The sequence below is a fragment of the Cupriavidus sp. GW822-FHT02D05 genome, from assembly GCF_058802485.1.
The window spans coordinates 230,687-312,019 of sequence record NZ_JBXAOE010000006.1 but is presented as its reverse complement, the minus strand read 5'-3'; the positions used below and the strand labels follow the sequence as shown (position 1 = coordinate 312,019).

The window sequence follows — 81,333 nt, the reverse complement described above, 5'->3', positions numbered from 1 at the left end:
GCCGCGCAACCCTGCCATGGCCAGCGGCATCACGCTGGGCCTGGCGCTGTCTGTGGGCGGCATGGCATCGCCGCTGTTCGGCCTGCTGTCCGACGCGCGCGGCCTTGCCTTCACGCTGGCCACCGTGCTCGGCGTGCTGTGCGTGGCCAGCGCGCTTGCCCTGCGCCTGCGCGACCGCGCCCCGCGCATCGACGAGCAGGGCCTTGCCGTCGCCTAGCCTGCGGTAGGGTGGCGTCCCCTGCTGCCAGCCAATGGGCGGCGGGCGGGCTACACTGGCGCGCACGATGACGCTTTCACCGAACCACAGATCCGCCTCATGAAGACCCTGTCCGACGCCGCCCTCCAGCAATCGCTGCAGACGCCCCGGCCGATCGTGGTGGTGGCCAACGACCAACCGGACGGCTCCGAGCTGGCCGAGCACTGGCACCAGCACGGACAATTGATCCATGCCATCTCCGGTGTGATGATTGTGCGCACCGCGCGCGGCGAATGGGTGGTCCCGATCGGGCGCGCGGTGTGGGTGCCGCCGCAGCTCAGGCACCGCATCGGCGCCGTCGGCGATGTGCGCATGCGCACGGTCTTCGTGGCCGGCGGCGCCTGCGCGGCCATGCCGCAGGACTGCCGCGCCATCGAAGTCAGCCTGCTGCTGCGCGAGCTCATCCTGCATGCGGTACGAATCCCCGCCAGCTATGCGCCGGAAGGGCGCGACCAGCGAATCATGGCACTGATCCTGGACGAAATCCGGGCGGCACCCGTGCTCTCCCTGCACCTGCCGATGCCGCAGCATGCCCGCGCCGCGCAGCTGTGCGCACGCCTGATCCAGAGCCCCGCCCAGGCGGCCACCCTGACTGGCTGGGCGGCGGAGCTGCATATGAACGAGCGCACCTTCGCGCGCTTGTTCAAGCGCGAGACCGGATTGACCTTCGGCGCTTGGTGCCGCCACACGCGACTGCTGCTCAGCCTGCCCAGGCTGGCGCAGGGCGACGCCATCCTGGAGGTGGCGCTGGATCACGGCTACGACAGCCCCAGCGCGTTCGCGGCGGTTTTTCGCAAGACCTTCGGCGTCAGCCCGAGCGCGTACTTCCGCAAGGCCGAAGCACCGGACTGACATGGCGCCCTGGTGTGCCGGGCGGAAGTGACGACCCGGGGCGGCGGCCCTTCGCTGTGCCACAATCCGGCAGCCAGCGGCGCACATGACACCGGCCCTCCCCAAGGGCATTGCTAACTTACCGAGAGTAAGACGTGCCGGCGGCAGGTGTGAGCATCGTTCAGATCGGAGTCGGCGGATTTTGGGCGTGTTCGGTCAATTCGCGCCAGGCAACGAAGCGTGTGGCAAGCTGCTTGCGATAGAGCGAGGCGCGCAACAGATGTCGCTTGAGCGCGAAGTGCTCCCGGATGGGGCCGAAGCTCGAGTTGAACGACCGGAGCTCGGTGCCATTCGAGCCATTCACCATCGCGGCGTCTGGATGCCCTTCAGCGGTCCCATCCTCGCTCCCAACGATGGCAGTTTGCGCTGAGGCTCTAGCGCGGAGTCGGCGCCGTCGCACCTGGCCAGGAGGTCGCTGCTGCGGCTCGGGTCCTGCGGATTTATGGCGCGCTGCCTGGCGGTGTATTTTGGGGGGCTGGTGCTTGCCGTCCTGGCGGACAGGGAGCTTGGGGGCGATTGCTCCGCCTCCCAAGGTGCTCTTCAGTCTCTCTTGGCGCTTGACGCATCGGTCTCTCTGGCTTCCATTTGAAACCGACCCGCCAGCCCGTCGATGAACTCCGACTGGCGGGGCGGCCCATGGCGGCTTCTCGCCCCAAAATACGTGCCTATCCAGCGTCGGAAACTCGTTGGTACTTACCTGATCGGAAAAGGCGGTCGCTCGCGTTCAGTCCTACTTTTCCTACGTAGGCAACGCGCAAGTCCTCGACGTAGACTCCACGCGCATTGGTCCTTGCTAGGCTATGACCCACTTAGGACCATCGCGCGGCCCAATTCCGCGCGATGCGCATATTGCGAGTTTCCAGGCTACCGCCACCCAGTCCTTCTCAGCATGACCTTGCAAATTCAGAGTCCCGCATCGGCATTCGCAGACCTTCTTCAGGAGGTGCGCGCGTTTAGCCGACATCTGGAACACCGTGCGACACAGGCGGCACGATGTAGCAATTCGACAGCGTACCCGGAGATGCTGTGCGCTGTGATCGACGAACAACTGCGCACCAGCGTGACAAGAAATCACATCCTATGCTACGCGGCAGCCGCAGAACTCGGTGTCAAAGTTGATCTGGCCCCGGAGCGCTGTGAGACGATCATGGCAGGAGATGCTGGGCGTCCATTGCGAGTATTGTTCTGGGCAGCCTACCGGCGCATGCGGTCCAGAACCCAATGGCGACAAGAACGGGCACTAGCTCAATAGGCGCCTACGGCGCCGCGCCGCACTATTACCTGCGCGATGAACGTCCAGACGACGGCTGCCTGAGCCACGTGCTCCATAGTATCCGCCCGCGCCACCAACAGCGTTGGTGAGTATTCCGGCACTTTTCATGACAAGACTGAAGTTCGCCGGGAGACGGGACTTCAAGCACGCATGCGTACTCGACCCAAAAGGGAATCGCGCGTGAGTCGCAAACTGACTAGCGGGCGGGTCCGCGGAGCCTGAGAATGCGGGGCAATGCACCACCGGCCAACTGACGTTCCGACGGCGCCATATCAGGCGACATCGAACCCCTTACCTCGATGACCATCCGCCAGATCCAGATTCGCCCCCCGGCCACCGGCCCACTGTGCAAAACATCGGAAAGCGGCCACGCGAATCCCTATTACTCGTACATATCGCACTAGGCGTTCTGGCAATAAGCTTGTGTCATATCGGAATGGGTACGGTCACTTAACACTGAACATCAAGGCCGCCCCCCATACAACTCAACTTACTCGCAAAAAGCAAGACGCCGGAGCGTGACCATGCCGCAAAACCACCTAGATCACTTGAGCACTATCGTCGGCGCAGCCAATTTGCTGGTTGGTCCCGATGCCGAGCCCTACGCAACCGACTACCGGCGTGTCTACCGCGGCAAGGCACTGGCGGTGGCACGGCCGGGCAGCATGACCGAAGTCAGCGCGGTCATGGCTTATTGCTATGAGCAGGGCATCTCCGTCGTGCCACAAGGCGGCAACACATCCCTGCTGGGCGGCAGCGTGCCGGATGGCAGTGGCCAGTCCTTAATCCTCAGCCTGGCGCGCCTGAACCGCGTGCGCTCCGTGGACGCCGTCAACGCCACCATGGTGCTCGAGGCCGGGGTGACCTTGCACCGAGCACGCGGTGTCGCGGAGGAGGCAGGAAGCCTCTTCCCGCTGCGCATCGGCTCGGAAGGTAGCTGCCAGATTGGCGGCAACCTCTCTACGAACGCCGGCGGCACGGCCGTGCTTCGCTACGGCAACATGCGTGATCTGGTGCTCGGGCTGGAGGTGGTCCTTCCCAATGGCGAAATATGGGATGGGCTGCGCGCCTTGCGCAAGGACAACGCGGGCTATGACCTCAAGCACCTGTTCATCGGCACCGAAGGCACGCTGGGGATCATAACGGCAGCCGTACTCAAGCTGTTTCCCCGCCCCCGCTCGGTATCCATGGCCTTCCTCGGCGTCCCCGACCCGACATCGGCACTCTCCCTGTTCGGCTACCTCCGCGGGCGGCTCGGCAATGACGTCACCGCCTTCGAACTGATCTCCGCTGACGCGATGGACCTGGTGCTGGCGCATCTCGGCCGGCAGGCCTCGCCCTTGCCGAGCACGCATGGTTGGTACGTGCTGGTCGAATCCTCGTCGACCGACGACCAGGCAAGCGCGGACGACGCCTTCTGTGCCGCGCTAGCCGACGCCGGGGAACATGGCTGGATCGCCGACGCGGCGCTCGCCTCCAGCGATCGGCAGGCTGCCGACTTCTGGCTGATCCGCGAAGAGATTTCCGATGCGCAGACGCAGGCACGCGGCAGCGTGCGCTGCGACGTCTCCGTGCCGCTATCAAGCATCCCCGGATTCATCGCGTCCACCACCACTGCGGTGCTGAACCAAGCACCCGGCACCCGGATGATCATCTACGGGCACATGGGCGATGGCAACGTCCACTTCAACCCGCTGCGCCCGGCTCAGACGGAGGCAGAGGCCTACCTGCAGGTCCACGGCGACGCCATCACGCGCATCATCGATGACGCCGCCACTGCGCTTGCCGGTTCGATCTCCGCCGAGCATGGCGTGGGCGTGGCCAAGCGCGACGAACTGCTGGCGGTACGCAGCCGCACCGAGCTCGAGCTCGCATGGAAGGTCAAGCGTGCGCTCGATCCCCGCAACTTGCTCAACCCCGGCAAGGTGCTGCCGGCCCTGGGCAGCTCCGCCAACACCACCGCATAGCCGGCCGACGCTCCCTCGCCTACCGTCCAGACCCATTGAGAGAAGACCGACCATGTCGAATACACGATCGCTTGTCGAGCAAGACTGCGCCCATTGGATGCATCCCGTCACCCCGCTGCGCCAACACGAAGCGCGCGGCGCACGCATCTGGCAATCCGCCGAAGGTGTCCACCTGATCGACACCGAAGGCCGCCGGGTACAGGATGCCTTCTCGGGGCTGTGGTGTGTAAATGCCGGCTATGGCCAGGCGTCGCTGGTCGAAGCCGCAACGCGGCAGTTGGAACAATTGCCCTATGCCACCGGCTACTTCCACTTTGCGAGCGAGCCGGCCATACGTCTTGCCGCGCGGCTGGCCGAACTAGCGCCGAAAGGTTTGAGCCGGGTACTGTTCGGTCAGGGGGGCTCCGATGCCGTCGATACGGCAATCCGCGTCGTGCGCTACTTCTTCAACGCCACCGGCCAGCCCGAGAAGAAGCATTTCATTGGGCTGCAGCGTGGTTACCACGGCAGCTCCACCACTGGCAGCGGCTTGACCGCGCTGCCGCTGTTCCATCGCTACTTCGACGTGCCGGCAGCAAACCAGCACCACATTCCCTCACCGTACCCCTATCGCCATCCGGCCGGCCCTGAACCGGCAGCCGTACTGGACAGCACGGTCCGCGCGCTGGAGGCCAAGGTGGAGGAGATCGGCGCGCAACGCGTGGCTGCCTTCATCTGCGAACCCATCCAGGGTTCAGGCGGCGTGATCGTGCCTCCGCCCGGCTTCCTGCGTGCGATGCGGGCCACTTGCGACCGTCTCGGCATCCTGCTGATCGTCGACGAGGTCATCACCGGCTTCGGTCGCACTGGTCCGTTGTTCGCCTGCGAGAGAGAAGGCGTGAGCCCGGACATCCTGACGCTCGCCAAGGGCCTGACTTCCGGCTACGCGCCCATGAGCGCAACCCTGATCAACGACCGGATATACAGTGCCATCGCCGACGGAGGCGAAGGTCAAGCCTTCGGCCACGGCCAGACCTACTCCGGCCATCCGGTTAGTGCCGCCGTTGCCAACGCCGCGCTCGACCTTTACCTCGACGGGGGACTGCTCGACAACGGCGTACGGATCGGCGAGTACTTCCTCGATCAGCTCAAGGCACTTGAGGTGCTGCCTTATGTGGGCGAGGTGCGCGGACGCGGCATGTTGGCGGCCGTAGAACTGGTGACCGACAAGACCACCAAGCAAAAGCCATCGAAAGACCATCGACTCGGCGAACGCGTATTGACTCACGCGCTCGAGGAAGGCTTGGTTTTCCGCGCCTTCTCCGACGACATTCTCGGATTCGCTCCGGCCCTGAACTACACCAAGGCCGACGTGGATACACTGATCCAAATCCTGCGATTCTCCCTCGATAAAGCAGTCGCAGACACTCTCTAACCAGGAGCCACCATGAAACTCAAAGACTTCAAAGTACTGACCTTCGACTGCTACGGCACGTTGATCGACTGGGAGACCGGCATCTTCAACGGCCTGCGGCCGCTGATCGAGAAGGCCGGCCTGAGCGCCAAGTCGCGTGACGAAATTCTGGAGTTCTACGCCAAGCACGAAGCCGACCAGGAGATCCTGACACCGGCCCTGGCCTACTCGGTGCTGCTGGGTGTGGTGTACCGCCGCCTGGCCAACGCCTGGAACGTGGGTGTGACTGACGAGGAAGCCAACATCTTTGGCGCATCGGTGCATGACTGGCCCGAATTCCCCGATTCGGTGGAAGCCTTGCGCTACCTCAAGCAGCATTTCAAGCTAGTAATCCTGTCCAACGTCGACCGCGTCTCCTTCCGCGCCAGCAATGCACGACTGGGCGTGGAGTTCGATGCGATCTACAGCGCCCAGGATATCGGCTCGTACAAGCCCAGCCCGCGCAATTTCGAATACATGCTGGCGCGCTTGAAGCAGGATCACGGCCTCGAGAAGGCAGACATTCTGCACACGGCGCAGAGCCTGTTCCACGACCACGCGCCTGCCAACGGCTTTGGCCTGGCCTCGGCCTGGATCGACCGTCGCCACGCCGACAAGGGCTGGGGTGCGACCATGCCTCCCCCGGGCACGCCCAAGTATGACTTCCGCTTCGAGAGCATGGCCGCGCTGGCACGTGCGCATCAGGAAGAACTGAACGGCTGAAGGGCTTCCCCTCGCGCGCCTGCCGACGGCTCATGCAATCGGCGGGCGCCGCGACGGCGGCCGCGGCCGCCTCACCAGGATTTCGACATGATCAAACTGACGGACCCGGCACTGCTGTGCCAGCAAGCATTTATCGGCGGTGAGTGGGCAAATGCCCGCTCCGGCCAAACACTCGACGTAGTCGATCCCGCCTCCGGAGCTACGCTGGGTACCATCCCCGACTGCGACGAGCAGGACACCCGCGCCGCCATCGAGGCCGCGAATCGCGCCTTGCCCGCCTGGAGCGCGCTGACCACCCACGAGCGGGCAGCCATGCTGCGCAAGTGGCACGACCTGATGCTGGCGCACGTCGACGACCTGGCGCTGCTGATGACTCTGGAACAAGGCAAGCCGCTTGCGGAGTCCCGCGGCGAGATCCTGTACGGCGCGTCGTTCGTACAATGGTTTGCCGAGGAAGGTATCCGTGCCTACGGCGAAACCATCCCGGCTACGCAGGCGGGTCGCCGGATCCTCGTGCGCAAGGTGCCGGTGGGCGTCTGTGCGGCCATTACCCCTTGGAACTTCCCCAATGCAATGATCACCCGCAAGCTGGCACCGGCACTGGCCGCCGGCTGCACCGTGGTGGTCAAGCCCTCGGAGCTCACGCCCTACTCGGCGCTGGCATTGGCCGAACTCGGCAAGCGCGCCGGCTTCCCCGCCGGCGTGCTCAACATCGTGACTGGCCGCCCGCAAGCCATCGGCGGTGAACTTACCGCCAATCCTATCGTGCGCAAGCTGACTTTCACCGGCTCAACCCATGTCGGCAAACTTCTGCTGCGCCAGTGCGCGGACACCGTCAAGCGCGTGAGCATGGAACTCGGAGGCAATGCCCCGGTGATCGTTTTCGACGACGCAGACCTCGACGCCGCCGTGGCCGGCGTGATGGCCAGCAAGTTCCGTAACAGCGGCCAGACCTGCGTCTGCGCCAATCGGATCTACGTACAGGCAGGGATCTACGATCAGTTCATCGCTCGCCTGGTGGAGAGCGTGAAGAAGCTGCACGTCGGAGTAGGTACCGAGGCGGGCGTGACGATCGGCCCGCTGATCAACAAGGCAGCGCTGGACAAAGTGACGAACCACGTCAGCGACGCAGTGGCAAAGGGCGCTGAGGTTATGCTGGGTGGCAAATCCACCGAGCGTGGTACGCAGTTCTTCCAGCCAACCGTGGTTGCTGGCGCCACCGACGAGATGTTGGTGGCCAGCGAGGAGACCTTCGGTCCGGTGGCGGCAGTCTTCCGCTTCGACAGCGAGGCTGAAGTGATCCGCCGCGCCAACGACACGCCGTACGGACTCGCCGCCTATCTGTTCTCGCGCGATCTGAACCGCGTGTTCCGTGTCGGCGAAGCACTGGAGTACGGCATGGTCGGCATCAATACCGGCGTGATTTCGTCGGCGGTGGCACCGTTCGGCGGCGTCAAGGAATCGGGGCTGGGCCGCGAAGGTTCGCACCACGGCATCGACGAGTTCCTGGAATCGCAGACCCTGCATTTCGAGATCGGCTGATACCGGCTTGAAACCATGCACTATGGCTTAGGCCATAGTGCATTCAGTGAACTTAGAACACCTTGCTGCCGTTCGGCACGCTGCCATCCACCGTCAACAGATTCACCACCGACGGCTCGGACTCCACCCCCATCACAAGCACTTGGGACAGGAAGCCGGCGATTCGGCGCTCCCCCAGGTTGGTGGCACAGACGACAACCCTGCCGACAAGTTCCTCGGCCTGGTAGCGATTCACATACTGCCCGCTCGACGTCATCGTCCCGAGCTCCCCCAGATCGATCCACATTTTGTAGGCCGGATTGCGGGCCTTTTCGTTCAGCTCGACGCGAACGATCGTGCCGACACGCATGTCGACGGACGCAAATGCTTCATATGCACTCATGCATGACTCCTGGTCGTTGAGATTCAATGAGATGGCCGATGCGATCGCGCACCGAGCCAGATGGTGGCAAGGCCATGCCACAGAGGGCATGCGTACTATTCTTCGGAAAGCCGATACAGGGCAACCGCCACCTGCAGCTCGAACCGGTTTCCCTGGTCCTCCAGCGGAGTACCCAGCAGCGTTTCGATGCGTTCCACGCGGTAGCGCAGCGTGCTGATGTGTATGCCGAGTCGACGGGCGGTGTTTGCCAGTTGGAATCCCTCCGAGCAGAGTACTTCGAGCGTCTCCAGCAGCGACTCATTCTTCTTGTCCGCCATCAGGGGACCCAGCTTGCTACCGATAAACAGCTCACGCGCGCCAGCATCGCCCATCAGCGCCCGGGGAAACATCACTTCCTGGAAGTGATGCAGCTTGCCAGGCTTGAGCAGCGGCAGGAGCGACTGCACGTCCTTGCCGCCCTGGGCCATACCAGCCACACCGCTATGCGAGCGGCTCACAGCCAGCGCCGCACCACGGCTGCCCAGCACGCGCCACAGGGGTTCCAATTCAAACTGTGATGACAACAGGAAGGTGATCTGGTTCAGCGATACGAGGATCAAAGGTGGCTCGCCAAGACCATCAAGATACTTGCGCAAGCGCTCAACCCAGCGCTCCCGGCGCAAAAACCCCTCCCGTGAGAGCGGCAGCGGTTCGTCAAGCAATACAAGGCAGACTCGGTACTCACCTGCTGGATTCCATCCACCCACGCGTGCACGCTCGAGAGCCGAAGGGGTTTCCTCGAACTTGCCTTCGAGCAACGTGCCGACTAGCGCGTAACCGAGGCGCTCTTCCTGAAGATGCAGTGCCCGCATATGCGCAAGATGCAGCGCGCCGATGATGGAAGCACGCTCCGCCGCTCGAATCTCCAGTTCGCCAAGCGGACTGTCGCCTTCGTCGACGAACACGATGGCAGCCATCTCCCCGCGGATCCGGATCGGGCAGCCGAGCCTGCGCGGCATGCCGGTCTCCGACTGCGCATCGATCAGGACCGGGCTCACGCTGTCCAGTATCTGGCGCAGGATGAGACGATTGTTCAGCACGCGGAAATAGGTTCGCTCCTTCTTTGCCAGCGCGCCATCACTCTGTTCGCTTTCACTCGACCCCAGCAGCAGGCCGTCGGTATCCACAAAATTTACCTGGCGGTCCAATAGATTGCCCAGCGCGTGCGCCAGGTCGCCAAGCGTGTTGGCCATCACCGCGGCGTCGGTCAACGCGCGGTGAATTTCGTCGGAGCGTTCGATCAGCTCGCTTTGGCGGCGAATGATGCTGGAGTGGATTTCCTCCGTAATCGCACTGAACGGAATCGCCCAGTCGAGTTCGAGAAGCGGCAGCCCAACTTCGTCGGCTGCCTCGACGGACCCTTCGGGGAAATGCTCGAGGAAATTCGGCACAGCCAGCACGACGCCCGCCAGATCCCGCACGCGCAACGCGCGGATCAGCGCCCGGGCCGATGCCTCGTCGCGCGGCCAGTTATAGCCGGTGGTCAGCAACAACTGTCCGCCCTGAACCCATGCGGCGATATCTGGGTGGTCTACCATATGGACCCAGCGGATCTCGTTCGTGAGGGCGCTTTGTCCTGCCACCACGCGTGCGCTGCGCAGAACCGTCGAAACTAGTGCCGTCGAGATGTCCATGATTTTCGTGAGCGGGCGATTCTATCGCGGCGGCGCCGCTATCAAAAACACACTGCGGATCAACCGTGTCGCGAGTTCCCCTTCGCACTTCACAGCATGGCCCGTGCAAAGGACCGCATGTCCGGGAACTCCGCGTCCGGAACCGCATTGGCCTTGGGCACCGCGCCGAATCCTGGCTTGCCGACACGACGATTGATCCATACCGTCTGCAGGCCCAGCGCCTGCGCCGGAACGTGATCGTGAAAGAGACTCTGCGCGACGTGGAGAATCTGCGACCGCGGTGTCTCGATACGGCCGAGCGCCACGTGGAAATTGTTCAGCGAGGGCTTGTAGCTGCGCGCCTGCTGCGCAGTGATGACATGGTCGAATTCGATTCCCAGGCGTTTGTTGGACAACGCAAAGAACTCATCGTCACCATTGGTGATGACAGCGAGTCGGAATCGCCGCTGCAGCGCAACCAGCGCGTCATGGGAATCCGGGAAAACAGGCCAGTCACCCACGGAATGCGAGAATGCGTCCAGTTCGACCTCGTTGGGCTCGAAACCCAGGTCCCCGGCAATGCGTCGTAATGCCTCTTCGAGGATCTCTCGATAAGTCATGTAGGGGCCGGCTTCCAGGGCGGACTCGTGCCAGGCATAGCGCTCCAGCATGTCGTCATCCCCGATCGAGTGCCCCCGGTCACGCAGGATCGGGCCGAGCGCATCGCAGATGCCCCGCTCCCAATCGATAAGCGTGCCGTAGACGTCGATCGTCAATACTGTCTTGCCGGCGAACTTTGCCGCAATCTCGCTTTCCATGATGTCCTTGCTATTGTGGGCGAGCCCGCCGCGCCTCAGTGCGCACGGGCCGTCTCGATGGCTCGCCCAAGAATCGCCACGGCTTCGCGCGCGTCGTCGAGCATCGTTGTCAATGGCGCCAGCAGACGCACATTGTTGCGATGCACACCGCACTTGATTACCAGCAGGCCACCTTCGCGGCAAGCGTCGATGACACGCTGGGCGAAGCCGGCATCGGGCTGCATAGGATCGCCGTTCTTGACGAACTCCAGCGCCAGCATCGGCCCCACACCGCGAATGGTACCAATCTCGGCATGCCGTAGTGCCAATTCTTCCAGGCCCGTGCGCAGTACGTCACCCAAACGATTCGCCTGTTCCAGCAACCCGTCCTTCTGGAATAAATCAAGCACGGCGAGCGCGGCGGCGCATGCTAGGGGGCTGCCGGCGTAGGTACCACCCAGGCCGCCCGGCTCGGGCGCGTCCATGATGTCGGCGCGGCCGACGACGGCCGACAGCGGCAAGCCGCCCGCCAGGCTCTTGGCGACGGTGACGAGGTCAGGCTTAATGTTGGCCTGCTGGAAGGCAAATAGCTCGCCTGTGCGTCCAAAGCCGGTCTGGATTTCGTCCGCGATCAGGACAATGCCGTGCTTCGTGGCCAGGGCGCGCAGCTTGCGCAGGAAATCCTCGCCCGCGGCGAGGAAGCCGCCATCGCCTTGCACCAGTTCGATGATGATCGCGGCGACGCGCTCGGGCGCGATCTGCGTAGCAAACAACTCATCGAGGGCACGCAGCGCATCGTCGCCGCTGAAGCCGCGATACGGATCGGGATACGGCGTGTGGTAGACGTCGCCGGCAAACGGCCCGAAGTTCTGCTTGTAAGGCGTGCTCATGCCGGTCAGCGTCATGCCGAGCAAAGTACGGCCGTGGAAGCCTCCGCGGAACGCGATCACGCCGGGCGCATTGCGGTGAGCGCGTGCGATCTTGATGGCATTCTCCACGGCTTCCGCGCCGGTGGTCAGGAATACGGTCTTGTAGACGTCATCGCCACCGATCAGTGCGTTCAGGCGCGCGGCCAGATCGATGTAGACATCGTAGCCGGCCACCTGAAATGCTGCATGGCTCAGCCGGTCAAGTTGCTTGTTGACCGCCTCCACCACACGCGGGTGATTGTGGCCGACATTCAGCACGCCGATGCCGCCAACGAAGTCCAGATAGCTACGGCCTTCCGTATCCCACACGTGCGAGCCCTGCGCGCGCTCGATAAAGATCGGGTGGGCGGTCACCACACCACGCGCCACATGTTCCGAGCGCGCTTTCGCGAGCGCCGTCTGCTTGTTCGTATCCACTGCCATCTCTTGTCCTCACTTTATCTGGACTTTCGTCGTTTCAGGGTAGCCGTCGCCCCATACCGGGGGTCGATAACATCTTAGGATCGGCGTTGCCGCGCGACTACCTGCACCAGATAGGGAATGAGGGCGTTGCTTTCGTATGTATCGCACGGTCTTTCGCAAAAAATGCGATTTCCTGTTCTTGATGCACAACCCGCACCAGCGAAGTGCAGAGGCGCCATCAAAGTTCGCCCGATATCGATCGAATTGCGGAACCTGTTCGCAGGCGGCGACCCCGGTGCCCTTATCCATCAACCCTTTAGAGAGGCAACCGGCCAAGGCTACGCACTCGTTCGCGCCGCCGGAATCGCACCACAAACAAGCATCAAGGCGCACCAGTGTTGAGGGCTCCTATTCAGTGATGGACGACTGCCTCGATGATTCCTGCAAAACGTAGATAGGAATGCCATCCGCACTGCTATTGAATGCAATACAGCGCTGCAAGCAGCCGCTACAGGCCGGTCAGGATCGTCAGTGCCCGGCGGAAATCGAAACTGCCAGAGGAAAGGAAACGAAAATGGAGATGACAGCATCAATAGCGGCCTCGCCGGACGAGGCCAGGCGCCGGCGGCGCGCAATCACGGCGACGATATTGGGCAATGGCTTCGAGTGGTTCGACTTCATGGTGTATGGCTTCTTTGCCATCACCATCGGGCAACTGTTCTTCCCCACCGGCAATGAGCTCACTTCGTTGATGCTTTCGGTGGCCACGTTCGGCGTCGGCTTTGTCGTCCGACCGATCGGAGGCATCCTGATTGGCATGTATTCCGACCGCGTGGGCCGCAAGGCGGCTCTCTCCCTGACCATCTTGCTGATGGCGGCCGGCACGGCACTGATCGGGCTGGCACCGACGTATGAACAGATCGGCATCGGCGCACCTGTGCTGATCATCATCGCGCGCCTGTTGCAAGGCTTCTCGGCTGGCGGGGAAATGGGCAGCGCCACGGCCTTCCTGACCGAGCATGCACCCGAGGACCAGAAGGGCTACTACGCAAGCTGGATCCAGAGCAGCATCGGATTCGCGGTGGTGCTCGGCGCGCTCGCGGGGACGGTACTGACGCTGTGGCTCACGCCCGCCGAGGTCAAGGCATGGGGTTGGCGCGTGCCCTTCCTGCTCGGCATCCTGATCGGCCCCATCGGCTTCTACATCCGCAGCGGCGTGGACGAGACCCCGGCCTTCCTCGCCAACAAGGACAAGGTCAAAAAGCCCTTCACGGAAGTGCTGCTGAACTATCCACGCGAGACCTTCACCACGTTCTCGATGGTGATCCTGTGGACGGTCTGCATCTACGTGCTGCTGTTCTACATGCCGACCTACGCTGTCAAGACGCTCAAGATGCCGCAGTCGATGTCCTTCATCGCCGGCGTGGTAGGCGGCCTCATCATCACCGTACTGTCTCCCTTCGTCGGCGCCTGGTCGGACCGCATCGGACGCCGCAAGCTTCTGGCCTTCAGTTCCGGCGGGATCCTGCTGATCGCCTATCCGATGTTCGCGCTGGTGGTGTCGGCGCCGACCCAGTTCAACCTGATCCTGTTCCAGGCAGTGTTCGGCGTGCTGATTGCCGGATACACCGGCCCCATCCTCGCCGCGTTCTCGGAGATCTTCCCCACCAAGATCCTGTCCACCGGACTCTCGGTTGCCTACAACGTCGCGGTGATGACCTTCGGCGGATTCGCCTCGCTGATTCTCACCTGGCTCATCGCCACCACCGGCAGCGCCATGGCGCCGGCTATCTATGTCATCGCAGCAGCAGCCGTCAGCTTCCTCGGCGTAACGCTGGGATTCCGTGACCGCGTACGTAGCACCGCCCATCAATAAGACAAGGAGGAATAAATGAAGAATTGCAATCGAAGCATCACGTTAAGCGCCTGCGCCGCAGCCGCGCTGGCGTTGGCCAGCTCGTTCGCACTGGCGCAGGTCCAGGAAGTGAAGCTTGGTTTTGCCGCACCCATGACCGGCGGCCAGGCACAGTACGGCAAGGACATGCAGAACGGCGTGACGCTAGCACTGGAGGACTTCAACGCCAGCCACCCCATGATCGGCGGACGCGAGGTCCGTTTTGCCCTCGCCGCCGAGGACGACCAGGCCGACCCCAAGACTGGCTCGGTGGTAGCGCAGAAGCTGGTCGATGGCGGCATCAAGGGGATGCTCGGACACTTCAATTCCGGCACCAGCATCCCGGCATCGGCGGTGTATAGCCGCGCCGGCGTGCCTCAGATCTCCATGGCCACCGCGCCCGAGTACACGCGCCAGGGCTTCAAGACCACCTTCCGCATGATGACCTCGGACACCCAGCAGGGTAGCGTGGTGGGGGCCTATGTGGTCTCCAAGCTAGGGGCGAAGAAGATCGCAATCATCGACGACCGCACGGCCTATGGACAAGGCCTGGCAGACGAATTCGAGAAGGCTGCGCGCGCGGCGGGCGGCGGGCGGCGGGCGGCGCTATCGTGCGTCGCGAATTCACCAACGACAAGGCGGTCGACTTCAAGGCAGTGCTGACCAACCTGAAGCGTCTGTCCCCGGACGTGGTGTTTTACGGCGGCGCGGAGGCGCAATCGGCACCGTTGGCCAAGCAGATGCGCGAGTTGGGCATGAAATCGGTGCTGGTTTCGGGCGAGATGTCGAAGACCGACAATTTCATCCGCCTCGCAGGCACGGCGGCAGAAGGTGCCATCTGTTCGCTGGCGGGCTTGCCCCTGGACCAGATGCCAGGCGGCAAGGCTTACAGCCAACGCTATGAAAAGCGCTTCGGATCGCCGGTGCAGACGTATTCGCCCTATGCCTACGACGGCGCGATGGCCATGATGAAGGCGATGGTCAAGGCGGGATCGACCGAGCCGGACCGCTACCTGCCCGCGCTGGCGTCGACCGCTATAGCCGGCGTCACCTCGCAGCAAATCTCTTATGATAGCCATGGCGACCTGAAGGAAGGCGGCATCACGATCTACAAGGTGGTGTCGGGCAAGTGGCAGCCGCTGGAAAGCCTCGCGGGCCGCTGAAGCCTACGCCGGGCTGCAAATGAAAAACGCCGTGCGGGTATCCCGTCCGGCGTTTCTTCATTTGCAGTACTTGTCTGGCCTACTCCTGCAGCCGCGCCAGCCGGACCGGAGCGCTGCCGGCGCCGGGCGATCGGATCATCGACAGGCGGCACGGCATCGACAGCGCCGGCCCGATGTCGCGGATCTCCGTCAACTCAGTATCGCGGGCAATGATGATAAGGTTCGACCGCCGCCCACCCATACTGCCGGTGGATGGATCATCCGCGCCGATACGCCGCGGCGTATCGAAATGCTGCCCCACACCCTGGATCAGCAACAACTCGTCGCATCCCTCCACCACAACCAGCCCCTTGACTCGCAGCAACCGCGCCTCCAGGTAACCGGCCAGGTTCTCCAGCCACGCGGCGAGCAATGGCCATGCAACCGGGCCATTCCACTGCAGTGCGTACACATTGATGCGAGGATGGCCAACCGTACCCTCCGCCAGGAAGGCAGCAGGACTGCGCGGGAGCGTGGCCTCCCCTACCTCAGCCTCGTCGAAGGCACGCTGAGCGCGTCCGTGCCGGTCGCGCTCAGCCACCAGCGCGGCCATGGGGCCTAGTGCTCGAACCAACGCCGTAGCTTGCCCGATCTGTTCGGAGTCGGCGACATCCATCCGCGTCAGGACGATCACGTGGGCAGCGGCAAGTTGTGCGGCAGCGAGACCGAACTCCTCCTGATCCGCCATTGGCCTGTCGCAGGCATAGGTGGTCACCACACGCACGCGCATGTGCAAGTGCGCCAGTTCGGAAAGGCTGCGCAACACCGAACTGGGATCGGATAGCCCACTGCACTCCAGGATCATGCGCCGGAAGCCCGCGGCGCCGGAGAGCCTCCGCGTCTCCAGCATGGCCTCGATGGTGTACTGCAGATCATTGGTCAGGCTGCAGCAGACGCAGCCGTTGCTAAGCGTGGCCATTGGCACGCCCGCGGTCACAGCGATCAGCGCACCATCGATATTGACCTGCCCCACGTCGTTGACGATGACAGCCGTGCGGCCATCATCATCGGCGGCCAACAGGTCGCCCAGCAGCGTGGTCTTGCCGCTGCCGAGGAAGCCCGACAGCACTACGAACTCGGCCGGCGCTTCCATTACTGCTTCTCCTCGGCGGCATTTGCCGCTGCCACCATCCCTTCAACGTCGTCCAGCAGTTCCTGGGTGTCGAACACCATACCGTCCTTGATGGTGGTGCGCAGGCAGCGCTGCCAATGACCGCGCTGACGCACCTCGTCCAGCCGCAGCGCACCCGTGCCATAGAGCAGTTTGAAATCGTCGAGCGGATTGCTGTCATGGACCAGCAGGTCCGCACGCTTCCCTACCTCGACCGACCCGGTTTCCGCCTCCAGCCCGAGCAACTCCGCGCCGTGGTAGCTTGCGGCGCGCAGCACTTCCAGGGGGTTGAAGCCCGATTCCTGCAGCAGTTCCAGCTCGCGCACGAAGCCGAATCCGTAGACCTGGTACATGAATCCCGAATCGCTGCCGGCACAGACGCGGCCCCCGCGGTTCTTGAAGTCGCGCAGGAAGTGCATCCACAGGCGGAAGGTCTCGCGCCACTCGACTTCGTTCTGCGTGGTCCACCGATACCAGTACGATCCATGGCCCCCGCGGTGCGGCTCGAAGTACTTCAGCAGCGTAGGATCGGTGAAGCGCGCGTGCCAGTCGGCGCGGCGGGTACGCATCAGGTCGCGGTTGGCATCGTAGACGTTCATGGTGGGCACGAACGTGTGCCCGGCGGCAAGAAAGGCGTCCAGCACCTGCTCCCATTTCGTGCTGCCGGGTTGTGCAGCCTGCAAGAAGGTGGTGCCCGCCGTGGCGAAGCGCAGGTATTCGTCGTTGTAGTGATAGCCCGAGGGAAATGACTGGACAGTGCGGTCCTCGAACAGAGCTTCCGGTAGACCGTAGGAATGTTCCGAACTGGTCAGGCCCCACTGGGCCGTGGTCAGCGCATTCATGCGGCTGACCGCCAACGTAGCATGGTGGCAACAGGTGCGCAGCCCAAGGTTCCGCGCCTCGTCCAACGCGGCCTCCATGACCGCAGGGGGCGCACCGAAGAACTTTACGCCGTCCGCACCTTTGTCGGCCAGCCGGCGCAGCCACTCGCGTGCGGCGGCGGGGGTGTGGATGGTCTTCAGGTAGTCATTGATGGCCGGGAAATAGGCATAGGCGTACAGGCTCGGTGCCGCGATGCGGTGCGCAGCCGAGGCGGCCTTCTGCTCCAGCGTCCAGGCCAGGCCATTGAAGCAACCAGCCTCCCGGACGGAAGTCACGCCGTGTGCCAGCCATAGCTTGTACACGTAGTCCGCGCCCGGCATGTTGCCGCTTGCCGCGTGGAACGGCGCGCCGATGTGCGCATGGCTGTCGACGAAACCAGGGGTGACAAAGCGACCTTCGCAATCGATCTCGTGTTCCGCTTGCGGCGGCCTGCGCTCGGGACGGATCGGCAAGCCAGGTGTACCGACGCTGACGATGTCGGCGATCCGGTTGCCTTCGACCACAATGTCGACCAGGCCCCAGGGGGGGGCGCCAGTGCCGTCGATCAATGTAGCAGCCCGCAGGACCATGCGAGGAAACGGTCCCAGGCCACGATCGCGGCTGCGCGCTGGCGCCACGCCAGGCAGCCCGTACTTGGCGAACCCCGCCACGATTTCCTCGCCGATCTCAATGGCAGCCGGCTTTGTTTTTTCCATGTCAGTCCCTTCCAGGTTGATATCAGCTCCGCGGGCCGGCGCGGTTGCCGATGCTCACCGCCACCGTGACCAGCACCGCGCCGATCATCGTGGCAACATCAATGCCGCGGCCAAGGAACAAGCTGACGAAGAGGGTGGACACCACCGGCACCGCATAAGCCAGCAGCGCCACCTGATGAGGATTGCCCTTCTTCATCGCGTAGTCCCACAGATAAAAGGCACCGCCCAGCGGTCCGAGCGACAGGTACGCCAGGGTAAGCCAATGCCTGGGGGCCAGCGATGGCATCCCACCGCCCAGCGCAAGCTTGTCGTACGCAGGAAGCTGGCCAAGCACCGCATAGGCTGCAAGCGAAGCCAAGCCGGCAAGCAGGCAGTAGAGAGAAACGGTGGCCGTGGGTACCTCGGCGAAGCGCCGCGACCAGACCGAGAAATAAGCCCAGATCAGCGCCGACACGAGTGCAAGCGCAAAACCGACCCCTGCGCCGGCACCGAACACCGGTACCGCTCCAAGGCAGGCGGCCGCACCGGCGAAGCCGAGCACGCCGGCGCCAACATGGCATCGGGTCAGCTTGTAGCCTTGCAGCATGAGCGGTGTCAGTAAAATGATGAACAGCGGCCACAGATAGTGCAGCAAGTTGGCCGCGACGGGATCGGCGGTCTTCAGGCTCAAGAAGTAGAGCGCGTGATAGCCCAACATGGCCAGACTGCCCACTAGCACGGCACCCGGCTCCAGCCGCCTCCAGGCAACCCATGGCAGCCCGATGATGCCGCCCCCAGCCAAGGCCACGCCCGTGGTCAACAGCGGCGACAGACCGAGCAAGCTGACCACCGACACGGCGAGCGTGCTCCAGATCAAGAGCGCGCAGACCGCCAAGGCCATGGGCAGCCACGCTCGGACCCTGGGAGTGCCAGAAGCGTCGGCGTCATTCAGCTCGGCATTCGACTTCTGCGCCCCAGCTATGGTCGTGGCAGCCTCCGGCACGCCCTGAAGCAGGGTAGCGGCCTCCCCATTCACGCCTGCTCCCCTGCGCCCAGTACGAACACTGCAGCAGCACTAGGTGCCAGTGACACGATCTGCGCAAGTGCGGTAGGCGGCACGCCTTCGTCCTGGCATAGAAAGGCAAATGCCCCTACGGTTCGACGGCAAACCACCACTGGCACGTTGACCAGCGTGCGCGTGCCAAGCGAGCGCAGCAGTGCGTGATCAGGAAAGTAGCGAGCCAGGGCGACATCGCCGGCGGCAACCAGTACGCGCTGCTGCTGCAGGACATGATCCGCCCATTCGCTACCCCCGAGATGCTTCCAGCCCCCCACAGGATAGGCCGAAGGAACGCTGGAATAGAGTCGGCGCACGTCACCTGGCCCGTCTGCGCCGTTCACCGCAGGCGCCTTTGCGACCAGGGCGGTCATGTGGAGAAAAGGCATCGCCTTTGCGGCGACTGCGGCAAAGCGGGCAAAGGCGTCCTGCACCGACTCACCACCTCGCACGGCCGCCGCAGCCTGGCCCGCCAGCGTACTGTCGACGCCGGCCACGTCGGTCTGCTGTGGCCGGATCCCAGTCTTCTCTTGCGCCAGCGCACCAAATGCAAGCAGTGCCAATCCGCTCCCGGTGGAAAATTGTCGTCGATTCATAGCGGGCCTCCACGTTGTCGATGGAAAGAGCATAGATGCGACGCGCGCCAAGCACTTCCAACGGACAATATGAATCGCGGAGCCTTCTATCCTACGGACCATACTATCTTGCCTAGTGCCGTCGATAGCCGGGGGATCAAACTGCATCACATGCGCTGCGGTAGCACTACCCAAGGCAGTCGTGCTGGCCGTGGTACCGGCTCGACCGGCGAGGTAAGGCCCGGATCGAGTTGGCATTCTCTGATGGCGCCACGCGATGGCGCAGGTGCAGGCGGGCCCGGGATCTCACAGGATGTCGCCGAACACCGGCCAGGTTACCGGCCACGGCCAAGACGCGCATTTGCGTCGGGTAGCTGCACGCTGGTAGAACAGCATCGGCGAAACTCCTGCCAAACGTAGCACAATGGGACCGCCGTCTGCTACGGATACACTGATGCGGCTGTGAGTTTCGATGTCTATCATCGCCTCACTGCCACGAAGGCGTCGCACGGCGTGAGCCGCTTTGACGCCTTGGTGGCAGCTTCACCGCAAGCCTGGTAAGCACGCGCACCACGGGCAATCCCCGACCAAACGCGAAAATTGGTGGACTGGCGGCCGGTTACACCGTTGCTTGTTCGGCCGCCAGATTCTTTGAGTGAGGGTCGCCTATCCCTGCCATGCCCTGCACCTTTGCCAATTCGATGCAGTCAGCGTTGCTTGCGCATACCGACCTCGGCCACGCTGAGCCTCACGCCCACCAGGTCACCGGTGCGTGAGCCGGCGGCATAACCGACTAAGCTGAAAACGTTGACGTTGCTCGCCGCCTCATGCAGCCATCTGAAAAATCGATTGGATTTTATGACGCGAGATGTGCGGCGTGCTGTGGGGGGATTCACACCGAACAGTTTGCGCAGAAGACAAGCTCGTTACGGACAAGAGCGACCGTAAAGAACTACATGGTATAGGCTCGTTCCGAGCCCGATGATGATGTGCTGACGCGCTCTCTCCAGGATTGATCGTATCTCTGATCACGCCTCTCATCCTGACGGATACCACCTATTCATAGCACTGCGTATCCCGTCATTCCTACTCTCAAACCGAAGCCAATGCGGGCCTTCGTTTGTAGCATGTTCGGAATAAATTAACTTCTCTGGCTCTACTCGGATTGAGTCGATGCTGTTTCGCTGCAGGCCTAGATGGCACACGGAAGCAAGGAGAATCTGCGGGTCCGTGAACGTAAGCATCTTGTCGATCTGCTCAAAGCTGCGCTGCTTTTTGCCAGCCTCTTCATCGCTCCGGGGGCTCTGTCCATCGATTGCTCACATCGGTTGAGTCGTTTGCCTTCTGCCCTCGAAGTCACTAGGGCCAGTGATGGCCACAATAATAAGCACCGTTCAAAGGAGACTAGATGAACAATTCAAGGCATTCGCTTGCGCACGGACTAAAGCAGAGACACATCACAATGCTATCAATTGGCGGAGTGATCGGAGCAGGACTCTTTGTTGGCTCAGGCCACGCAATCGCTGAAGCTGGCCCGGCGGCGTTGCTTGCCTATATGTTCGCCGGTCTACTAGTGCTGCTGGTTATGCGCATGCTTGGGGAAATGGCCGCCGCATCCCCAGACACTGGATCATTCTCTACTTATGCGGATCGGGCAATAGGCAGGTGGGCCGGGTTCAGTATTGGCTGGTTGTACTGGTGGTTCTGGGTTTTGGTTATTCCCCTCGAGGCGAATGCCGCCGCCACGATCTTACACTCGTGGTTCCCAAGCATCGCCATGTGGGTCTATGCTCTCGCGGTTACCTTTTTGCTGACCTGCGCCAACTTGGCTAGCGTCCGTAACTACGGTGAGTTTGAATTCTGGCTCTCGCTACTAAAAGTAGTCGCAATTGTTGCATTTTTGGCTGTGGGTGGCGCCGCAGTGCTCGGCTTGATACATGGCAGCGAGGTATCCGGCATTTCGCAGTTGACCAGTCAAGGCGGGTTCATGCCTCACGGACTGGGCGCGGTCTTCGCCGCAATGCTCACGACGATGTTTAGCTTTGTAGGAACGGAGGTAGTCACGATCGCTGCGGCAGAGTCACCAGATGCCAAGCGGCAGATCATCAAGGCCACGAACTCGGTAATCTGGCGCATTTGTATCTTCTATCTCGGATCGATCTTTATCGTCGTCTCACTTGTACCGTGGCAAGACCCGCTACTCCCCACACACGGGTCATACCAGCGAACGCTTGAACTGATTGGGATCCCGTATGCGAAGCTCATCGTCGATGCAGTTGTTCTTGTTTCTGTCGCGAGTTGCTTGAACTCCGCGCTCTATACCGCATCGCGAATGCTGTTTTCGCTCGCGAGTCGTGGGGATGCGCCCGCCGCAGCGGCACAAACAAATGCTCAAGGTACACCGGTCTACGCCGTGCTTGGGTCAACAGCCATCGGATTCTTAGCGGTGGTTGCGAACTACGTAGTTCCGGAGCACGTGTTTGCAACACTGATGGCCTCATCCGGTACCATTGCGTTGCTGGTCTACTTGGTTGTCGCAATTTCGCAGCTTCGCATGCGATATCGGACGTCGCGACTCGGCATGCATCTTGAATTTCAGATGTGGGGATTTCCTTGGCTAAGCTGGGTAGTAATCATCTTCATCTGTGCGGTTCTGGTACTCATGATGCTGCGGCCGGAACATCGTTACGAAGTTGGTGCCACCGGGATACTAGCTGTCATAGTTGTCGCCGCCGGATGTTGGCGCGGCTGGCAGGTCAATCGTACAGCGGTCGCTGTCTCGTAGCAGATCTCCTAACGAGAGGCTCAACAGCGGCGGGACGAATTGGCGAGCCTCCCAATATTCCTATCGCGTTCTGCTCTCGAACTCCGCTCAGTGAATGGAAGCCAAGTGTCCCACCCCAAAGCTGGAGTTGTGCAGAGCCATTCGAACGACAGCTCCGCCCAGACAACGGGCTTTCGCGCTGCGACCGCGAACGTTGCATTGTCGGCGGTAAGCCCCCCACGCCGTACCAATACCAACGGTCCTCCGAGCTGGTGCTGATTGTCCATCCTTCGCTATTCAGAAGAGATCAGCGGGCGCCTGCGCCATCTGCCTTTCGTCTTCCGGTACTCCCAAGCGCTGGAAGTCCTCCTTGCTGGCCGGCGAGTCGCTCCAACGAGCGCTTGGGTTGCGCGACCACGAAACGGATCACGGCCACCTTTCCAGGTCGCGCGTGGATGAGCCTGACCTTGCTGTACCGCGCCATGGATGACATCCATCGGGCAGGCGTGATCGAAGCCGCCGCGGCCAATCACCTGCGCGTGGTGGCCACAGGCCACGTGCCGATGCACGTACGGTCGCGCAAGCGGCTCCATGACGTGCTGAGCGCCATCCGCCTGGGCAAGGCCGTGTCCGATTGCGGGTATCAGCTGATCCCCAACGCAGAGCAGCACCTGCGCTCACGCCCGGCTGCTGACCGAATCGCAGCACATCGCCAATCTTTGCCAGTTCTCGTCGGATGAGCTGCGCTATGAGTATCCCGATGAAGGTAACCCATGCCGGCGGGAATCATGACCGCGGTAAGCGCGAGCCCGGCGAACAGATCCTTCGCCAGCCAGGCTCTTTCATAGTCGCGCAGCGTCGCAAGGGCTGGGACCAAGCGCAGCAGGTGACCTTCCCACCTTGAGGCAGGCGGTGTGGAGCGATCGGGGAGCCTGTTCATATTCCTGCTTTGTTCGAAGGTGCCGGAAGATCAGCAAGTAAATGCCTCGCCTCTCTCGCCGCTGACAGATATATAAAGGCCATCCGCATCAATGTGTGCATTGCCAGCCGTGTCGATGAACTGCAACCCGATTTCCCTGCACTGATTTGCAAAATACGGAGTGAGGTGCTGCGTAACAAGAAGCCGGGGACCGCGCCCGGCCGATCTGGCGCGTGCTAGGGTCAGCGCAGTCGCGCTTCTGATCGAACTCTTCCAGTCGACTTCATAGCGATGGCAGACGTTTTGCCGCCTTAGTACGATGTGTCGTGGGTTGCTCTGTCAGCCATGTCCGTGTGTTCAGTATTTTGACTTGTTCATCAAATCTGAACGCCGTCTAGTATTGAACAATGTGTTGTTCAATTTTCCTTTTGTTCGTGATGTATGAACAACACAAAATATTGAACGATCGCTCAACGTATGGTGCCTATGGACGTGATCTCCATCTCCGGCTCCGATCAAAGCGTGTGCTGAAAACAGCATGTCAATTGTCGAATGAAACTTTGTCCGTTTGTGTCGTCTATACTTGACAAATCGATCGGAAATTCTCGCCATGAACCCTGCCCTCCTGGGTAATACGATTCAACACAAGCGGATCGCCCTCGGCCTGACCCAACAGCAGCTGGCGGATATGGCCAAACTGTCGCGCCAGTCCCTAAACGGCATCGAGCATGGAACCGTGAACGCCACGCTCGAAACGCTGGGCCGGCTGATGGACGTCCTCGGCCTGGCGCTTGATGTGTACGATCCCGAAGCCGACCGCCAGGCCAGGGGCACGCCGACCCGCGCGCTATGGATGGCCGCAAAGGGCGCAAACGTCAGTTACGCCGGCGAACTCACACCTGATCAGCTTGAATGGGCGCTGGCCACTGGCGAGGTGTCGGCGGAGTTTCGGCCGCAAGTAGCCCAGATCCTGGATGAGGCGCCACTGCAGCTCGTCACCAAGGTAGTGGCCGAGGTGGCGGCGAAGCAGCATCGGAAACCGGCCGACATTTGGAAAAACCTCAGACGGCTCGCGCAGTCATTGACGGCGACACGCGGAGGACTGTGGGCATGAAGATTGAGCTTCAGGGTGACATCTGGGGAAGCCTATTCCCTCACGCCTCCACGCCGATGGCGGAGGTCAGGAAGCACGGGGGTATTGAGCCGTTCTGGACCTTCGGGCGCGAGACGGTCCTGTCCGATACCCTCTCGCTTTCTACGTCAGTGCACTGACTACAATTGTGCAACAGCTTGTTGCGCAGTTTCAGGCTTGGCGAACGTGCACCTGGCTGTACCTCCATTCGAGCAATGGGCCTCGACTTGGTGATCGCGCCAAAGCGGGGACTGACTAAGCCGCAATGCGGTAGCTTTTTGTGCTCTGGCGATGAGGGAAGCGGCAGCTCAGGACTCCATACACCGGGCACGCAGCGTCTCGTCAGCATCCACAACGTCTTCGGAAATAGGTCGATTCTGCAGGCGTTTGTGCATGGCCTCGCATCGGATCAACATCATCGCCGCGGGATCCTCCTCACCGCCGGCAATGCCAGCCTCAGCAGCGACTCGCAGATATACTTGCCGGGAGGCAACGGCGACGATCACAAGGATGGCGCCGACGCCGACGGCTCGGACTGCAATTTGGAGGTCTTGCCCTATGGCTAAATTGGACCGTATAGCAGGAGGTGATTGGCAGCGAGACTACACGAGGATGTCTCAGGACGGTGCCACGCCGTTGCGGGATTGACACAATCCGGTTCGCCGCGGCGGGTCGGATCGCTCGTTGTGTGACACCACATGGCAGTTCTGAAGAAAATGCCCCGAAAATCGATCACGGCCTTACCGAACGGCCGCTACAGCTTGATAAGCGCACCGGCCGCCTAGCCGAATGGGTCCGGGAGTTGCTTGCGCGGCGGCATTCCAACGTCGTCGCCTGCGCGCTGACCAACAAGCTGGCTCGGACGGCGTGGGCAATCGCTGCCCGCAACTCCGTATTCGCCGCGGGATCGACGGCTTCTTCGGCCTAAACATTGGCTCTACTTTCGCTTTACAGATCACCCAACTGGTTTTGCGACGACTGAAAATTGATGACGTGAACGGCACAGTGGCCTGACGGCGAACCTGTTCAGAAAACAAGTCTTCGAGACTGCTTCCGTTTTTAGGACCGCCAGGCGCGAATCTCATCGTGGCGCGGGGAGCCATCCCCAGGACGACGCCGAATAGATTTACACAAGCCAACAACGACATCGAAAATCAGTCTTGCAAAAATGGGGGTGACCATAGATTTCTGAAGCGATCCCGAAAAGGACGATTACCCATTGATGCGCGGCCGCGGTTCAATGCCGAGTCGCTGAGGCTGCAACCGGCAAGGGCGACGTCGACGCCACGGTCTATGCCGCTCCGGCCGCGCCAGAGAGTTTCCAGTTGTAGGGCGCCAATTCCTCGATCGGGTTAATCGGATGCGGTCCGGAGGAAAGCACTGCGTCCGCTGCGCAGCAATTCTATTCTCCGGCCGCCTAACCTGATCCACCTGTAGACCCAGTAGCCTCTTGACGTCTCCTACTGCGACACCAATATACGGGGGGCGCCTCCCGTGCCCGATGCCTCATCACGACGCGTGCGTTGGGGTATGGTCAACTGATCACGGGTAACTCTCGGTTTGACGAGAAGTCCTTTGCCTGCCGCATCGACCCCATGAACGGCAAACGCGTCTTTGGCCAGATCGTCCCCGAGGCTGCGGTGGAAGCCGCAAGTCGGCATCGAGGCGCAAACGCCATCACGACCACAGGAGGGGAAGCCCCATGCCCATTGTCACCGTGGGTATTGTGGAAGTCCCCTCCATTCGATGACCCCTCTCAGGACCCAGGACATCTTCAAGCGTTGATTTCTCAGGGCTGCTGACCAAGTTTGTAGCACCTTCCTTGTCTTGACGGTGCCCCGTCGTGACACTTGCTGCAATCGCCGCCAAGTGGGTGCTGCTAGCGTATCGCAGGTCGTGCGGAGAAGTGGCTATACGGCCTCACCCGGATCGGGCTCCATAGCTACACCATGCGTCCACCCCGGCACGTTGATGTAATAGCGCACCGCTTTACCCACACCGTGGCTCCACAATTGCCCGCCCGTGACCATCTCCGAAAGGTCGCGTGTAGCCGTGGCCTTTGAGACGCCGGTCATCTTCATGTACTTCTCAGCGTTCAGGCCGCCCAGGAAGCCACCGTCCCCGTCGTCGAGAAGGCGCTGCAGCACCTTGCGCTGCCGCTCATGAATCCCGCTGCCCTCATACGTCTCCCAAAAGCGCCTCTTCTCGATCGCTTGGTCGATGACTTGGCTCGCGGCATGACATGCCACCGTGCATTGGCGCGCAAACCACTGCACCCACGATGTCACGTCGGCGTCACCACGTTGAGCTTGATTGAGGGCGTCGTAATACGCCGAGCGCGAGGTCAGTAGCTGCCGCGAAAGACTGTAGAAGCGCACCGGTTGTCGCAGATGCTGTGCCATGGCCATATCAACGATGGCCCTCCCAATACGGCCGTTGCCGTCCTCAAACGGGTGAATGCTCTCGAACCATAGGTGCGCAATAGCAGCCCGAGCGAAGCCATCGATCAGCTTACTGTCCGACGTCAACGGCGAGGCCTGCGCAGGCGAGGATTCAGCAAACCACGCGAGGAAGCGCGTCATCTGCGCTGGCACGTCCTTTGATGGGGGTGCCTCGTAATGCACCACCTCACGGCCTGGCGGACCGCTTACGATTTGCATCGGATCATCATGGTCGCGGTATCGGCCGACGGCGATTCGGTGGATGCCGGACGTGCCGCCAGGGAATAGCGCAGATTGCCAGCGGTACAAGCGGTCCTTATCCAGGGGCAGATCAAACGCTGTTGTGGCATCGCTGATGACCCCAACCAGACCATCGACATGGCGGTCGGTGGGCCCCGACGTCGCCAAGCCAAGCCGCCTCATCACTGACGACCGGACAACATCGAGCGACAGGCGCTCCCCTTCAATGGCGGCCGTGGCCACCACCTCATCGGATAGCGCATCCAGCGCGACCTGGCTGGTACTTCCAAGGCCAATGGCCATGGCCTTGCCTTCGACGACACCGTGCATCCGGTAGGCCTCCGCCAAGTCAGGCGCGATCATCTGCGCGTCATAAATGAAGTCAGGCCATTCTGCGCGGCGCCAGATCCAGGAAGAATTCGTACTCATGAGCCGCATTTTGCCATATTCGGCTCACATAGTGCGCCGCTTTTCAAGATTTGCGGCTCACGTTCGACGCCACATGTGCGTGTTGTTTGTTGTGTCCGAGACCGGGCGTTATGTCAAATGACCCGGCTTGCCCGGGGGAGATGGAGTCCTCCCGTCGGTTTGCATAAATTTGTTCCCGGTTTTTGCAGAATTTTGTTCCCGACCCCAATGGGCACCCTTGGCTGGCGCGCTGGAGAGCGCGCGTCGGCGCGCAGGCACGGCCAGAAAGCGGAAGTTCACCGAAGTTCGGTTTGGGGTGGCCGGGACGCTTTGTGTGCGCGACGGCCTCAATGGCCGGGCCTTCTCGCCTCCCAATCAGCAACTGACTGGTATGATGCGGCCAACAAAAAAGAAGGCGATAGGCGCTGTAGGGAGGCCTTGTGACTATTTCCATCCGTGACGTGGAAGGCGTGCTTCAGGCTCGCTCACTCACGAATCCATCGCTTGATGCGCTGAACCCGAACGACCAGTCGTATCGCGCGATCTTGCTCCAGCCTGCCGGCCCAATATTGGCCGACAACACTCGCATTGGTCCGCTCGACCTCGCCTTCGCCGACACGCAGGCGACGAAGTTCCTTGAGCTGGCTACTGCGAAGGGACATCATCTCGTCGTCACGCCGGAGTACTACCTCCCCATCGAGACGCTCCTGAAGTGTGTTCAGGGAGCCACTTTCCCGGCCGTTGGAGCCCTATGGGTATTGGGCTGCGAAAGCATGACCCCGGTGCAACTCGAGAAATTCGAAGCGGACTGCGCAGGGTATTGCGATGTCGTCTTCGAGAAGGACACGGCCGCTGCCGTCCAAGGCATCTACTACGACCCGGTGGCGTACTGCTTTGTCACCAAGGACAACGGTGGCGACAACCGCCGGGTCGTCCTCCTGCAGTTCAAGACGATTTCGTCGCGCGACCCGCACTTCTTCGAGAACAAGAACCTCCGCTGTGGAAGTGTCATCTACCAGTTCAAGGGCGCAGGCGACGAGCTCGCTCTCTCGACCATCATCTGCTCCGACGCGTTCAACGTCTCGGCCGACGAGAAGGTCCGCAGCAAGTTGGCACGCTTCGCGACGCTCATCCACATTCAGCTGAATCCAAAGCCGAGGCACACCGACTACCTGCGATACCGCATCGACACCTTCAGCAAGAACAAGGACCTGAACAACTGCGACATCGTCTGCCTCAACTGGGCTGAGAACATGGTTCAGTACGACGCACCTGGCGGGAAGCATGAAACGTGGAAGAACGAGAGCGGCTCGGCATGGTACATCTCCGACCATCGCTGCTCATCCAATGATGACGAGGTCGAGAACAACGAGCGGCTTGGCCTCTACTACTCAAGGCACATCAAGCACCGCCACGTGCTCCACTTTCACTTCAGCGCGGCGGCGTTCGAACTGACGGTCGCGAAGGTCGCTCAGGTTGGCTCCTATGTGCACGACAACCATCTCGGACCGAAGGTGGATTACCGGTACACTTGGGACGAGGAGCATCAGGAATGGACGTCCGACGCCAAATGTCCGGACCCAGGCCTCTCCAAACTCTTCGCGCTCACGCCTCACGTTGAAACGGCCTTCGCGAGCCTGAAGTCCGTGGAAAGCCGACTGCAGGTGGAGCGAGCCATCGCACTGTCCTGTGGCCTCGCGAAGAGCAAGGTAAACTGGTTCAAGGCTGGTGAGCTGGACGCATGCAAATTGGGCGAGGACGAAATCGTGCGTCGCGCAACCCTCTGCCTCGACCGCGACGTCCCGGCGCGAAACGCGCGAGAAAGTCGAGTGAAGAGCGTTGCTGCGCTCAACGCCATCCTCAGCACGCAGAAGCTGCCGCGTCAGATTCTCGACCTCGCCGGCGGTGGCGCGCGAGTCATGTGGCAGGCTGACTCCCCTCACACCAACGTGTTCAAGGACGGTTCGCAGCCCGCGTTCGTGGCGTACCTGGGCATGGACCCGAACCCTGACACCGTGCGCAACGTGAGCGATGCGGCGTTCGAGCTTCTGCGACTCGAGAACAACGACAATCACAAGCACCGCATCGCGGTTTGCTATCACACGATTGACGGCCAGCCAGAGTTCGCGAAAATCCCGCAACTCACAGACATCACACATGACGGTGGCAGCGCCACGTCTATCACCGAGGGGCTCTAAATGGAAGAACTTCAATCGGCTCGCCAGAAGGTCGTGGAACTTCTGGGAGAGGTGAAGGACGTGGAGGAGGCAGTGGTACGCGCCGAGCGCCGTCACGACGGCAAGTGCTACGCCATTGCGTACGTCGACCTTGCCGACAACGTGGTTGGCCGCGCCGGCGAGCTTCATGACTTCCAGGAGCGCATTCTGGGCGACGACTTCTTCGGCACGCCTGGTGACCTGCGATGGAACAAGTACCTCTACATCGTTGCCGGCCCGAAGTCGCTGAGCCATGACGGCTTCGAGAGAGCGAAGGCAGCGATTGAGTCGGACAAGGAATACGCCCGCAAGCGCGTCGTCTCCGAAGAAGAACTCGAAGCTTTGCTGAGCGCAGCCCAGCACTTCACACCAAGCACCGCAGGCAAGGACTTCAACGTCGTTGCCGAATGGGAGAAGCGCCTCGCCACCGCCGACCTGGATGAACTGCTCGACCGTCCCACGCGGAAGGACGTCGTTGAGCGCATTGGCACTCGGTCCGCCAAGCGCGTGCCCGTTGCCGACAGGACCCTGGCGCTCAATCCAGCCGACAAGCCGCTCGCCCAGAAGTGGCTTGCGTCCATTTCGATTGATAGGTTCCGCCCAGTCCACGACGGTAAGTCGTACACCTTCGGCCAGGTCACCCTCATCGTTGGACCCAACGGCACTGGCAAGACATCTCTGCTTGAGGCCGTCGAATACTTCTACTGCGGGCAAAACCGCAGGCAGGGAAATGCAGTAACACCGAAGATTGCTGGCTCGTTGGTCGGCAACATCGTGCCACTGTCCGCCTCCACGGAGTCCGCGCGCATCAGGGCGCGCTGCTTCAGTTGGTACAACCGGGACGAACGATTCGCGAAGTCGATTCTGGGTGCATTCACCCGATACAACTTTCTCGACACCGACGCGGCGTTCAGACTCTCGACGGAACTCGAACCGTCGGAGATTCCGGATGATTTGAGTCGCCTGCTCGTCGGTGCGGATGCCTCGACGATTTGGGACTATCTCGGCAAGATTTCGCCCGAGGTCGAAACCGCCCATGTGCGGGCAACAATGAGAGTCGACGAGAGTCGGCAGAAGCTCGAGGCTGCTCAGAAGGAGCTCAAGGACTTGCAGAGTCGGCCCTCCAACGGCAAAGCTCTCACAGAGGCGTTCCGCGCCGCCTTGGATAGGCTTCGGTGGAAGGCCCCCAGAGCTACAACGCCTCTCGCTACAGCGGAAGAAGCAAAGGGCCTCCAGGAAGCGCTCGGCCATCTTCAAACGGTGCTCGCAGCCGGTTCAGCCGCAGTGTCTCTAGACGCAATTACGGCGCGCGGCCGGGAACTTGACTTGGCACTTGCCAAGGCTCGTCCGCTCGAAACTGAGCGAGAAAGGTATGCAGAGGAGATGAAGCGGCTTGCTGAGCAGGCAATCGCCAGTGAGCGTGCCTCTCAAACCATGGACCGTTGGCTTACTTACGTGAATAGCGGCTTCTCCGTCGCCCATGCCCGTGTCACGAACGCGAAAGCAGTGGCCGATACCGCACTGGGCCAACTCGGCGTGTACGCGAATGGCGAAATTCCCGAGGTGCCTGAAGAGTACGGAGCCGTGTCGCTGGAATCCGCCCTTCGTGGTGCGAACGTGGAAGTTCAGAGCGCCACTACCCAGGTGACCAATTTGGAGAGGCTGGCCGCCAACTTTGGAAAGGCAGCGTCTGCGCGCGCGCAAGCGGCACGCCAACTGCGAGCAGCGGCGCAGGCTTCCTTCGACGCCGGCCATCCGAAAGATGATTGCCCCATCTGCCGGGCCAAGTATTCGCCTCAGGAATTGGATGCTCTCGTCGACCAAATCACCGACACGCTTGGACAATCAAACGAACTCACAGAGGTTATTGCCCAACTTGCCGAGGCTCGGAAAAATCTCGAACATCTTCAAGGCTGGGTCCGTTTCTTCCAGTTTCTGCAGAGGATTGCGGAGGCCATCGACCTAGCACCAGACGCGGTCTGCGCAGCGATTCCCACTCGACTGGTAGAACTGAAAGCCGGGCTAGCGCAGGCCGACTCTGAACTTGTCGCAGCCAACAAGGACTGGGAGCAGCTCGCCAATTCCGGTATGACCACGAACGAGCACGACCTCCTTCGGAACGCGCTATCCACGATGCTGCTCTCGCCAGAATCGGAGCTCGATGCGGGAGCTATTGGTGAAGCACGCGGCAAGCTTCTTGAAGCTGCAGCTGCAGCTCGGAAACTTGAAGCTCAGAATCTCGAATCGATCAACCACCTTTCAAGACAGCTTGCAGAAATCAGCACTACAGCCACCGTGGAAGGTTGGATGACGCGAGCGCAAGAGAACGCTGGCATGCAGTCTCTGGTGATCATGCAAGGCGAAATCGCATCGGTTCAGAGTCGAATTGGCGCTTTGCAAGGGCTCATGGATATTGACGGCGGCATACCCCTTGCTGAATTGAGCGGGGGGATGGTTGGCGCCGCTCGAATCCATTCGGAGGCGATGCAGGCCGCCAACATTGAAAGCACGGCGTCGGAGAGCATTTCCACGCTCGTCAAGCGGGTTGAGCAACTAAGTGGACAGTTGACACGAGCTTCGGAACACGCGGAAAACTATCAGGCCGCCAAAGAAACTTTGGAACTGCTCCGCACGGAATGCTCACTTGAGCGCGCAACGCAAGAATCGTTGGACGCCATCAGTTCTCAGATAAATGAGATTTTCAGTCGCATCCATGCTCCGAACGAGTACGAATATGTTGGGCGGGGAGATGTGTTCCTCCAAACATCCGCCTCACACGAGAGACGTACGCTTGAGCAGGTAAGCACCGGGCAGCGTGCAGCTTTTGCGCTGTCCGTGTTCTTGGCGATGAATCGCAGCGCGACCACGGCGCCGCCGGTCATTTTGATTGACGACCCGATTGCACATATCGACGATTTGAACGCACTGTCATTCCTCGACTACTTGCGCGATTTGGCCGTGAACTCGAATCGGCAAATTTTCTTTGCGACGGCAGACACTCGATTAGCTTCGCTCTTTGCGCGGAAGTTTGGCTTCCTCGGGGAATCGTTCCGGACAATTCAACTTGTACGTGAGTTGGCTGCAGGTCCGATCCTCATCTAGTCGACGGCGGCCGAATTTGTTCGCAAGTTCGGCAATAAATTTGGTCGAATCAGCGCGGACTCGCGGAAGCGCTTCACCAAGATACTCAGCGACGCGGACCTTTTAGCAATTCAGCTCTGGCTGGAATTGAGGCGGTTCAAGCCATCTGGGTGTTGGCCCTTGGCTCAAACGCTGAGCTTCTGCCTGTCGAACACACGCTCTGCGAGGCTCGATTCCCGTCCTGGGCAGCTCATCAAGACAGGCCACGCGACGACGCACGTTATGACGACAGCTAGCCCAGCCAACTGCCAGGCTGCGCTGTATGAACAATCTCTCCGGCAATGCTCTGTAGAAACTGCTCTGGCAAAACCCGCTCCCAAACACTTAAGGATGCCTTGACCAGTGCAAGATATTGGTCCTCGTCCCCACCTTCAATTCGTCGCCATGCGCTTGGCATATAACGGACTAGGATCGACAGTGCATAGAGTGTCGTCACAGCGATAGTTCGGTACTCACGCATTCCGCCTACGGCTGGGAGAAGCAGTGTCGTGCTGTGACGAAACGGCGATGCGTGCGTCGGCATCACGCTCCACCAAAGATCATGTCCAACGTGATCGACTCGTGCACGGAAGGCACTCCCCTTCCCGTCCTCTGCCACAACGCGCTGTATCTCAGCCAGCGGCCAACCCGCAGCATGGATTCGGTCGATTTCGACCAAGCCGGATCGGTCAAGCAATAACGCATATGTGCTTTCAGCGCTCTTCGTAGTTCCACTCCTAGAACCAAACCCGTTTGAACTTGTGTCAAGAACAGGAATAATCCAGCTTGGCGCACTACCAAAGACCTCCGAGAAAAGGTCGTCGATTTCAGGCATAGACGAAAACAGTTCCTGCAGTGTGCACTGCATTCCTGGAGGCAAGCTTTCCAGATCACTCATGCTTCTCGGCTTCTTTTTCGGGAAGGTTGTGTCTTGCCCCAAAAACGCAAGCCACTGAGGCAAGAAGCCTGTAGCAAGCACACCCACGCGCAAATCAGCAAAACCACCACCCGAGTTGGCCAGGGCATACAAGCCGTGCCCTTGCTTGGTCATTCCCTCGACTTCGTCCAGATCCGCAGGGCCCTCAGGAGAAGCAAGCATCTCAGCAAATGCAAATGCGAGACAACCATAATAAAGACCGAGAATTCGCTTGTTCAGCTTTTCTGCCGGTGAAATTGCTACGTAGTCGATGGCGTTCCTCATTGAGTACGCAATACCGGCCGCTTTGCTCTCCACCTTCTCCGGCTGCAAGACGATACCGACGTGAGCAGCACGCCGTTGCACGAGTTTGCTCGCGAGATTAACACTGGTGAACTGCTGCAGACGAGCCAAGATGCCTTCGATAGGGTTTTCGTCAGTGATGCGCCTAACTGCCAACTTCGGCCTGTCTGTTGCAGATGGCGAGCGATCGGGCTCGACCTGCTTGTTCAAGGCAACCAGCAGAGGGAAAAAGTCTCCCAATGGTTCCACAGGCACTTTTACGCCGTGCGCGAAGCTCTCGACCATATAGGGTTGGCCGTGGAAGAATATATGCTCGACTCGCTCCTCAAGATTCTTGTAGTGCGTGTTATCCGATGCACTGCTGTAAAGTACGGCAATTCGAACGTTGCGCCCCTTCTTTGATGCGGTAAGTTCTAGACTCGATTGATAGTCATGCTCCTGAACTATGTCTGCCTCCCAACCGTGGGAACGGAATGGCTTAAGCACCGTTTGCTCAACGTCCCGCCGCAGGATAGCAATTCGGGGATTATCTTCACCATTCGACCTCATCATTGGCACCTTGTGAGTGAAAATCCCGGCAGCGCATAATTGCATCTGACATGGGTGATCTATTCAATGGGAAATCGCTAGGAATGGCATCGCTCTGCGCTTCAACTCGTCGCCTTGAGCAATGAACCATTGCCGTAGTTGCTTTCTTTCTTCTCTATGCTGAGCCTTCACCTCCTGTGGCTCGTACAAGAGTTCACTTGGCTCCATAAGGGAAGCGAGAACAGATGCCTTCCTGTACAGCAACTCCAAATACTGTGCAAAATCTTCGTCGAAGAGCCAGGCTGTAGTTCGCGTGTCATCCAGAAACTTGAACATTGCTTCGTCAGTCGGCTTCCGCTGAGTGACTACGTGACCGATCAGATTGCCGGCAGTCTCATACACGGCTAGCCGATGATCGAACAGGTCCAGCTTCAGCTTGTTCCTGTTGGTTTCCCATTGTCGCCAGGCAATGTAACCTGCGATGCAGCCAATTATGAGGGTTGCAACCGCAGAAAACAGCGGAGCGAGCGCCTTCACGACCTCAAGCCAATAGGGCAGAACTGTGGAGGTCGTGCTCGACATGCTGTCTGTCATGCGGCGCGCGCTTTGGGACAGAATCGGGGCGCAGAATTGCGCCCAGGTTGGGCTTTCCATCATGGACTATCGGCAGGCTCGTGGTGCGATCGGAGCATTATGCCTTCACGGATCTACCGCAAGCCAGCTACCGGTCCAGCAAGCTCTTCCCGCCGGCAAACAACATCGACTTTTTGGAACATCGACATACCCCGAGCCGTCGGGGTGGGATCTCACGATCAGGCCGCCAGTGGCCAAAACCTCCCACGCGATCTCCTTAAGCAGGTCTTAGACATTCAGCGACCTCCACGCGGTGCGGCCAGCCCGGGCTGGTATCGATGGTAACGCGGATCTTGAGGGTCGGCCATCCCTCTATCTGTAGCATCTGTAGCGGCTCAACGTAGTGAGATGTATGGCGCAGACTACCGGCGTTGCGTGACTGCGAACTCCGAAGCCATTACTGTCTTGCTGCTGGCGCCGGTGTACGAGGCATGCAGCAGTACGGCCTCGGTTACCCCCAAGAAGTGGGGAGGGGCGCCACCCCTACATTCTGTGTGAGAGCATCTCGGATACCCCCTGCCCGTCCCCCTGGGCAACGTCTTACCGCCCGTGGACCGTGACAGGGGCCTGTCCAAACTTGGCATCGTCGCCTCGCCTCGGGAACCTGTTATGTGCCGACACCTCGCCATGCTCGCGTTGACCGCTGGCTTACTGACGGCCTTCGCGTCACCCGCCGTCGCGCTTCCTTCGCTTGGCAGCCTGATCTATCCGGGAGACTCGATCAACGACAACATCGACAGAATGGAATCCGCATTGCGGGCCTTGATCGAGCAGTTTGGCCAGACCGTCGATGCCCAGACGCTCAAGATCATGCAGCGCATGCTGGCCACACTCCAGTCGGCGCGCTTCGCCTATAGCGACATGCTCGACGAAACCGTCGACAAGGTGGGCAGCGAGCGCGCGAAGGCCCTTTATGACGTCCACAACCAGCTGCTCGAAGTGCAGAAATCGCTCGACGGCGTGGCCAACACTCTGTCGCAGGCCGAACAGCGCGCCAGCAACACGCTGATCAGCATCACACGCGCCCCGCGCTATCCGCTGCTACTGGACTTCGACCCGACACTCTACCGCCCGGATCTTTCCTCGCCCTTGCAGGTGAGCGTACGCGGTCAGCATCTCGGGCACCCGAACAATCGCCTGCAGGTCAATGGCGTCGAATACGCCCCCGCACAGGCCGAATCAAATGACGCCAGCTTTCTGGTGGATCGCTCCGCCCTGACGCCCGACGCGAACGGTTTCGTGCAGGTGGGCTTCCGCGCGCAACCGATCGACAGTTCCTTCTGGAGCTGGCTGCCGTGGCACCAGCCGCCCGCGCCGGTGGAGTTCAAGCTGCTGGTGCGGCCGCTGGGCGAGACCGTCGGCCAGTACACCGTCGAAACGGAATATCCGTCCGCCAAGGATCCCTATGTAGTCACGGACCTCGTGCAGAACACGTGGCCGGTTAATCCGAGAAACACTGTGATCTGCGTGGACCCGCCCCCGGGACCCGCTTTGATCCGGGATATACTACATTCAACGACCCGCCGAAGAACTCCATTTTCACGCCGGCACGGACCGAAAGGTTCTTTGGCGGCGGCGGTGGGTTTTTCGGCGGGGTGTTCGGGAATGGCGGAGGATTGGTCGAATTCCCGGCGAGGACCGACGCTGGCCCAAATCCGGTTGCCGAGATCTCGTTCAAGAGTGCCGAGAAAATCTGCCTGCGCGCACTGTCGCCAGTGACCGCCCCGCGCCAGCACACGCTGGTGACGAGTCTCAAGGTGCGCCTGCGCTACACCAAGCCGACACCTGAGCAGTTCAGCGCAAGCGGCACGATTCCATGGAGCCGAGACACGGCCGTCGGCCTGCCGCTCGGCTTCCGGGGCTTCAAGCTCACGGTGGACTTTGCCAACGGCGAGCGCCGCGTCTTCAATTCGGCCAAGCCGTTCGGCCCGCTGGATATCCAGTTCGATCCCAACTCGCGCACGCTGGTGCTGCGTCCGCAGTACTGAGGCGCCAGCGCGCCATCGATCCGGAGACCGCCATGGGCACCCCCATCATCCGCAAGCGTGTGGACCAGTCGTGGACGTGGTTCGAGGACTACTTGTACGTGACCGCGACTTACCGGTGCGTAACGCCGCCGGGGCGGCGTGTGCAGGTCGGCATGGGCATCTTTACCGGCGGCACGCCCCTCGGTGAAAAGAAGGTGATCACCGGGGCGGGCGAGTTCACCGTGGTGGGGGCGGGCTCGGTGCACATCCGCGTGGACGACGGGGGCCCCAACTGCGAGGTCGCCATCACGCAGGATAGCAGCGTGCTGATCCCGGTGCTGCGTGACCGCTTCTAGGCGCGCCGGCCGTTCCTCGCCGGAAAGATGCCAGAGCAACGCGACGGCGCGGGGCAGACGCACGCGGGACCACGACGCGCCCAACCGGAAATGCTCCACCTACTGGCCCGAATTGACGGCCCGCTGCAACCAGTCCGGCATAGCGCCGCTGCCGTCCCAGCCCTGCCCCTGCGCGTTGCGGTAGCGCGCCGCCCCCGGCAGTAGCGCCGGCGGCTCGGCAAAGCGGCCGGCGGCCTGCAGGTCGGCCAGGCTCAGGCCGTGCTGGGCCATCTGGATGCGAACCCAGGTGATCGCTTGCGCGCGCTCGATTTCGATCGACATGGTGAAGGTGAAATGATTTGGGACGACACCGGATCCCGCGTGATGCCAGGGAGCGTTGAACTTCAGGGGTTGTTCTCGGTGACGGTTGCGGTGAGAATCAGTGCCCGCGGGAGGACTTGGCTGCCCACGTTGCTTAGAGTTTAATCAAATCGGCTGACACCGCCGGCACTCGGCCCCCGCGCGGCTTGTCCACAGGCTTATCCGAGGGTCGGCCGGGATTCGCAAATATCTTAAGCTTCACATATTTGCGAATCCCGGCCAGCCCTCTTGATGGCATAGGAAGTTTCGCATCCCAGCGTATCAATTTGCACGGAAAGCACGATCACCCCTTGTCGCACGCCGAGTGTTGTCCTCGGGATCCCAAGCGCCGTCCCCTGCGTCCAGGCAGGCGACTGCCCGATCCGTTGGGAAAGGAACAAAATTACTTCAACCGTCGACCGGCGGAACAATTTTCTGCAAAATTAGTTGAAGCAAAATTGTTCCCATCGCCTTGGAAACGGCTAGCTGACGGGCGATCAGCGCGAGCGGGAACAAAATTATGCAAACCAACGTCCCCAACGGCTAGGCACGGGGACAGTGGTCGGCCGTTCCCAGCCAGGGGACTCACCCACGATGCGCCAACGTCCGCTTCATGCGGCTTTACGGACATTGTCAGCTAGCTGCACCACGTACTGTCGATCGACATTGGCAGTGATCCAACGCGGGCAACGCAGTCGGTGTGCGAAGTTGAGTCCGACATTCGAACGGTCAGAAGTTCATGCAAATGGAGCTTGGCTAAGGTTGGCCTTAGCCTGCACGAGTACAAGGCAGCGTTCTTTGGCGCGGGTGACCGCGTTATAGAGGAGCCGACGCTTTTGATCGTCGCTACCTCCAATGGCCGCTGGCCATAGCACGATAACGTTGTCGAACTCGCGGTTCTTTGCGCCATGAACCGTCATGCCCCTCCAACCGCTTCCTTCACCTTTCCGTGCTCGGCGTCGCTGCGCAAATCCCTGCTCGATGGCCTTTTCAATCTCCTCTTTGGTAAATGTAGTCTTGGCACGAGTTCGTCTTTGCGTGTCCATCCAATCAGCAACGTCGTGCGTAGCTCGGAAATCGCCGGCAGCGGTGAGGAGAGCGATCACCGAAGGAATATCGTTCGTGTCCTGAAGAGCGATCTTTTGAAGGAATCTGGTGGCAGCCTTTACCTCCGACTCCTCCCACAGAATTGAGTACGGACCCGATCCTTTTTTCGTTTTGTTCTGAGCGGCCCATGTCACCGTCGCCTGCGCAAATGCGCCCAGTGTAGGCGTGATCACGGCGACGCTCTTGCCTCCACCATACCAGCAAAGATTCCCATTGAGCCATGCACCCGCGAGTGGCGGCTTCGAAGTCAAAGCGACCATGAATGCTTTCCCCGACTTTGGGGGTTCACCTTTGCGAATAGCAGCGGCAGCATCAAGTAACTCCGCTATGTTTGTGCGTCGCGGTTGAATGAGCTCTTCCGCATGACACACCTGAGCGAGCCATGCGCAAGCGGGGTTCGGGTGCAGATCCTCGTTGAGGCATTGAAATTCATCGGCGGCAGCAAATACCTCCAGTCTGCTGGCCAATCCTTCTACAAGACGAAGCCGGTTTGCGTTCATGTCTTGCGCCTCATCCACCAAGAGGACGGGGAAGGTGGCTGCCACCCAGCCGCAAACGCTTTTGATCTGCAAAAGCGCGCCAGCCGCATCGCACACCCGTTCGTACTGATCTGGTTCAATGTCAGCAAATCCGAGCGTAGCAGCAAGAGACGACCACCTCCGAACCAAGCGCCACGCAAAGCTGTCGATAGTGGAGCAATCTGTTCGTCCCCTCAGGGCTCGTAGTTGCCCCAGCCTCGCTTCAAGGCGTCGGCGGGAGCCATGCATGAAAGTCAACGCCAAGACTTTTTGCCCGTCCTTCAGAGGCGTTGCCTCCAAGTGGTCGATCAGTGACTGCATCAATTGATGCGTCTTGCCACAGCCGGCACCTCCGGTGAACGCCCGAACCGTCACGGGTGAAACACCCACACGCCATCGGCGTCGCGGATGAAGCGTCGTGTCGCAATGGACCCAGCGCAAGCGCACGCAAGCCCGCTGAGTAGGTCCGCAGCGCGCTCTCGACAGGCTGGCGTAGTGGCGATCGCCTCCGCGACAACCTCGTAGGCAATGATATCCATCTTCTTTGCCTTGAGGTAGGCCACGACGTCCGCAGCAGACATGGGTGGAACCTGGGATAGCTCAGTGAGCTTAGCGATGGCTGCCGCCTCGTCCACAGCCAAAATCCAGCCAACCGCATCCTCAATCATGGCCCCATCATTCCAACGGATGACCGCTGCCGGAGGGGTTGGAGTGGCCATCAGACGCTCAACGTAGAGTTGCCCCTCTCCGTCACCATCAACAAGGCAGCACACCTGCCTGTGCAGCCTGGCCATCAACTGATGGGTTTCGACCACCTTGGCGTCTTCGGTTGGAACAACCCCGACCTCAATGCCGAAGGGGCGGCTCATTGAATCGACCCAGCCAGCGGTCATCATGAGCGGCCTCAAGATACATCGAAGCAATTGAAAGTCGGCTCTTCCTTCTGGGACGAGCAGAGACGGCTGCATCAGCGCGCTCAGGATATCAACCCGGCTGTGCTGGAAGAATTTACGCTGCCAGTTTTGAGCCGCAGCCGGGAGAGGCGCTTCAAGAAACGGTTCAGCGGATAGGACCCCATCGTGCTTTTTCAAGATGAGCACGGAGGTAGGGGCCGCCATGCTTGCGACCAGCGGCGAATGCGTTGTCACAAACGTCTGGGTCGAAAGCGCCTGAACACGCTGGACCAATCGCTGCTGCGCCGATGGAGGCAGATGAACTTCTGGCTCTTCCAAAGCCATCAGGAACTCGCCACCTCCGGCAGCGCGGGCGCGCCCCAGCTCAAGTAGCAGGAGCAGGCCTTGCATCGAAACCAGCCCACTGCCCTGCCTCGCGGCGGGAATGCTAAGCCCGTCTGCCCCTGCAAAATGGGCCGACACGGCTTCCATGACAGAGCGGCTGTCAGTCCCAGTCAGCCGAAGTTGCACTTGTGGCGCGTTTGGAAAGGAAAGGGCTAGTTCTTTATTGAGGTTCTGAATCAACGGCTCGATGCCTGGGTCGGCATCGATTGGCTGGTCCGGCGCTCGCAGGCGGTCGCGTTCAGCCAGGAGCGCAGCGGCAGGCTGTGCGGCCGCCGCAAGAACAGTACGCTTGAACAACTCATTGCCCCACGAGAAGACTCTGTCCCACGTGCGACTTGCTCGAACGAGGTAGAAGCTCAGCTCTTGAATGAGCTTTCCCGGTACGATTGCTGCCGTGTCTTCTGCGAATGGGTCGACAGGCTCGTCGTGGTCGTGAAAATACCGGAGCATTTCCACGGCCAGTGATTCATGGTCAAATCTGGCTTGGACAGCGATCTGGCAGCACAACTTCCAGGCTTGGTTATCCCGATGCGGATGTACTGCACCCGTGGTTTCGTCCAGCCATTTGACGACCGCTCGGCCCTCCCGAAACCATTGACTACTTTGTTCAGGATTGTCATTCGGAAAATCGGTGATGGTGGCAACGAGCTTGATGCGATCAGCCGCCTGGGGACACGACCCGTAAAAGTCGTGTTCAGTTAGTTCCCGGAGCAGTCGGTCTCGCCCCAAGAGAAGTGTAAGTGCTTCGATCAGTGTCGTCTTACCGGTGTTGTTGTCTCCGACAAGAACTGGGTGCTTTCCGAAACGTACAAAGCCAGCGCGGACTCCGCGAAAGTTCTCAATCTTCAGCGTGGCGACTCTCATTTGATGCTCTTATGTGTGCGCTCGTTGGGTGAAGATTCCCCATTCACGATAATTCAGGGATGATACCTGTTGTCCACCACGGCCCCGGCCTACTCTGCGCGTTGGGGATTCTCGCTGTTCCCCGCGGATCAGGTCCCCGTGGAAATCAGAGCATCGGTGGGCATTTCAGCGTGCGGCACCGGCATCTGCTCTCTGCATGCGGTGCGAGCTCACTTGCGCCTGCGCCACAGAGCTGCCCAGGTCGGCGAGCCTGATGAAAAGGGACCGCACTGAACTGAGCGGCCTTTTCATCGGTCCCCTACGGGCGCCACTACCGATCGGAGAATCCATAAGGGTTCCAACCGACGTCGAGATACGAATTGTCTCGGTCTTCCGGCCCGAGCAATCGAGGTGCAGCTCTGCAGCCATAGTGCCGCAGTGGCGGTCTAGCCGTACTGCTCAGTCGTCTTTCGCGAACTGGTGAGCGTGATATCCACACAAGCCGTCGTTGTCCTGGTCATCCTGGCCAAGGCGGTCTTCACAGACATTGCACTTTGTATAGTCCAACTCCGCCCCACACCAATGGCATTTCTGGTCAGCTACGACGTAGGTGTCGCTGCCACAGTGATAGCAAGTCTCCACTGTAGGCTCCCCGCCATCCTTGTAGTGGATGTAGGGCATGTACTCCGTGTCCAGTGCGTCGATCATCAGCGGACCAATCATGTCCACATGTCCGCAGGAGAAACATTGGTAGCGGAAGGTCTCATTGTCGTGGTCTACAGATTTCCCTTCATCCATGTCGTCCGGGTGTGGCCGTAGCAGCGTCGAGCCACAATCTTCGCATTTGCACGCCTTACGCCATGTCTGCATACCTTCCGGGACATCAGCGCCTTGCCACTGTTTCTCACATTCTGCAGCGGCCTCCAGAAAAAAAGCGTGATGCCTTAGCATGATGGGCCATGCGGTTCCCAACAGGTCTGCGGGCTGAGTATCGAGCTGCTGCTCGATGAAGTCGCCGAGCACGGGAAAAAGCTCTGCGACGAATTCAGCGATTTCTCCGAGGGAGTTCGCCGGGTGAAGGTGTTCCAAATGGTTTCGACAAGTCTGTAGCTTGTCGATCGCCGTCCAGTCGACATCGATGTTGAACGTCTCGAAGCGCTTGCGGATCGTTGCGACGTCGATGGTTGTCTTGCGGAGCTTGCCGGGGCGCCATTCTACGCCGCCGGCGTTATCGGGATGCGGGAGAGCTTCAGCCATATCGAAGATTAGCTGGAGGGCGTCGTCCGGATCGTCCACGCAGCTGGCGATCTTGAACTTGAAGAGGAGCAGCACGCCCGAGAAAAGGTTGCGTGCCGCGGAGAGGGCGCGCGCCGGATCTCCGCCTTGATCGGCAGGGGCCCGTGCTCTCTCGAAGTCCTCGATCCCCAGACGAATCGAGGTTACCGCGTTTTCCTTGAGCTTGTCGGGATCGAAATTTTGCATATCGCCCACGGGCGTTGTGAAAGCGCCAAAAGAAAAGCCGCCCGAAGGCGGCTTACATATGTGATCCAGTGTCAGGCGGCTATGACCTTGCGCCTTACCGTGACGGTGGCATGAAATCGCTGGCGCGCAGTCTTGAGATGCGAGGCGCCGCCACGGACAACCTCTGCCGATACTGCATCGTCTCCCTGGATGACACGTTTTGCGGAATGGCGAGCCAGCACCGCAGCCACATCCTTCAGGGCCCGAGGAGGAGGCACAGCTGGCTTGGTCTTGGTGGTCATAATGTGATGCCTCGTACTTCCATGTAGGTTTTCAGTATAACCCACGATGCACTGTTGGGCTCAAGATCAAAGTAGACGTCCATGGCCCGGCCGTGCTGACGCCAGTGCTCGTCCCCGCCCTCTTCCATGAACAACTCGTTCAAGGTGGAGCAATGCGACAAGTGCGCCGGAAGCCTCTCAGTATCCTGGGCGGCCAACTTCGCGTCAAATCCCAACAGCGGCCAAGTATAGTATCCGTTACGTCCCCCGGCCGGCCCCGCTGCTTGGCATCCTACGACTGCCACGCCAAAACGCGCGACCTCGTGGAGCTCCACGGCCAGGCTTCGTGTTCCCAGACCGTGGCGCTGTGCCGCAGCCCGCAATTCGAACAGCTGGTTCCACATCAGGTAGAGGTTGCCTGTATCGGGATCCTGCCACAACACCCGCTCCATCGGCTGCTCGAGTAGCTCGTGCTCTATGCTGAAGAAGAATGAATTACCCTCCTTGTCCAGCGTAACGTAAATTTCACTTCCATCAATGGCGCCCACGAACCAGGGCACTCTGTCCCGAGGGATCGGTAGCAATCGTTCTGTCTCTTCGTCCATGTGGACGTTCGAGGCGCCAGTGAAATATCTGCGAGTGATTGGATCCGTCATTTTTCTTCGTTGGCCAGCCCCGTTACCGGAGCGCACCCATGCGCGAACTACGAGCGCGCTGGCAGCCGCCAATGCAGCAAGTCGCAGGATCCGCATACGTCTCCTCGGCAATCGGGCTCCCCAGATCATAGCAAAGGCAGCGGCGAGATCCATTGTGGAAACATTCCGCCAGGGTGAAACCGGGCGCAACTTGAGTGTATGTGCTGCATAAATAACTATCATTATACTATCAAGTCAAATCTGCACCACATGATCGCCGTACCTATCATTTACTAGAATAATTACTTATACAGCGCTTAAGTCATCTCCCGCCCGCGTTGCCGATTTCCTCTTGCAGCCTCCGAAGCGCTGCGCCATTGTGATACTGTCTGCACATTGATGCGCTATCTTCTAGAGCATGGACGCCGAAGCGGCTTGAACCCCAGCATTACGCACCTTCCGGTTGCCCTTCTATGTAGCGCGTGCCCTTCTCCTATCGCCCGCGTGGCCGTGAGAATCGGCGTTGCTCTGCATATCGAGGCTTTGGATGTTGTGCCCCCGCCGCAGGCGTTCGAACGCCTCTTTGTACTTACGGGACTGCAGCACCTGCAGCTGCGCTAGCGATGAGTTCAGGCACCGAGAATCGCCTAGGCTCGGCGGCCTGGCTCCGAACATCGGCAAGCGCTGTCGTTAGCACGTCATCGCCGTGCGCCTTCAGTGCGCCCCTCGGATCGGTGATCCGATATCGCCTGCTGCCGGCCACAGGCGGGGCGCGGCTGAAATCCAAGAGTGGTGTCGACGCTACCACCTAGTCCCCAGTGTGGTGGCTTCTTTAGCCGCACTGCCGGCCGACCATTCTGAATGGCTAAGTGTGCGTACTCAACAATGTCGGGAGCGGCGACTTCGACCGGCTGCATTCGGCACGCCCGCCTTACGTGGGTGCGGACCTGGTTGGCCTACGGCATCTTCAACCTAATCGTCGGTGTAGGACGCGATCTGCGCGGCCAGCCCTATTGAGAAGCGCAGGGCCGAACTCAAGAGGTTGCTGATCGACCCGCAAGAAGGGCTGCTCTAATTTGCCTGCCTCGATAGCGGCGAGTGACTCGATGAAAACGCGCTTGCGCTGAACCTGGAAGGTATCGTGGGAAGCGCGTGAGCAGCAAAGTACGTAGCCGGCACGCTCGCGAGACCGGGGGAAGATCAAGCGACCGGGCGCTGTCCCTGTAGAACGACTTCAGTCCTAGTCCTGCGGCAAACACGTCCCAGCATGAATCCTTTTAAAGCGGAAAAACCGCGTTCACCACAACAAATCGTTGTATTTTGACAACGTTACAATATGTATATTCGAATATAAGTTAGCAAGCCACTACGCCGTTCAATATTGGCATTTCCTTGCCAGCCAACGCTTCGCGGGTCGCATCGTTGAAAACGAGCAATTTTTTGCATCAAAAAAACGCTTGTCAATACGGCGGAGGTGCCTTAGCGCCCGGGCGGCTGTGCTGACCGCGTGGCTTAGAATACTCACATCAAGAAAAAAGAGCTACCGACAGTACGTCGACAGCTCTGTTACTTGGTACCAGTTCCCCGGGAGTCCTAGAGACGCCAATCCTTCAGCTTCCGGGGGTTATATTGAATATGTGCGGAGTGTCGTAGTTCGACCGTTCGCTGTCAACCTTCGTTTGTAGATTTACGACAGTGAATCCGCACACCCTTTCTGGGTGTACATGGAAAACCACCAATACTCACTTGTACTGATTCAGCGAAACGTGAATGGTTCAGTGATTGAGCAGCGGTCCGGTGACGGATACATCAATGCAACGGCGTTGTGCCAAGTAGCGGGCAAGCAGTGGTTTCATTACGTGCGCGAGGAAAACACGGGCCACTTCCTTCGCGCACTTGCCGCAAAGATCGGGATAGCCCCCCCTCTGCTGGTCGAGATGCCGCTCGATGGACGGGGCAACATTTGGGTCCACCCCCGTGTAGCGCTACACCTGGCACAGTGGTTGTCAGCAGACTTCGCGGTGCAGGTGACAGAATGGGTGCATGAATGGATGTCTGGCAACGGCGCCCCCGCAGGCCCAGCACAACTACCGAACCACCTTGCCCGATACCTGGCGAATGATGGCCAGGTTCCTCCAGGCTACTTTTCCGTCCTGCAGGAAACCGGCTTGAATCTTTTCGGCCCACTCCACAACATTGGTTTCGAAATTCCGAAAGGCTGGGTACCCGATATCTCGGTTGGTTTGCTGTTCTGCAAGTGGCTGCGCGAGGAGCGGGGGGTGGATACGGATGCCTTGCCGACGTACATGCACACGTACTTGGATCACCGCAAGGCCATGCCGTGCAAACTCTATCCGGAGGACTTTCTTATCGACTTCCGACGGTGGTTCCGCGCCACTTGGCTCCCGAAACACGGCGTCCAGTATTTCAAGAAGAAGGATCCTAACAGCATGCCGTACTTGGACAAGCTGCCAGCACTTGCAGGGCCCAAAACCGTGCCCCCACTGCCCGGCCAGCCGCGCGTCTAAGGGCTAGTCTGTTTTGAGTGAGCCCCGCTAACGCGGGGCTTTTCATTTCTGAGCATCAATCCTCGGGGGAGCAAGATCCTAAGCCAACTTGGCAAGCTTTTCCTATGGGTCACTGAATTGGCTTTACACTTTACAACAGCCAAAACTGATTCCCAAAGTGCGTAGATCAGCTGCCCAAGACAAGCCGCCTCACGTTCTAGCGCCTCACGCTGTTCACCGGTGATGGTGCCCAAGAGACGCACATCGTCTTGGGCACCAAACTTGCCGACGTCCTCGCAGTACATTGTTTCGGGGATGGCTGCGGTGGGAATCAGTGCCGGCGGGAGGACGCGGCCGCAGTCAAATCCGCTGGCGCCGTCGGCACTCGGCCCCCGCGCGGCTTGCCCCCTCGCGCGCTGGACAAACGCCATCCCTCCCGCCCTCAGGCCGGGCCGGGCTTGAACTTGGTGCGCGTCACCGGCGCCTGGGCGATACCCGGCTGCTCCCAGGCGGATTGGTTGCTCGCACAGGCAGCAAGCAGGATGCGCCCTTCGCCGTAATCCGCCGCTGCACGGCGTGGGGACGATCGAGTAGCCATTCGTACATGATTTCACATCACCGGGTCCGCTCGACGCGGAAATGTTCCACCGTCTGCCCGGCGTGGATCGCCCGCTGCAGCCAGTCCGGCATGGCGCCGCGGCCGTCCCAGCCCTGCCCGTGCGCGTTGCGGTAGCGCACCGCCCCAGGCAACGTCGCCGGTGGCGGCTCGGCAAAGCAGCCGGCAGCCTGCAGGTCGGCCAGGCTCAGCCCATGCTGAGCCATCTGGATGCGGATCCAGGTAATCGCTTCGGCGCGCTCGATTTCGATCGACTTCATTCTAGGTGCACAGATTTGAGGAAGCTGCGGGGCAGGATCCTGCGTTGTCGTCTCAAAGACCGTTGAGCCTCAACAGTGTTCCGGCGGATCGCTGGTGTAAAGCAACCCGCTCGCTTGCGGATTGTGGACCACGTGGTCACCCCGCCGCTCAAATATTAATCAGACCCGGGGAGCCCGCCGGGGGTCTGGTCCTCGCGCGATTTGTCCACAAGCTTATCCCGTGGCGCGGTGGACAAATCCAACTGCCGCCCACGCCTCTCATGCCGGCCCTGCCTTGAACTTCAATTTGGTCTTGGTCGCTGGCACCTGGCGCCTGGTCGTTGCCAGGCGGCGCGACGCGGTGGCTTCGGCTTGTGCGCGCTCGGCCTGCCGCAGCGCCGCTTCCAGTTCGGCCCGCAGCCCGTCTTGTGCCGCCAGCCCTCGTCCGAGCGCCTGCTCTGCCTGCGCCAGCTGCCGGCTGAGCGTGTCGTATTCGGCTTGCAGTCGCACCCGCGCCTCTGCGGCGGCCACGGCGGCGTCTTGCGCCCTCGCCTGCATGGCCGCCAGCTCGGTGCGCAGATCCGCGACCGCCTGCTCGGCCTTCTGCCGCAAGGTGCGCTCCTGGTCGATTTCGCGCAGCGCGCGGCGCGCGGTGGCGCTGGCGCGCTCCTGTGCCACCACCACCTGCTCGCGGGTGCGCTCCAGGTCCGCCGAGAACTGCGCGTGCATCTCGCCCAGTTGCCGCTCCAGCGCCTCGACCTGGCGCTTGCTCTCGTCGTGACGCGCCTGCGCGGCCGCGTGGGCCTGGCGCTCGGCGTCCAGTTCCCCTTGCAGCGCCGCGCGCGCACGCTGGACGGCGTCGCGCTCGGCCTAAACAGCGGCGGTCTCCTGCTCGGCCACCACCACCGCGGCGCGAGCCTGGTCGCGCTGTGCTTCCGCCTCGCTCGCCTGTAGCCGCGCCTCCGCTCGCAAGGCGGCCAGCTCGCCGCTAGCGGCCTCGTTGGCGGCCTGCCAGATCGACTGCACGGCGTCGGCCGCGATCGCCTTGAGGGGTAGCTTTGATTTCGGTGCAATTTGCGACGGTTCGCAAGCCCAGCATCAGCGCGGACGTGTCCTCGTAAGCTATTGATTAATATAGGATTTCTGTTTGGCCATCGATCAACCACAAACGGCGTCATTGCGAGTTCGATTTCAGCCCGCAGCGCTTGTTTTGGGTGCAGTTTGTGACGGCAGTAGTTGTCCGACGTAGCGCTCAACTGGGAAGCGGAAGACGCCCCGGAGATTGATGCCCTCTAACCGTGTTGGGGCGATTCGCCCGAACGACTCGGGTGCCACGGGCTGCCGTCGTTTCACTTGCCGATCGAGCACTGTCTGCATCTGACCGGTATTCCACGCCATCACGATGTTAGCCAGCAAGCTTAGCGCGTCGGCGACGGCCTGCATCTCGTCGGCGCGCCTAGCCTGCGTGGGGGCGACTCGGCCTGTATAGATCGCCCGCTTTAGCGAGTTGACCGCCTCGCCGCGATTAAGCACGCGTAACAGCTCACGCCGGAACCCGGCATTGACGAAGTAGTCGGCAAGGAACGCGGTGCGCAGCAGCTTGCCTAACTGCACGCCGGCGTTATAGATAGGGTCGCCCCGTGCGGCCGAGCCGAATCGCGCTAGGGCTGCCACAGCGCTGGCGTGTCCCGACATCACGGAGGCTGTCAGGTGCACCAAAGGGTCCCACTGCGCCTCGATCGCAGCCAAATCCACATTGGCGAGACACACGGATGCGATCTCATCGGGAACAGCAACGCCGCGAGGTACGAAGAGACGACGCTGCTTGAGTTCTCGCAGTCGGGGACACAGGTCGAACCCAAGAAGCCTGGCCAGCGCCATTGCGAAGTCGGTATAGCCATGAGTGTCGACCGCCAATTGTGTGGTCTCGATTCGCTCCTGCCGCACAACGCCCTCGATCGCCGCGCCGGCCTGCCTTTCGTTGAGCACAATCGGCTGGGCGTGAAAGATCCCCCACCGATCTCGGACGTGAGTGTAGATACCTACCGAGGCGGTGTGGAGCGACGTGGGTCTTGCCGTGCCTGCCAGACGCGCTGGCTTGTCTCCAGGCTCATCATGTCCGAGGAGGCGAGATCCGACCGGCCCCAACTCGCCGCGATCGGATGGCGGTGCATGAACTCCAGAACTGCCTTACAAGCCTGAACCAGCCGCCTCTCATCTCCCGCCCAGCGCATGGCGTGGCGGATGCTCGTGGCTGACAATTGTGGAATCATCCTGGCACACTCGGCCGCCGTCAGACTCGTGCCATGCGCGAGGATGCCAGCGTAGACCATCAACAGTTCCTGCGCAGACCGGGGCTCGCGGCCGAGCATGATCCAGCTGAAGCGCGTCTGGGCGTCCACTGCCAAGATGACCTCCGGCAACTGAACATCGCCGATGTGGTGGTCAAGGCGGGTCCGCAGCCTTGAGACCTCGGGATCCTCTTCCTGTGCCGCTAGCGGTGCCAGGTGCAACTCGTCATCGACGCGTAGCGTGCCGGCGCGCGTCGCTACCGCGACCGCGGCAATGCCTGTGCGCACGCGCTCAAGCAACGGCCCGAGAAAGTCGGCAGCTTGGGCTGGCAGCGACAGCCGCGTATAGTGGCGCCGAGCTTCAGCCTGCCAACGCTCGGCTGGCAGGAACAAGCGCTCGCGACCTCGGAAGCTCAATGAATGCTCGATCCAGACTGAGCCGTTGCGAACGGCGCGGCGCAAGGCAAACAGGGTGGCGACTTCAAGTGCCCGGAAGGCGCGCTCGCGATCGGCACCGCTGATCGCATCGAGCCAGGCTGGCCCTAGGCAAGGGGCGGTCACGTCATCGGGTAAGCTTCGAACGGCCTTCGCATACAGGTGGCGCAGCTTGCCCAGAGCGTCAATTACCGCGTGTTCGCCGGTGGCTTGCCAGGGCAGCTTGGCGACGGCGACCAGTAACGCGCGTACGGGCCTGATGGCGTCGATCAGCCGCAGCCTGATCGCAGACGACCGGCTCGGTGTGCGCTGAGTGCGCTTGTCGGCCACCAATTGGGCCAGATGCGGGCGCAGCTCGGCATCCGGAATACTCCCATCGCTACTCAAGCTGGCCAGCTCGTCGAGCAGTTGCCGGTATTGTGCGGCCCAGTCGATGGGAGCCTTCACACCCTCCGCGCTCTGCCGCCATAGATCTGCCACCCGGCGCTGAAACATGAGGATCAGTTGGTCAGTGGCAGTGAGCAGGCAATATCGCAGGAAGCAGCCCAGCTCGACGGTGCGTGCCGGCTCCTTAATTCGTGCGCTGAGCGATGGGGACCGCGCCGCCAAGCGACGTGCAAAACGGCGCACCAAAACATCGTTGAGACCGAAGCGATGGCGGTCGACGCCAATCTCGACTAGCCACTCGATACGTTCGAGCACTTCGGCGAACTGTCGCGTCGAGTGCTTCGCCGGGACCGCCCACAGCCAGTTCTGGACGTGCTGACCATCCGGTCGTGCTCGTTCCATTGCGGCTAGCCATCTTCGCCATGTCGCCGGAGGTACCGCCGAATGGATCGAGGCGCAGGCACCGGACTCAAGCTCGGTCAATGCCGCTGCGACAAGGCTTCGGATGGCGCGCTCATGCACGATGATCAGTCGATGCTGATACAGCCACTGGTGCGCATATGACAGCAGTCGGTCCCGATCGGCGCAATGCAGCACTTCATCACGCAGCGCCCGCACAAGGGCTCGACGTTGATGTACCGTTATCCAACGAAACCCGAGCGTCTGGCAGGCCAGCAGTTGATGGTCGGAGAGCGTTCGCCCACGCGCGTAGAGCGCCCGCAAGGACGCTAGATCCGGCGTATTGATGCCGAGTTCCGTGCCGAGGTGGCGAAGCAGGACTGGTGGCAGGATACTGAACGCATCCAATAGGCAGCCGCTCATGCGCAAAAAGCCAATGTGCAGCGCCAGGCCCAGCTTCATCGTTGGGCCGCGCCGTCGCCCGATCAGTTCGTGCTCGGTGCGGCTGTATGTGAAGAACGTCTGCAATTCGAAACTGCTGAGTTCACGCGGCACCTCGCGCGCGCCCAAAAAGGTGCTCTGCCAGCCTTGCATCTCGTGCGCCTCCCGTGCCTAGGGCCAAACAAGATACGCCAAGCAGAAGCGAACAGCAAACCTCAAAAAATCAATAACTTAGGCATGAGCCCCCGCGTCGCTGCTGGGCTTGCGAACCGTCGCATATTGCACCGAAATCAAAGCTACCCCAGCGCGCGGAACACCGAGGAACCGAAACCACCTTCGCGAAGCACGGGGAGCCGTGCAGGGCCGGCGGAAAATGATCTAGGCGGCCGTGCCCGCAGGCACCCGAAATCAGGATTCGGGCTCGGTGCCGTCGCCCGGGGGACACGGCACTGCCGCTGGTGGCGGGAGCCAAGCTCGTGCCCATACGCCCCACCAGAGGCTGAAGGCAGGCGGTGCGAACATGGCTGGTTCCAAGGAATGGCTGCATATCGTTTACCCGTCCCCCCACTCGCGGGTGGTGGCAGCCCTCAACTTGGCTACCTACGATGATTTTTCGCTGCGACCACATAGGAGACAGAATGGCGAACAACGAGAAATCTTCACCACGAACCACCAAGGTGGCCGCCAAGACGCTGCCTTCAAAGACAGCATCGAAGAACGAAAAGACGCTTGCTGGATCTGTCCTGACCCAAGCCCCGGACAAAGCCAAGCCGGCGAAGGGCAAGAAGTAGGCAGGAAAATAGCCCGCGCGGTGCGAACCGTGCGGGCTCAAACTGCCGTGGATGCGGAGCTTACAGAAATCCGACCTTCCGTTTGGGAGCAAATGCGCCTGCACTTTGGTCGTAGACCGACCTGCTCAACGCTTCCTTGATCTGCTCGACAAACAATTCATAGAACCGAGTGAAATCGGGCTTGCCCCTCTCGAATTCGAGGACGTTATCGGAATCGGACCCCAAAGCCACTACAACGGACTGCGCTGTAATGCGGACGTTCGCATACACGTAGAAATAGCGCTTTGATAGATTGTTTTCGCCGTGAGCCAATGCTAGGGCAATGGCAAACTGCAATTCGCCCCTCTCGTTCATCTTATCGAGATCAAATGCCGAATTGACTTTTACTGGCGCCCCGTCCAGCGGTATTGCGTTGTATAGCCGCACCCAATCCTCATGCCGGCCGTCAAGCGTTGTGAAATGCTCCGGCAGACCAACATACTCCCGCAAGCCGCGGGCCAAAGCCCCAGCAACCAGTTGGCATTGAGTGAAGTAGTCATACAGCTCTTTCTGATGCTTGGCGTACAAATCAAACAATTCTGCTGCTTTCGTCCGCGCGTCACCCATTTCCGCTCCTGTGGTTCGGGAACGAGAATGATAGCTGACGAAAAAGCCCGCTGGGCGAACCATGCGGGCTAGCGTTACTCGCCTTCCAGACGCGCCAGCATAAACCGACACTCGCGAATTGTGCGCTCGCCCATATGCCGGCGCGGATTGCCGCACATCCAGCAACTGCACAGCGTCGGCGTCCACACGGCGCGGCCAATCTCTCGTTCGTTACGCAGCCCGCAGAGTAGTTGCGTCGATACACCTTCAGCCGCTCAACTCGCGCGCGGCGGTACGCCATTCCTTTCGCCATCTCGACTCCTTTTCGTAGGCCGGATTGCGGCGGCGGTGCGTGACCGGCTGCCGGAGCCCGAGCGCAACGTCATCTGGGCGCGGTATGCCTACCAGCTCGTCATGCTGCACTGGCCACGGGTCTCGTCGGGCGACAGGCCGCCGAAGTTGATTGTGCTCGTATTGGCCGCGCCGCGCAGCTGCTGGAGCCACACGTCCGGCCTTTCTCACCAGTGCATTGCTCATTGCTTCAAGTCTCCCACAGCGTGGGTCAGGAACTGGTCGAACTCGGCCACGGTGATGCGGACCATCCCGCCCCGCGCCTGCTTGGAATGGCCATATTCCAGCGGCAAGGCATAAGGCGGGTGGTTGACCAGGTAGACGGTGCTACCCATCCGCTATGCGACAGATCCAGGATAGCCGTGGCGATGGTCGACGCTCCGGATCGGTCCACCACGCCAAGCTGGCGCTGCTCCAGGGTGTATTGCACCTGCCAGTTGCCCCGGAAGCGGCCGGTATCCACGGGCTACTTCAGCACGAGGCTTCGCATCAGGTCCAGCGCAACCTTGCGCACCACCCGCTCCTGGTTGCCCTGGGCGCGCGCCACGAAGGCCGCGAATTGGCGGCGGAAGAGATCATTCGTTGCCATAGTTCAACTGTTGCCCCTCCTTTCGGAGGGTGGCACTCCGAGACAGCCTGTAGCTTGATTGTGGCTTGCCGAGATGTTCGGCGCTTTCGTCACTTTCACCTAACCAGAGGACAAGATATGGCAATCGATGCTTATAGCGCGGACCCGGCAGGCCTCCTGGCTAAACTTAAAAAGGCAGCCGGCCCGTCTGGCGACGCTGAGACATGGGGCCTGAACACAGACGGCGACTTCATTCACACGCCAGAACAATGGGCAAAGGCCGGCCTTTTTAAGTTCGCTGAATACAAGGATCATTTGTACTTCTACTGGAAGCCCGGCTCCGAGAAGAAGGACTATTCATTCGAATATCTGCACGGTCGTCTCATCGAATTCCTTTTGCGGCACGGCGGCAAGAGCATTACCTCCATGAAGACTTGGGATGCTCGAGACGAGAAAAAGTAATTTTGGCTATCGCCTAAGGTGCAGCTCGTACAACACCGGTGTGCCTGCCGGATTCACCGCCTTGACGTTCTTGACCGGCCAGACGTCCATTCCGCCCACCAACAGGTCACCAGCGACCGGTAGCGGCACGCCAGCGGGCGACAGGTAGCACTTCTTGTCGCCGATCTCGATCAGCCTGGCCACGCGCGGCCGGCATCTGCTCGACCAGATCAACCAGATCCTGCGCCACTACGGCTACGCCGTGAACGAGACCACGCACGACTGCGGCGAGATCGGCGGGCTAGCCCAAAGCCGCAAGCGCTTCCTGCTGGTGGCGCGGCATATGGAGAAGGTCCCGGCCTTCCGCGCCGACTGCAGGGCGTCGGTACCATGCTGGGCCGCATGCCGCTGCCTGGCGCGCTGGCCGGCGGCCCGATGCACCGCGTGCCGTCGCTGCAGTGGAAGACCTGGGTGCGGTTGGCGTTTGTCGAGGCCGGCAGCGACTGGCGGAGCCTGAACAACCTGGCGGTGGAAGATGGGCACCTACGTGACTACCTCATCTTGCCGGACATGCGTAACGACGCGCTGTGCGTGCGCGAATGGTCGGAGCCGACCGGTGCAATCGCTGGCTCCAGCCGGCCGCACAACGGCGCCTACTCGATCGCGGATTGGCGTCAAGTCACCCGGTCAGGGCACCTTCAGCGTGGCCGACCCGCGTCACCCCGGTCCGGCCAAGCACAACAACGAATTCCGGATCGTGCCTTGGGACCAGGCCGCCGGCGCGGTCACCAGCGCCCACGGCACCGCGCCCACGCCTTCAAGTCCTTCGTAATCAGCCCAGCGTCAGCGAGCTTGTCGATCCGCTTCTCAAGCTTCCAAGCCCGACGCTACGCGAGTTCCTGGACAACATGGTCGAGGTGTTCGACCTGTGCCGCGAGCCGCGCGAACTGACCGGCCGCTACTCCAGGCGGAACAGCTTCGCGCGCGAGACGAAGTACTCCGCCGGCGAGCACGGCCAGAAGGCGCAGCATCGGGGGCCGCCAAGACGTCGATTACAGCCAGACCCGAAACAAGCGCTCGGTCTGGACTATTCCGACGCAGTCCTTCACTGGCGCCCACTTCGCCACCTTCCCGGAGGCGCTGGTCGAGCCCTGCGTGCTGGCCGGCAGCCGCCCGGAGGACATCGTTTTCGACCCCTTTATGGACTCGGGCACGGTGGCCAGCGTGGCGCAGCGCCTGGGCTGGCGCTGGCCGGACGCCGAGTTGAACCCTGAATACATTGCGCTGCAGGCCGAGCGCACGCGCCAGCCGGGCCTAGTGCTGGAGGTAGCAGCATGACCCACCGCTATCTATTCGTTGCGATACAGCTTTCCGAGCGGCCGGCCGCGCGGGAAGAACAGTTCTGCGGGAAGGAGAAGAGGGTCGCCCGTCAGGCCACCTCGAATCGCCATTTCTGCTTTCTCGGCAATCACTTGCCGGTGCAACTCGAACTCGCGCAACAGATCCGCTGCGGTATTCGGTTGGTCCGGATCCTGAGGGGAATGGGAACTGCTGAGGTCGTTAAGCACCTCCCGGCTGACCAAGCAAAAGTGGTGCTGCCCGTCGACCATGATGCCGAACTTAACAGCTTCACCACCATCGTCGAGCCGAAAACCCTGCATGCTATCCGCCATGTCAGTCCTCTATGTCAGTTTCGAGGAATCCTAGCATGACCAAGGAACGCCCGATCCTCTTCAGCGCCCCGATGGTGCGCGCGATCCTCGACGGCCGGAAGACGCAGACGCGGCGGTTCTGGAGAATGCCACGTGGCCTAGAGTGGTATGTAAGCGGCAGCATGCGCGGTGAAGAGACCGGCGACATCTGCGACCCAGCCAGCAACTGGTGGGGCCACGTCGAGGAGATGCGCTGCCCCTACGGCGAAGTCGGCGACCGCCTTTACGTGCGCGAGACGTGGGCGCAGCCGACCACGCTCGATCCGGGCCCAACCGTCTACCGAGCGGACTACCCCGCCTGCGTGCCGAGTGGCTACGAGAACGAGCCGCCGGCCGAGGGCGCGCTATCGGCTGACCTGGCCACTGGGCGCGAATGCATCCTGGACCCGAGCATGGGCAGCTATCGACTGCACTACCGCGACATCTGGAACAGTATCAAGGGCGCCGGCGCCTGGGACGCGAATCCCTGGGTGTGGGTTGTGGAATTTCGGAGGGTTCAGCCGTGATCGTCAACCCAGGCTTTCGCCCATGCTATCCCGGCTGCCGCAGCACGCTCAAACGAGGGGTAGTACCCCAAGGGGTCCGAGACTTCCACGAGGCGACCACCCATTTCAACTGCACCGGATGCCTCGAAGGATCCATCGCCAAGCTGCTTCGCAAAGCCGCGGACGGTATAGCCCTGGTAGCTCTCGATTGTCATGACGACCTCCGATTGGAACGGGAGATCGTAGCATGAAGAGGGAAACACAACCGCCCCGTCGACCGGTTTTCCTAGACGGGCTCCCAGCCAGTGGGAGTGCGCCAAGATGGCAGCCCCTCCTCAGCCGCAACACGCGGGCCGCGCAAGATCACCTTGCAAAAGCTTGGCGCCCTGCTTCGCTGAGCTGCTGCAACTCTTCCACAGACAAGGGACTGCCGCGATCAAAGGAATCGTCCACACGCATGAAGGCCGCCCCTGAAGAAGGGGCCACGCCCACGTTGCCATTGCGGCGCTCTGCGAGACGCAGGATATTCGGAAGTCTCCGCAAGCTCGCGCCGCCATTCCTTTCGTTGGCACCAGCGGCTCCATGATGGCGCTACCATTTTGTCCAGTTTCCTTGCGGTCTGCCGTTAATCTGTCGGTCAATAACTTCCAACACATTGCTGTGAAACACAATCCCACTGCCAGTAAAAAGTCCCAAGTGCTTCGTGGGCGAAACAACATAGGGCGGCCAGAGACCTCCCCAGCGACCACGTCGAAATCCGCCATATGGCGTACTCCCGCAGGGCTCTCCATCCTTATCCTGATTCTGTCTACCGTGACCTATTACATAGGGGTTGTGTATCACGATACCCGGTTGGCCGCATACGGAATTGACTGGAAGATGTTCCGCGTCGATAGGCTCGACTACATCTATTTCGGCATCGCCGCTACGCTTAGCGTACTAACCAACGGTTTGGTTGCATTCGGCAAGGAATGGACGTTCTTGGTTATCCTAATGCTGTTTGGGATTGGTATAGCGCTGCTTGTTCTTGCAATTGACTACTTGAGCAGTAAGAGCGAAGCACTTAGGAATGGCGCAACCAAGATATTTGGGAGCAAGGCCAAGAGTATTGCCTTCATCGTCGCTTGTGCGACGATGTTCCCAATGCTGATGTTTGGTCCCATTTTTCTGCTGTCATTGGGATTGGTTGTTCCCGCCGCACTTGGGGACTCCGCTGCCATGCGTCAAGTCGCCGAAGAGCGGGCTGCTATGGCTGAGGGATGTCCCGGGCAGCGAAGCCGCGTGCGATGCATTGAGCTGGTGGAGGGTGGGAGAACGCTAACAACGGGTTTTGCTCTTGAGATCAACAAGGAGCGGGTCGCTATACATGATGGGTTGGCGACGTCCCTATGGAGCATGAATGGGCGGGAACTGATTGGAGCGAGGCCTCTGGCAATCAAGGCAATGAAGCAGAAGATTGCTGAACAGAGGGAAGAATCGGGCCAGCCAAAGTAACCCGTGGCTCCCTTCGAGTAGCGCGCGGCGCTCGGTAGCGCTGGCGCGCACCTGCGCGACGGCCACTTGCTCGCGGGTGCGCTCCAGCTCCGTCGAGAATTGGGTACGCAACGCCTGCAACTGGCGTTCCAGTGCCTCATTTGCGCTGGCCCGCCTCGTTGCACGGGACCTCGCGTGGACTCGCATGAGCCCCATCGCGCGAGCCAGACACCAGATCTTCGTTTTCTCGGTAGTTCAATTGTAAGGGGCTCACGAAGGCCGTTCTCGACGATGGATTGAGTGGCGGGTAATTTGGTGCCCACCAAATTATGGTGGGGCACCAAAGTGGACAAAACATTGAGTGGGCGTGTTGCAGGAGGCCGATACAAGCGGCCGAATTTTCCTGTCGAATTCAAGCGGGAGTTGGTGGAGCAGACGCTCGAGCCAGGGGCATCGGTAGCATTGATAGCCCGGGAGAGCGATGTCAACGCGAATCTGCTGTTCAAATGGCGGCGCCTATATCTGGCTGGGGCGTACGGTCCACCATCGGTTGTCGAGCAGCGGAACCCGGAGCCGGACAGCACAACGTCCTTGCTGCCAGTCAGCGTTATTGCCGAGATGCCTGTGCCGGCGGTGAATGCGCCGATTCGAGAAGCGACGCCGGGGCCAGAGAACAGTTGCGAGGTTGAATTTGATCGAGCCCTCCTACGCATTCGCGGGGACGTTCCAGCGGCGGTGCTGCGGCTGCTCATTCGGGAGTTGTCGCGATGATGGCGCTGCCGGCGGGCACGCGCATCTGGATTGCTGCTGGCGTTACCGACATGCGTTGCGGGTTCCAAGGCCTGGCGGCCAAGGTGCAGGCGACGCTGGAGGATAACCCGTTCGGTGGTGACCTCTTTATCTTCCGGGGGCGCCGCGGTGACACATTGAAGTTGCTCTGGGCCACTGGCGACGGGCTTTGCATGTTTGTGAAGCGGTTGGAAGCTGGGCGTTTCGTCTGGCCACAAGCCGATGGCGGCAAAATCCACCTGACCCAGGCGCAATTGTCGATGCTCCTCGAAGGGATTGACTGCAGACAGCCCCGCCACACAAATAGGCGGTTTGCCATATTGAACTCACGCTTGAGTGGGTCATCAATGTACATCAGGCTGCGGAGGTGGGTCCAACTCAATTGTCTACTCAGTGCGTAGACAATGTCCTCGCTCGGAAAAGCCTCAGCAAAGCGCAGCATGTGCCGCAAATTCTTAGCGCTGAAGCCACGACCGTGCTCTGCCTCCAACCGCCGCGACAGAGAAACGACGATCTGCTCGCCGTATTCGGCGCGTTCGCCGCCCAGTACTTCCGAGCGGATACGCAGGCCGACGCGCCAGTACAGCATCGTCAGCGCCGCGTTGACGGTGACGGCAAGCCCCGCACGGGCTTCGCTAATGAGACGCCGGATGTCCCCAGCAAGCGCGTCGGCATTCACTGGCCCCTGTGACGCTACCGCTGGAGGGACTTGGGCCGCGACTCGTTTGCGCGTCATCGCAAACGGTCCAAGCCGCCGTTGCGCAGTTGGCCCACTCGCTGCACTCCTCGCCCCGCTTTGCGGCGGCACATCAATTTGAATTGCCTTCGATTCATTGTTTCATCTCTACAGCCGTTGATTTTGGCCAAGCTGATCATCCGTGCAAAACCGTGCCAGCTTTCAGCGGGGTACCAACGCTACTTCATGGCTTCCCCGCGGCAGATGCTGCAGTACCTTGGCCTCTTCAGTAGCGCTTCCTAATAGACCCTCGCACGATTCTAGCAGTGCATGCTCCCGTCGACGCTTCCACCCGGGATGCTCCTCCGGGTTTTGGCTCTGCGGCAGTGGTCAGCTATTGCTTCGTAGCGACGACCCGGAAGTGTTCCACCGTCTGCCCGGCGTGGACCGCCCGCTGCAGCCACTCCGGCATGGCGCCGCGGCCGTCCCAGCCCTGCCCGTGCGCGTTGCGATAGCGCACCGCACCAGGCGCTGGGGTCGGCGGAGGCTCGGCAAAGCAGCCCGCGGCCTGCAGGTGGGACAGGGTCAGGCCGTGCTGGGCCATCTGGATGCGGATCCAGGTAATCGCTTGCGCGCGCTCGATTTCGATCGACATGGTGTAGGTGAAGAGATTTGGGGCGGCGCCGGATCCCGGGTGGTGCCGTCTGTGGCAGCGTTGGACTCAGGGGGGTTCTAGGTGATGGCTGCTGCGGGAATCCGTGCCGGCGGGAGGGCGTGGTCGCCTTCGCTGCTTGAGTTTCAATCAAGTCGACTGACCCCGTCAGCCATCTGCCCCCGCGCGGCTTGTACGCAGCCTTATCCCGTGGCGCGGTGGACAAATTCGTCGCCGCCCGCTGAGTTCTCTGTCATACAACATCACAAGGCCCGTCTACCGGTTTTTCCCGTGGCGCGCTGGACAAATCCTCGCCCCCTCCCCTCCTCATGCCGGCCCGGCCTTGAACTTCAACTTGGTCTTGGTCGCTGGCACCTGGCGCCTGGTCGTTGCCAGGCGGCGCGCCGCGGTGGTCTCGGCTTGTGCGCGCTCGGCTTGCCGCAGCGCCGCTTCCAGTTCGGCCCGCAGCCCGTCTTGTGCCGCCTGCCCTCGTTCGAGCGCCTGCTCTGCCTGCGCCAGCTGCCGGCTGAGCGTGTCGTATTCGGCCTGCAGCCGCGCCCGTGCCTCGGCGCCGGCCACGGCCGCCTCCTGCGCCCTCGCCTGCACGGCCGCCAGTTCGGTGCGCAGGTCCGCGACCGCCTGCTCGGCCTTCTGCCGCAGCGTGCGCTCCTGGTCGATTTCGCGCAGCGCGCGGCGCTCGGTGGCGCTGGCGCGCTCCTGTGCCACCACCACCTGCTCGCGGGTGCGCTCCAGGTCCGCCGAGAACTGCGTGTGCATCTCGCCCAGTTGCCGCTCCAGCGCCTCGACCTGGCGCTTGCTCTCGTCGTGACGCGCCTGCGCGGCCGCGTGGGCCTGGCGCTCGGCGTCCAGTTCCCCTTGCAGCGCCGCGCGCGCACGCTGGACGGCGTCGCGCTCGGCCCGCACGGCGGCGGTCTCCTGCTCGGCCACCACCACCGCGGCGCGCGCCTGGTCGCGCTGTGCTTCCGCCTCGCTCGCCTGTAGCCGCGCCTCCGCCCGCAAGGCGGCCAGCTCGCCGCTAGCGGCCTCGTTGGCGGCCTGCCAGATCGACTGCACGGCGTCGGCCGCGATCGCCTTGAGCGCATCCGGCAGCCCCGGCTGGTCAATGGTCACGCGCATCTTGCCGCGCAAATCCTGCCAGAACTGCGCCAGCACCTCGGTCGGCGTGCCCATGCTGCCCTTGCGCACCAGGCCGTAGAGCTTGTTGGCGGTAGGGGTGATGCCGTAGCGGAAGAACAGCAAGGCGCAGACCTCGCGGTAGAGCGCGCGGGTCTCGGGGAACTGCGCACGCAGCGCGGCCACGTCGGCGGCGAGCTGGGCCTCTGGGGCGGCGTCGCCAGGCGTGGGCGGCGGGTGATCGAGCGGGCTGGCTGTCATGTTCTACGTGGAACGTTCGTGGAGTTTTCTATTATATTACTACGTAATACGTTAGTTTACTGAATAAAATAGCAACTCTTTAGACATAAGTGTCATTCTGTCTAGAATTACGGCTACACTCACGTCATGACGCCCACCGCACCGATGGAACCCACCCCGCTCCCCCACACTGCCTTCACCGCCCTGCCGGCCACCCCGATCGAGCGCCTGCGCCTGCCCGCCGCGCTCTCCGGCGCCGCCGGCAGCAACCGGGCGCGCGGCGGCACTCCGCAGATCTCGGCCACTGACGATCTGGCCGCCGTCACCGCCTGGCTGGCACGCTATACCGACACGCCGGCCACGCTGCAGACCTATCGGCGCGAGGTGGAGCGGCTGCTGCTGTGGGCCGTCCTGCAGCACGGCAAGCCGTTGTCGTCGCTCACGCATGAGGACCTGCTGCTGTACGAGCGTTTCCTGGCCGATCCGCAACCGGCCTGGCGCTGGGTGATGGCGTCGCGCAAGAAGCTCGCACGCGGCGCGCCGGACTGGCGGCCGTTCGCCGGCCCGCTCTCCCCGGCCAGCGCGCGGCATGCGATGGTGATCCTCAATACGCTGTTCGCCTGGCTGGTGGACGCCGGCTACCTCGCCGGCAATCCGCTCTCCCTGGCACGCAGCCGGCGCGGCCAGTCCAAGCCCAGGGTCACGCGCTACCTGAGCCACGCCATGTGGCAGGTGGTCAAGGACACCATCGAGGCGATGCCGGGTGCGAACGACACCGCCACCGAGCGCGAGCGGCTGCACGCGGCGCGCTGCCGCTGGCTGCTCACCGTGCTGTACCTCGGCGGCCTGCGCGCGGCAGAGGTGGCCGAGACCCGGATGGGGGCCTTTTTTTGCCGGCGCGACCGGGAGGGCGTCGAGCGCTGGTGGCTGGAGGTGACCGGCAAGGGCAGCAAGACGCGGCTGGTGCCGGCCACCGATGAGCTGATGGTGGAACTGGCGCGCTATCGCCGCGCCCACGGTCTGCCGCCCGCCCCGCACCCCGGCGAGGAGCGCCCGATCCTGCTACCGATCATCGGCAAGGAAAAGCCCTTGTCGCGCGGCGCCCTGCACCTGGTGCTCAAGGAGATCTTCGCGCTGGCGGCCGAGCGCTTGCGCACGCGCGGCCCCGAGTGGGAAAACCGGGCCGAGGTGCTGGCCAGTGCCTCGGCGCACTGGCTGCGCCATACCGCGGGGTCGCACATGACCGACCAGCAGGTGGACCTGCGGTTCGTGCGGGACAATTTCGGGCATGCTTCCATCGCCACGACCAGCGCTTATCTGCATACGGAGGACGATGCGCGGCATGAGGCCACGCAGGAACGTCACCGGATCGGGTGGACGCGCGAAGGGTGACGGGCGGCCATGGTCAATGCCCCGCCGCGGCGTGGGCGGCGAGGCGAATCGCGACGGACTGCTAAAATTGCACGACGTTTTTAATGGTTGGGCATGATGGGCTTCGAACAACTGGCGGCACTGAAGGAACAACTGGCAAAGCAGGCGAAAGCCGCGCCACCGGCCAAGACGCGTCGCGCACCCCCGACGGTTTCGGCCCGCCCAGCGAAACCCGTTAAGCCTGTCGATCCGGTATTGCAAGCCATCGTGAAGCTGCAAAAACGCTTCCCGCAAACCTTTCCGAAGAGTCCGGCACCCAAGGTACCGCTCAAGATCGGCATATTCGAGGACCTCGTCCAGCACGCGCAGGAACTTGGCCTAACGGAGCCCGCATTGCGCGATGCGATCCGCACCTGGTGCCGCGGCACCCGCTACTGGACCTGCCTGGTGGAAGGCGCGCCGCGCGTGGATCTGGCGGGTCAGGAGGCGGGACACGTGGCCCAGGCCGATGAGAAGCGGGCGCAGGGACTGCAAGCCCAACGTTCCGCGCGCGCTGGATAGCGTCAAGCAGGATGCCCAGTTTACAGACAAACATCTTGGCCGCTCGGCCGAGGTGATTATCGCTGGTCAAGTGGTCATGGTTGTCGCTCCATCCGGGTTGTCAGTGGGTAATTGACGGCGGCGCTCCTTCTGTTTGTCGTTGGCTTTGCCACGCCGATAGCTTTCAACATTCAGCTCGAAGATCGTCGAGTGATGGACGAGCCGGTCAATGGCGGCCACCGTCATGCCTGGGTCCGGGAAGACGTCATTCCAGCCGGAGAACGGCTGATTGGCCGTGATCAGGAGACTTCGCCGCTCATACCGCTCAGAGATCAACTCGAACAGGACGCTGGTTTCGGCCTGATCCTTCCTCACATTCGACAGATCGTCTAGGATGCTCAAGTCGAAGCGGTCTAGTTTGGCGAGCGCCGAAGGCAGTTGCAGACTCTGACGAGCAACCTGGAGCTTCTGCACGATTTCGCCGGTGCGCGTGAACAGCACGCGATATACGGCGTCGATCAGGGGGTGTCCGATGGCACCTCCAAGATGACTTTTGCCCCCGCCAGGCGGCCCGAGCAGGAGAATCGTGGCACCTTCTCGAGCCACGAATCGCCGGTGACCAGCGCCAACACGTGCACCCTCGATACCATGGGGACAACGCCGAAGTCGAAGGTGCCGAGCGTCTTGGTCGGATCCAGGCGTGACTCGGTGCGATGACGCTCAATTCTTCGTTGGGCCCGCTCGGCAAGTTCATGCTCGAGTAGTGTTAGTAATGGGAACTACTTTGGCGTCACTCTACGGAACAGTACAGACGGTGCTCGCGACCCGCTTACGCTGTTGCGGGCCCGGGGCTGTTCTCCTTCCTGCTCGCCTTCACGGGTTATGCAGGGGCATTTACGCTGCTCGGCGTGTGCATGTTCGCGTCTAGCCTGAAGCTGATCCGCTTTGAACCGCGCCACACCATCTAGCCGCAACTTCGAGAATATCCGCCGACTGATGAATGACGCCGTTGTGTGACAACACGTCCGACAGCAACACTGAGGTGCGTGGGTCACGAGGTCGCGCGCTGACCAATACGGAGGCCCCCGCCCCCCGCAACTCGGTCTCGGCGCGGGCGGCCTGCGCAGTTTCGACCGCCTGCTGCGCCTCGCGCTTCTGGCACACCACGTCGTCGAGCTGAACGGCGACGGCCGCTTGCCACAGCGCACGTATCGCCTCGGCGATCTCGAGCGGAATGTCGGGCAACGCCAGGTCGGCGAGGCCCGCGCGCACCACCTCGGCCCTCGATCGCGTTGAGCGTGCTCGACAGCATCGCCGGGTCGCCGGCGCCGAGGCGGGCGCACAGCTTGCGCACCGACACCACGTGACGTGAGCGAGCCTGCAACCAGGTGCGACACGCCAGCTCGCCGTACATTCGGCGACTGTGGGGATGATGGGCGTCTCCAGACGTTCCAAACGGTTGTGGACGGCTTGGAACAAGCGCCCGAGTCGCTGGTGCAGATGTTCCGCGGCGGCAACCGCGTAAAACTGTTGGTCGGGCTGATTGCTTGGTGAGTTCTATCTTGGAACCCTACGCACTGCACCCGGACCGTTCAGCCGATTGTCTCTCATTGAGCGCGCTGACTATCGACGCCGCTCGGCATTTCTATAGCGCATTCGGCGTGCCGTGAGCACCGTAGCGTCTTTTAGTGCGAAAGAACATGCTCCCAAATCTCGCACCCGGCTTCAACGGGGTGAGCTTGACCGCTACGGGTCAGCAAGAGGCGGTCGTGCCTACCCGACAGCGGCCATGACGAACCTAGAGATGAGTTCATAGGCGGTACTGTTTACCGCGCTCACGTGCTTGGGCACATGCCGGTTAGTTATCATTTGCGCACGATTGGTGAGATGTAGGACCGTCCACGCGCGCTGCGAAAGAGGCGGCAGAGCGCGGCGTCGCCGCTATCGTCGGCAGCGTCACGGCAATGGTGCCAAATGTCTTCCGAGATGAAGGCCCGGAGCTCAACGGCAGCCGCGAGATAAACAAGCGTTTCTTCCGCATCACCTCTTGTGAGTGCCCGGCGCAATAGCGTGATGGCCACATCGCGGTCATGGTGGCTGACCAGAGGCTCGAACGGCGCCGCCTCAACCATGGCCTCCCGGATCCGGTGCATTAGGCTCTGGCCCATACTTGTCTCCTTTTATCGCTTCCCTGCTCTGCTGCGGGTAACTCCGAAGTATCGGCATCCGACCCTCCTACTGCAATTGCGTAATAATCAGCAAATGATGCGGTTTTCGCATGCACTGCAGGTATCACTCATGAGACGCAACATTCCCAGCACTATTGCGCTGACGGTTTTCGAGGCAGCAGCCCGGCAAGGCAGCTTTGCCCGCGCTGCAAACGAAGTCTGTCTAACCGAAAGCGCAGTTAGCAGGCAAATCGCGACGTTGGAGACTTTTCTCGGCGTGAAGCTCTTTACGCGCGTTCGCAAACAAGTGGTCCTTAACGATGCGGGCCGCCTTTATCTCAAGAACATTGCGCGGAACCTATCTGACATTGAGGCACACACATCGGCACTGATGTCTCACAAGGGCGTCGGCGGGGTTCTGGAACTCGCGGTTATTCCTACCTTCGCCAATAGGTGGCTTCTCCCTCGGCTGCGAGACTTCAAGGAACGGCATCCTGACATCATCCTGAATCTGTCCGAGCGGCCCCTTCCCTTCCGCTTCGACGATACGAACTTTGACGCAGCCCTTAACTTCGATCACCCATCTTGGACCAATGTGGTGAAGGTGGACTTATTTGCCGAGGAGTTGGTCCCAATTCTTAGCCCCCGATACTTCGACGTGGAGTCGTTGTCGACTCCTTCGAATCTGGCGGCGGTCCCACTGCTGCATAAGTCCACAAGGCCGGAGGCGTGGAAGCACTGGTTTGAATTGGCCGGAGTAGCCGACTTCACGCCTGTTCCGGGCATGCATTTCGAGCTATACGGCATGGTGATTGAAGCTGCTCGGGCCGGCTTAGGCGCTGGGCTAGTACCGCGCTTTTATGTGCAGGACGAGATTGCACGCAACGACTTGGTGGTGGCGTTCGACCTGACGCTCAAGCATGAGAAGCGCTACTGTCTCGTCTATCCCGAACGCAAGAAGGACTCGGAACTGGTCCAGGTGTTCCGGGACTGGGTTGTTGGCATTGAGGCGGAATTCAGTGCGAGACTAAAGTAACTCCTTTGTGTGCCCCATACGGCACGTATCGGCCAGATACTTGCGTCGAACGCACGAGTAGTGGAGAAAAACTCGTTTTACGCCCTAGTGGGTCGTCCGGAAAATAACTAGCTCAATAATGCAGAGCGAGTTCAAGATGTTTCTTTCGACCATACCAATGGCGGCGCGGGACCCTATCCTTGGGCTGAACGAGCAGTTTGCCCAAGATCCTCGCAATGACAAGGTCAATCTCGCCGTTGGCGTCTACTACGACGACTCCGGCAAGATACCCCTTCTCGATTGCGTTGCGGAAGCGGAGGCTTCGCTCGTTGCATCCCGCCTTGCCCGAGGTTACCAGCCAATCGACGGGCCAACCGCATTCCAGGATGCCGTGCTTCCCGTCGTGTTTGGGCCAATGGCCAACCTCTCGGATGCGCGCCGAATCGCGACGGTACAAACCGTGGGAGGTACCAGCGCATTGCGGCTGGCGGCAGACTTCCTCAGACAATGGGGGGGTGCTGATCGCGCGATGGTTAGCGACCCCACCTGGGACAATCATCGCGGCGTCCTTGGTGGCGCCGGACTCTATCTGGGTACATATCGCTATCTGTCCGCCGGCGCCAAGACGCCGGACTTGGACGGCATGATTGCAGATCTCTCGTCGGCTGCTCCAGGCAGCGTCGTGGTGCTCCACGCCTGCTGCCACAACCCTACCGGATATGATCTACCAGCAGAAGCGTGGTCGGCAGTCATGGAGACGATTGCGCGCCGACAGCTGATTCCCTTGTTGGACATTGCGTATCAGGGTTTTGGCGATGGGCTCGAGGATGATGCGGCCGTTGTCCGGACCTTCCTTTCGTCGGGTCTGCCCTTCCTGGTTGCCACTTCGTTCTCAAAGAACTTCTCGCTGTATGGCGAGCGCGTTGGCGCCTTGTCAGTCGTCTGCCCCGACACGGAGGCTGCCCCACGCGTTCGCTCCCAGCTTAAGGCCCTGATCCGCACAAACTATTCCAACCCTCCCTCGCACGGCGGTCGCCTCGTAACGACCGTACTGTCAACGCCCGGACTACGAGAGCATTGGCAGGCCGAGTTAGAGTCAATCCGACTTCGCATCCTTCGAGTCCGCCAACATCTGGCCACGGCTCTTCAGTCGTACGGCATCGACAAGGATTTTTCATTCATCACGCGACAGAAGGGCATGTTCAGCTATTCAGGGCTCGACGCGGTGCAGATGCAGCGTCTACGTGAGGATCACGGGATCTATGGCGTAGACACCGGGCGTATCTGTGTGGCGGCTCTGAACAGCCGCAACCTCGAACAAGTTGCCAAAGCGATGGCCTGCGCCTTCCAGGCGCAGGCAGCCGCGTTGAGTTCGTGACAAAACCTCATCTTCTCTGGAGTTCTTCTCGTTTGTCAGCAAGTAGCGCTGCGACCAGAATTACATACAGGAAGCGACAAGTCGCTGACCATCCTACCAATCACAGGGGACACTTCCATGCAATACCAGCTCTTCATCAATAACGAATTCGTCGATCCCGAACAGGGCGAATGGTTCGATTCTCTGGACCCGTACAACGGTGAGCCGTGGGCACAGATCCCGCGCGGCACCCGTGAGGACGTGGACCGTGCAGCGCAGGCTGCGCATGCCGCGCTGAATGGTCCATGGTCAAAGCTCTCCCCCACGACGCGGGGTATGCTGCTCTACAAGCTGGCCGGGCTGATCGAAGAGAACCTCGATCTTCTTACCGAAGTCGAGGCGCGTGACAACGGCAAACTGCGCACCGAAGTTCGGGGTCAAGTCGGCTATGTGGCCAAGTACTTTTACTATTACGCCGGCATGGCCGACAAGATTCACGGCTCCGTTGTGCCGATGGACAAGCCGAAGGTCTTCAACTACACGCGGCAAGAGCCTATCGGCGTAATCGGTACCATTACGCCTTGGAATTCTTCCCTACTGCTGTCCGCATGGAAAGTGGCACCCGCGCTGTGCGCAGGCAACACCATCGTGGCCAAGCCGTCAGAACACACGTCCGTTTCCCTGCTGGAGCTTGCAAAGCTCTTCGTTCAGGCTGGGTTCCCCCCGGGCGTGTTCAATGTCATCACCGGTTTTGGCAAAGACGTTGGCGAGCCGCTGGTCGAGCACCCGCTCGTTCCAATGATCGCCTTTACGGGCGGTGACGAAGGCGGCCGCCGCGTCAACATGGCTGCCGCCAAGCACTTCAAAAAAGTGACTCTGGAACTCGGAGGCAAGTCCCCCAATATCGTTTTCGAGGATGCCGACCTGACCAATGCCGCCAACGGCGTCATTACGGGCATCTTCTCCGCCGGCGGTCAAACTTGCATGGCCGGCTCGCGCCTGCTGCTGCAGGAGAGCATCCACGACGAGTTTGTTGAGCGCCTGATCTCCATTACGAGCAAGGCCAAGCTGGGAGATCCATCGCGCTCCGATGTCCAAGTGGGCCCTGTGGCGACCCGCCCCCAGTTCGAGAAGGTCGTCGACTACATTCGCATCGCAAAGGAGGAAGGTGCGACGTGCGCATTCGGTGGCAATGTACCCACCGGACCTGAATATGGCGCGTGCCAGTTTGTGGAGCCCACCATCTTCACGAACGTAACGAACAACATGCGAATTGCGCAGGAAGAGGTGTTCGGTCCCGTGCTGTCGGTGCTCAAGTTCAAGGACGAAGATGACGCACTGCGTATTGCCAACGATATCCGCTTTGGCTTGGCAGCCGGGGTATGGACGAAGAGCCTGCACCGCACGATGTACATGTCTGAACGACTGCAAGCCGGCACAGTTTGGATCAACAACTATCGTTCTACCAGCTTCACGACGCCATTTGGCGGGTACAAAGACAGCGGCCTGGGTCGGGAAGGCGGAATCGAAGCGGTAAAGGAATTCCTGGAGACCAAGAGCGTCTGGATCTCCACGGACCTGGAAATGCCGGACCCGTTCATTCGCAAGTACTGAACCCCTTCGAGAGGAGACATATCATGAGCACTGCAAACAGTGCCGCGCGCTTCGATGTAGTGGTAATCGGCTGCGGCATCTCTGGACTCTCTGCCGCTGTGGCTGCAGCCAGCCAAGGCGTAGGCGTGGCGGTTCTCGAACGTGCCACGTGCGAAGAATTCGGCGGCAACACACGTTGGACAGAAGCTTACTTCCGCATGAAGAGCGATTCGGAAGTCAGCGACGATTTCGATGAGTTGCTCAGCGCCAATGCAGGTGACAATCTTGATCCTAACGTGATTCGAAGCATGGCCGCGCCGTACGAAGACTGGCCCCCGTACGTCAAGGCCCACGGCATGCCGGATCCGGAACTGCTCTCGACGTTGTCATGCGAGGCGGGACCCACTGTGCAGTGGCTGCAGTCCTTTGGCATTCGCTTCGACGCGCTGCCAACGTACTTTGTCACTGCTGCTGCACCGCGATTAATGCCGGTCGGTGGAGGGCTTGCCATGATCGAAGCCCTGCACGCGCACGCTTCCGATCTTGGCGTGAAATTTTTCTACGAAACCACGGCCACACGACTGGCGCGACGCGATACGAGTGGCGATCTTCGTTTGAGCCTTGTCGATGCGCAAGGGGATGCGTTTGAGCTGCTCGGCCGCAACGTAGTCATCGCCTCGGGCGGCTTTGAGGGCAATCAAGAGATGCTGACCCAGTATCTCGGCCATGCAGCCAGATACGTCCGACCGGTGGCGCGGGGCGGGTACTACAACAAGGGCGAGGGCATTCGGATGGCGTTGGACCTCGGCGCGGCGCCGGCCGGGGACTTTAGCTCTTTTCATGCCGAGCCCCTCGACCCTCGATCAGCTCAAGTCGAGGCGCTGGTCATGAATTTCCCCTACGGGATCCTTGTCAACAAGCTTGGTCAGCGCTTTACTGACGAAGCGCCGGGCCCCGTCGACGTGCACTATGACCATATATCGCGAGCCTTCAAGGACCAGCCCGACGGCCTTGCCTACGTAATCTTCGATGAACGAATCAATGACGTGCCAAATTGGAAGAAGGGCATACGCACCGATCAACCACCGTTGCGAGGGGAGACAATCGCCGAGCTGGCCGCTAAGTGCGGCATCCCACCAGATGCCCTTGAGCGAACCGTACAGTCGTATAACAGCGCCTGCCAAGCTGGCGAGTTTCGTCCCCTCGAGGTCGACAACCTCAGCACCGTCGGCATTGTGCCGCCCAAGTCAAACTGGGCACGCCCGATTGACACCGGCCCGTACTTCGCCTACCCGATCATGCCTGGCATCTGCTTTACGTTCGGCGGCATCAAGGTCAATCGCAATGCACAAGTCGTAGACTCTGATGGCAAGGCGATTCCAGGGCTTTATGCCGCTGGGGAAGCGTCGGGGCTCTACTACCAGGTTTACACCGGCGCCACTTCCGTGATGCGTGGCGCCGTGTTTGGCAAGCTCGCCGGCGAACATGCGGCCGCACAGTCGAAAAAGCGTTGATATCGATGTGGTCCCCACAGCCGTTTTAGGACGGCTGCTCCCAGAACACAAGCTACCAAAAGTAGCGAGAGACAATCATGAAACTCGGAACTCAGATTCCACGGCTCACCGGAGTCGTGCGGGCAGGCACGCGTGTAGCCACGGCAGCCCTTGCCTTCGTTGCGACCCTTAGTGCCTCGCAGCCGGCCCTTTCCCAGCCTGGCTGGACTCCTAACAAGCCCATCCGTCTGGTGGTCCCCTATGCGCCTGGTGGCGGGACCGATGTCTTGGCCCGGTTAGTAGTTTCCGGCATCGGAAACAACCTCGGGCAGGCAATTGTGGTCGAGAACCGGCCCGGCGCGAACGGCGTCATTGGTGCCAACGTGGTCTATGGATCGCCGGCAGACGGCTACACGCTTCTGTTTGCTGCGGCTGACTTCATCTCCGTGGCACCGCACATTCACAAGAAGGTGGTGCAATTCCAGCCCAACGGCTTCCGTCCCGTTGCCCCCGTGGCAAAGATGGGATTCGTCTTGGCGAGCAGGCCTGACGCTGACACAAAGACTGTGCAGGATGTTGTCGCGAAAGCCAAGAAAGGCTCCCTCTCTTATGGGCACTGGGGACCGGGCAGCATGGCGCAGATGGGCATGGAGCTTTTGAAAACAAAAGCTCAAATTGACAACATGCTCGAAGTGCCCTTTGGAGGCGCGGCGCCCGTCATGACCGCAGTCATGGGAGGCCAAGTCGATTACGCGTTTATCCCGACGCCACTGGCAGTTGCCAACAAGACCAAACTGCGACTGTACGCTCTTAGTTCTCCAGAGAGGTTTCCGTCGATCAAAGACGTCCCAACTCTGACGGAAAGTGGCTATGCCATCGATGCCGATACTTGGTTCGGCATACTGGCGCCGCCGAACACGCCGCAAGCGGTTGTGGATGCGATTCAAGTCCAAGTCGCCCGGGCCACCAGCCAACCCGAGTTCCGAGCGCGAATGGCGGACATGGGTTATACACCGATCACTATCGACCTCAAAAAGTTTGGCGAATTTGTTCAAGCCGAGAACCAACGTTGGGGAGCCGCCGTCAAGGCCGCTCGCATTCGCGTGGAAGAGTAAGTGTTGCAGATCACTAATTCTGCGAATGGTGCGTACTAATATTTTATTAGGTCAACCCTATTCTTCCTATGTGCCTTCGGATCCGAGCAGAGACATCCTGATTATGAGAGCAGTCCAAAACACGCCGCAATGAAAAAGCCCCGCGCGGCGCGAACCGGCGGGGGCCGCGCGTGGATCTGGCGGGGCAGGCGGCGGGACACGTTTCACTGGCGGATGCGAGCCGGGCGCAGGGACTACAAACCCAACGTGCGGCGCGTGCGTTATCTCAACCCGCAGCTGCGCCGGAACCCAACTGATCCGTCGTGGGGTGCGCGCACCTGCGCGGGTGTCGTGCGCCGACGAAGCACGATCCGGCATCGCACTCCTGCGCTGGATGACTGGGATCCAATGCTCCCTGTAGCTGCCACGGATATCACCCCAGCCCCCTCGTCGCGCCCGCGCTTCCTGCTCCCGGTCTTGCCCTACGCGCCTCACATGCACCTGGACGCTCGAGCTCGGAAGTTGCCCTCCTCCCCGAACCACATCGCCCCAAAAGATCCGCGCCAATCGGTATGACGTCACGCTGGCGCACCAACCCTGGAGCCCGCTCCACTGGGGAGGAAGGAAGAGCACTCGTTCGGATGGGAAGCCCGTAACCATGGAGCAAACCCACATGACGCAGGATGCGGTTTAGTTGGACTCCGGTGCCGGTACTCCCACAGAACATTCACGTTCGTGAAAGAACCCACTTCCCCCGATGCCCGCCGGCGCAAGTTAGTTCTTTTGGTACAGCGGACGGCTCGCCCCGTCAGTTCAGGAGAAGGCCGTCGGCGCCAATACAGAAAACTGCAGCGCCGTCTATGCCTTCGCCCTGTTCGCACCTCGTCACCAAGTAGTGCATGGCGTAACTCCTTGAGCAACCTTGATGAATTGACATGCTCTTTGCCTCTACCGCCCGCACGCCATGAAGCATCCGCTTCCACTGAGTTTGAGCGCCCACGCGCCCGCGCTGCGACAATTCAGATTGTGCCGACGTAACCAACGGAGAATCCACTGGAGTTCAAACCGCTACAGCGACGATGAACGACCGGATCACGAAACTGAGTCTTTCTGGCGAGCCCTAAAGTCCGCCCAAAGTGGCAGTGGGATTCCCTTTTCCATAGTCTTTCGAGGCTCCCCACCTTAGACTGGCGGCATGCTTTCGCTCGTCGGTGTATATTCCATCCGCTACAATTAGCCGGCCTAAAACCGACTCAGCGTGCAGCTACACGCTTCGGTGCCGCGAATACGAGCGGACCATCGCTGGCGCCAATGGCTTGTGAATAGAGGCGGATCGTCGGTCCTTCGGTTTCTACAATCGATTAATCAATGAACCGCATCTACCGCCTTGTCTGGAACCGCACCTTGCGGGTCTCCCAGGTTGCCTCCGAACTCGCCGTCGCGTCCTGCGGCGGCTCCCCATCCGGCCGTGCCGTACGGCGAATGCCAGCGTGCTGGGCGCTCAAAGCCCTGCATCCGCTCGCGTTGACGCTCGGCATTACCGGCGCGGCGGTCCCGGCATGGGCGGCTAATTGCATCCCCGGCGCAACGGCGGCTTGCAGCGCGACCGGGGGCACCGGCGCGCCCGGTCGCGGGGGCAACGGCGGCGCCGGCAACGGTGACGGCGGTGGCGCCAGTACCCTTGTCGGCGCTGACACGGTCCAGATCGCGGGCAGCCCAGGCGCCAATGGCGTAGGCGGAAGCGGTGCGGCGGGCGAGAGTGCTGGTGGAACAGGCGGCATCGTGGGCGTGGACGCGGGCGTGTTTACACCGGGCAGCGTGGTCACCGTCATCGGAGGAATCTCTGGCGGCCCTGGGGCACAGGGACCGGACGGCTTCAACTTCGCGAGCGGCGGCGGGGGCGGCGGCACGGCTTTATATTTTGTCGGCGGAAGCTTGAACGTAATTTCGGGCCCAGTCGTCAAAGGTGGTAACGGCGGCGCTGGCGGAAATGGTACCAGCGGCTTTGTTTCCAATGCCGGCGGCGGCGGTGGCGGCGGCACCGGCATTACTACCACGGCGGCGAATGCCACCATCACCAACGCAGGCGATATCAGCGGGGGAAGTGGTGGCAACGGAGGTGCAGGCGGCTTCGGAGGTGGCGGTGGCGGTGGCGGCGATGGCTTGTTGACGCTCGGCGGCAATACGGCCATTACCAACACGGGCAGCATTACCGGGGGCGCCGGCGGCAGCGCCGGGGTCAGCAGCAATGGCAGCCTCACCACCGCAGGCACCGGCGGCGCCGGGGTCAATCTCGCCGGAGGGGGAAGTACCTTAATCAATCAAGGCAATGTCACGGGTGGCGCCGGAAGCGGAGCCGCGGCCGGGGCCGGTGTCATCGCTAATGGGAATGACACTATCACCAACAGCGGCACGATCAGTGGCGGTCTGTTCAGCGACGGCCTGACCCGCGCCGCGGCGATCCAGTTCAACGGCACCGGCAATACATTGAATCTGCTCACGGGCTCGAACCTCGTTGGAAATATCCAGTTGAGCGCCGGTGCGACAGCGACCATCGCTGGAAAGAGCACAGGGCTGACGCTTGGCAATGCGATTGTGCTGGGTGCAAGCACGTCCGCCGTGGGTTTCGACACCAGCGCGGCCAACCTTCTAGTTTCCGGCGTCGTCTCTGGCACCGGCAGCCTGACCGCAACCGGAGGGGGCACTGTCACGCTCACCGGCGCAAACACCTACACAGGTGGCACAACGATCAGTACAGCCACACTGCAAATCGGTAATGGCGGCACCACAGGCTCAATCGCGGGTAACGTCATGAACAACGGGACGCTGGTTTTCGGCCGGAGCGATAGCGTGGCCTTTGGCGGCAACATCAACGGAACCGGCGCCTTGGCGCAAGCCGGCACTGGCACGCTGTCACTCTCGGGGGCCAACAACTATACTGGCAGCACGACCATCGCGGCTGGCACCCTTGCACTCACCGGTACCGGTAGTATTGCGGCGTCTGGCGGCGTCATGAACAATGGAACGTTCGATATCTCGGGCACCACCAGCGGCGCATCGATCGCCAGCCTCTCCGGGACAGGTACCGTCGGCCTCGGCGGCCGCACGCTGACGCTGACCAACGCGGCTGGCGCGTTCAGCGGGAGCATCGGCGGTGCGGGTGGCCTCACGCTCACCGGCGGCACGCAGACCCTCAGCGGCGCGAATACCTACAGCGGTGGCACGACCATCAACGCGGGCACCCTTGCGCTCACCGGTAGCGGAAGTATTGCGGCGTCTGGCGGCGTCATGAACAATGGAACGTTCGATATTTCAGGCACCACCAGCGGCGCATCGATCGCCAGCCTCTCTGGGACAGGTACCGTCAGCCTCGGCGGTCGCACGCTGACGCTGACCAACGCGGCTGGCACGTTCAGCGGCAGTATCGCCGGCGCGGGTGGCCTCACGCTTAACGGCGGCACGCAGACCCTCAGCGGCACGAATACCTACACGGGCGACACGACGATCAAGGCGGGCGCGCTCGCTCTATCGGCTGCAGGTAGCCTTGCCTCCGGGACGAACGTGAATCTGGCGGGCTCCGGCGCGCTGCTTGATCTCTCCGCAGGCGGCAACCAATTGATCGGTAACCTGTCGGGGGTCGCAGGCAGCCGGTTGGCGCTCGGCGCCAATTCCCTGACGGTGAACACCAGCGGCGCCCAAACGTTTGGCGGCAGCCTCGTCGGGACCGGCGCGTTCGTGAAGCAAGGCGCGGGCAGCCTGACGCTGAATGGTGTCAGCAATAGCTTTTCCGGCACGACAACCGTCATCGGTGGCCTGCTGGAAGTCGGAGATCTGAACAACGCCAGCGCCATGCTCGGCAGCAACGTGACGGTCGGATCCCAAGGCACCTTGCGCGGCCATGGCACCATCTCCGGCGACGTCACCAATGGTGGCATTGTGATGCCAGGCGGGTCGATCGGCACGTTGACGGTCGGTGGCAATTACACACAGGCCAGCAATGCCACGCTGACGATCGAGGTGAGCCCGACCGAGGGCTCACAGCTCAGGGTCAACGGCAGCGCCGCCCTGAACGGCGCGCTCGCGGTTGTCTACGATCCGGGCACCTACACTGCGCGGCAGTACACCCTGCTCACCGCAGTCAACGGCGTGAGCGGCCGCTTTACCGGCGTCAGCAGCACGGCAGCGGTCGGAGCCAATCTTGGCACGCTAAGGCAATCCGTCAGCTATGGCACGAATGACGTCAACCTGATACTCGATGCCGCAGCCGCGCCCGATGCGCCGGTCGTGATCGCGCCGCTTGGCACCAGTATCTACACCGCGCTCGGCACGACCGCACTGATCCGCGCGCAAACGGTCAATGCGACACTACTGGAACGGCTGAGCACTAGCCCCATGAAAGATCCGGCTTCGTCTGGTAGCTGGATTACCGCAATGGGTTCGCGCACGAAAGTCGGGGGCACAAATAGCCAACCGGGCTTCCAGGCGCACCAATACGGGTTTCTGGCGGGCATCGACCATCCGGTGGGCGAATCCACGCTCGGTGCCGCTGCCGGCTACATGCACACCAATATAGGCGAGGATCGCACCGGCAACTCGGGCATGACGGACACGCTTAGACTCGCGCTGTACGGCAACGGGTGGTACGGTCCGGTCGGCTTGGCTGCGACGGTCGGATACGGGCTCGACTTCCTGTCTCAGAAGCGGCCCTTCGGTTCGGTCGGCACCGCGGAAGGCGATCATATCGGTCAGGAGTTCACTACTGCGGCGCAGGCTAGCCTGCCCCTTACGGTGGGCGGCATCGTGTTGACGCCGAATGTGGGATTGCGCTATGCGTATTTTCACGGCAACACGTTCAGCGAAGGTGGAGCAAACGGGCAGAACCTATTCGTGGGAACGGACAACGCCCGCAGCCTGCAACCCTTTGCAGCGATCACGCTGGACAAGGCGTTTGGAGACACGGCAAAGCCGGTCAACGTAAAGCTGAGGCTGGGGTACGCGCATGAGATGCTGGCGGGCGGCCGTGCCGTCACGGTGTCCGCCCTGGACGGCACGGTGTTCGCATCCCCGGGCACGGATCTGCCGCGCTCGTTTCTCACGACCGGCGCAAGCGTCAGCCTCCATCCGTCCAAAGCCCTGACGGTTTCCTTCGCGTTCGACGCGCTAATCAATACCGGCCATGCATCCGCACAAGCTGCAAGCGCAAAGCTCGATTACCGTTTCTGAAGCGGGATGCAGAGTTCGGAGTTAAGTCACCGCTGGCGTTGCCATTGGCGGCAGTTTTCGAGGTCCGTGAATTCTTCAGCACGCGCGCCGTCGCTGACGGCAATGGGCATCGAACAACTGGCGAAACAAGCCAAGGCCGCGCCATCGGCCAAGGCGCCTCGCGCTCCTCCTAAGGCTTCGGCCCGCCCATCGAAACCCGTTAAGTCCGTCGATCCGGTGCCGCAAGCCATCGTGAAGCTGCAAAGTTGGTTCTGTCAACTTGTTGCAACTGCGGCGGAAAGACAGCGGGCACCCAGCCATCAGAAAACGCAGGACGGATTTCGGGTGACCTCGGTGAACTCGCACCAGGCGACGAATCTTGCCGCGAGTTGTTTGCGGTAGAGCGAGGCGCGCAGCAGATGCCGCTTGAGCGCGAAGTGTTGCCGAATCAGCCCGAAGCACGAGAGAAATTCCTGCGCGCGTTTCGGGTCACGAAAGCCGCGCACACGACGCTCGCGTTCGCGTGTCGGTTGGTGGCTGTTCTCTGCACGGTTGTTCACGCGTGCAGCCGCTTTGACGAAACCGTGCTTCACCTGAGCGAGCTCAGCAATGTCAGCCCTCGCCGCCAGATAGCTGCGCAGCTGGTCGGTCACGAACTTGCGCGGCACCGGGTTTGAACGCAGCACCCTCCGGAAGAAGCGCTTTGCCGCGGCCTTGTCGTGTTGCTTTTGCACCAGCACATCGAGTTCAGCATCATGCTCATCGACCGCGCGCCATAACAGATATGGCGCACCGCGCAGCGTCACGAACATCTCATCAAGATGCTATACGCAGCCCGGCTTGCGCCGTGCCGCTTTGGTACACCGGGCGAATCCCGCCCCGAATTTGTCGCACCAGCAACGGATCGTTTCATACGTGACCACGACACCACGATCGAGCAACAACGCTTCGATGTCGCGCAGGCTCAGGCTGAACCCGAAATAACAGCGAACCGCGCAGCTGATAACGGCAGCAGTAAAGCGGTGGCCGTGATAATGAGATTTCGTCTTCATCATCGCGCCATCTTACGCGACCGCCTCATCAACGTGACAGTGCCAGAGGGAGTCAACACCGTCATCATTTCAATCGGCGTTGGCACAACTTGTCGGCTTCGGCAAATGCCCGCTACCGTGCGCTCTCAGAACTGCGCTTCGCTCAACGCATTGAGCGGCACCGCGCCCGCCACGATGGCATCGCGCAAACCCGATGCCTGTGACAGGATGTGCTCCGCGAAGAAATGCGCCGTCGAGATCTTGGCGTCGTGGAAGGATGGATCCTCGCCACGCTTCGCATCTGCCGCAAGCATCGCGCGGCCAAGCTGCCAGCCCGAAAACACGATGCCGCAGAGCTTCAGGTAAGGCACGCTGCCGGCAAACACGGCATTCGGGTCCGACTTGGCATTGGCCACGACGAACGCCACGACGGTCTCCAGCGCGGCGCGCCCCTTGGCCAGTTGCGCCTGTACCGCGGTGAATGCCGCGCTACCATGCTTGCCCAGCGCCGCCTCGGTCTCGGCGATCTGCGCGCAGATCGCACGGGCCACCGCGCCACCGTCGCGCAGCGTCTTGCGGCCGACGAGGTCGTTCGCCTGGATCGCGGTCGTGCCTTCGTAGATCGGCAGGATGCGGGCATCGCGATAGTGCTGGGCCGCGCCGGTCTCCTCGATGAAGCCCATGCCGCCGTGCACCTGCACACCGAGGCTGGTCACATCGATCGACAACTCGGTGCTCCAGCCCTTGACGATGGGCACCATGAACTCGTAGTACGCCTGGCTTTGCTTGCGCACCGCGTCGTCGGCATGCTGGTGCGCCGTGTCGCACGCGGCCGCGGCCACATACGCTACCGCGCGCGCGCCTTCGATCAGCGAGCGCATGGTCATCAGCATGCGCTTGACGTCCGGGTGATGAATGATGGTCACAGCCTCGCGTGCGGAACCATCGACCGGACGGCTTTGCACGCGCTCGCGGGCAAAATTCACAGCCTGCTGGTAGGCCCGCTCCGACACGGCGATGCCTTGCATGCCGACCGAGAAGCGCGCCGAGTTCATCATGATGAACATGTATTCCAGGCCGCGGTTTTCCTCGCCGACTAGCGTGCCGATGGCGCCACCGTGGTCGCCGAACTGCAGCACGGCTGTGGGGCTGGCCTTGATGCCCAGCTTGTGCTCGATCGACACGCAGTGCGCATCATTGCGCGCGCCCAGCGAACCATCCTCATTCACCAGGAACTTGGGCACGATGAACAGCGAGATGCCCTTGACGCCCTCGGGTGCCGTGGGCGTGCGCGCAAGAACGAGATGGACGATGTTCTGCGCCATGTCGTGCTCACCGTAGGTGATGAAGATCTTGGTGCCGAACACCTTGTAGGTACCGTCACCCTGCGGCTCGGCGCGCGTGCGCACGGCCGCCAGGTCCGAGCCGGCCTGTGGCTCGGTCAGGTTCATGGTGCCGGTCCATTCGCCGGAGATCAGCTTGGGCAGGAAGGTGGCCTTCTGCGCGTCGCTGCCCGCGGTCAGCAGGGCTTCGATGGCGCCGTCCGTCAGCAGCGGGCACAGGGCGAACGACAGGTTCGCCGTGTTCAGCATCTCGTTGCAGGCGGTGGCGATCAGCTTGGGCAAGCCCTGGCCGCCAAATTCCTGCGGATGCAGCACGCCCTGCCAGCCACCTTCGCCAAACTGGTGGAACGCGTCCTTGAAACCGGGCGTGGTGGTAACCGCGCCGTCCTTCCAGCTGCTCGGATCGGTGTCGCCGATACGGTTGAGCGGCGCCACCACTTGTTCGTTGAATTTGGCTGCCTCGTCGAGCACCGCCTGCGCCGTCTCCGGCGTGGCGTCCTCGAAGCCGGGAAGCTTGCTGACTGCGTCAAGATCAGCCAGTTCGTTCATCACGAACAGCATGTCCTTGAGCGGGGCACGGTAGGTCATTTTTTGGGGACTCCATTTTGGGGACGGGGCGCGGTGCATCTGGCCGGATGCCGGCACTGCATGGTCTGGGTACCGGATCGTAGCGCCCGCCGCGTCATGCGGGAATAACCAAACCTGCCCATTCATTGACAAAACCTGCCGCTTTGCGTCGCGCGGGTCGCCTGCCATGCACCCCAGTTCGATTGGCCGGATTTGTCACTAGTTCGGCCATTCCTGTCAGTGCCGGAGGTGGCGGGCACCTCTAGAATGCCTCGCAGCCGGCGTCGCCATGACCGATGAATGCAACCGGCATAACGACAAACCGCCTGTCAGGAGACAAGACTATGGACCTGTTCGGTCAGATGATGTACACGCCTTTGCAATTGTCCGCGCTGCTGGGGCAGGCGGCGCGGCACTCCGGCACGGTGGAAATCGTATCCCGGCGCGTCGAGGGCGACATTCACCGCTATACCTACGGGGACTGCCATGTCCGCGCCATGCAACTGGCCAATGCGCTGACGGGCCGCGCCATCGTGGCCGGAGACCGCGTCGGCACGCTGGCGTGGAACGGCTATCGCCATATGGAGCTGTACTATGGCGTGACCGGCATTGGCGCGGTTTGTCATACCATCAACCCCCGCCTGTTCCCGGAACAGATCGCCTACATCATCAATCATGCCCGCGACCGCATGGTCTGCTTCGATGCCTCCTTCCTGGGCCTGGTCGAGCAGATCGCGCCGCAATGTCCTCATGTCGAGTCATGGGTCATGCTGTGCGACGCCACCAGCCTGCCGCAAGCACCTGCGCTGCCGCTCGAAAGCTATGAGGCCCTGATCGGCAGGCAGCCCGGCCATTTCGACTGGCCCCGCCTGGATGAGCAGCTGGCGGCAGTGCTTTGCTACACCTCCGGCACCACCGGCAACCCGAAGGGCGTTTTGTACTCGCACCGTTCGCTTTGCCTGATGGCCTATGCCTCGGCGCTGCCGGACGCGCTTTGCCTGCGTGCGTCGGACTCCGTGGTGCCTGTCGTGCCGATGTTCCACGTCAATGCTTGGGGGCTGCCGTTCTCCGCGGCGCTGGTCGGGGCGAAACTGGTGCTGCCGGGTCCGGCGCTCGACGGCGCGTCCCTGTCGGTGCTGTTCGACCAGGAAGGCGTGACGGTGTCGGCCGGCGTGCCCACGGTCTGGCTCGGCCTGGCCGACCATATGCGCCGCACGGGCGAGCGCTGCAACAGCCTGGAGCGTGTCATCGTGGGCGGCGCGGCATGCCCGCCGCAACTGG

63 protein-coding genes and 10 pseudogenes (1 of these 73 running past the window's edge) are annotated in these 81,333 nt (G+C 61.3%); 37 read left to right on the top strand and 36 right to left on the bottom strand.

What is annotated here, in order from left to right:
• Positions 1-217, top strand: a pseudogene (locus AC1RQK_RS10860) (MFS transporter); the annotation flags it as partial.
• A 99-nt stretch (positions 218-316) separates the two neighbouring features.
• On the top strand, positions 317-1,108 hold the full coding sequence (locus tag AC1RQK_RS10855) for an AraC family transcriptional regulator (protein WP_492372343.1): 792 nt from the start codon (positions 317-319) through the stop codon (positions 1,106-1,108).
• 160 nt (positions 1,109-1,268) lie between these two features.
• On the opposite strand, the pseudogene AC1RQK_RS10850 reads toward AC1RQK_RS10855, so the two are convergent.
• Positions 1,269-1,418 (bottom strand): annotated as a pseudogene (locus AC1RQK_RS10850) (IS6 family transposase); the annotation flags it as partial.
• 1,526 nt (positions 1,419-2,944) lie between these two features.
• On the opposite strand from AC1RQK_RS10850, the gene AC1RQK_RS10845 reads away from it, so the two are divergent.
• From AC1RQK_RS10845 to AC1RQK_RS10830, 4 genes are all read left to right on the top strand, one after another.
• A complete protein-coding gene (locus tag AC1RQK_RS10845) occupies positions 2,945-4,387 on the top strand; it encodes an FAD-binding oxidoreductase (protein WP_492809065.1) in 1,443 nt (480 codons plus the stop codon).
• Positions 4,388-4,439: 52 nt separating this feature from the next.
• Positions 4,440-5,801, top strand: coding sequence for an aminotransferase class III-fold pyridoxal phosphate-dependent enzyme (locus tag AC1RQK_RS10840; protein ID WP_492809064.1), 1,362 nt, complete (start codon positions 4,440-4,442; stop codon positions 5,799-5,801).
• A 12-nt stretch (positions 5,802-5,813) separates the two neighbouring features.
• Positions 5,814-6,542 carry a haloacid dehalogenase type II gene (locus AC1RQK_RS10835; protein ID WP_492809063.1) on the top strand — a complete coding sequence of 243 codons (729 nt, stop codon included), beginning with the start codon at positions 5,814-5,816 and terminating at the stop codon, positions 6,540-6,542.
• 87 nt (positions 6,543-6,629) lie between these two features.
• On the top strand, positions 6,630-8,084 hold the full coding sequence (locus AC1RQK_RS10830; RefSeq protein ID WP_492809062.1) for an NAD-dependent succinate-semialdehyde dehydrogenase: 1,455 nt from the start codon (positions 6,630-6,632) through the stop codon (positions 8,082-8,084).
• Between the two features lie 52 nt (positions 8,085-8,136).
• On the opposite strand, the gene AC1RQK_RS10825 is transcribed toward AC1RQK_RS10830, so the two are convergent.
• The 4 genes from AC1RQK_RS10825 to AC1RQK_RS10810 all read right to left on the bottom strand — a co-directional run bounded on the left by AC1RQK_RS10825 (position 8,137) and on the right by AC1RQK_RS10810 (position 12,267).
• Complete coding sequence (locus tag AC1RQK_RS10825) at positions 8,137-8,466, bottom strand: tRNA-binding protein (protein WP_492809060.1); 330 nt, start codon at positions 8,464-8,466, stop codon at positions 8,137-8,139.
• A gap of 95 nt (positions 8,467-8,561) precedes the next feature.
• Positions 8,562-10,139, bottom strand: a complete 1,578-nt coding sequence (locus AC1RQK_RS10820; RefSeq protein ID WP_492809058.1) for a PucR family transcriptional regulator — start codon at positions 10,137-10,139, stop codon at positions 8,562-8,564.
• Between the two features lie 89 nt (positions 10,140-10,228).
• A complete protein-coding gene (locus AC1RQK_RS10815) occupies positions 10,229-10,936 on the bottom strand; it encodes a haloacid dehalogenase type II (RefSeq protein ID WP_492809057.1) in 708 nt (235 codons plus the stop codon).
• A gap of 35 nt (positions 10,937-10,971) precedes the next feature.
• Positions 10,972-12,267: an aspartate aminotransferase family protein gene (locus AC1RQK_RS10810; RefSeq protein ID WP_492809055.1), complete on the bottom strand. Its 1,296-nt coding sequence runs from the start codon at positions 12,265-12,267 to the stop codon at positions 10,972-10,974.
• A gap of 553 nt (positions 12,268-12,820) precedes the next feature.
• On the opposite strand from AC1RQK_RS10810, the gene AC1RQK_RS10805 reads away from it, so the two are divergent.
• The gene (locus AC1RQK_RS10805; RefSeq protein WP_492809053.1) at positions 12,821-14,122 is read left to right on the top strand and encodes an MFS transporter; all 1,302 of its coding nucleotides are present in this window, start codon (positions 12,821-12,823) and stop codon (positions 14,120-14,122) included.
• Between the two features lie 15 nt (positions 14,123-14,137).
• Positions 14,138-15,303, top strand: a pseudogene (locus AC1RQK_RS10800) (branched-chain amino acid ABC transporter substrate-binding protein).
• Positions 15,304-15,382: 79 nt separating this feature from the next.
• On the opposite strand, the gene AC1RQK_RS10795 reads toward AC1RQK_RS10800, so the two are convergent.
• The 4 genes from AC1RQK_RS10795 to AC1RQK_RS10780 form a co-directional block, all read right to left on the bottom strand.
• Positions 15,383-16,435 (bottom strand): CobW family GTP-binding protein, encoded by a 1,053-nt coding sequence (locus tag AC1RQK_RS10795; protein ID WP_492809052.1) that lies wholly within the window; start codon positions 16,433-16,435, stop codon positions 15,383-15,385.
• Positions 16,435-18,030, bottom strand: a complete 1,596-nt coding sequence (locus AC1RQK_RS10790) for an amidohydrolase family protein (protein ID WP_492809050.1) — start codon at positions 18,028-18,030, stop codon at positions 16,435-16,437. The genes AC1RQK_RS10795 and AC1RQK_RS10790 overlap by 1 nt, the downstream gene beginning before the upstream one ends.
• A 22-nt stretch (positions 18,031-18,052) precedes the next feature.
• Complete coding sequence (locus AC1RQK_RS10785) at positions 18,053-18,910, bottom strand: DMT family transporter (protein WP_492809048.1); 858 nt, start codon at positions 18,908-18,910, stop codon at positions 18,053-18,055.
• Between the two features lie 131 nt (positions 18,911-19,041).
• Complete coding sequence (locus tag AC1RQK_RS10780) at positions 19,042-19,662, bottom strand: hypothetical protein (RefSeq protein WP_492809047.1); 621 nt, start codon at positions 19,660-19,662, stop codon at positions 19,042-19,044.
• Between the two features lie 1,387 nt (positions 19,663-21,049).
• Between AC1RQK_RS10780 and gabP the strand changes: the two genes are divergently transcribed.
• The 5 genes and pseudogenes from gabP to AC1RQK_RS10755 all read left to right on the top strand — a co-directional run.
• Positions 21,050-22,426, top strand: a complete 1,377-nt coding sequence (gabP, locus tag AC1RQK_RS10775; protein ID WP_492809045.1) for a GABA permease — start codon at positions 21,050-21,052, stop codon at positions 22,424-22,426.
• Between the two features lie 434 nt (positions 22,427-22,860).
• Positions 22,861-23,145, top strand: coding sequence for a hypothetical protein (locus AC1RQK_RS10770; protein WP_492809107.1), 285 nt, complete (start codon positions 22,861-22,863; stop codon positions 23,143-23,145).
• A gap of 789 nt (positions 23,146-23,934) precedes the next feature.
• A complete protein-coding gene (locus AC1RQK_RS10765) occupies positions 23,935-24,438 on the top strand; it encodes a helix-turn-helix transcriptional regulator (RefSeq protein WP_492809044.1) in 504 nt (167 codons plus the stop codon).
• Between the two features lie 233 nt (positions 24,439-24,671).
• Positions 24,672-25,022 carry a hypothetical protein gene (locus tag AC1RQK_RS10760; protein WP_492809043.1) on the top strand — a complete coding sequence of 117 codons (351 nt, stop codon included), beginning with the start codon at positions 24,672-24,674 and terminating at the stop codon, positions 25,020-25,022.
• A gap of 191 nt (positions 25,023-25,213) precedes the next feature.
• Positions 25,214-25,384: pseudogene (locus AC1RQK_RS10755) on the top strand (IS110 family transposase); the annotation flags it as partial.
• Positions 25,385-26,366: 982 nt separating this feature from the next.
• Here AC1RQK_RS10755 and AC1RQK_RS10750 read toward each other — a convergent pair.
• A complete protein-coding gene (locus AC1RQK_RS10750) occupies positions 26,367-27,566 on the bottom strand; it encodes a Fic family protein (protein WP_492809041.1) in 1,200 nt (399 codons plus the stop codon).
• Between the two features lie 419 nt (positions 27,567-27,985).
• Between AC1RQK_RS10750 and AC1RQK_RS10745 the strand changes: the two genes are divergently transcribed.
• A complete protein-coding gene (locus AC1RQK_RS10745; protein ID WP_492809039.1) occupies positions 27,986-29,743 on the top strand; it encodes a hypothetical protein in 1,758 nt (585 codons plus the stop codon).
• Positions 29,744-32,863 carry an AAA family ATPase gene (locus AC1RQK_RS10740; protein WP_492809037.1) on the top strand — a complete coding sequence of 1,040 codons (3,120 nt, stop codon included), beginning with the start codon at positions 29,744-29,746 and terminating at the stop codon, positions 32,861-32,863.
• A 271-nt stretch (positions 32,864-33,134) separates the two neighbouring features.
• Here AC1RQK_RS10740 and AC1RQK_RS10735 read toward each other — a convergent pair whose 3' ends face one another.
• Together AC1RQK_RS10735 and AC1RQK_RS10730 are read right to left on the bottom strand one after the other, a co-directional pair.
• On the bottom strand, positions 33,135-34,652 hold the full coding sequence (locus AC1RQK_RS10735; RefSeq protein WP_492809035.1) for a YaaC family protein: 1,518 nt from the start codon (positions 34,650-34,652) through the stop codon (positions 33,135-33,137).
• A gap of 60 nt (positions 34,653-34,712) precedes the next feature.
• Positions 34,713-35,285 carry a hypothetical protein gene (locus AC1RQK_RS10730; protein ID WP_492809034.1) on the bottom strand — a complete coding sequence of 191 codons (573 nt, stop codon included), beginning with the start codon at positions 35,283-35,285 and terminating at the stop codon, positions 34,713-34,715.
• 603 nt (positions 35,286-35,888) lie between these two features.
• On the opposite strand from AC1RQK_RS10730, the gene AC1RQK_RS10725 reads away from it, so the two are divergent.
• Genes AC1RQK_RS10725 through AC1RQK_RS10715 form a run of 3 tightly spaced genes read left to right on the top strand, consistent with a single transcriptional unit; the run spans position 35,889 to position 37,584 of the window.
• Positions 35,889-36,980 (top strand): hypothetical protein, encoded by a 1,092-nt coding sequence (locus AC1RQK_RS10725; protein WP_492809032.1) that lies wholly within the window; start codon positions 35,889-35,891, stop codon positions 36,978-36,980.
• Complete coding sequence (locus tag AC1RQK_RS10720; protein WP_492809030.1) at positions 36,977-37,249, top strand: hypothetical protein; 273 nt, start codon at positions 36,977-36,979, stop codon at positions 37,247-37,249. Before AC1RQK_RS10725 ends, AC1RQK_RS10720 begins: the two co-directional genes overlap by 4 nt.
• A 32-nt stretch (positions 37,250-37,281) precedes the next feature.
• A complete protein-coding gene (locus AC1RQK_RS10715) occupies positions 37,282-37,584 on the top strand; it encodes a hypothetical protein (protein WP_492809029.1) in 303 nt (100 codons plus the stop codon).
• 99 nt (positions 37,585-37,683) lie between these two features.
• Here the strand turns inward: AC1RQK_RS10715 and AC1RQK_RS10710 are convergent, their stop codons facing one another.
• The 6 genes from AC1RQK_RS10710 to AC1RQK_RS10685 form a co-directional block, all read right to left on the bottom strand.
• On the bottom strand, positions 37,684-37,905 hold the full coding sequence (locus AC1RQK_RS10710; protein WP_492809027.1) for an H-NS family nucleoid-associated regulatory protein: 222 nt from the start codon (positions 37,903-37,905) through the stop codon (positions 37,684-37,686).
• 755 nt (positions 37,906-38,660) lie between these two features.
• Positions 38,661-39,923 (bottom strand): ATP-binding domain-containing protein, encoded by a 1,263-nt coding sequence (locus AC1RQK_RS10705; protein WP_492809101.1) that lies wholly within the window; start codon positions 39,921-39,923, stop codon positions 38,661-38,663.
• Positions 39,920-41,710: an ATP-dependent nuclease gene (locus tag AC1RQK_RS10700; protein ID WP_492809026.1), complete on the bottom strand. Its 1,791-nt coding sequence runs from the start codon at positions 41,708-41,710 to the stop codon at positions 39,920-39,922. Before AC1RQK_RS10700 ends, AC1RQK_RS10705 begins: the two co-directional genes overlap by 4 nt.
• A gap of 438 nt (positions 41,711-42,148) precedes the next feature.
• On the bottom strand, positions 42,149-43,171 hold the full coding sequence (locus AC1RQK_RS10695; protein WP_492809025.1) for a hypothetical protein: 1,023 nt from the start codon (positions 43,169-43,171) through the stop codon (positions 42,149-42,151).
• Between the two features lie 71 nt (positions 43,172-43,242).
• Entirely contained in the window at positions 43,243-43,452 is a 210-nt protein-coding gene (locus tag AC1RQK_RS10690) for a hypothetical protein (RefSeq protein WP_492809023.1), read from the bottom strand.
• On the bottom strand, positions 43,449-44,036 hold the full coding sequence (locus AC1RQK_RS10685) for a hypothetical protein (protein WP_492809022.1): 588 nt from the start codon (positions 44,034-44,036) through the stop codon (positions 43,449-43,451). The genes AC1RQK_RS10690 and AC1RQK_RS10685 overlap by 4 nt, the downstream gene beginning before the upstream one ends.
• 1,754 nt (positions 44,037-45,790) lie before the next feature.
• Between AC1RQK_RS10685 and AC1RQK_RS10680 the strand changes: the two genes are divergently transcribed.
• Positions 45,791-46,594, top strand: a complete 804-nt coding sequence (locus AC1RQK_RS10680; protein ID WP_492809020.1) for a KilA-N domain-containing protein — start codon at positions 45,791-45,793, stop codon at positions 46,592-46,594.
• Between the two features lie 421 nt (positions 46,595-47,015).
• Here AC1RQK_RS10680 and AC1RQK_RS10675 read toward each other — a convergent pair whose 3' ends face one another.
• The 5 genes and pseudogenes from AC1RQK_RS10675 to AC1RQK_RS10655 all read right to left on the bottom strand — a co-directional run bounded on the left by AC1RQK_RS10675 (position 47,016) and on the right by AC1RQK_RS10655 (position 51,534).
• A complete protein-coding gene (locus AC1RQK_RS10675; protein ID WP_492809018.1) occupies positions 47,016-47,171 on the bottom strand; it encodes a hypothetical protein in 156 nt (51 codons plus the stop codon).
• A gap of 17 nt (positions 47,172-47,188) precedes the next feature.
• On the bottom strand, positions 47,189-47,449 hold the full coding sequence (locus AC1RQK_RS10670) for an H-NS histone family protein (protein WP_492809016.1): 261 nt from the start codon (positions 47,447-47,449) through the stop codon (positions 47,189-47,191).
• Between the two features lie 258 nt (positions 47,450-47,707).
• Positions 47,708-48,157: a hypothetical protein gene (locus AC1RQK_RS10665; protein ID WP_492809014.1), complete on the bottom strand. Its 450-nt coding sequence runs from the start codon at positions 48,155-48,157 to the stop codon at positions 47,708-47,710.
• Between the two features lie 141 nt (positions 48,158-48,298).
• The gene (locus AC1RQK_RS10660) at positions 48,299-48,454 is read right to left on the bottom strand and encodes a hypothetical protein (RefSeq protein ID WP_492809012.1); all 156 of its coding nucleotides are present in this window, start codon (positions 48,452-48,454) and stop codon (positions 48,299-48,301) included.
• Between the two features lie 165 nt (positions 48,455-48,619).
• Positions 48,620-51,534: pseudogene (locus AC1RQK_RS10655) on the bottom strand (Tn3 family transposase).
• A 485-nt stretch (positions 51,535-52,019) separates the two neighbouring features.
• Between AC1RQK_RS10655 and AC1RQK_RS10650 the strand changes: the two are divergent.
• Positions 52,020-52,172 carry a hypothetical protein gene (locus AC1RQK_RS10650; RefSeq protein WP_492809010.1) on the top strand — a complete coding sequence of 51 codons (153 nt, stop codon included), beginning with the start codon at positions 52,020-52,022 and terminating at the stop codon, positions 52,170-52,172.
• 60 nt (positions 52,173-52,232) lie between these two features.
• Here the strand turns inward: AC1RQK_RS10650 and AC1RQK_RS10645 are convergent, their stop codons facing one another.
• From AC1RQK_RS10645 to AC1RQK_RS10635, 3 genes are all read right to left on the bottom strand, one after another.
• Positions 52,233-52,778, bottom strand: coding sequence for a hypothetical protein (locus AC1RQK_RS10645; protein WP_492809008.1), 546 nt, complete (start codon positions 52,776-52,778; stop codon positions 52,233-52,235).
• Positions 52,779-53,290: 512 nt separating this feature from the next.
• Positions 53,291-53,443, bottom strand: a complete 153-nt coding sequence (locus AC1RQK_RS10640; protein ID WP_492809007.1) for a hypothetical protein — start codon at positions 53,441-53,443, stop codon at positions 53,291-53,293.
• 131 nt (positions 53,444-53,574) lie between these two features.
• Positions 53,575-53,697: a hypothetical protein gene (locus AC1RQK_RS10635; RefSeq protein WP_492809005.1), complete on the bottom strand. Its 123-nt coding sequence runs from the start codon at positions 53,695-53,697 to the stop codon at positions 53,575-53,577.
• A 117-nt stretch (positions 53,698-53,814) separates the two neighbouring features.
• Here AC1RQK_RS10635 and AC1RQK_RS10630 point away from each other — a divergent pair, with 117 nt between their 5' ends.
• Positions 53,815-54,138, top strand: coding sequence for a hypothetical protein (locus tag AC1RQK_RS10630; protein WP_492809004.1), 324 nt, complete (start codon positions 53,815-53,817; stop codon positions 54,136-54,138).
• A gap of 6 nt (positions 54,139-54,144) precedes the next feature.
• On the opposite strand, the gene AC1RQK_RS10625 is transcribed toward AC1RQK_RS10630, so the two are convergent.
• Entirely contained in the window at positions 54,145-54,351 is a 207-nt protein-coding gene (locus AC1RQK_RS10625; protein WP_492809105.1) for a hypothetical protein, read from the bottom strand.
• On the opposite strand from AC1RQK_RS10625, the pseudogene AC1RQK_RS10620 reads away from it, so the two are divergent.
• The 4 genes and pseudogenes from AC1RQK_RS10620 to AC1RQK_RS10605 all read left to right on the top strand — a co-directional run.
• Positions 54,314-54,943 (top strand): annotated as a pseudogene (locus AC1RQK_RS10620) (DNA cytosine methyltransferase); the annotation flags it as partial. The gene AC1RQK_RS10625 and the pseudogene AC1RQK_RS10620 sit on opposite strands and share 38 nt — an antisense overlap.
• 224 nt (positions 54,944-55,167) lie before the next feature.
• Positions 55,168-55,455: pseudogene (locus tag AC1RQK_RS10615) on the top strand (DNA methyltransferase); the annotation flags it as partial.
• On the top strand, positions 55,452-55,829 hold the full coding sequence (locus AC1RQK_RS10610; RefSeq protein WP_492809002.1) for a hypothetical protein: 378 nt from the start codon (positions 55,452-55,454) through the stop codon (positions 55,827-55,829). The pseudogene AC1RQK_RS10615 and the gene AC1RQK_RS10610, both read left to right, overlap by 4 nt.
• Positions 55,826-56,335: a hypothetical protein gene (locus tag AC1RQK_RS10605; protein ID WP_492809000.1), complete on the top strand. Its 510-nt coding sequence runs from the start codon at positions 55,826-55,828 to the stop codon at positions 56,333-56,335. The genes AC1RQK_RS10610 and AC1RQK_RS10605 overlap by 4 nt, the downstream gene beginning before the upstream one ends.
• Here AC1RQK_RS10605 and AC1RQK_RS10600 read toward each other — a convergent pair.
• Positions 56,326-56,529: a hypothetical protein gene (locus AC1RQK_RS10600; protein WP_492808998.1), complete on the bottom strand. Its 204-nt coding sequence runs from the start codon at positions 56,527-56,529 to the stop codon at positions 56,326-56,328. The genes AC1RQK_RS10605 and AC1RQK_RS10600 overlap by 10 nt on opposite strands.
• Positions 56,530-57,193: 664 nt before the next feature.
• Here AC1RQK_RS10600 and AC1RQK_RS10595 point away from each other — a divergent pair.
• The 3 genes from AC1RQK_RS10595 to tnpB all read left to right on the top strand — a co-directional run bounded on the left by AC1RQK_RS10595 (position 57,194) and on the right by tnpB (position 58,977).
• Entirely contained in the window at positions 57,194-57,808 is a 615-nt protein-coding gene (locus AC1RQK_RS10595; RefSeq protein ID WP_492808996.1) for a hypothetical protein, read from the top strand.
• Between the two features lie 294 nt (positions 57,809-58,102).
• Positions 58,103-58,558, top strand: coding sequence for an IS66-like element accessory protein TnpA (tnpA, locus tag AC1RQK_RS10590; RefSeq protein WP_492808995.1), 456 nt, complete (start codon positions 58,103-58,105; stop codon positions 58,556-58,558).
• The gene (tnpB, locus tag AC1RQK_RS10585; protein WP_492809099.1) at positions 58,555-58,977 is read left to right on the top strand and encodes an IS66 family insertion sequence element accessory protein TnpB; all 423 of its coding nucleotides are present in this window, start codon (positions 58,555-58,557) and stop codon (positions 58,975-58,977) included. The genes tnpA and tnpB overlap by 4 nt, the downstream gene beginning before the upstream one ends.
• Here tnpB and AC1RQK_RS10580 read toward each other — a convergent pair.
• The 3 genes and pseudogenes from AC1RQK_RS10580 to AC1RQK_RS10570 all read right to left on the bottom strand — a co-directional run.
• A pseudogene (locus AC1RQK_RS10580) lies at positions 58,905-59,312 on the bottom strand (DUF1016 N-terminal domain-containing protein); the annotation flags it as partial. The gene tnpB and the pseudogene AC1RQK_RS10580 overlap by 73 nt on opposite strands.
• A gap of 334 nt (positions 59,313-59,646) precedes the next feature.
• Positions 59,647-59,907, bottom strand: coding sequence for an H-NS histone family protein (locus AC1RQK_RS10575; RefSeq protein WP_309406782.1), 261 nt, complete (start codon positions 59,905-59,907; stop codon positions 59,647-59,649).
• Between the two features lie 324 nt (positions 59,908-60,231).
• Positions 60,232-61,299, bottom strand: a complete 1,068-nt coding sequence (locus AC1RQK_RS10570) for a DNA-binding protein (RefSeq protein ID WP_492808994.1) — start codon at positions 61,297-61,299, stop codon at positions 60,232-60,234.
• 144 nt (positions 61,300-61,443) lie between these two features.
• On the opposite strand from AC1RQK_RS10570, the gene AC1RQK_RS10565 reads away from it, so the two are divergent.
• Both AC1RQK_RS10565 and AC1RQK_RS10560 read left to right on the top strand, forming a co-directional pair.
• Positions 61,444-62,670: a tyrosine-type recombinase/integrase gene (locus AC1RQK_RS10565; protein WP_492809097.1), complete on the top strand. Its 1,227-nt coding sequence runs from the start codon at positions 61,444-61,446 to the stop codon at positions 62,668-62,670.
• Positions 62,671-62,763: 93 nt separating this feature from the next.
• On the top strand, positions 62,764-63,210 hold the full coding sequence (locus tag AC1RQK_RS10560; RefSeq protein ID WP_492808992.1) for a ProQ/FinO family protein: 447 nt from the start codon (positions 62,764-62,766) through the stop codon (positions 63,208-63,210).
• Between the two features lie 66 nt (positions 63,211-63,276).
• Here AC1RQK_RS10560 and istB read toward each other — a convergent pair.
• The 3 genes and pseudogenes from istB to AC1RQK_RS10545 all read right to left on the bottom strand — a co-directional run.
• A pseudogene (gene istB, locus AC1RQK_RS10555) lies at positions 63,277-63,953 on the bottom strand (IS21-like element helper ATPase IstB); the annotation flags it as partial.
• Between the two features lie 160 nt (positions 63,954-64,113).
• Complete coding sequence (locus AC1RQK_RS10550) at positions 64,114-64,464, bottom strand: hypothetical protein (RefSeq protein WP_492808990.1); 351 nt, start codon at positions 64,462-64,464, stop codon at positions 64,114-64,116.
• A gap of 590 nt (positions 64,465-65,054) precedes the next feature.
• A complete protein-coding gene (locus AC1RQK_RS10545; RefSeq protein WP_492808989.1) occupies positions 65,055-65,357 on the bottom strand; it encodes a hypothetical protein in 303 nt (100 codons plus the stop codon).
• A gap of 130 nt (positions 65,358-65,487) precedes the next feature.
• Between AC1RQK_RS10545 and AC1RQK_RS10540 the strand changes: the two genes are divergently transcribed.
• From AC1RQK_RS10540 to AC1RQK_RS10515, 6 genes are all read left to right on the top strand, one after another.
• Positions 65,488-66,393: a LysR family transcriptional regulator gene (locus tag AC1RQK_RS10540; RefSeq protein ID WP_492808987.1), complete on the top strand. Its 906-nt coding sequence runs from the start codon at positions 65,488-65,490 to the stop codon at positions 66,391-66,393.
• Between the two features lie 136 nt (positions 66,394-66,529).
• Positions 66,530-67,750: an amino acid aminotransferase gene (locus AC1RQK_RS10535; RefSeq protein WP_492808985.1), complete on the top strand. Its 1,221-nt coding sequence runs from the start codon at positions 66,530-66,532 to the stop codon at positions 67,748-67,750.
• A gap of 117 nt (positions 67,751-67,867) precedes the next feature.
• The gene (locus AC1RQK_RS10530; protein WP_492808983.1) at positions 67,868-69,343 is read left to right on the top strand and encodes an aldehyde dehydrogenase; all 1,476 of its coding nucleotides are present in this window, start codon (positions 67,868-67,870) and stop codon (positions 69,341-69,343) included.
• A gap of 23 nt (positions 69,344-69,366) precedes the next feature.
• Positions 69,367-70,836 carry an FAD-dependent oxidoreductase gene (locus tag AC1RQK_RS10525; protein WP_492808981.1) on the top strand — a complete coding sequence of 490 codons (1,470 nt, stop codon included), beginning with the start codon at positions 69,367-69,369 and terminating at the stop codon, positions 70,834-70,836.
• Positions 70,837-70,913: 77 nt separating this feature from the next.
• Positions 70,914-71,930: a Bug family tripartite tricarboxylate transporter substrate binding protein gene (locus AC1RQK_RS10520; RefSeq protein WP_492808979.1), complete on the top strand. Its 1,017-nt coding sequence runs from the start codon at positions 70,914-70,916 to the stop codon at positions 71,928-71,930.
• A 1,347-nt stretch (positions 71,931-73,277) separates the two neighbouring features.
• Positions 73,278-77,132 (top strand): autotransporter domain-containing protein, encoded by a 3,855-nt coding sequence (locus tag AC1RQK_RS10515; RefSeq protein ID WP_492808978.1) that lies wholly within the window; start codon positions 73,278-73,280, stop codon positions 77,130-77,132.
• Between the two features lie 299 nt (positions 77,133-77,431).
• Here the strand turns inward: AC1RQK_RS10515 and AC1RQK_RS10510 are convergent.
• Together AC1RQK_RS10510 and AC1RQK_RS10505 are read right to left on the bottom strand one after the other, a co-directional pair.
• A pseudogene (locus AC1RQK_RS10510) lies at positions 77,432-78,166 on the bottom strand (IS6 family transposase).
• Between the two features lie 122 nt (positions 78,167-78,288).
• Positions 78,289-80,073: an acyl-CoA dehydrogenase gene (locus tag AC1RQK_RS10505; RefSeq protein WP_492808976.1), complete on the bottom strand. Its 1,785-nt coding sequence runs from the start codon at positions 80,071-80,073 to the stop codon at positions 78,289-78,291.
• Between the two features lie 323 nt (positions 80,074-80,396).
• On the opposite strand from AC1RQK_RS10505, the gene AC1RQK_RS10500 reads away from it, so the two are divergent.
• Positions 80,397-81,333: the 5' portion of a 3-(methylthio)propionyl-CoA ligase gene (locus AC1RQK_RS10500; RefSeq protein WP_492808974.1), read on the top strand. It continues 692 nt past the right edge of the window; the window shows 937 of its 1,629 coding nt (coding positions 1-937); the start codon lies at positions 80,397-80,399; the stop codon falls past the right edge of the window.

Coding starts and splice junctions, on each gene's coding strand:
- AC1RQK_RS10855 (WP_492372343.1), top strand. CDS start 317: ATGAAGACCCTGTCCGACGCCGCCCTCCAGCAATCGCTGCAGACGCCC.
- AC1RQK_RS10845 (WP_492809065.1), top strand. CDS start 2,945: ATGCCGCAAAACCACCTAGATCACTTGAGCACTATCGTCGGCGCAGCC.
- AC1RQK_RS10840 (WP_492809064.1), top strand. CDS start 4,440: ATGTCGAATACACGATCGCTTGTCGAGCAAGACTGCGCCCATTGGATG.
- AC1RQK_RS10835 (WP_492809063.1), top strand. CDS start 5,814: ATGAAACTCAAAGACTTCAAAGTACTGACCTTCGACTGCTACGGCACG.
- AC1RQK_RS10830 (WP_492809062.1), top strand. CDS start 6,630: ATGATCAAACTGACGGACCCGGCACTGCTGTGCCAGCAAGCATTTATC.
- AC1RQK_RS10825 (WP_492809060.1), bottom strand. CDS start 8,466: ATGAGTGCATATGAAGCATTTGCGTCCGTCGACATGCGTGTCGGCACG.
- AC1RQK_RS10820 (WP_492809058.1), bottom strand. CDS start 10,139: ATGGACATCTCGACGGCACTAGTTTCGACGGTTCTGCGCAGCGCACGC.
- AC1RQK_RS10815 (WP_492809057.1), bottom strand. CDS start 10,936: ATGGAAAGCGAGATTGCGGCAAAGTTCGCCGGCAAGACAGTATTGACG.
- AC1RQK_RS10810 (WP_492809055.1), bottom strand. CDS start 12,267: ATGGCAGTGGATACGAACAAGCAGACGGCGCTCGCGAAAGCGCGCTCG.
- AC1RQK_RS10805 (WP_492809053.1), top strand. CDS start 12,821: ATGGAGATGACAGCATCAATAGCGGCCTCGCCGGACGAGGCCAGGCGC.
- AC1RQK_RS10795 (WP_492809052.1), bottom strand. CDS start 16,435: ATGGAAGCGCCGGCCGAGTTCGTAGTGCTGTCGGGCTTCCTCGGCAGC.
- AC1RQK_RS10790 (WP_492809050.1), bottom strand. CDS start 18,030: ATGGAAAAAACAAAGCCGGCTGCCATTGAGATCGGCGAGGAAATCGTG.
- AC1RQK_RS10785 (WP_492809048.1), bottom strand. CDS start 18,910: ATGGCCTTGGCGGTCTGCGCGCTCTTGATCTGGAGCACGCTCGCCGTG.
- AC1RQK_RS10780 (WP_492809047.1), bottom strand. CDS start 19,662: ATGAATCGACGACAATTTTCCACCGGGAGCGGATTGGCACTGCTTGCA.
- gabP (WP_492809045.1), top strand. CDS start 21,050: ATGAACAATTCAAGGCATTCGCTTGCGCACGGACTAAAGCAGAGACAC.
- AC1RQK_RS10770 (WP_492809107.1), top strand. CDS start 22,861: ATGAGCCTGACCTTGCTGTACCGCGCCATGGATGACATCCATCGGGCA.
- AC1RQK_RS10765 (WP_492809044.1), top strand. CDS start 23,935: ATGAACCCTGCCCTCCTGGGTAATACGATTCAACACAAGCGGATCGCC.
- AC1RQK_RS10760 (WP_492809043.1), top strand. CDS start 24,672: ATGGGCCTCGACTTGGTGATCGCGCCAAAGCGGGGACTGACTAAGCCG.
- AC1RQK_RS10750 (WP_492809041.1), bottom strand. CDS start 27,566: ATGAGTACGAATTCTTCCTGGATCTGGCGCCGCGCAGAATGGCCTGAC.
- AC1RQK_RS10740 (WP_492809037.1), top strand. CDS start 29,744: ATGGAAGAACTTCAATCGGCTCGCCAGAAGGTCGTGGAACTTCTGGGA.
- AC1RQK_RS10735 (WP_492809035.1), bottom strand. CDS start 34,652: ATGATGAGGTCGAATGGTGAAGATAATCCCCGAATTGCTATCCTGCGG.
- AC1RQK_RS10730 (WP_492809034.1), bottom strand. CDS start 35,285: ATGATGGAAAGCCCAACCTGGGCGCAATTCTGCGCCCCGATTCTGTCC.
- AC1RQK_RS10725 (WP_492809032.1), top strand. CDS start 35,889: ATGCTCGCGTTGACCGCTGGCTTACTGACGGCCTTCGCGTCACCCGCC.
- AC1RQK_RS10715 (WP_492809029.1), top strand. CDS start 37,282: ATGGGCACCCCCATCATCCGCAAGCGTGTGGACCAGTCGTGGACGTGG.
- AC1RQK_RS10710 (WP_492809027.1), bottom strand. CDS start 37,905: ATGTCGATCGAAATCGAGCGCGCGCAAGCGATCACCTGGGTTCGCATC.
- AC1RQK_RS10700 (WP_492809026.1), bottom strand. CDS start 41,710: ATGAGAGTCGCCACGCTGAAGATTGAGAACTTTCGCGGAGTCCGCGCT.
- AC1RQK_RS10695 (WP_492809025.1), bottom strand. CDS start 43,171: ATGCAAAATTTCGATCCCGACAAGCTCAAGGAAAACGCGGTAACCTCG.
- AC1RQK_RS10690 (WP_492809023.1), bottom strand. CDS start 43,452: ATGACCACCAAGACCAAGCCAGCTGTGCCTCCTCCTCGGGCCCTGAAG.
- AC1RQK_RS10685 (WP_492809022.1), bottom strand. CDS start 44,036: ATGGACGAAGAGACAGAACGATTGCTACCGATCCCTCGGGACAGAGTG.
- AC1RQK_RS10680 (WP_492809020.1), top strand. CDS start 45,791: ATGGAAAACCACCAATACTCACTTGTACTGATTCAGCGAAACGTGAAT.
- AC1RQK_RS10675 (WP_492809018.1), bottom strand. CDS start 47,171: ATGGCTACTCGATCGTCCCCACGCCGTGCAGCGGCGGATTACGGCGAA.
- AC1RQK_RS10670 (WP_492809016.1), bottom strand. CDS start 47,449: ATGAAGTCGATCGAAATCGAGCGCGCCGAAGCGATTACCTGGATCCGC.
- AC1RQK_RS10665 (WP_492809014.1), bottom strand. CDS start 48,157: ATGCACGCGCAGTTCTCGGCGGACCTGGAGCGCACCCGCGAGCAGGTG.
- AC1RQK_RS10650 (WP_492809010.1), top strand. CDS start 52,020: ATGGCGAACAACGAGAAATCTTCACCACGAACCACCAAGGTGGCCGCC.
- AC1RQK_RS10645 (WP_492809008.1), bottom strand. CDS start 52,778: ATGGGTGACGCGCGGACGAAAGCAGCAGAATTGTTTGATTTGTACGCC.
- AC1RQK_RS10640 (WP_492809007.1), bottom strand. CDS start 53,443: ATGGGTAGCACCGTCTACCTGGTCAACCACCCGCCTTATGCCTTGCCG.
- AC1RQK_RS10635 (WP_492809005.1), bottom strand. CDS start 53,697: ATGGCAACGAATGATCTCTTCCGCCGCCAATTCGCGGCCTTCGTGGCG.
- AC1RQK_RS10630 (WP_492809004.1), top strand. CDS start 53,815: ATGGCAATCGATGCTTATAGCGCGGACCCGGCAGGCCTCCTGGCTAAA.
- AC1RQK_RS10610 (WP_492809002.1), top strand. CDS start 55,452: ATGACCCACCGCTATCTATTCGTTGCGATACAGCTTTCCGAGCGGCCG.
- AC1RQK_RS10605 (WP_492809000.1), top strand. CDS start 55,826: ATGACCAAGGAACGCCCGATCCTCTTCAGCGCCCCGATGGTGCGCGCG.
- AC1RQK_RS10600 (WP_492808998.1), bottom strand. CDS start 56,529: ATGACAATCGAGAGCTACCAGGGCTATACCGTCCGCGGCTTTGCGAAG.
- AC1RQK_RS10595 (WP_492808996.1), top strand. CDS start 57,194: ATGTTCCGCGTCGATAGGCTCGACTACATCTATTTCGGCATCGCCGCT.
- tnpB (WP_492809099.1), top strand. CDS start 58,555: ATGATGGCGCTGCCGGCGGGCACGCGCATCTGGATTGCTGCTGGCGTT.
- AC1RQK_RS10575 (WP_309406782.1), bottom strand. CDS start 59,907: ATGTCGATCGAAATCGAGCGCGCGCAAGCGATTACCTGGATCCGCATC.
- AC1RQK_RS10570 (WP_492808994.1), bottom strand. CDS start 61,299: ATGACAGCCAGCCCGCTCGATCACCCGCCGCCCACGCCTGGCGACGCC.
- AC1RQK_RS10565 (WP_492809097.1), top strand. CDS start 61,444: ATGGAACCCACCCCGCTCCCCCACACTGCCTTCACCGCCCTGCCGGCC.
- AC1RQK_RS10560 (WP_492808992.1), top strand. CDS start 62,764: ATGATGGGCTTCGAACAACTGGCGGCACTGAAGGAACAACTGGCAAAG.
- AC1RQK_RS10545 (WP_492808989.1), bottom strand. CDS start 65,357: ATGGGCCAGAGCCTAATGCACCGGATCCGGGAGGCCATGGTTGAGGCG.
- AC1RQK_RS10540 (WP_492808987.1), top strand. CDS start 65,488: ATGAGACGCAACATTCCCAGCACTATTGCGCTGACGGTTTTCGAGGCA.
- AC1RQK_RS10535 (WP_492808985.1), top strand. CDS start 66,530: ATGTTTCTTTCGACCATACCAATGGCGGCGCGGGACCCTATCCTTGGG.
- AC1RQK_RS10530 (WP_492808983.1), top strand. CDS start 67,868: ATGCAATACCAGCTCTTCATCAATAACGAATTCGTCGATCCCGAACAG.
- AC1RQK_RS10525 (WP_492808981.1), top strand. CDS start 69,367: ATGAGCACTGCAAACAGTGCCGCGCGCTTCGATGTAGTGGTAATCGGC.
- AC1RQK_RS10520 (WP_492808979.1), top strand. CDS start 70,914: ATGAAACTCGGAACTCAGATTCCACGGCTCACCGGAGTCGTGCGGGCA.
- AC1RQK_RS10515 (WP_492808978.1), top strand. CDS start 73,278: ATGAACCGCATCTACCGCCTTGTCTGGAACCGCACCTTGCGGGTCTCC.
- AC1RQK_RS10505 (WP_492808976.1), bottom strand. CDS start 80,073: ATGACCTACCGTGCCCCGCTCAAGGACATGCTGTTCGTGATGAACGAA.